This window comes from Arthrobacter sp. BB-1 (assembly GCF_006151685.1).
GTDB lineage: Bacteria > Actinomycetota > Actinomycetes > Actinomycetales > Micrococcaceae > Arthrobacter.
Window position 1 is genome coordinate 1 of the sequence record NZ_VDEV01000017.1, and the last position, 98,821, is coordinate 98,821.

The window sequence follows — 98,821 nt, forward strand, 5'->3', positions numbered from 1 at the left end:
CGAAACCACCGCGGACCTGCTCGCGGACACCACCGCCTTCGAGGACTTCAACGCCGACAAGGCCGCCGAACGCTCCTTCGCGTTCGTCCGCCTCAACCAGCTCGCCATCGAACACCTCCTCAACGCCCGCTAACCCTCCGTAATGCGCTACCCGTGGGCAGCGCCGCAGGAGGCCTCGCCGGCACTACCGCAGCAGTATCGGTGGTCTGCCTGGACAGCGACGGCCAGGCCGTCCCGGCCCACACAGCTATTCAACGACATTGGTAGCTCCCGAGGCATCCTGGAACCGATCAGGAAGGCCTGCGACGAGAACCAGCTGCGGGTGCGGGAGGCACACTCATCCCTGCACAAACCCGAACCCATCGAGGAGACAACATGAAGGTCCTTATCACTGGCGCTCATGGAAAGGTCGGTCGTGCCACCACCCAGGCGATGATCGACGCCGGACACGAAGTACTCACCACCGATCTGACTCGTCCCGGCTATGAGCGCAAGCCTGAGGGCACCCCGAGGTACACGATGGCGGACCTCACCGACGCAGGGGAGGCCTACGCCGTCGTTCGCGGTGCGGATGCCGTCGTACACGTCGCTGCCATCCCAGAACCGACTGGTCATCCGCCTCACGTGGTCTTCCAAACCAATATCATGGCGACCTTCAATGTTCTTGAGGCCGCCATCCGATTTGGCGTGAAGCGCTTCGTTTACATCTCCAGTGAGACGGTCCCGGGGTTCTTCTTTCCCGAGCGCGATTTCCTCCCTGACTACGCACCCGTGGACGAGGAGCACCCGATCCGCCCGCAGGACCCTTATGCGCTCTCCAAGCACTTCGGTGAGCAGCTCATGGACGCCGCAATCGCCCGCTCTGACATCCGCTGCATTTCCATTCGACCCAGCTGGGTCCAATTCGAGGACAACTACGAGACAAACCTGGGACCGCAGGTCCGCGACGCCTCGGTCCTAAGCCCCAACCTGTGGAGCTACATCGATGTCTACGACCTCGCCGACGCCATCGTCCTGGCTACCGGGTCAGACCTGCCCGGACACGAGGTCTTCTACATCGCTTCCCCTGACAATGTGGGTGGCCATGACTTCGCCGAGGTTCTGAACAAGTACTACGGCGACTCAATCGAACTGCGCGAATTATGGCGTACCGATGCTTCGGGGATCTCGAGCGCCAAAGCGCAACGGATGCTGGGCTGGACGCCGAAGCGATCCTGGCGCGACTACCTTGATGCGGAAGGCCATAGCCTCAAGCCGTAACACCACAGGGAAAGGGCGAGCTGCTCCCGCCCTTTCCCTCTCACATGCGCTGGTCAGCTCTGGGACAGCATTCGGAATTGCTGACCCGCCTCGGGTCGTGATTCATTGAGGCGGCGCGCCTGGACAGCCGCATATGCTCTTCGAATACCACGAACGATTGGATGTGCATGAGCCGCAGTTATGTTATCGATGCGATTCCTGGTGACGGCATTGGCGTGGATGTCACGGACGTCGCGATGCAGTGCGTCGACGCAGTCGCGGGTATCTACGACTTCGACGTCCGGTGGCGGGTCCGCGACTGGAACAGCCACCTGTACCGCAAGGCGGGCCGCATGATGCCTGTCGACGGAATAGAGCAGTTGAGCAGCGGTGATGGCATCTACCTGGGAGCCGTCGGGACACCGGATGTGCCCGACGACGTCACCCTCTGGGGGTTACTGATCCCCATCCGCCGGGAGTTTGACCAGTACATCAACCTCCGGCCCATGCGGTTGCTGCCCGGCGTTGTCGGTGCCATGCCCGGCATCGAGGACCTGGACATCGTAGTGGTACGGGAGAACGTTGAAGGCGAGTACTCCCAGATCGGAGGAAGGTTCGGTGCGGGAACCGACGGCGAGTTCGCGGTTCAGGAGAGCGTCTTCACCAGGCGCGGTATCGCCCGGGCGGCGCACTATGCCGCCAACGTTGCCCGCGAACGCGGCGGTCGGCTGGTCTCTGCAACAAAGTCCAACGGCATCATCCACACCATGCCGTTCTGGGATGAAGTGGTGGCGGAGACGGTCAAGGCGTTCCCTGGCGTCGTCGTCGAAAAGGTACTCATTGATGCGTTGGCGGCCCGGCTGGTGATGAAGCCGACCAGTATCCGGACCATCGTTGCGTCGAACCTGTTCGGGGACATTCTCTCGGACCTCGTAGCTGGTGTGGCCGGGTCCATCGGCATTGCACCCAGCGCCAACCTCAACCCGGAGCGGCGGCACCCGTCGATGTTCGAACCCGTGCACGGCTCTGCTCCGGACATTGCCGGCAAGGGCATCGCCAATCCGGTAGGCGCTCTGTGGGCCGCGGCAATGATGCTCGACCACCTCGGTGAGGCGGAGGCCGCCCGGTCCCTGACTTTGGCTTTTGAGGGCACGCTCGCAGACGGCACTGCTACGCCGGACCTGAAGGGCACCGCCACCACTGCGGAGTTCGCAGCCGCAGTGCTGTCGCGGCTGTCCTAGGCAACTACCTGGCGCAAAGGCTTCTCAAGACGGCATGCGATCAGCGAGGCCGCCGCCCCGCCTGCGGCCACCACCGCTGCGAGGGCCCATCCAACGGCCGGACTGAACTGGGAGAAGACGACCCCGGACATGTGCCGGTCACCCTCAGGGAACATGGGCTTGATCGTTCCAGAACCTTGTCCTCCCGGCGCCATCATTGCCGGCGGTCCTGCGCCATCATGCCAAACCGGTGCCTGTTCATGTGGGACGACAGGGAGTCTCTCGGGACGTTAAGAGGCGCTTTTGCCACCCGTGTGGAGATGGCCGACCTTGCTTTTTCGAGGGTGCCGTCCGCCAAGCCCTCGTCACCTGATCTGAGCCCCACCTTCACCCGCGGATCCAGCGGCAGCAAGTGCAACGCCACCCAGGGCATTCCGCACTTGAATGCTGTCCGGCTTTATACAGTAGGAAGCGGCTAGGCATCGATCACCAGGTCGGTCCGTGCGGTGGAGCAGCACGGCAGGAACTTGCCTGCATCGATTTCGCGCGCCCGAATCCCGCCCTGGTGGTTCATCTCGACCTCCCCGGAAAGCTTGACAACCTTGCAGGAGCCGCACATGCCTTCCTTGCAGTTCGCGCCGATTCTGACTCCCGCGCGCTGCGCCACCCCGAGGATGTGTTCGTCGGGGTCCACCCGCACATTGATGCCCGTGCGAAGGAAGGACAGGGTGAGGCTTCCCGTTCCCACGGTGTTGAAGCTTGAGGCATCGGGAGTCCCCGCTTCCGCCGGTGCGTCCGAGGTGCCGTCGGGGGCCGGTGCTTCCGGGTCGACGGTTTCCAGCGGCAGCCCCGTGGCCTGCAAGGTTCCCCCGGCGTCGTAGCCGGGCTCGTAGAGCCCGAACGCGCTGGGCTGGCTTTCATAGTATTCCTCGGCGGAATCGGCGATTTCCTCGGCGATTTCCTCCGCGATGTCCGATGCAAGCGCGATCTCTGCCTGGTATTCAAGGAGCATCTTGCGGTCTCCCGAGAAGAATTCCATGTAAATGGAGGTGTCATCGACACCCACCTTCTTGAGGAGTTCGGTGGCTGTGTTCAGGTAACCCTCGGGGCCGCAGGCATAGACCTGGCGGCCGTTGGCGTCGGGGGCGACCTCGTCGAGCATCGCCGTCGTCAGCCTTCCCCTGAGCCCCTCCCATCCCTCGGGCTTGCTGCGGTCGCCCAGGGAGTAGAAGACCTTGATGCGGGAGTCCACGGAGGCGATGTAGGCCAACTCCTGGTGGAAGGCAAATTCTCCTGCCTCCGCCCCGTGGTAAAGCACCACGACGTTCGCCTGTCCCGGCAGGGAGTGGATTGTCCGCACCATGGACATGATCGGAGTGATGCCTGCGCCGGCGGCCAGCAAGAGGTACCGTGCCCGCCGGTCGGCGTCGGGCAGGTGGAAGGCTCCAACGGGACCCAGCATGTCCAGGACGGTGCCGGGTTTGACGTTCTCGTGCACCCACGGTGAGACCAGTCCCGTGTGGTCACGCTTGACTGTGATGTTGAAGGTCCAGGGCTTAGTGGGCGAACTGGACAGCGAGTAGCTGCGGTCCACCGGATCCTGGTCCTCGCCGTTCACGGGAAAGGCGATATTCACGTACTGCCCTGCGCGGAACGCCAAGGGCGCACCGTCGCAGCGGCGGAACACGAAAGTCATCATGCCGCCAGCCTCGGGTACGGTCTCGACACATTCGGCCATGAACTCCTGGGGATGCCACGGACCCAATGCGCGGGCGGCGCGGGCAGGTGCCTCGGTGCTGCCCATCACCCTGTTCCACGGCATCTCCAGACCGCGAATGCGCTGTGGTTCGGGGGCTTCCTGGATGGTCATCTCAGTAAGGAGTTCGGTCATGCCAAGTGCTCCTGAACGCGCTGCACGTACCAGTTGATGAATGCTTCCACCTGGTATTCGCTCTTCATGTACGGGCCGGGCTGGTAGGCGGGGCTGCCGGCACCCTGCTGGCACAGCTCCACGAACGCCTTGTCCTGCAGGTTTGTCTGCTTCCAGGTGTAGGTGAGTTTTTCCAGATCGTAATCGACGCCTTCTTCGGCGTCATCAGCCACCAGCCAGGTGGTGCGTACGAGGCTCTGGTGTTCGTTGATGGGGAAGACCCCGAACGTGATGACGTGGTCGCCGAGGAAATGGAACCAGCTGTTGGGCTGGAGGTGCATCGAGCAGCGGCCAAGGCGGAAGTCCGGCAAATCACCGAGCAGCTTCTTGGAAAGCCGGCGCCCATCGGGTGAGAACGATTCGCCGTCACCGTCAAGAGCTTCCCGCGAGATACGGATTCCCGCTATGCGCGTGTCGAGTTCCTCGACGACCTCGTAGGGAAGGCCATAGCGGCGGCAACGCTCCTCGAGCGAGGACTGTGATTCCTTATTCCGGTCCCATACTTCCTCAAGATGGGCCGGGATCAGGCCCTCCGTCAGGCCCCAGGTGGGGAAGAGGGAACAGGCGAGCTCAGGGTGGCCGTCGCAGTGGTAGCACTCACGGTTGTTCTCCATGACGAGCTTCCAGTTGCCCTCTTCGATGATGTTCTGCTGGTAGGCAATTTTCGTCTTTGATAGATCGTGGGGGGCGAGGTAGGGCTCAAAGATCTTTGAGGTTTCGTCGAAGTCCGTCGGCGGCTCATCAGCAATGCACACGAAGATGAGGCCGGCGACCTCGCGGCCGTGGGCGCGCTTGAGGCCGAAGCAGCTCTTGTCGAACTTCGCTTCTCCCGGTGCCGAGGCGTGGATCAGATCGCCGCTGGGTGAGTAGGTCCAGGAGTGGTAGCCGCACACCAGGTTTCCCGTTGACCCCGCGGATTCAGTCAGGACGCGGGCGCCGCGGTGTCGGCACACGTTGTGCAGGACGTTCACGCCGCCGTCGTCGTTGCGCAGCACGATCAGGGAGTAGGGCCCGTAGTCGACGGTGACGTAGTCGCCCGGCTCCGGGAGTTCGGCAGTGCTGGCGGCAAAGATCCAGTGTTGGCCAAAGATGGCCTCCATGTCGATTTTGAAAATAGCCGGCTCTGTGTAGAACGGGGCATCGAGGGAATATCCCTTGCGCCGGAAAGTGAACAGTTCGGTGATTTCCGCCAGCTGCTCCGCAGGCAATGATGAAGCGAGTTTTCCGCGTGAGTTGAGGGGAACGTTTACTGAAACAGACATGGGTTTCCTCCCGGGAGGGCTGGGTAAGTGCGCGATTCGGGGAGTGCCCGGGTTGGCGGGCGCAACCGGATCCTCGAGAACTTTGTAGTCAAGAGATTAGGGATGTCCGGCCTGCAACAAAAGCGCAAGATTTGGGAGATAACAGTGCACAATAGGTGCATGATTGATCCTCGTCTTATCACCCTGAGGGTATTTGCGCAGTGCGGCACCGTTGGCGCAACCGCGCAACTCACCGGGTATTCCCCCTCCGCCGTCTCCGCGCAACTGCGGGAGCTCCAGCGCGTGCTTGGAATGCAGCTGCTGACGAAGGACGGCCGTGGTGTGCGGCTGACCGCCACGGGCCGCTTCCTTGTTGCGGGCTCGGACACTCTCATTGCGGATTGGGAGAGCCTGCGCGCCGCGGCCATGGAGGCTGGCGACCAAGTGCCGGCCCGTTTTGGCCTGGGCGGATTCTCGACGGCGGCAGCCCAGTTGCTTGCGCCGCTGGCCGCCACCCTGCGCTCAACACGACCCCTGCTGGAGGTGCAGGTACTTGAGGCCAATCCTGCCCGCTGCTTCGACTTGTTGGTTGCCGAGCGAATCGACCTCGCGGTCATCATCGCCATGCAGTCCGACACCCATGTTGAAGACGATCCGCGATTCGAGCAGACGGTCCTGCTTGACGATCCCTTGGATGTAATCATCCCCTCCGACCATGCGTTGGCATCGCGGGAAACAGTGACGCTCGAAGAGCTGGCGTCGGAACCCTGGATCACGGAGGCGGCCGGATCCACCTACCATTCCCTCTTCACGGCGGCGTTCACGGCAGTGGGGGTAACACCGCGGATTGCCCATGAGGCCGTTGAATGGGAAACCCAGATCGCCTTCGTTGGCGCGGGGCTGGGCGTGGGCCTGCTGCCGCGGCTGGCACCCCTGCGAGGTGCCGAAAACGTGGTTCGGTTGCGCATTGCCGGCAAAGGGAAGCCCGCGCGCCGCATTGTCGCCGCGGTGCGCAGGGGCAGTATCGCATCGCCCCTGATCCAGGAGTCGCTCAGCATCCTTCAGGTCAGGGCCAATCGGATCCTCGCTGCCCGCCCCGAAGACGATCTCTGAAAACGCATGGCCGCAACTGCCGGCAAGCAGGTGCAGAATGTGGCAGGCGGCCAAGGAGAACCGGTGCCGCTGCTGGCAATCTGGACCTGCCTGAGGAAACGGGCATCGACGGTGTTCTTCATTTGCCACGAAGGCCTACGCAAAGATGAAGAAGCGGGAGGGCCGCCGACACGCTACAGGAGTTCCTGCACCAGCGGCCACAGGAGCTCGAGGATTTTGCCCGCTACCCATTCACTCTGACGAGCTTTGATCAGGACCGATACGCGAAGCCGAGGTAACTATTGGATATGAGGCCGGACGTCGGCGAACCCGATGCGGGACCTTGGCAAGTCGAGTCATCTCTCGTTCTTTGACTGGGCCGCTGAACTCCGGGAAGGTGTCCTCGTACCCCTGCTCCAAGGAAAAGCAGTTCACTATCGTCCGCCGGGCTGGGTGGACCGGGGACGCGAAGGTGCCATCGCCCTGCCCGCCGGATGTTCCGTGGTGTGGGTGGAAGGGAGTGGTTCATCGCGCCGGGCGCTTGCCCCCTGATCGACGCTTCGATCTGGGTGCAGTGCGGCAACGTTGAAGCACGACGTCGACTCCTGGCACGGGATGGTAAAGCGGAAGAGGACCTGCACAGGGAGTGGGAAAAACAAGAAACTCCCTTTCTGCTCGAAGACCGGCCCTGGGAGCGGTCCAGTGTGATCGTGGCCGGAATGCCAGCATTGGAGCACGATCCGCAGACCCAAGCAGTGACCGCTCAGCCGGCATCAGCACCCCGGCCGGGGGAGTCGCACTAAGCTCTGAACATGGCGGTTCAAGATCCGGAAAGTACGACCAAAACTATCAACCAGGAGCTCAGCCAGCGGCGCGGCTGGATTCTGACCATCGCAGTCGGGTTCGCGTTGCAGCTGCTGAGTATCGTCATCGGCCTGAAAGCAGTGGGGCCGCTGTGCGGCAGCCCGCTGCTCCCGCACAGCGGTGCGGCTGAAATTTCCGACGCCCAGGGACAGACTGTGGGGCTTGCGACCGAGTGCTACCGGAACATCGATTCCGCTTCCGTGCCGGTCTGGGTTCTGATGGCAGTGGGAATCGGCCTGGTCCTGACGGGAGTCGCGGTCAGGATCGTCGGAATTCGCCGGTCCGTTGCCCGTGCCGGGGACCCTGAGGAGCCTGCGCAGGGCTAAGGACTGCCTGCCCGCGGGAAGCATCCCGCGGGGTGGGGCGGGGCGGGTCGCCGCCTCCTAGCCTGCTTGGGACCCGTTGCAGGCAACGATAGGCAGAGGCCAGACGCCCTGCCGGGCCCTCGCCTCGATCGACCGCCGCGACGATGCCCCGATTGTGCCCGGAGCGTTCCCGCTCGAGTACGGGGCCGTGCCTCTTTGCGTTTTCGGGGCCCGCTTCGGGCTGGTCGGGCTCGGCCACGCGTACAGGGCACGGCAGGCGTCGCCTAAAACGCAGTCGGCGCTGGTGGGTTGACCGACAGCTCCCACGGCCTGGACAGGAGGCGTTCGACGGCGGTGCGCGCCCGCCGTCGATCGTGCTCGCTACCGCCTGGCGGAGCCCTCCGCGCTGGTCAGGTCCGCACCCGCCGGCCCCCGCCGCCCCCGCCGGCCCGGCCGGGCCCGACGCCGAAGCGCCGGCCCGGCCCGACGCCGAAGCGCCGGCTAGAGCTGCAGGTCCTCGAAGCTATGGAGTTCCCGGGCCGGGGTGGGAGTGGCAAGTGCCTCCTGCGCCTTGGGGAGGGGCGTGAACTGGTCGTTCATGGGATCCCAGTCGAACAGGTGGGCAAAATCCAGGCCGGTAAGTTCACTGACCCTGCGGATGGGGACCTGGAAGGTGGCCGGGGTGAACGCTTCCCTGAGTATGTCCTCCACGAGTTCATGCTGGCTGATCATGTAGGCACTCGCTGAATGGCTGCCGTCCGGCCGCCGGAACACCGGTATTTTCCAGAAGGCCAGTGGGATCAGGGTTCCCTGGAAGTCCGGGTCGCGCGCGGTGAAGGCCGGGCCGGTAAATACCGTGAGCCTCAGTCCTTCGGCCTTCGCCGTGTCCAGCAGGTAATCTTCCAGGCCGGCCCACAACGACGCCCCCTGGTTGAACTTCTTGTGCTGGGGCGAGCAGTTGGTGAAGTGGAAGGTATCGTCATTGGCCGCTCGGGCAACGTTGTCCGGGCCCCACGCCGGATCGAGGCGGCGGACCAGGTGCCCCCGGTCGAAGTCGTTGTCCGCATAGAGCTCGTCGCCCGTCTGCTCGGACTTGTCCAGGCGCGGGTCGAAGTACCACTTGTCCCGATCACGCTTGGGGGACTGGCTGAGCCGGCCGTCCACGTTCACGGCGGTGTAAAGGGCCAGGCGCCTCGTGCGTTGCATGACCAGGCTGAAGTGGTGGTAGTTCAGCACTGCCGGGTCCTGCCCGTCGGCGGCGTGACGGTTCCGGGCAGCATCCGCGCGCTGCTCGGCCGTGAGCATCGGCAAAGGCACGGGCGTGCCCAGGAAGCCGGGATCGTACCCCTTCCTGCCGGAATAGTCAGGATCTATCGCCACAGCCTCTTCGGCAACGGCGTCCGGCACCATGGTGCGGCCTTGGCCGGCTGCCGCCGGTCCCTGGGCAACCTGCACCGCGCCGAGCCGTACCGTGATGTGCAATGGAATAGTCAGGGAAACGGCCCCGTGCCCGGCGGCGGCCTGTTCCGGCACGGGTTGAACGCGGACCTCGGCCTGCTGTTCCCCACCCGGGACCTGCGGCACGTCGCCGACAGGGACGTGCGGCACTGCCGGCGGGGAGGGCGGGTTGAGTACCTCGCCCAGCAGGGCACGTTCTGCCTCGTTCATGCCGTCCGCGCCCTTCTCAAGCCACGCCAGGATACTGCTGATCCGGATGCCCTCGTTGGCGATCCAGTGGATCTTCAGCTCATTCTGGGTCTTGTCCCACACCGTGCCGTCAACGGTCAGGATCTCGCCGGCTTCGTTGCGCGCGGGTACTCCGGAATGGTGAAGGCCCAGGACTTCCCACTGGTTGTTGAAGAGCGGTGAGCCAGAGGAACCCGGCGATGTGTCGGTGTGGTAGTGCAGGAACTGGTCGAACCGGTCCAGGAGTTCGTTTTGCTGCAATGCAAGCTGTTTCTCCTGGCCTTCAGGGTGCTGGATGATGTTGATGGACTCGCCCAGCAGGATCTTGCCCTGTTCCCTGGTGGTGCGGTTGAAGCCGAATCCGGCCAGCGGCACCGGCGCCGCAGTTCCCTCGGGCCGGGACTTCGCGGCCACCGCCACCACGGTGACATCCAGGCCCGGATCAGTCCGGAAAAAGGTATCCGGTTCCAGGTCGAACTGCGATGTTGCCAGGGGAAGGCCGTTGATGCCGTTCTGGAAATTGAACTCCAGCCGGGAGAAACGGGCGGATTCAGCGTCGGGCAGGACGTGGTTGTTCGTCAGGGCCAGGCGCGGCGAGATCATAAAACCGGTGCCGAAGGAACGGACCTGGAACCGGTCGCGGACGATGACCCGGCCCACACTGCGCGAGACCGCCGTCCCCAGTTCCAGGAAGGCGATGCCCAGCAGGTTGTTTCCGCCGATGATCCGTTCCAGCAGCTGATCTTCCCGAACCTGGCCACGTTCGGCAGGTGAGGTGTCCGCCGTCGCCTTCAACGCGTCCATGACCACCGGCTGGCGCAGGACCCGCCGGGAACGGAGCTCCACCCGTTCCGGGGCATCCACGTCGAGGATGCTTCCCTGCGGAGTATGCGCCGCCGCGATCTTTTCTTCCGTTCCCGCACGCGGGACCTCGCGTGCCTGGAACCGCTCCTGGGTGGCGGCGAGCACATCTTCCGGTATTACCATCGGTCCGCTCCTTCAGTGCTTGTGGGGGATGGCTTTTCTGCGGCGTGCGTCAAGGGCAAGTGGTCACCCTAATTGGCATTCGTTGGTGCCTGGACCAGGCCCGCGCCCACGTCCACCGGATCCGTGGCCGCCGCCAGGGGCCGGAACGTGCCCGAGGCGATCAGTTTCGCCTGCAGGAGCACTGGACTGAGAGGGCCCTGCGCCAGGAGCTTTTCGGCCCAGAGCGCCGCCACGCCGGCCACGTGGGGCGTCGCCATACTGGTCCCGCTGATGGTTTTGGTGCCGCCGTTGAGCCAGGCGCTGAAAACCCCGACGCCTGGACCGGCTACCGTCGCCATCGTATTGGAGAAGGGGGCTACAGTGAGCCCGCTGGCGCCATCAGCCAGGGCAGCAACGGACGTGATCCCGTAGGCCGCCGCCGGCGGAGCAACGTTGATCTCGTACGCGGGGTTGCCGTTGCGTTCGCTTTCGTTTCCGGCAGCGGCCACCACCACTGTGGTCTGCGCGACCGACGCGCGGGCGTTGAGGAGGTTGGCGAGCTGCTCGAAGAGCCTGACGTTGGCCCGGTAGCCTTCAAGGGCTATTGACGTGGCGGCGGGGATGGACAGGCCGTTCTGTTTGACCAGCTCGTCCACCCACCCCGGGAAGTCCATTCCCAGGGACATCGAGATGACGTGGGCACCGTTGTCGGCAGCCCAAAGCATCGCGGAGGCAAGTATGTCGCTGCTGCCGCCGTTCGGACCTCCGAGGACCTTGCCGATCACCGCCTTTTGGACGCCGGGCGCGACGCCGATCCGCTGGCCCGAGAGGTCGCGGCCGAAGATGGTTCCCGCGCAGTGGGTGCCGTGGCCGTTGTCGTCCTCGGCGCTGCCCGCGCCCGTGAAGTCCTTCGTGACCAGGTTGACGCCGGCGAAGGCCGGATGGTCCGCGTCGATACCGGTGTCCAGGACCGAGACGGTGACGCCGGCGCCCGTAAACGGAGAGGTATCCGCGCCCACAGCCGTGACACCCCACGTTGCGGCCGCGGCGGGAGCGGCATCCGCCGCAAGGGGTTCGATGAGTTTCATCGGCATGGCGGGGGCGAAGCCGAGGACGGTGGGATCGTTCCGCAGCGCAGTGATGGTGGCATTCGAGGGGTTCTCGTCCTGCTCCACCCTGAGGGCCACGGCGCGTTCAGCGATGTTCTGGGCGGCGCTTTCGAGCCCCGGGGCGGCTCCCGGTCCGTCGAAAGGGTCCCGGGTTGCGCCCAGGGAGGGGGCGCGCAAAATAACGATCTTTTGGTTGGGTAGTTTGGACATCCTGGGCTCCTCGGTCTTTCCACGTACGGGTCTGGGCTCTGGCGCAGCGGCTGACTGCAGCGCATGTCGTGGCAGTGCAGGCAGGAACCGCACTCCACATGGCGCTAGGTCTACGTCCAGTGGCGTTACTCCCGCGTTACCGGTCGGATTAAATCCCCAGGGGACAGTTCCCCCAGGGGCACGGCGGCAGCGCGCACTGCGGCGACATGGAGGCCACGCGCCTGGACGTTCCCATCCGTCCGAACACGGGCGCGCTATTGTTTCCCGTAATGTGCACCCGCAGGCCGGTTCCGCTGGACGCTCCGGCGCGGGCGCATGCCGGAAACGCGAAGGGGCCCACATGGCTGATGGACTGACTGAAGGCCCGTTGGAGTGCCTGTTCACGGGCTCGGTCTGGGCCGAGGGGCCTGTTTGGGTGCCCGGCTCCCGTACTGTGCGCTGGAGTGATATCCCGAACAACCGCATCCTCGAATTCAATGCGGCCACGGGAACCACCAGGGAATATGCGGTAGGCGTTGAGTTCACCAACGGACGGACCCTCGACGCCGACGGCAGCGTTGTCCAGTGCAGCCACGGCCGTCGCCGCGTCGAGCGGGACGACGAGGGCACCGTGACCGGGCTGGTGGATTCCTTCCGCGGCCACCGCCTGAACTCACCGAACGACGTCGTGATTTCGCGTGACTCCAGCATCTGGTTCACCGATCCGCCCTACGGGATTCTTCCGGGCACCACGGAGGGGCACGAGGGTGAGCAGGAGTATGGCGGCTGCTACGTATTCCGCTTCGAGCCTGCTTCCGGCACCCTCACCGCCGTGGTCACGGACCTCGTGTACCCGAACGGCCTGGCCTTCTCGCCTGACGAGTCGGTCCTTTACGTTGCTGACACAGCAGGTCCAAGCCACGGAGTTCCGTTGAGGATCGTTGCCTACGACGTGAGCCGCGGCGTTTGCAGCCGCAGGGGAACCGCCGTCGAGCTTGAAGATGGCAGTGCCGCTGACGGCCTCCGTGTTGACGTCCACGGCAGGATCTGGACCTCTGCCGGACCCGCAGTCCGGGTCTATTCCCCGTCTTTCGAACTCCTGGCCACCATTGCCGTGCCTGAGACGGTAGCGAACCTGTGCTTTGGGGGCCCGGACGGCCAGGACCTTTACATCACCGCCACCACCAGCCTCTACCGGATCCGCACCACCACCCGGGACGCGGCCGCCTTGAATGTCGATTCCACCGCCAACTGATCACGAGGATAACCATGCAATACAGAACCCTGGGCCGCAGCGGCACCGTCGTTTCCACCTACGCGCTGGGAACCATGACCTTCGGTGCGGAGGCCACCGAGGAGTCGTCCCACGCAATCCTGGACAGCTATTTCGCCGCGGGCGGCAATTTCATCGACACAGCCGACGTCTACAGCACCGGCGTTTCCGAGGAGATCATCGGCCGCTGGCTTGCCAGGCGGCCGGAGGAGCGGGACAGGGCGGTGGTGGCCACCAAAGGCCGCTTTCCGATGGGGACGTCACCGAACGACGTCGGAACGTCCCGCCGCCGTTTGACCCGCGCCCTGGACGATTCCCTCCGCCGACTGGGAGTGGAGCAGATCGACCTTTACCAGCTGCACGCGTGGGACCCGATCACACCCCTGGAGGAGACGCTGCGCTTCCTGGAAGACTCCGTCAGCCGCGGGAAGATCGCCTACTACGGCTTCTCCAACTTCCTCGGGTGGCAGCTGACCAAGGCCGTCCACGTTGCCCTGGCCCACGGCTGGAACCCGCCGATAACCCTGCAGCCCCAGTACAGCCTCTTGGTCCGCGAGATCGAATCCGAGATTGTTCCGGCTGCGCTCGACGCGGGGATTGGCCTGCTGCCGTGGTCTCCGCTGGGCGGCGGATGGCTGTCCGGCAAATACAAAAGGGACCAGGCCCCCACAGGTGCCACGCGCCTCGGCGAGAACCCCGAGCGCGGCATGGAGGCCTGGAAGGCCCGTAATGACAACCCCCGTACGTGGGCCGTCATCGACTCCGTGGAAGGCATTGCCGCGGCCCGCGGAATTAGCGCCTCCCAGGTAGCGCTGGCGTGGCTGGCTGACAGGCCGGCCGTCACGTCGGTGATCCTGGGTGCGAGGACCACCGAACAGCTCGCGGACAACCTTGCTGCCGCGGACGTGGAGCTCACCGCCGAGGAAACAAGCCGGCTGACCCAGGCCAGTGAGCCCCAGGCAGGCGTCTATCCCTACGGCCCCATGGCGCAGGAGCAGCGGAGCCGCAAAATTGAAGGGGGAAGGTAGCACCTACCGGATCATGCGGTAGCGCACATGCGTGACCAGGCGCGTTCCCCGCACTTCCGTCGGTTCCAGCTTCAGGTTCCCGACGCCGTCCAGGAGCCGCTCGCCCCCGCCCAGGGTCAGCGGCGCGATGTGCAGCCGCAACTCATCGATCAGCCCGGCCGAAAGGTATTGGCGGGCCGTCTTGGCGCCGCCGGCAACGGCGACGTCCTTGCCGCCCGCAGCCTCGCGCGCCTGTGCCAGCGCCGATTCGATGCCTTCACTGACGAAATTGAAGGTGGTGCCACCCTCCATCTCCAGGGGTGCCCGCGGATGGTGCGTGAGGACAAAGACGGGAGCGTGGTAGGGCGGTTCCTCGCCCCACCAGCCACGCCAGTCCTCATCCCACGGCCCCGCCCCGGGACCGGCGAACATGTTGCGGCCCATGATGTAGGCACCAGCAGAGAGGATGCCCTTGAGCGCGTCGGCGTTGGCCTCTGCTTCTTCGAACTGCCACCGGTGCAGGTCCTCACCACCCTCGCCCAACGGGTTCTCCGGGGTCTGGTTCGGGCCGGCGAGGAATCCGTCGAGGGATACGGTCAGATCGCACGTGACGCTGCTCATGGCTTCCTTAGGGACGGTTGGGGGTGGGTCATCGAAGGACGGCGGCAACTGCACTGATCTCGATCAACGCGCCGGGCACGCCCAGCCCGGCCACACGGGCGCCGGTCACCAGGGCGGGCTCCTCCGACGCGAGTTCCGGCGCGATTGCTCCGTAGGCTGCCGCAAGATCGACGCCGTCCACGAAGAGCACAGTCCACGCCACGACGTCGCCCACCGTTGCGCCGGCTGCGGCCAGGGCAATCTTGGCGTTCTCCAAGGCATGGAAAGCCTGCAGCGCCACGTCCCCCTCGCCAACGAGCGTCCCATCGGCATTGACCGCGTTCTGGCCGCCAACATAAATGGTGGTGGCGCCGGACGGAACAATGGCGACGTGGCTGAAGGCCGGGCTGGAGACGAGCCCTTCGGGGCGGATCCGCTGGATGCGTTCCATCCGCACATGATCTCATGCCAGCCTGCGGAGGGGGAGTACGCCCGGGTGTAGATGCCCGGACGTCCGCCCTGGCCGCACAGGCCGCATCGCCTAGGTTGGCCCGGGGCCTTGAACGCCCGATCGCTGCGGGGATAGCATGGCCGGCACCTGCCATAAAGGAGACGGCCATGGGCGAGGCAACCACGGAGGCGCCATCAGCAGAGCTGCTGGTTGACTTCATCATCTCCCTTGACGGGTATGCCTCCGCGGAAGGCTGGCCCGGCTGGTGGGGCCTGGAGGGGCCGGAATACCTGGCCTGGCTGGACCAGGAGGGAACGAAAGACCGTACGTACCTCCTCGGTGCCAACACCTACCGGCTCATGTCCGGCATGTCCGAGGCCGCAGCCGGCGGCTCGGCGTTTTCCGATGAAGAGGGGGCCAGCCTCACGGGCCTTGCCGCAGTGCCGAAGGTCGTCTTCTCCTCCACGCTCCAAGGGCCGCTGCACTGGCCGAACTCGGAGCTGGTCAACGGCGACGCCGTCGCGGAAGTGGCGGAGATGAAGCGGACCGGCACCCGGTCCCTGAGCACCCTTGGCAGCCTGCGCCTGTGCCGGTCGCTGCTGGCAGCAGGCCTGGTGGACAGGTTCCGGCTGGTGGTTTTCCCTGTGATCACCGGGAGGACCGGACGGGAGCGGATCTATGACGGCTATCCCGACGTCGCCCTGCAGCTGGTGGACAGCCGGACGTTCGACGGAAGGCTGCAGCTGCTCGAATACATTCCCACGGTGCTGAACGGGCCGCCGCAGTAGATGACGACGGCGGCGACGTACGGGCCGGGGACAGGGCACACTTGGTGGCATGACTGATTCGGCCGCTGTGACCACCCAGGGCTCCACCGTCGAGGAATGGACCCGCGCGCTGGCGGAATCAAAGGGCTCGCCCGGGGGAGGGGCCGGGACGGGGGTGATGCTGGCCATGGCGGCGTCACTGGCCTCAATGGTTGCGGGCTATACCGAACCGGAAGAGCACCAGCGGGCGGACCTCGCCGCCCTCCACGCGCGTGCAGGCGCGCTGCGGGAGGCCGCCCTTAAGCTGGCCGACGACGATGCTGCCGCCTCCGAAGCGTTCGGCGCCGCCTTCCGGCTCGAAAGGGGCCCGGAACGGGACCGGGCGATACACCAAGCCTCCGTTGATGCGGCCAAAGCCTCTGCCGTGCTGGGTGAGCGGGCTGTTGCTGCCATTGATGACCTTGGCTGGCTTGCTGCCCATGGGAACCCGGCCCTCATAGCCGATGTCGTCGTCGGATTCGGTGCCCTGAGGGCAGCGGTGGCGGGGGCACGCACGAATGTCAGTTTCGACCTCGCCACCCTCAGGTCTGCCGGTGCCACGCTGGACCAGGTCCGGAAACAGCATCCGGCACTTTGGGCGGCTGTCCAGCAGTTCACGTCGGCGCTTGAACGCATCGACCAGCTGACGGCCGCGGTGGATCACCGTGCCGCACCTACCGACAACGGCTGAACTGCCCTAAGCACCGGCCAGGGAGCCCATTCCGCTTCTGCAGGTTTGATCGGCTGGCCCTACCATTGAGGGATGACCGGATCGGTCCATTCACGGAACGCCTTCGCGCTCGCACAGCGGGCGCGGAAACTACTGCGCCGCGTACCCGTGTGGACCTGGCGGCTTCTGATGATGAGCGTGAGCTCCAGCGAGCGCGCCAGGTTCAACCGGGACCCGCTCACCCACGTCTACTACCACCAAGACATCAGCTACCTGGACGATGATGCCAGCGAGCATCAGCTTGACGTCATCACACCCCGGAACACCGAGGCCGGCCACGGTGAGGTCCTGCCCGTGTACGTCTATTTCCACGGCGGAGGATGGACATCCGGGGACAAGTCGGCCCTCACCAAGTACTGCGCAAACCAGGCGGCCGGCGGAATGGTGGTGGTGAACGTCAACTACCGCAGGTCACCCCGGTTCCATATGGGCCATGTGCTCCATGACGCCAATGCCGCGCTGGGGTGGGTGGACAGCAATATTGGGCACTTCGGGGGTGATCCCGAACGCGTGGTCCTGGGCGGCGACTCCGCCGGCGGGCAGATCGCAGCTTTGCTCACGGCTGCAACGCTGCGGCCCGAGCTCGCCGCCCATTATTCCCTCCACCCCGCGTTGCCGGGACACCGCTTGAAGGGGCTTGTGCAGCACTGCAGCGTGGTTGATTTTTCGGTGTTCTTCAAGAGCGGCTTCGTCATGAGCCTGAACTTCGTCCGGATGCTGCTGCCGCCGGTTGGCCCCGGGCGAAGCAGGATCCGAAGCCCCTTCGCAACGCGCAAAGCTGTTGAACGGCTGAGGGCAGCGGCCGGCTTCATGTCGCCGATTGAGTGGCTGGACGGCCGGTTCCCACCAGTATTTGTCACTACCTCGGAACGTGATTTCTTTTATGAGGCCAACGTCAACTTCATCGCCAGGCTTGAGGAACACGGCGTTCCGGTGGACTCCCTGATCTACCAATGGTCCAACGCCAACACTGAGCACACCTGGCAGCAGGACTACCGTTTCGCGGAATCCCAGGAGGTGTACCGCAGGCTGCATGCCTTCGTCGGGAAAGTCGCCCAGCACCCCCGCATGCACGCCCCTCTCTAAAAGGCAGCCGTCGGCGTTATCTTTGGAGCATGGGAGCCAAGGATCAGGCACCGTTGGGGGTGAGCCCCGAGGATTTCGGCTCCGCCCGCGTTGACGCAGCCGCCTTGCTGGATGCCGGGCTGGGAAACATTGACTGGGCCAGCCCGCCGCCGGGTTCGCGGGCCATGCGGATCCAGGCCCCGAGCGGGCACCTTGCGGCATGGGTCATGGGCAACCCCGCCGACCCCTGGATTATCCTGGTTCCGGGTGCCACCGGCTCCAAAGAGGATTTTTCGCTGATGATGCCGGACCTGGCTGATGCAGGATACTTTGTGCTCAGCTACGACATGGCGGGCCAGTACGAATCGGCGTGGGCAGGGCCGGAAAACCTGGTGCCTCCACGGCGGCACTACGACTATGGACTTTTCGTCGACGACTTCCTTGCGGTCCTGGAATCCGCAGGAAAACCAGCACACGTGGTGGGCTACTCGTTTGCCGCAATCGTCGTGCAAATAGCCTTCTCGGTGCGGCCGGAAGCGTTCCTTTCACTCACCCTCCTGAGTTGCCCGCCGGAGCCCGGGCAGAGTTTCCGCGGCGTGAGCCGGATTGGCCGTTTCAGCAGCTGGGCGAATGGCCGGATCGGGGCAGCAGTGCTCATCTGGGGCATCCGCCGAAGCTTCGTCCGGGTGCCCAGGAGCCGGCAGCGGTTCGTCAACTACCGTTTCCGCTTCACCCGCCGGGCCTCCGTCCGGGACATCTACGTGCTAATGAAGAACGTCCCCGACCTCCGCGGCCTCCTGGCAGACGCGGCGCTCCCGAAGTTCGTTGCCGTGGGCGAGCATGATCTATGGCCGTTGCAGCTTCACCGGCTGTTTGCGCAGGCCATCGGGGCACGGATCGCTGTCTACCGCGGCGGGCACAGTCCATCCGAGACGTCGCCGCATCAATTCGCACGCGACCTTCTTGCCTTGTACGCCAAGGACGACGGCCCGGCCTGATAACTGCCCGCCGTCGTCGGACTATGCCTGCAGGCGCTCCGCCCGCAGGCGGTCCAGCCGGCGCCGGAGCGGCGGTTCCTCCTTGAACTCAACCCGGAAAGTCGTCAGGGACATGTCCATGTGGCGGCGGAAGGACGCCCAGCTGGTAAGCGGGCGCGACGAGACGCCGACCGTGAGGGTGCGGTCATAGATGACAGTCATGGCGGGGCGAAGATGGTAGGAGATATCAAGGTCGTCGTGAACATCGGCGTTGGTCCGGACCACGTGGCCGCCGATTTCCTGCCAGACGTCCCGGCGCAGCGCGAAGTTCGAGCCGTACACGGGCGGATGGCCCAGGAGGAATCCGACGGCCCTGAAGTAGCCGGCCAGGAACACATGCTTCCCGGCCCACCGGACCCAGCGGCCCGCGCCATAGAATTCCCCGGGACCGGTGACAAGGGACAGATGGTCTGCCGCGGCCAGTTCGGCCTCAATGCGTTCAAGCCAGTCGGCCGGCGGCCTGGAGTCCGTATCCAGCCGGGCAATGATGTCTCCGGTGGCAGCGTCGAAACCGGCAGCGGCCGTGGCCGGAATGCCCGGCACATCCACGGGGATGCGCCGGACGCCGGCAGCGCTGCAGATGCCGGCGGTGTTGTCAGTACTGGCATTGTCCACCACGATGATTTCGTCCGCGGGCCTGGTTTGCCTGGACAGCAGTTCCAGGCACGCCTCCAGCATCCTTGCATCGTTGCGGGTCGGGATCACCACCGAGACAGCCACACCACCACCTGAACGTCCTGCGCCCACTGCTGACTCCTCCACACCCTTTGGCCCTATTCTGGTGGCAGTAATCCCGGAGAGGAAGAGCCTGCTGTGGGTACCCGGAAAGGCAGCCTGCCACCAGCCGGCAGCAAGACGCGCCCTGGACTGATCCCATGGCTGCTCGAGGGCGACCCGGCTGTCCGGTGGCAGGTGCTGCAGGACCTGGCGGGCGCCCCCGCAGCGGACGTTTCCGCTGAACGCCGGCGCATCGCGAACGAGGGCTGGGGCGCCAGGCTGCTGGGCGAACAGGACGACGGCGGCACCTGGGCCCAGGGACTTTACTTGCCCAAGTGGACTTCCACCACGTACACGCTCCTCCTTCTTCACCGGTTGGGCCTTCCCGGGGACAACCCCCAGGCGGTCCGCGGCTGCCAGTGCCTGTGGGACGGCGCAACCTACTTCGGCGGCGGACCAAGCCTGTGGCACGGACCGCCGGACACGTGCGTGGCAGGCATGCTCGTCCTCCTGGGCTCCTGCTTCCGTTACGGGGAGCCCCGGCTGGATGCGGCCGTGTCCTGGCTGCTCGCAGAACAGCTGCCCGACGGCGGGTGGAACTGCCAGTCCAGGCGGACAGGGTCGCTCCATGGGTCTTTCCATACCACCATCAGCGTGCTCGAGGCGCTGCTGGCCTACCGGAGCTCCGGCGGTGCAGTTGACGTGCAGGACGCTTCCAGTGGGGGAGAGGAGTTCTTCCTTGCCCATAACCTCTACCGTTCCCACAGGACCGGCGTGATCGCCAACGAAAGCTTCACCCGCTTCCCGTTTCCGCCGCAGTGGCATTTCGATATCCTCCGGGGGCTGGAGTACTTCCGGGCGGCCGGAGCAGCACCTGATCCCCGGCTCGCCGACGCCGTGGAAAGGGTCCGCGGAGCAAGAAACGCGGACGGCCGGTGGAAGCGCCCACCGCCGTACCCCGGCAGGCAGTGGTTCACGCTGGAGCCTCCCGGCGCCAGCCGTATCACCACCTTTCGCTGCCTCCGCGTGCTCCGCTGGTGGGAGGGCAGTGGGGTGCCGGGGGCAACGGCGCCTCAATCCAGCGGCCACGGGTAGCGCATCCCCGTCCGGTCCACCGGCAGGACGCCTTCCCGGCGCAGGCGCAGCCCGCCGCCCGGGCCCGCCGGGGATGGAGTGCAGCCCCGGCGGAAATGCAAGGAATCACTCGATTCACGGCATGGGAGGGGGCTACCGTGGAGGGGTGACTGATCGTCCCGATATTTTCACTGTTGGTGAGCTGCGCGCCGCCGGCCACGCCCACAAGGACCTCCGCCAGGAAATCCGAGGCAACCTCCTCGCCGCGCTCGCGGCCGGCAGGGATCCGTGGCCGGGGTTGTACGGCTTCAGCCGCACCGTCATTCCCCAGCTTGAGCGGGCCCTGATCGCCGGCCACGACGTTGTCCTGCTCGGCGAGCGCGGACAGGGCAAGACGCGCCTCCTCCGCACCCTGGCGGGGCTGCTGGATGAATGGTCGCCTGTCATCGAGGGCTCGGAACTGAACGAACACCCGTTCGAGCCCATCACCGAGCACTACCGCGCCCTCGCCCTCACCGAGGGTGACCGGCTGCGGGTGGCATGGCGCCACCGGTCTGAGCGGTACGTGGAGAAGCTGGCCACGCCGGACACTTCCGTCGCTGACCTGATTGGCGACGTGGACCCGATGCGCGTGGCCGAGGGCCGCCGCCTCGGGGATCCGGAAACCATCCACTACGGCCTGGTTCCGCGGTCCAACCGCGGCATCATCGCCATCAATGAGCTGCCGGACCTTGCCGAACGGATCCAGGTGTCCATGCTCAACGTTATGGAGGAGCGCGACATCCAGATCCGGGGCTACGTGCTCCGCCTGCCGCTGGACGTGCTGGTGGTGGCGTCCGCCAACCCGGAGGACTACACCAACCGGGGCAGGATCATCACGCCGTTGAAGGACCGCTTCGGTGCCGAGATCCGGACGCACTACCCCATAGAGCTCGACGATGAAGTGGCCGTGATCCGGCAGGAGGGCCAGCTGGTGGCCAACGTTCCGCCGGTCATCCTTGAGATCCTGGCCCGCTACACCCGTGCGCTGCGGCAGTCCCCGGCCATCAACCAGACCTCCGGGGTGTCAGCCCGGTTCGCCATCGCAGGTGCCGAGACAGTGGCCGCCGCAGCGCTCCGCCGGGCCAGTGTCCGTGGCGAGGCCGAGGCCGTGGCACGGATAGTGGACCTGGGGACAGCGGTGGAAGTCCTGACCGGCAAGATCGAGTTCGAATCGGGTGAGGAAGGCCGCGAACAAGCCGTCCTCGACCACCTCTTGCGCACAGCCACAGCCGAGGCCGTGCGCGCCCACTACCAGGGCCTTGATCTTGGCCCGCTCGTGGCTGCACTTGACGGGCACACCACAGTCACCACAGGAGAGCACGTCACCGCGCAGGAATTCCTCGAGAACCTTCCGGCCCTGAACGGGTCGGGCCTATACGACGAAATCGGCACCCGCCTCGGCGCAACGAACGAGGGCCAGCGCGCCGCCGCGATCGAACTCGCCCTGGAAGGCCTCTACCTCGCCCGCCGGATCTCCAAGGAGTCCGACGACGAAGAAACGGTCTACGGCTAGAAGAGCTATGGGCATCCACAACCACTCCGCCAGGTACGGCCGGTACACCGGCGGACCCGACCCCCTCGCCCCGCCCGTTGACCTGGCGGAGGCGCTGGACGCCGTCGCCGAGGACGTGATGGCAGGCTACTCGCCCCGCCACGCCCTGCAGGAGTTCCTCCGGCGCGGCGGCCGGAGCAGGGAAGGCCTGGATGACCTCGCACGGCGCGTCCAGCAACGCCGCAGCGAACTGCTCGGCCGCCACCGGCTGGACGGCACCCTCAGCGAGGTCAGGAAGCTCCTGGATACGGCCGTGCTGGAGGAACGCAAGCAGCTCGCCCGGGACGCGATGATGGACAACGCGGACCGTGCGTTCCGGGAGATGCAGCTGCAGAACCTGCCCGCTTCCACCGCGGCCGCGGTCAACGAACTCGCTTCCTATGACTGGCAGTCAGGCGCCGCAAGGGAAGCGTACGGGCGGATCAAGGACCTGTTGGGCCGGGAGGCCCTGGACCAGCGGTTCGCGGGCATGAAGCAGGCGCTTGAAAACGCCACGGAGGAGGACCGGGCAGCCGTCAGCGGCATGCTCCGGGACCTGAACGGGCTGCTGGACAAACACCGGCGCGGACAGGACACGGAGGCTGACTTCCAGGAGTTCATGGCGCGGCACGGCCACCACTTCCCGGAAAACCCGCAGTCCGTTGAGGAGCTGGTTGACGCGCTGGCCAAACGTGCGGCTGCGGCCCAGCGGCTCCTGCAGTCCATGTCGCCCGAGCAGCGGGACGAGCTGATGCGGCTTTCAGCGCAAGCCTTCGGATCGCCGGAACTGATGGCCCAGCTCAGCCAGCTCGACGACAGCCTGCGGGCCCTGCGTCCCGGAGAGGACTGGAGCGGCTCGGAGCGGTTTGAGGGGCAGGAAGGCCTGGGCCTTGGCGACGGCACCGGCGTCCTGCAGGACATCGCGGAACTCGATGAACTGGCCGAGCAGCTTTCCCAGTCCTACAACGGGTCAACCCTCGGCGACCTGGACCTGGATGCCCTGGCCCGCCAGCTTGGGCAGACCGCAGCGGTTACCGCCCGCACCCTGGCCGAGATCGAGCGGGCCATGCAGGACGGCGGATACCTGCGGCGGGGCGCGGACGGGGACCTCCGGCTCTCGCCGCAGGCCATGCGGCGGCTCGGCAAGTCCCTGCTGCGGGACACGGCCCGGCAGCTGTCCGGCCGGCAGGGACGCCGGGACACCCGCGTGGCGGGAGCCGCCGGCGAGCAGACCGGATCCAGCCGCCAATGGGAGTTTGGGGACGCCGAGCCATGGGACGTCACCCGCACGCTGACCAACGCGATCAGCCGTACCGCGGCCGACGGCGGGACGCCGGGTACCGGACTCCGCCTCACCCCAGCGGACATCGAAGTGAGCGAGACCGAGGCCCGCACCCAAGCCGCCGTCGTCCTTCTGGTGGACGTTTCATTCTCGATGGCCGCCGAAGGGCGGTGGGTGCCGATGAAGCGCACGGCCCTGGCGCTGCACCACCTTGTCTCCACACGCTTCCGCGGTGACCGGCTGGAGCTGATCACGTTCGGCCGCTATGCCCAGGCCACGGACATCGGCGAGCTCACGGCAATGCCGCCCCGCCGCGAGCAGGGAACAAACCTGCATCACGGATTGCTGCTGGCTGGACGTTTCTTCCGCAAGCACCCGTCCATGCAGCCCGTCCTCCTGGTGGTGACCGACGGCGAGCCCACCGCCCATCTGCTCGCGGAAGGCGAACCCTGGTTCTGCTGGCCCACGGACCCCGAAACCATCCGGGTGACGGTGGCGGAACTGGAGCGGCTGGGCCGGGCAGGCACCCAGGCCACGTTCTTCCGGCTGGGCAACGACCCCAGCCTGGAACGCTTCGTCCAGCGCATGGTGCGCCGGGTGGGCGGGCGGGTTGTGGCACCCGAGGCCGGGGACCTCGGAGCCGCGGTAGTGGGGGAGTACCTGCGCGCACACTTCCGCGGGCGCGCGTTCGGCGACTTCGACTGGGCCTCATAGCCGGAGGTTGCGCCGGGGAGGGGCGATCCATGTGAGGATCGGAGTATGCCTGACCGTTTGATGCTGCTGGACACTGCCTCGCTGTATTTCCGCGCCTTTTACGGACTGCCGGACACGATCCGCCGCGCGGACGGCACACCGGTCAACGCCGTTCGTGGCTTGCTGGACATGATTGCGCGGCTCACCACCGACTACCAGGCAACGCACCTTATCGCCTGCTGGGACGATGACTGGCGTCCGCAGTGGCGGGTTGACCTTCTCCCCAGCTATAAGGCCCACCGGGTGGCGGAGGCAGTCGCCGGTGCACCGGACGTCGAAGTGGTTCCGGATGCGCTGGAGGCACAGCTTCCGATGATCCGCCGGGCGCTTGAGCTCGCCGGCATCGCCATCGTAGGTGCGGCCGAGCATGAGGCCGACGACGTTGTGGGAACCTACGCGAGCCACACGGACCTTCCCGTTGATGTAGTGACCGGCGACCGCGACCTTTTCCAGGTGTGCGACAACGAACGGCAGGTCCGCGTGATCTACACCGCACGCGGCATGAAGAACCTCGAAGTCATCACCGAAGAAGTGGTGGTGGCCAAGTACCGGGTGCTGCCCCAGCAGTACGCCGACTACGCCACACTGCGCGGCGACGCCTCGGACGGGCTGCCCGGCGTCGCGGGAATCGGTGAGAAGACCGCGGCGTCGCTGCTGCTCAAGCACGGCACCCTGGAACGGCTGCTTGAGGCGGCCGGGGACTCCGGCAGCGGCGTGTCTGCACCGGTGCGGGCCAAGTTGGCCGCCGCTGCCGGCTACCTCTCGGTGGCCCCCGCCGTCGTCAGGCTTGTGCGCGACCTGGACCTGCCCAGCCCCGAGGAGGCGGGTGCCAAGCTAAGTCCCGTTGCGGGGGAACCGCGCGCCGAGCTTGAGCGGCTCGCCACCGAGTGGAACCTGGGCGGCTCGGTACGGCGGCTTTTCGCGGCGCTCGACCGGCGGCAGTAGGGGAGCTCCGCTACGTCCATGTTGGCTGCGACCGGCTGACTCCATGGCACAAGGAAAGGCTGCCGCAACGCCCTACGGCGAAGCGGCAGCCTTCCGCGTGGTTTCCCTGGTGGCGGATCAGTACGAAATGAATGCAACGAGTTCGCCCACCCGGTCCTCCGGATAATTCCGGGCAATGTCCGCCTGGCTGAGGACGCCCACCAGGTTATGCCCGTCAATGACCGGAAGCCGACGGACCTGGTGGTCCTGCATTGTCCGGATCGCTTCCTCAATGGAATCGTCCGCACCGATCGTCACGGGTTTGCCTTCGCCGAATTCTCCGGCCGTGGCAGTGCGGGGATCCCCACCTTCGGCCAGGCACTTAACCACGATGTCACGGTCAGTCAGCATGCCCTTCAGGCGGTTGTCCTCTCCGCAGATCGGAAGGGATCCGACGTCGAGTTCCTTCATCTTGCGCGCAGCTGCTTCCAGGGTCTCCTTCTCCCCGATGCATTCAGCGCCCCCGGTCATGATTTCCCGTGCCGTTGCCATGATCGTCTCCTTCGTCTGTGCTGTGCTGTGCTGTGCTGTGCTGTGCTGAGTTGAGCTTGTGCTCTGTCGTGTTGTGCTCTGTTTCGCTGTGCCGTGGCAAGCCCGCTGCCGGATCTGGGGAGGCCGCCGGGCGGCCCCTCCGAAGGGTGATCTGATAGAAAAATGCTAAGCCTACTGATTATTCGTGTCCAGAGCGGCGAACTCCCGATTGCCCCCACGGCACCCCCTAAAGCCACCCCCTTTCCGGCGCCTCCCGCTTGCGCCGCCCCAGTGGGGTAGTAAGCTTGCTGACCATTACTAGTAAGCTTGCTGATTAATCAGATAAGTGGGAGCAGGTCGAACACATGAGTGCAGTTATTGGTGCCATCTGGTCCCTGGTGGCCGCTGCTGGAGCCGCGCTGGCGGTCATTGCGCCTTTCGGAGCTGCAGGCCATGGTGGCCAGTACCTCGCCGGTCACGTGCTCCTGGGCGTCGGACTTGGCCAGCTGCTCGCCGCAGTACTTCGCGTGGCCGCGCGCCGGGTCCTCAGGAAAGCCCCCCAGGCAACCCAAGTATCCCTTGCAGCCCTTCCGGAACCGGCAGTCGCGGCGGCACGGCCAGTACCAGAGGCGATACCTGCAACAGCCATCGAATCCACTGCCGTGACGGTCCTGCGTCCCCGGCCGGCCGCCGTCATGCCTCTGCGGGGCAGGCATGCCGCCTGAGGTTACAGAGCCGCAGCCTGCGGAGGGGGGACTCCCGGGACTCCGGCGGCGGAGCGTTTGGGCCGGATTGGCCACAGTTCTCGCAGCCGCCGCCGTGGCAGCGGGAGCCTTCCTCGGTTCCCCGGCTTTCCGCGGTCCTGACTCGGACCCGGCCACCCTCCAAGGCTTCCAGATCCGCGTGCTCAACGTGACCCAGGCCGCCGCAGAGAACCGGCTGGACGGCGCCCTCGCCGCCTTGGATGCGCTCGAACAGGACCTGGACGCTGCCGCCGGCGGGGGCATGGTTTCAGTGTCCCGGTATCGCGGCATCGAAGCTGCATTGTCAGCGGTCCGGGCGGACATCACCCGCACCATCGAAGCCCAGGCCGCTGCCGCAGCCAGGGCAGCGGCTGCCGCAGCAGAACCCCCCACCACGGAGGCCGCAGCCACCCAGCCGCAGCCCGTACAGCCCCAACCGGAAACGACCGCCGTCATCCCGGCTCCGGAACCTGCATCCCAGGGGCCTGAACTTCCGGACGCTGCCAAGGAAGCCAAAGGCAAGGGCAAGGGTGCTGGCAAGCCCTGATTCCAGTGTCCTGCAGCATTGTCCCGGCCACGTCGGACTTCAGCATTGTCCCGGCCACTTCGGACTTCCGGGCAAAATGGAGGGATGACTTCTCCGAGCGGCCGGAAGGCGCCGCCAGCCGGCATCGCCTTCAACCTCGCGGCCATCGGTGCCGGACTTCCCTTCGCTGACTCACTCGCGGCCTTGGCTGACGCCCTGGACTGCACGGGAGGGACTGCAGTAGTGCAGGCACCGCCCGGAACAGGCAAGACCACCCTGGTTCCGCCACTCCTCGCAAACCACCTGTCGGCCGGCACCACCGGGCCGGGCCGGGTGGTGGTCACGCAGCCGCGCCGCGTCGCGGCCCGGGCCGCAGCCCGCCGGCTTGCCGCCCTGGACGGCAGCCGGTTGGGCAGCCGGGTAGGCTACACCGTCCGCGGGGAACGCCAGGCAGGACCTGAAACCCTGATCGAGTTCGTCACCCCCGGCATCCTGCTGCGCCGCCTGCTGGCCGCTCCGGACCTTCCCAGGGCACGCGCGGTGGTCCTGGACGAGGTCCACGAACGGGGGCTGGAAACCGATCTGCTCTTCGGCATGCTCGCTGAAGTCCGCCAGCTGCGCGGGGACCTGGCCGTCGTCGCAATGTCCGCAACCCTCGACGCTCCCAGGTTTGCTGCCCTCCTGGGAGACCACGACGGCGGCGGGCCGGCCCCGGTCATCGACTGCCCCTCCGTGCTCCATTCCCTGGACATCAAGTGGCGGCCGGCACCCGTGTCGCGGCTGGACGGCAGGGGAGTGACCCCCGCGTTCCTTGAATTCATGGCAGGGACGGCCGCCGAAGCACACCGGGGTGCGCTGGCAGCAAACGCCGCCACCGATGCCCTCGTCTTCCTCCCCGGAGCCAGGGAAGTTTCCCAGGCGGCGGCACGCCTCCGCAGCCTGCTGGGCCACGGGATTGACGTGCTGGAACTCCACGGCCAGGCAGGGGCAGCCGAACAGGACCGCGCGGTGTCCGGCCGCCAGCCCGGCGACAATCCCAGGATCATTGTCTCCACAGACCTTGCCGAGTCCTCGCTGACCGTCCCCGGCGTCCGGCTGGTGGTTGATTCGGGGCTTGCCCGTGAGCCGCGGCGTGACGCCGGCCGGGGGATGAACGGGCTGGTCACGGTCTCGTGTTCCCGCGCCTCGGCGGACCAGCGTGCCGGGCGGGCCGCCCGCCAGGGGCCCGGCACCGTTGTGCGCTGCTACAGCCAGCAGGCCTTTGGCGCAGCCCCGGCGCACGTGACCCCGGAAATCAATGTGGCGGACCTGACGGGTCCGGCCCTGTTGATGGCGTGCTGGGGCTCCCCGTGGGGGAAGGGCCTCCCGTTGCCTGATGCGCCGCCGGAGCAGGCCATGGATGATGCGATGGAAGTCCTGCAGGAACTCGGGGCCGTGTCCGGCAATGGCCAGGCCACCGCCGCGGGCAGGACGCTTTCCGGCATTCCCGCAGATCCGCGGCTGGGCCGTGCCCTGCTCGACGGCGCGGCGGCCGCCGGTTACAGGGCGGCGGCCGAGGTGGTGGCCGCGGTGGCAGGTGACGCCCGTGCGCCGGGCGCAGACCTGGTGCGGCTCATGTCCCAACTGCGCGCTGACAGCGGACCGGCCGGGCGGCGCTGGGCAGAGGAAAGCCGTCGCCTCCAGGCTCTGGCTGAGCACGCAGGCCCGCTGTCCGAGGCTCCCGCCCTTCCTGCCCTCACTGGCGGCACTGAAGTGGTGGGCGCCGTCGTCGCCCTCGCTTTTCCCGACAGGGTGGCACGGAGGGTTCCCGGCGACGGGCCGGAGCGCTACCTGCTGTCATCCGGGACCCGGGCAGGGCTGCCGGCCGGCAGCAGCCTGGCCGGGCACGAATGGCTGGCCGTTGCGGAGGTGTTCCGGGCCGAAGGCAGGGACTCAGCCGGCACCGGGGCCGTCATCCGCGCCGCGGCTCCGCTCTCCGCGGGCCTTGCCGAGGCCGCCGCGTTCCACCTTCTGGCCGAAGCCGTCGAGGCGACGTTCACGCAGGGCCGCGTCACCGCCCGCAAGGTGCGGCGATTGGGCGCCATCAGTCTCGCGTCCACCCCCGTCCGTCCCTCGCCCGCGGAGGGCAGGGCGGCGGTGGCAGCAGTGCTTCAAAAGGAAGGCCTTGCGGTCCTCAAATGGTCGACGCCGGCAGCCGCCTTGCGCTGCCGGCTCGCCTTCCTGCACCGCGAGCTGGGCAGGCCCTGGTCGGACGTCTCCGAGGCAGGGCTCCTTGCCCGGCTGCAGGACTGGCTCGGACCAGAGCTTGAGGCGCTGGCAGGGGGTGCGGACGCCGACAGCGTGGACCTCACCGAGCCTCTCCGGCGGCTGCTTCCCTGGCCAGAGGCGGCCCGGATGGACGAGCTCGCACCGGAATGGCTGGCCGTACCCAGCGGCTCCAGGGTGCCGATCGGGTATCCGGAACCCTCATCGGGGACGGAGCGTCCGGTGGTTGCCGTCAAACTCCAGGAATGCTTTGGGCTGGCAGAGACTCCCCGCCTGGTCCATGGCCGGGTGCCGGTCCTGTTCCACCTGTTGTCCCCGGCCCGGCGGCCCCTTGCCGTCACCGACGACCTGACATCCTTCTGGTCCGGACCATACGCCCAGGTGCGCGCCGAGATGAGGGGCCGCTATCCCAAGCATCCCTGGCCGGAAGATCCTTGGACCGCGCCGGCCACCGCACGGACCAAGCCGCGGAAGTAGCTGCCCACCGCGTTCGCCTCCCATGGCTTTGGGAGCCGCGTGAGATCTCCGATACACACCCGTTACTTACCGTCGACGCGCTGAAACATGCACCGCATAGGCTCGTTTCCACTTGGACAGCGGTGTCCTCATAGGACACGGAAGGACGTAAAGATGTTTCTCTTCAACAGCCTTAACCTCTTGCTCGACGGCCGGCGCAGTGATGACAGCCGTTCACACGGCGGCGGCAGCGGACACACCGAATTCCCCGAAGGCCAGCTCAGTTCTGCAGCCTGGGAGGGCTGGTGGCACGAGGAAGCCGCCTGAGAGCAGGGCATCGCCCAGGGCCAGCCTTTGGGAGGGCCAGGATGAGTTGCCGCTCCGGATCAGCTGGAGGTGCGGATGAAGCCAGCCACGGGCTCCGCCAGGGATGCGCCCACTTCCGCGGCCGAACGCTTGGCGCCGGCTACCGCAAACGAATGGTCGCCGCCCTCCACCCACTGCAGGACTGCTGACGGTCCGATCCGCCGCACCACGTCCTCAAGGATTCCGGGGGTGGCGAAGGTATCCCGGCTGCCCTGCAGGAAGAGCATGGGTGACGTGATGCCATACAGGTGTTCGTCCCGCACTTTGTCCGGCTTTCCCGGCGGATGGAGGGGGTACCCCAGGTAGACCAGTCCTGCGGCTTCCATCCCCTCCGCCACGGCCATCGAGGCCATCCGACCGCCGAAGGACTTGCCCGCCGCCCACGGGGTGCCGGTGTCGCCGTGTTCCGCCGCCTGGCCCGCCGCCGCCCCCATGGCTGCCCGCCAGGTTGCGATGGCCACCGGTGGGCGGTCCGGGAACTTCCTGCCGGCTTCCCGGTAGGGGAAGTTGAAGCGGAGGGTTGCCAGGCCCAGGGAGTTCAGTGCGTCCGTGAATCCGCGCAGGAAGGGATGCTCCATGCCTGCGCCGGCACCGTGGGCCACCACCACCGTGGCGGACGGGCTTTCGGGGCGGGCGTAGGCACCGGAGACCATAACTTCACCCACCGGGATGCGGAGGTCGGTTTCAGAAGCTGACATGCGTCCATCATGCCGGACGGGCCGCCCAAATCTGCCGGCCTCCTGTGGCAGGGGTGTACGTTGTCCCCATGGCGAGCGAACAGACCACCCTCACAGTCCAGGGTCCGAACGGTGAGCGCGAAATGCGCATCTCCAGCCCCAGCAGGGTCATTTGGCCAGAGCCGGGGATCACCAAACTCGACCTGGCGCGGTACATCTGCGATGTTGGGGAAGCGTTCATCGCGGCCAACGGCGGCAGGCCCGTTGCCCTGCAGCGGTTCTCGGGCACCATCGACGGCGAGATGTTCTTCTCCAAGAACCCGCCGAAGGGCGCGCCGGAGTTCGTCCGGTCCACCAAGGTAGTTTTCCCCAGCGCGCGCTCCCATCCCATGCTCATCCTGGACGAACCCGCGGCCGCCGTCTGGGCGGTGCAGATGAACACCATCGTTTTCCACCCTTGGCCTTCCCGGGCAGACAACACTGACAACCCCGACCAGCTGCGCATCGACCTCGACCCCCAGCCGGGAACTGATTTCGACGACGCCATCCCTGCCGCGATCGCGTTGAAGGAGGTCCTGGCTGAGGCTGGCCTTGACTGCTTCATCAAGACCTCGGGAAACCGCGGGCTGCATGTCTACGCGCCCGTAGAGCCCACCCGGGAATTCCTTGACGTCCGGCACGCTGTCATAGCGGCGGCGCGCGAACTGGAGCGCCGGATGCCGGATAAGGTCACCACCGCCTGGTGGAAGGAAGAACGGGGCGAGCGCGTATTCGTGGACTTCAACCAGGCCAACCGGGACCGCACCATCGCCGGCGCTTACAGCCCGCGGCCGCTGCCGCACGCCCCGGTGTCCTGCCCCATCGCCTGGGATGAACTGGCCGGCGTGGATCCCAAGGACTTCACCATCCTCACCGTCCCGGACCGGCTCAAGACGATCGGCGACCCGTGGGCGGACATGGGCAGGAACCCCGGAACCATCGACACGCTGCTCGGGTGGTGGGAGCGGGACCTCAAGGCCGGGCTGGGCGAGCTTCCCTTTCCGCCGGACTACCCAAAGATGCCGGGCGAGCCGCCCAGGGTCCAGCCAAGCCGGGCGCGGAAGCAGGAGTAGCCGAAAAACGGAAGGCAAGGGCCGCCGTCGCCAGCAGCCCTTATCCCAATAGCTCCTTGCGGCAGCTATTCGAACCGGGAAGGATCACCGGTGCCGCGCCGGACAACCTCCGCCACGCCGCTGGAAAAGTCCACCACCGTGGTGGGTTCTGATCCGCAGTCGCCCGCGTCAATCACAGCGTCCACCTGATGGTCCAGGCGCTCCTTGATCTCCCATCCCTGGGTCATCGGATCCTCCTCGTCCGGCAGCAGCAGGGTGCTTGAAAGCAATGGCTCACCGAGTTCCGCGAGCAAGGCCTGAACCACCCGGTTGTCCGGGATTCTGACGCCAACAGTCTTCTTCTTGGGATGCAGCAGGCGCTTCGGGACTTCCTTGGTGGCCGGAAGGATGAAGGTGTAGCCGCCCGGGGTGACGGCCTTGATGGTGCGAAAGACATCGTTCCCGATGTGCACAAACTGGCCCAGCTGGGCGAAATCCCGGCAGACCAGCGTGAAGTGGTGCTTGTCATCCAGCCGGCGGATGCTCCTGATCCGGTCCAGGGCATCCCTGTTGCCTATCTGCGCGCCCAGCGCATAGCAGGAATCCGTGGGATAGGCGATCAGCCCGCCGTCGAGCACTATCTTGACTGCCTGGCTGATGGCGCGGGGCTGGGGGTCCTGGGGGTGAACGTCAAAGTATCTGGCCATGACCCTGAGCCTACGGCCCGGCCGGCCCTCGCGCACTACCGGCCGGCATCCCCTACCACCCGCCGTTCGTTTGAGGCAGGATGTTGTCTGGTTCCACCATGTTCCGTCCCCACTCAAGGAGATCCACCATGCCGACCACCCTCAACCCCTACATCAGCTTCCGCGACAACGCCCGCGAGGCGATGACCTTCTACCAGTCCGTTTTCGGCGGCGATCTGGCCCTGAGCACTTTCGGGGAGTTCCAGGCCAGCGACGACCCAGCCGAGTCGGACAAGATCATGCACGGCATGCTGACCACCACCCAGGGGATGGTGCTGATGGGGGCGGACACGCCGAACAGCATGGGGTACACCCCCGGGTCATCCATCTCGATCTCCCTCAGCGGCGACGATGAAGCGGAACTGCGGGGGTACTACGAGAAACTCAGCGGCGACGGCGGAACCGTGACCGTTCCGATGGAACAGGCGCCCTGGGGAGACATCTTCGGGATGTGCACCGACCGGTTCGGTGTGGCCTGGCTGGTCAACGTCAACAGCCCCCAGGGCGTCACCGGAGCACCCTAAGCCGGTTCGTCCCCGCTGCCGCGAAGCCGGCGGTACGTCCTCCCGCCGGTTCTTGAGCGGAATGCGGGCCGGTGCGAGGATGTACGCGTGGAGTCAGTCCTTGAGTTCCTGTCCGATAAATGGTGGCTCGTCTTTCCGTTGACTGCCCTGACCGGGCACTGGGCCAATTCCTGGCGCAAAGCCGGGGAACGGCGGCATCAGCGAAGGGTGGAACTCTACAAGCTCAAGAACGAGGCACGGGAAGCTGAGCGGGCATCGGCGGCGGAGGTGGAAGCCCTAAGGGCCACCCATGACGCCGTCAACAAGCGCTGGCTCGACTACGAACTGGATGTCGGCAAGCTCATCGACTTTCCCCTCATGACCGATGTCCGGGAACCGCTCACGGTGGCCTTCCTTCGCGCGAAACGGGAAGCCGACGGCCAGCGCCCCGCCTCGGCACAGGAGATCACCTCGCCGTCGCGCCTGGAGTCCTACAGGCAGGCCGTCAACACCTTCGCGGTGGCCCTGGACGTGGCAGAGAGGGAGGCCCGGCGGATCAAGGACGGCAGGTTCAGCGGGCGGGAGCGGGAACGGCTTTCCACTGCCAGGCAATTGCTCAGGATTGCCGGGGACCACGCCGCCACACCGGCCGAACGGCAGGCCGCGTACAAGCGGGCACGCCGCGAGCTGGACGGACTGATCGTGCTGCCAGATGCCGCGCTGGCTGCCCTCGAGGAGCGGATCATGCCCGGGCTGGGCGCCGGCCGCCAACCGGACGTCCGGCAAAGCTAGGTTTCCGGTTTGGACCGGGCATGACCCGCACGCTCTATCTCGACGTTGACGGCGTCGTCTGCCCGTTCGGGCCGGACGGACACAGCGGTTGGGGATCCAGCTGGAAGTACGCCGATGCGGGACTCCTGCCCGTGGCCTACGCGCCGGAACTGGTGGACGGGCTGAACGGCATCGCCGCGATGGCGGGGGTGCGCTGTGTCTGGCTGACCAGTTGGGAGGAACTTGCCCCGCAGTACCTGTGTCCGGCCATTGGACTGAATGGGGCTCAGTGGCCCTACCTGACTTCGGCCGGGACGGGCGCCGGAGCAGGCTGGTGGAAGCTTCGTGCCATCCAGGATGACGTGGAAGCCGCCAGCCCTGAGGGCGTCGCCTGGGTCGATGACCAGCTGGCGTTCGAGGCGGAGGCCCAGTCCTGGGCCAGGTTCCTCGGCCGGCGCATCCTGGCCGTTTCTCCCGATCCCAGGCGAGGCATCTCGCCCGGGGAGCTGGAGCGGGTACGGACGTTTCTCGAACGGCCGTTGTTTTGACCTGATGTTGGGTACGCGTACGATCGATAGGGTTTCACGCCGGGCCAGGTTAACGCCGCCAGTCATTCCAAGCGAACAGCTGGTGAATTAACTGGGTAGGGCGGCCGGGGGAAAAGAAACTGCTTGACGTCGACTCTGCAGATTGGGCAACAGGTGGATATCACCTTCATGGTGGCGCTGGTCATCGCACTGGCACTATTTTTCGATTTCACTAACGGCTTCCATGACACCGCGAATGCCATGGCTACGCCCATTGCGACTGGCGCCATCAAGCCAAAAACCGCTGTGACGCTGGCGGCCATCCTGAACCTCGTGGGTGCATTCCTTTCCACTGAGGTGGCCAAGACGGTGTCCGGCGGAATCATCCGTGAGGGGTCGGACGGCATCCAGATCACCCCGGAGATTATCTTCGCCGGCCTGATGGGTGCCATCCTCTGGAACATGATCACCTGGCTCAAGGGCCTTCCGTCGAGTTCGTCGCATGCCTTGTTCGGCGGCCTTATCGGTGCCGCCATCGCCGGCATCGGCTTCAACTCCATCAACCTTGAAGGCCTCCTCCAGAAGGTCATTCTTCCGGCGATCTTCGCACCGCTGATTGCCGGCATCGTCGCCTACATCTGCACACGCCTTGCCTACGCGCTGACCTCGCGCCACGATCCCGAGACCGGGAGCAAGCTCACGCAGAAGCGCGGCGGCTTCCGGACCGGCCAGATCTTCACGTCCAGCCTGGTTGCGCTGGCCCACGGCACCAACGACGCCCAGAAGACCATGGGCATCATCACGCTGGTCCTGATTGCCGCCGGAACCCAGGAGGCCGGCTCGGGGCCCCAGCTCTGGGTTATCGCGGCCTGTGCCCTGGCCATCGCCGTGGGCACATACGCCGGCGGGTGGCGCATCATCCGCACCATGGGGGCCGGCCTAACCGAGGTGAAGCCTGCCCAGGGCTTCGCGGCCGAAACCAGCACCGCTTCCGCCATCCTTGCGTCCTCACACCTGGGCTTTGCGCTCTCCACCACCCAGGTTGCCTCGGGTTCCGTCATCGGCTCGGGCATGGGCCGCAAGGGGACCAGCGTTCGGTGGAACATGGTGGGCAAGATCGCCCTCGGCTGGCTCTTCACTCTTCCCGCCGCAGGAATTGTGGGCGCCCTGACTGCCTTGCTGGTCAAGACGGGCGTGGTGGGCGTGTTGATTGCCGCCGTTGCCGGCACCTCCGCTGTGCTGTTCATGTTCTTCTATTCACGCAAATCCGCCGTCGGCCACCACAACGCCATCGAGGTGGAGGAAGCCGGACAGGCCGTCCGGTTTGCCAAGAAGAAGGCCCTGGCACGGGCCCGCGCGCACGCCAAGTCCAAGGCAGACGCCGAGGCCAACAAGAAGACCGAAGCCGGCACGCAGGCGGAAGCCGACGCCATCAACACGAAGGATGCCCAACGATGAAGTGGCTGGAACTGCTGACCGTAGCCGGGGCCACCCTGGCGGCGGCCGTGACCGTGGTTGTCCTCTACTCCCTCGGAGTCAGGCTGACGGCCATCGCCGGTGATCCGCAGCAGATGTCCCCGGGCATCAAGCGCACCTTCGCCTACATCTGCTTCGGCCTGTGCGGCCTGGCAGTGCTCTTCGGGCTGTACCTGATCATTCCGTACTTTTCCGGCTGATCCCGCCTCTGGCAGGTGCTGGTGCCGTTGGCTAGGCTTGCTCCATGCCACGCATCCAGTACTACGTCGCCGCGTCCCTGGACGGCTTTATTGCCACGCCCACTGATGACCTGGGCTGGCTTTTGCAGTTCGACGGTTTTGAGGGCGGCAAGGAAAGCTACGAGACGTTCATGGCGGATGTTGGCTGCATCGTCATGGGCGGCGGCACCTACGCCTGGTTGCTGGAGCACGAGCCCGGCAACTGGCCGTACCAGGGCACACCCTCCTACGTGTTCACTCACCATGAGTACACGGCTCCGGCAGGTTCCAACACCACCTTCGTCCGCGGCGAAATCACCGAGTTCCTCCCGGACCTCGAACAGGCCGCAGGCGGGAAGAACATCTGGGTGGTGGGCGGCGGGAACCTTGCCGCCCAGTTCGCCTCAGCCGGGCTGCTCGACGAGTTGATCCTTTCCGTCATTCCGGTGGTGCTGGGGGACGGCAAGCGGCTTCTTCCGCTGGCAGGCCCGACGCCGCCGCTCGAGTTGGCAGCCTCCCGCACCATGGGCCGGGGAATCGTGGAGCTGCGGTACCTTCTGAACGGACACGCCGCCTCCTGAACGGACGCCGCTTCCTGAACGGAGTGCCCGCTTCCTGAACGGAGTGGCGGGTTCCTGAACGGACGCCGCTTCCTGAACGGACGCCGCCTCCTGAACGGAGTGGCCGCCTCCTGAACGACCGCCGCACCGAAACCTGCCAGCTGAGCCTGGGGCCGCTGCCGCGATCTGCGGACTCTAACCGCTGACTTCAGGGAGCGGCGGGGAAATGAACCCGCGCAGAGGTTCGCTCCGCATCGGCCAACGGACCCGGCTGGGATCATCATGCGCGCATTCATCGATCGCGGGAATGGCCCTGCGGCGGCTTGCTGTGCTGTTAGCCGTGGGCGCGCAGGATGCGCGTCAGGGCGTCTTCTCCTGGGGAGAGCCTGGTGTAGGCGTAGTCCGGCGGCCGGCCGGTGACGGGCTCCAGTTGCCGGGGCCAGTGGGGTGGTTCCCAGTCTTGGTGTTCGCTTGTGTAGTGGCGGCCGGTGGGTGAGGTCCAGCCGGGTGGTTTTGTTGTGGTGGCGGGGGTGGGTTTCCAGCCGCTGGTGTGGCGGAGCTTGTGGTGTTTTGGGCAGGGCTGGCCCAGGTTGCTGATTCCGGTGGTGCCGCCTTGGTGCCAGGCGAGGAGGTGGTCGGCTTCGTTGTCCAGGGAGCTGTTGCTGCAGCCGGGGAAGGGGCATTTTCCGTCCCTGAGCCTGAGCCAGGTCCGCATCGCCTTGGTTACCCGGTAGCTGGTGCGGCCGATTTCCAGGGGTGCTCCGTCCCGCGGGTCAACGAGTACCCGGTGGAACGAGTCCGCTCCGCCGGCGACGAGGTCCCGTGCCATGGAGGCCGGGATGGGGCCGTGCCCGTCCAGCACTGCGGGCTCGTCCGTGAGGCCGATCAGGGAGAACACGGGCACGGTGACCAGCACCTGCGGCCGAATCGAAGACGACGGGCCCGGACCTGACGCCTCCCCGCCCCCGGAACCGCCCCCGGAACCGCCCGCGTCGTGCCCGTCGCCGCACCCGGCGCCGTGCCCGTCACCGTTTGGCCCGTTCCTCCGGCTGTTCCCGCTGGTGAGAAGTGCTTCGGCGAAGGTGTCGGCCCGGAGCTGGGTCAGGGTGCGGGCCTCGTCCGGTCCCTGCCTTCTGCGGGAGATGGCGGTGAGCCGGTTCCAGGCCGCTGTGGCGTGGTGGGCGGGCAGGTAGGCGGAGAGCCAGGCCATGCCGTCCTGGTCCGGCCGGTATTCGACCCGCCGGTCAGCCACACCCTTGGCGTGCCGCTTCTCGATGGATTCGGCGTGGTGGCGTTCCCGCCATGTCCGGGCTTTGGCGCGGAACCGGTACGCCGGCATCTGGCCAATGGCGGCGGCCGTGCCCGGTTGTGGTGTGCGCGGGTCCAGGAAGTAGGCTTCCAGGGCGGCGGCGCCGGCGGGGTGAAGGGTTGCGGCCTCGTCCACCATGACTGTGGCGTGCTGCCAGGAGATTGTTCCGTTGTGCAGGGCTGCGAGGGTGCGGGGCAGGGTGGTGGTCAGGGCGTGGGACCGGGCCAGCAGGGCGCCAGCGGCCCGGTCCCCGATGGCCATGACACAGCTGATCTCGGCTGCGATTGCCATTTCCTGTGCTTGCACCGGGGCGTCCGGCGGAGCGGCCGCACGGGCGGTACCGGCGTACGTCCCCGCAGCGTTGGCCACCAGACCCGCTATCCGGGCCTGGACCCCGGCGGCTCCGGCAAGGATCTCCAGGCACCCATCAGCCAGCCCGGCCAACGGATCAGCTGCCGAAAACGGCTCCGAACCGCACCCAACCGCCTCCGCCCTGAGCACAGCAACAGCCGCGTTGATGTCCTCAAACGCCTTCGCCACCGCCGCTTTCCCCATAAACCCATCATGACTAGGGGGTCTGACATTTTGACGCGAGGGCTCCGCCCAGACCAGGTGTGTATGGCCGCTCCCACGCGAGATGGCATTTGATGGCAAACGCCGGTGCCGGGGTTGCCCTTTTAGTCCATCTCGCGGGGTGCTGAAGGAGCCGCGGCCAGTCCTGTCGAGCCGGCGCGGCTAGTCCTGCCGAGCCGGGGCGTTGTCCCGGATCATGTTCGTGATGCGGGCCGTGGACAGCCTGCGGCCCTGCTCGTCCGTGATCACAATTTCGTGGGTCGCCAAGGTCCTGCCCAAGTGGATGGCGGTGCATGTTCCAGTCACAGTGCCCGCGGCGATGGAGCGGTGGTGCGTGGCATTGACCTCGATGCCGACGGCGTGGCGGTCCGGTCCCGCATGCATGCCCGAAGCAAAGGAACCTAGAGTCTCGGCAAGCACCACGTGGGCGCCGCCATGGAGGATTCCGGCTACCTGGGTATTGCCCTCCACGGGCATGGTGGCAACGCTCCGCTCGGGGCTCATCTCCAGGAAGTGAATCCCCATTTTCACCACCAGGGCGCCGATCCCGAACCGGCCCAGCCAACCGTGCAGGTGCTCAGGGATCCCGGCGGCGGCAAGCTCCCCGGCGAAAGGGCCGGGCGTGAAATTGTCCATCATGGCAACTAGGCTGGCACCTGTGAGTGAAACAACCAAACCGGCCCCTTTCCCGTCCCAAACCCTGCAGAAGGACAAAGCACCGCAGGGCTCCACCCCCCTTGAGGACGCTGCAGATGGGGAAGGCGCAGGCCAGGACAAGCTTCCGGCGCAGGCAGGTGGCTCGGTTTCAGCAACAGTGGCCCCCGTAGTACCCATGACGGACCAGCCGCGGCTTTTGGTGCTGGACGGACATTCCATGGCCTTCCGCGCGTTTTTTGCGCTGCCCGCGGACAAGTTCTCAACCACCAACGGGCAGCACACCAACGCGATTCACGGCTTCACCTCCATGCTGATCAACCTCATCAAGGAGCAGCAGCCCACCCACATCGCGGTGGCCTTCGACGTCTCGGATGAGTCCACCCACCGCAAGACTGAGTACAGCGAATACAAGGGCGGCCGGAACGAGACGCCCCGGGAGATGAACAACCAGATCGACCTCATTGCGCAGGTCATGCAGGCCTGGGGCATCAAGACCATCACCATGCCCGGCTACGAAGCTGATGACATTCTTGCCACCCTCGCGGCAATGGGTGAAAAAGCCGGGTTCGAGGTGCTGCTCGTGTCAGGTGACAGGGACGCGTTCCAGCTCATCACCGACAACGTTTTTGTGCTGTACCCCAGGAAGGGCGTCAGCGACATCCCGCGGATGGACGCCGCCGCCATCGAGGCAAAATACTTCGTCAGCCCCAGCCGGTACTCGGATCTCGCGGCGCTGGTGGGCGAAACTGCGGACAACCTCCCGGGCGTGCCCGGCGTCGGGCCCAAGACGGCGGCCAAGTGGATCAATCTTTACGGCGGACTCGAAGGCGTCCTGGAGCACCTGGATTCCATCGGCGGAAAGGTGGGCGATGCGCTGCGCGAAAACGTCGACGCCGTCAAGCGGAACCGCCGCCTGAACCAGCTGCACACGGACCTTGAGCTTCCTGTCACGCTGGACGACCTGTATCAGCCGCGGCCGGACCAGGCCGCCCTCGAGGACCTGTTCGACAAGCTCGAGTTCAAGACCATCCGCAGCCGGCTCTTCGCGCTCTACGGAGACGAGGACAAGCCAGCTGCGGACCGGGAAAGCATCGACACGCCGGAGTACGCCGTGCCGGCAAATGCCGCGGAGTTGTCAGCGTTCCTCGACGGCGGAGCGGGGCAGCGCTCCGCCGTCGCCGTCGACCTTGTCCCGGGTCGGATCGGCGAGGACGCCGCCGCGCTGGCCATTGTCCGGGACGGTGCCGCCGCCTATATCGACCTGTCGAACCAGGACGCCGAATCGGAAAACGTCCTGGCCAGCTGGCTGCGGGACCCGGAATCGCCGAAGGTCCTGCACGGCTTCAAGGCCGCCCTGAAAGCCCTGACGTCCCGTGGACTGGAGTTGGAAGGCGTGGTGGATGACACCTCCATCTCCGGCTACCTCATCCAGCCGGACCGGCGCACCTACGAGCTCGCCGAGCTTGCCCAGCACCACCTCAACGTGGGGATCCCTGCCGCCACGGCCAAGGCAGGGCAGCTGGAGCTCTCCTTCGACGGGGAGGACGATGCCGCCGCCGACGCCCTGGTCCAGGCGGCCGCCGTCGTCCTTGCCCTCAGCGGCTACTTCGAGGGGGAGCTGAAGGAGCGCCGGGCCGAGGAACTGCTGTCCACCCTTGAACTGCCGGTCAGCCGCGTCCTGGCGGACATGGAACTCGCCGGCATCGGCATCGATATGGCCAGGTTGGACGATCAGCTCGCCGACCTTGCCCGGGTGATCGACCACGCGCAGGAACAGGCGTTTGCGGCGATCGGCCACGAGGTTAACCTGGGTTCGCCGAAACAGCTGCAGACCGTGCTGTTCGACGAACTCCAGCTGCCCAAGACCAAGAAGATCAAGTCCGGCTACACCACGGATGCCGCATCGCTGAAGAACCTCCTGGAAAAGACGGGCCACGAATTCCTGGTGCAGCTGATGGCACACCGCGAGGCCGCCAAGCTGAGCCAGATGCTGGAATCGCTCAAGAAGTCCGTGGCCGAGGACGGCCGTATCCACACCACCTATGCCCAGAATGTGGCAGCCACGGGCCGGATCTCCTCCAACAACCCCAACCTGCAGAACATCCCCATCCGCAGCGAGGAAGGCCGCCGGGTCCGCGGGATCTTCGTGGTGGGGGAGGGCTATGAATGCCTGCTGTCCGCCGACTACTCCCAGATCGAAATGCGCATCATGGCCCACCTGTCTGGAGACCAGGGCCTGATCCAGGCATACAGGGACGGCGAGGACCTGCACCGGTTCGTCGGCTCGAACATTTTCCACGTGCCCACGGAAGAGGTCACCAGCGCCATGCGCTCCAAGGTGAAGGCAATGTCCTACGGGCTGGCCTACGGGCTGACGTCGTTCGGCCTGTCCAAGCAGCTGGAGATCTCGGTGGACGAGGCACGCACCCTGATGAAGGACTACTTCGACCGCTTCGGCGCTGTTCGCGACTACCTCCGCGGCGTGGTGGACCAGGCCCGCGTGGACGGCTACACGGCGACCATCGAGGGACGGCGCCGGTACCTGCCGGACCTCACCAGCACGGACAGGCAGTTGCGGGAGAACGCCGAACGCATCGCCTTGAACAGCCCCATCCAGGGCTCGGCCGCGGACATCATCAAGCGCGCCATGCTGGGCGTGCACGCGGAGCTGAAGGCACAGGGGCTGAAATCACGGATGCTGCTCCAGGTCCACGACGAACTCGTGCTCGAAGTGGCAACCGGTGAGCGGGAGGCCGTAGAGAAGCTGGTGACCGAGCAGATGGCTGCCGCCGCGGACCTGAGCGTCCCGCTGGAGGTCCAGATCGGCGTCGGCCCCAGCTGGTACGACGCCGGGCACTAGCGTGTGTTGATGCTGGCCAGGCGCCGGGGATCTTGGCTAGGCTCAGGTGCGTGGCTGATCTGAGTGGAAACTACGAAATCCGGCGCTTCGGCGCGGTGTCAAAGGGCAAGGACGGTTACGCCGAGGCGGAAACCTGGAGCCGCGCCGTATCCTTCGGGTTCCACGAATCCACCCGGACGCCGGAACACGTCGCAAAGACGCTCGAAACGTATGAGGCCGATCAGCGCGTGCTTACCGGCGCCTACCAAACGGGCCCGGTAGCGCCGTCGTCGTTGCCCGCGGACGTGCCGGTGGCCACTTTCGGCACAATGCGCAATACCCTCAACGTGGGCTTCGGGCGCCTGGTGGAAGCCCACCTGGTCACCGCTGTTACCGTCCGTACGTCGCACCGGCGCCGCGGCCTGCTGCGGCGCATGATGAGCGAGGACCTGCAGCTGGCAAAGGACGACGGCGTGCCGGTGGCGGCGCTGACCGCCTCCGAGGGAACCATCTACGGCCGGTTCGGCTACGGCGTGGCCAGCTTTGAACGCAACGTCAAGGTGGACACCACTGCCCGGTTCAGCCTCCGGCACCAGGCCACCGGCACGGTGGAGGTGGCCGACCCCAGGGCGCTGCTGCAGCTGGCTCCGGAGGTGTTCGGCCGGGTGCACCGGCTGACCCCAGGGTCCATAGGCCGGCAGGACTGGTACCGGCAGCTTGCATCGGGTGCGCTGGGACGCGACGGCAAGGAAGACCCCGCCGTCAAGGTGGCGCTCCACTACGGGCCCGCCGGGAACATCGACGGCTATGTCTCCTACAAGTTCCTCGGCTGGGACACCGAGCCCTACACGGTGGAAGTGGTGGACCTGGTGGCCGGCAGCAATGATGCCTACCTGGAGCTCTGGCAGTTCCTGGGCGCCATTGACCTGGTGGAGCGTGTGTCCTGGACGGAAGCCCCCTTGGACGATCCGCTGGCCTGGGCCCTGGACGACCCCCGCTGCATCGACTCGTCGGACAGCCGGGACATGCTCTGGCTGCGCATCCTCGATGTCCCCAACGCGCTGGCCGGGCGGCACTACCCCACGGAAGGCCGCCTGGCACTGAAGGTCCTGGACCCGCTCGGCCTCACGGCCGGGACCTACGCCCTTTCCGCCGACGGCGGCGAGGCCGCCGTCGAGCGCTTGCCTGGGACCGCGGACGCGGACCTGACCCTGGACGTCTCGGCCCTGTCCTCCATCTACGTCGGCGGGGTCAGTCCAGTCACGCTGGCAGCAGCGGGCAAAATCCGGGAGCACACCGCAGGCTCCGCGCTGAAGGCCCGGCAAATGTTCGCCGTCGAGCGGGCAACGCACTGCCTCACCCACTTCTAGGGGCCGCGGACCTGCTCCAGGCGGGGCCGCTTTTGACCCGTGTTGCGGGCAGCGACTAGAATAAACGGGCGTGTACCACGTGCACGTATTTGCAGTTCAATATTCTCAGCAATCCACAAAATCAGGATGACCCGGAGGATCCGTCGGATTCACCGCAAATCGCGCCTGCGTTCCATAACGCGGGCGCGCCGGTTTGCCTGACCGACTAACTATCCACAACGGAGCCCCTACTACATGACCATCACCTCCACCGAGAAGCCCGGTACCCCCGTAGTCGCCATTAACGACATCGGTACCGCTGAGGACTTCCTCGCAGCAGTCGACGCGACCATCAAGTACTTCAACGACGGAGACCTCGTCGAAGGTACAGTCGTCAAGGTCGACCGCGATGAAGTCCTGCTCGACATCGGTTACAAGACCGAAGGTGTCATCCCCTCCCGCGAGCTTTCCATCAAGCACGACGTTGATCCCGGAGACGTTGTCTCCGTTGGCGATCAGGTCGAAGCCCTGGTGCTCACCAAGGAAGACAAAGAAGGCCGCCTGATCCTCTCCAAGAAGCGCGCTCAGTACGAGCGTGCCTGGGGCGACATCGAGAAGGTCAAGGAAGAAGACGGTGTTGTCACCGGTACCGTCATCGAGGTTGTCAAGGGTGGTCTTATCCTCGACATCGGCCTGCGCGGCTTCCTGCCCGCATCCCTCGTCGAGATGCGCCGTGTGCGCGACCTGGCTCCGTACATCGGCCAGCAGATCGAAGCCAAGATCATCGAGCTGGACAAGAACCGCAACAACGTGGTCCTGTCCCGCCGTGCATGGCTCGAGCAGACCCAGTCCGAGGTCCGCTCCACGTTCCTCAACAAGCTGGAAAAGGGCCAGGTCCGTCCCGGCGTCGTTTCCTCCATCGTCAACTTCGGTGCCTTCGTGGACCTGGGCGGCGTAGACGGTCTGGTTCACGTTTCCGAGCTGTCCTGGAAGCACATCGACCACCCGTCCGAGGTTGTCGAGGTTGGCCAGGAAGTCACCGTCGAGGTTCTCGAGGTGGACCTGGACCGCGAGCGCGTCTCCCTGTCGCTCAAGGCTACGCAGGAAGACCCGTGGCAGACCTTCGCCCGCACCCACGCCCTCGGCCAGGTTGTTCCGGGTAAGGTCACCAAGCTCGTTCCGTTCGGTGCGTTCGTCCGCGTCGAAGACGGCATCGAAGGCCTGGTCCACATCTCCGAGCTGGCCGTCCGCCACGTGGAGCTGGCAGAGCAGGTTGTCTCCGTTGGTGACGAACTGTTCGTCAAGGTCATCGACATCGACCTCGAGCGCCGCCGCATCTCGCTGTCCCTCAAGCAGGCCAACGAGGGCGTCGACGCCGACAGCACCGAATTCGATCCCGCTCTGTACGGCATGGCCGCAGAGTACGACGAAGAGGGCAACTACAAGTACCCCGAGGGTTTCGATCCCGAGTCCAACGAGTGGCTTGAAGGCTACGAGAACCAGCGCGCCGCCTGGGAGCAGCAGTACGCTGACGCCCAGACCCGTTGGGAAGCCCACAAGAAGCAGGTTGCCCAGCACGCTGCCGACGACGCTGCTGCTGCAACGTCCGGTGAGAGCGATTCCGGCACCACCAGCTACTCCTCGGAGCCGGCTGCTGAGTCCAACGCCGGTGCAGGCACGCTTGCTTCCGACGAGGCCCTCGCCGCCCTGCGCGAGAAGCTGACCGGCAACTAATTGCCACCGGCCCGGACTTTTCCGGGCCAGGCAACAGACCCCCTGCCTCCGGGCGGGGGGTCTGTTGCTTTAAAGTGCGACGACGGCGCGGACCGTTCCGTCGTCGTCGGGCGTGAGGAGGGCGCCGGCGCCGGCAAGGATCCGCTGGGCAGCGCGGTTTCCGGCCAAGGTGCGGGCCGTCACCTCCTTGATTCCGGCGCCGCGGGCTTCCGCCAGGACAAGGCGAAGAGCCGCGCTGCCGATGCCGCGGGACCGGAAGCTCCTGCCAAGCCAGATGCCGGTCTCTGCGGTTTCCCGGCCGTTGCCCGCGTCCACCCGCTTGAGCCGGATGGAGCCGGCCAGGGCACCGTCTGCCAGGATTCCCCAGGACTTTTCTCCCGCCGTCCCGTCGAGGCCTTCCGCAGCGGCGCGATGGTAGCTGAGGAACCAGGCAGTACGTTCCAGGTTCCAGCCCGGCCCGCCGAGCGGGGGAGCCACCTCATCGGGCGAGGCGTCCCGCTTTGCAAGGTCCAGGAGCCGGTCCAGCACCTCTTCGTCGACGTCCACCAGGAACACGTCAGGCAAGGGGGACATCCACCCACTCCGTTCCTTCCATGCTGAGGGCGGTGCTGCCGGCGGTCAGCAGCTGCAAGCGCCCGGCGGCAGCTGCAATGGCTGCGGCCTGGTCCGGTACGGCCACGCGCAGGACCGTGTGCCCGGCGGAATACGTGGTTTCGGCCATCACAAATCCCGCTGAGCGCAGGTCGTTCTCTAGCCGGCCGGCAACAGCATGCGGCACTTCGGCCGCACAGATGCGCAGCCTGCTCCGGCGCACCACGGGCACCAGGGAGAGTGCGGAAGAGACCGATTCCGAGTAGGCGCGTACCAGTCCGCCGGCCCCCAGCAGGACACCGCCGAAATACCGCACGACGACGGCACTGACGTCACTGAGGTCGGCCACCCCGGGCAGCGTCTCCCTTTTGGCCAGTGCCTCAAGCATCGGGATGCCCGCCGTCCCCGAGGGCTCGCCGTCGTCATTGGATCGCTGGATGTCCCGGTCCGGGCCGATGATGAAGGCGGAGCAATGGTGCCGTGCGTCATGGAATTCGCGGCGCAGGCCAGCCACCAGGTCACGTGCGGCTTCTTCTGTTTCGGCACGGCGCAGGACGGTGATGAACCGCGAGCGCTTGATCTCGATCTCGTGGCGGAAATCGGGCCCGGCCGCCAGGGTGGTGTAGCCCGTGGCCCTGCTGTCTTCCTCTTGCACCCGCCCCAGTCTAGGCCCAAGCTCCCGCGACCAGGCAAGGCGGGAAGTGCCGGTTCAGGAACGGAGGCCAGCCGCACCAGCACCTTCGTTCCGGCCGGCGGCAGGGTGTGGGGTAGGGGTCGGTGTTGCGGGATTAAGGATCGATTAAGGCTTCAGCGGGATTCTTGGAACAGCAGGAAATGGGCCAGCAGAGCAGTCCTAACAGCAAGGGGGAGCCTGATCATGAAGCGGGTAGAAGCCTCAAGCCGCGGCATTCATCAATGGGGTCCGGTCCAGTTCGCACCGGAGCCCGAAGACCTTCATCGGCAGCCCGGCTGCCAAGCAACTGCAAGTTCCGACTACCGCAGAAACTGGGCTGAAGAGATCTGGCCGGACTGCCGGCTTGAGCGGTCCTTGTCCGGTGCGGACGCCGCTTAAAAGACGTATGGGCGTCCATCTCTGGTGCACCTCAATCGACTCTTCGCCGAATCCGGCGCAAGCCTGAACCGAAAACGGTCGGGTAAACCCTGCCATTCACCAGGAGTGGCACCGCAAGAAAGGAGCAGTACATTGTTCACGTCCAAAGGAAACCATCGCATTTCTGCCCAGTTGGCCGGACCCGCGGCTGGGGACAAGCGGTCCCGTGGAGCCAATAAGAGGAAGCTGTTCCTTTCCATCGCAACTGTTGCCGCAGCAGGTTTCTCCGGAGCAGTGGTTGCCGCGCCCGCCCATGCCTCTACGACTACGGCCGACGTCGGCACAGACCTGCTCGCTGGCTCAATAGCCGCGCCTTATAGCGCCGAGGAAATCCGCAGTCTGCAGCAGCTGGACGACCTCCTTGGCGCCAACTCCCGCATCACGGCCAACCAATATGCACTGGGCAATATGTACCGGAGCAATTAGGAGTGGCCCCCGCGTCCTGGCCGGTTGTCCCTGATGACTGCCGGCCGGGGCTGGTCCGTAGCACTTCAGACGCTCCCTTGACCCGGGCCGGGGGATTAGGGTGGTGGGATGCTCAAGATCGGGTTGACGGGCGGCATTGCCTCCGGAAAGTCAGTGGTTGCCTCACGCCTGGAAGAACGCGGCGCGGTGCTCGTGGATGCCGATGCGTTGGCGCGTGAAGTGGTGGAGCCGGGCACGCAGGGCCTCAACCGGATTGTGGCGGAGTTCGGCAGGGATGTCCTTGGTGCCGACGGCCGGCTTGACCGTCCCAAGCTCGGCGCCCTGGTCTTTGGAGATGCTGACCGCCTGGCCGTGCTGAATGGGATCGTCCACCCGCTGGTCCGGTCGCGCGCGGCGGCCATCGCGGAAGCTGCGCCCGGCGACTCGGTGGTGGTGCAGGACATCCCCTTGCTGGTGGAAACCGGACAGGGAAGCGACTTCCACCTGGTTGTGGTGGTGGACGCTCCTGACGATGTGCGGCTGCAGCGGATGCTCGAGCACCGCGGCATGACGGAGGACGCCGCCCGCGCCCGCATGGCCGCGCAGGCCACGCGGGAGGAGCGGCTGGCCGCGGCCGACGTCGTCCTGGACAACTCCGGCAGCGTGCAGCACCTGCTGGACCAAGTGGACCGGCTCTGGGACGGCCGGCTGGTGCCCTTCGCCCACAACCTGGCCGCACGGACGCGTGCGGCCAGGGACTGCGGACCCGTCCTGGAGCCCTACCGGGAGGAATGGGCAAAGGAGGCGGCCCGGATCTCGGCAAGGCTGGCGTCAGCCGCCCCCGGGCTCATCCTGGCGGTGGACCATATCGGCTCCACGTCCGTGCCAGGGCTGGCCGCGAAGGACGTCATAGACCTGCAGGTCGCGGTTTCCGGCCTGGACGCAGCAGACCGTGCTGCGCCCCTGTTGGCCGCGGCCGGCTTCCCCCTGGTCCCCGGCGCCGGGTCCGATACGCCCATGCCGACGGCGCCGGAGCCCGGGCAGTGGCAGAAACGGTTCCATGCCAACGCGGATCCCGGGCGCCCGGTCAACGTCCACGTCCGCGTTGCGGGCTCGCATGGCTGGCGCTTTGCCTTGATGTTCCGTGACTGGCTGCGGGCGGAGCCGTCCGCACGCACGCTTTATGCGGCGCACAAGGCGGACCTCGCTGCGCGCTTTGCCGGCTCGGCAAGCACCAGGGCGTACGCCGAGGCCAAGGAACCGTGGTTCACGGACGTTGCCTGGCCCCTTATGTCCGCCTGGGCCGAGGAAACCGGGTGGGCGCCGCCGTCGTACCCGTCCTGAAACCCGACCGTGGACCCGACCGTGGACCTGCGGGCTGTTCGCCCGTAACGGACTGGCCCCTTGGCGTCGGTGCCCGGTTGTAGATTAGATCCATGAGCCTTGCGCAGGATATCAACCGTGTTGTAGCGCCCTTCGAGGTCATCAGCGAATTCAAGCCCGCCGGGGACCAGCCCGCCGCCATTGCCGAACTGACGGAGCGCATCAAGAACGGCGAGAAGGATGTGGTGCTGCTCGGTGCCACGGGTACAGGCAAGAGTGCCACCACCGCCTGGCTGATCGAGCAGGTGCAGCGTCCCACCCTGGTGATGGTCCAGAACAAGACCCTGGCGGCGCAGCTGGCCAACGAATTCCGCGAGCTGCTGCCCAACAACGCGGTGGAGTACTTCGTCTCCTACTACGACTACTACCAGCCCGAGGCCTACGTCGCCCAGACGGACACCTTCATCGAGAAGGACTCCTCCATCAACGAGGAAGTTGAAAGGCTCCGCCACTCCGCCACCAACGCCCTGCTGACCCGCCGCGACGTGATCGTCGTCGCCACGGTCTCCTGCATCTACGGCCTGGGCACGCCCGAGGAATACATCGCCGGAATGGTCACGCTCCGCAAGGGGGCGGAGATGAACCGGGACGACCTCCTCCGGAAATTCGTGTCCATGCAGTACGCGCGCAATGACATGGACTTCCACCGTGGCACGTTCCGCGTCCGCGGGGACACTGTGGAGATCATTCCGATGTACGAGGAACTGGCCATCCGGATCGAGTTCTTCGGGGACGAGATCGAGAATATCCAGACTCTCCACCCGCTCACCGGAGAGGTGATCCGCGACGAAGAGGAGATGTATGTCTTCCCCGCCTCGCACTACGTAGCAGGCCCCGAGCGGATGTCCCGGGCCATCAAGCGGATCGAGGATGAGCTTGCCGACCGGCTGAAGGTCCTGGAAAGCCAGAACAAGCTGGTGGAAGCGCAGCGGCTCCGGATGCGGACCATGTACGACCTTGAGATGATGCAGCAGATGGGCTTCTGCAACGGCATCGAGAACTATTCGGCGCACATTGACGGCCGCGCACCCGGAACCGCTCCCCACTGCCTCCTGGACTACTTCCCGGACGACTTCCTCCTGGTGGTGGACGAGTCCCACGTGACCATCCCGCAGATCGGCGCGATGTACGAAGGCGACATGTCCCGCAAGCGGAACCTGGTGGACTTCGGCTTCCGCCTGCCCTCGGCCATGGACAACAGGCCGCTGAAGTGGGACGAATTCCTGGAACGCGTTGGCCAGACCGTCTACCTGTCGGCCACTCCGGGCAAGTACGAACTCGGCAAGGCCGACGGTTTTGTGCAGCAGATCATCCGGCCTACGGGCCTCATCGATCCCGAGGTGGTGGTCAAGCCCACCAAGGGCCAGATCGACGACCTGCTGGGCGAGATCAAGACCCGCACCGAGAAGAACGAACGGATCCTGGTCACCACCCTGACCAAGCGGATGGCCGAAGACCTAACGGACTACCTCCTGGGGCACGGCATCAAGGTGGAGTACCTGCACTCCGACGTGGACACGCTGCGGCGCGTGGAACTGCTGCGCGAACTCCGAATGGGCAAGTTCGACGTCCTGGTGGGCATCAACCTGCTCCGCGAGGGCCTGGACCTGCCCGAGGTGTCCCTTGTCAGCATCCTCGACGCCGACAAGGAAGGCTTCCTGCGGTCCTCCACGTCACTGATCCAGACCATCGGCCGCGCGGCCCGAAACGTCTCGGGCCAGGTGCACATGTACGCTGACCGCATCACGGACTCCATGGCGCAGGCCATCGACGAGACCAACCGGCGCCGCGCCATCCAGGTTGCCTACAACACCGAACACGGCGTGGACCCGCAGCCGCTGCGGAAGAAGATCGCCGACATCACGGACCAACTGGCCAAGGAAGACGCCGATACCCAGGAGCTGCTGAACAACAACCGGCTGGCCAAGGGCGGAAAGCGGAAGTCCGCCGCCAAGGGTGCCGCCCAGGTCCGTTCGGACGGCCTCGCCGCGGCGCCCGCGGAGGACCTGGTGGGTCTGATCGAACAGCTGACGGAGCAGATGCACGGCGCCGCCGCCGAACTTCAGTTCGAAGTTGCAGCCAGGATCAGGGACGAGGTCAGCGAGCTGAAGAAGGAACTGCGCCAGATGCAGGCCGCCGGGCACGCCTGACACAAACATCAACGGGGGACGGCCAGGCTGCCCGCCTGGGGTAGAGTTAAGGTCACGTAGGGGAGTATCCCGAGCGCTACGATCGTCAACACGCAGGGCATGGTTGCCCCGCCGGGCGTAGCGGGCCGCCGTTTCAGCACCAAGTGCGCAGGCAGGCCGGAGAGACTTACACCGCATCTCTGTACCCTGCGAAAGGCTACCCTGTGCTCGAATTGCCCGTCTGGTTCGAAGTCGGCTCACTTGTCGTCCTCGGCCTGATCCTCCTGATCGACCTACTTTTGGTGGTCCGGCGCCCCCATGAACCTTCCATGAAGGAAGCCGGACTCTGGGTAGCGTTTTACGTCAGCCTTGCCCTGGTGTTTGCCGGGGCCATGTTCGCCTTCACGGGCCCCGAATACGGGGGCCAGTTCGTCGCCGGCTGGGTGACGGAATACAGCCTCAGCATCGACAACCTGTTTGTCTTCATCATCATCATGGCCCGTTTCTCGGTGCCCCGGAAGTACCAGCAGGAAGTGCTCATGGTGGGCATCATCATCGCCCTGATCCTGCGCGGCATCTTCATCCTCCTCGGCGCGATCGTGATCGAGCAGTTCAGCTGGGTGTTCTACATCTTCGGCGCATTCCTGCTCTGGACTGCGTGGAAGCAGGCCCAGGATGAAGGCGAGGATGAAGAAGACCGGGAGAACCCGCTGATCGCCAAGATCCGCAAGGTCATCCCCATGTCCGAGAAGTTCGACGGCGGCAAGCTGCGCACCACCGTGAACGGCAAGAAGGTCTTCACCCCCATGCTGATCGTGTTCATCACCATCGGCCTCACGGACCTGCTCTTCGCCGTCGACTCCATCCCCGCCATCTTCGGCCTCACCCAGAGCCCCTTCATCGTGTTCACAGCCAACCTGTTCGCCCTGATGGGCCTGCGCCAGCTGTACTTCCTGCTCGGCGGCCTCATGAACCGCCTGATCTACCTGAAGCACGCGCTGTCCTTCATCCTCGCGTTCATCGGCGTCAAGCTGGTCCTGCACGCCATGCACGTCAACGAACTTCCGTTCATCAACGGCGGCCAGCACATTGAATGGGCTCCCGAGATCCCCACGTTCGTGTCCCTGGCCGTCATCGTCGGCACCATCGTCATCGCCGTGATCGCCAGCCTGGTCAGCTCCAAAGCCAAGGAAGCACACCTGGACCCCCGCCTCGAGGAAGATGCCCGGAGGAGCCACAGCGACGCCGAGTAAGCGTCCCCTGTCCTCCTGAGCTGGGAAATCCCGGCCGCACCTGCGGCCGGGATTTTCGCTTTTAAATTCCCACTGCAGGGCCGGCCTGGCGAGGACTATGCTCGGAACATGGCCCCCACCCTGATAGCGGAGCAACGGGTGCGCCACGTGCAGCGGCGCACGGTGGTGCTGCTGAGCGCGGCCCAGGTTTTTGGCGGAATCGGCACCGGAGCCACGGTTTCCATCGGGTCCATCCTCGCGGTAGAGCTGTCCGGTTCCAGTGCCTGGGCGGGTGCCGTTGCCACGGTCATGACCCTCGGCGCCGCGCTGGCGGCCCTGCCGCTTGCCTCGCTGGCCGACCGCAGGGGACGACGGATCGGACAGGTAGCCGGGCTGTCCGCGGCCCTCGCAGGCACGGCCCTGATGGTGCTCGCGGTGGTGTCCGGCCTTTTCATCCTGCTGGTGCTTGGTGCTGCCGGGATCGGAGTGGGTACCGCCGCCAGCCTGCAGGCGCGCTTCGCCGCCGTCGACCTTGCGGACCCCGAACACCGCGGCAGGGCCCTGTCCGCCGTGGTGTGGGCCGTTACCGTCGGTGCCGTCACCGGACCCAACCTCATCCAGCCAGGCACCGTGGTAGGACAGGCGCTGGGCCTTCCGCCCGTGGCAGGACCTTTCGTGATTGCCGGCGCCGGCCTCCTGGTGGCGAACATCCTCCTTTTTGCCGGGTTGCGGCCGGATCCGCTGCTGCTGGCCAGGGAACTTGCCCCGCAGCAGGCCGGCAACGCCGCCCAGGATGCACAGAGGCACCAGCCGGCAGCAGGCGTCAGCGCCGTGGGGGCAAGCACCGGGGGACGGGCAAAGCACGACGGCGGCTCGCTGGTCCGCGGGCTCCGCGCCATCCGCGGCTCCCGCACCGCCCTCCTGGCAGTGGCCGCCGTCATCGGAGCCCATGCCGTGATGGTGGGTGTGATGTCCATGACGCCACTGCACCTGCAGGAACTGGTGGAGGGGCCGGGCGCCAGCCACGCCGGCCACACGGCTTCCGGCGACGTGCTGGTGATCATCGGGTTCACCATCTCGCTGCACATCGCCGGGATGTTCGCATTGTCACCGGTGATGGGCTGGCTGACGGACAAGGCCGGCAGGGCGCAGACCATCATGATTGGCTTTACCCTGCTCATCGCGGCCGTGGCTGTCGCAGGGTTCGGCCAGGCGTCCACGGGAGCAGTGGCGGCAGGCCTGGTCCTGCTGGGCCTGGGCTGGTCCGCAGCCACGGTGTCCGGTTCCACCCTGCTCGCCGAGAGCGTCGGCCAGGACTCCCGGGTGGTGGTGCAGGGCGTTTCGGACATGCTCATGGGCGCCGCCGGAGCCGTGGGCGGGGCAGTCTCCGGCCTGGTCCTCAGCTGGATCGGCTATCTGGGCCTGAACCTGTTGGGCGGCGTGGTGGGCGCAGCCGTCCTGGCCGCGGCGTTCGTGACCGTCATGGCGGGCCGGCGCCAGTCAGCGGCCGCCTGACCTCGCCATGCCCAGCAGCCGCGCGAAGATGCCTTCCCCGTCGTCGGCTATCCCGTCATGGTGGAAGTCGCCGGTCTCCCAGACCTGCAACCCCCGCACCGCGGACGCTGTCTCAAGGGAGAGCTTCCGGTCCACGTAGATGTCGTCCGAGTAGACGGCGGCAGCCACCGGCACGGTGTTGGCCGCCAGTTGCGCAACGTCGTAGAGCGGCTTCCAGTCCGGCTTTGCCGCAAGCAGTTCCGCCACGTCGCGGAGCGGCCGAAGTGCCGGGTCCTGCTCGAAGTACCACGGATAAACCATCTCGCCCGTCAGCAGCAGCGGCTCGGCGTCCGGCCGGAATTCCGGGTAGTCCTCCAGCACCCGCCACGCTGACCAGCCAGTGGCCTGCCCCTGGCCGTAGATGGATTCATGCATCAGGGCATAGAGCGGGTTTGACCGGCGCGAAACGATGCCCTGCACCTGGTCCAGGAAGGCATCCGAAAGCCGGACGCCGTGGGCGGTCTCCGTGAAGGCGTCCTCCAGCAGGTAATGCAGGGCGTCCACGCGTGTGTTCCCGCCGAGGAAGGAACCCACCATCTGGAAGCGCTCTACGGTGAGCGGGCCGCCGTCGGGAAGGAACTCGGGGGTGCTCCTCAGGTGGCGGGCAATCCTGTCGACCATGTCCCGGTCCTCCGGGTACCAGCCGAAGTACTCCGCGTTCCGGGCTGCCACGCGCTGGAACGTGGCCCGGTACACGTCGTCGGCCGGACCCGCCAGCGGCGCAAGGCCACCGGTCACCAGGACTTCCCGAAGGCCCCCCGGTGCAAAGGACAGGTACGTCAGCGCGCAGAAGCCGCCGTAGCTCTGGCCGTAGACCGTCCACGGGCCGGACCCCAGGGCGTCCCGGATCAGCTCGGCGTCGGCAACGATGGAATCCGCACGGAAGTGCTCCAGGTATGCGGCCTGGTCCGCAGCGGGCCCCCGCAACGGCAGGGTGTTCCGGTCCGCAGGCGTGGACAGCCCTGTTCCGCGCTGGTCCAGCATCAGGATCCGGAAGTCCTTGGCTGCCGCTTTGCTCCAGCCGCCCAGTGAGCCAAACCTGTTGCCGCGTCCGCCCGGACCGCCCTGGAGGAACAGGAGCCAGGGAAGGTCCGCGGCCTCCTCCTCGCTGTGCGCGGCCGACACGTACTCACGGGCAAAAACGGTGATCGTTTCGCCTGAGGGGGAAGAGTGGTCCAGCGGCACCGTGAAGAAGTGCTCCGTGGAACGCATCCCGCGGAACTGGTGCTGCGCCCTTACCTCATGCCCCGCCCGCACCGCCGGACCCGCCGGCGAGGGCATTCCCGCACTAGCCATTGGCGGCGGGGACGGCACTGCCGAACTGTTCGAGGGCCTGGCCGGTAAGCCGGAAGGTGGACCACCCGTCCATGGGCCTGGCGCCGAGGCGCCGGTAGAAGTTGATGGACGGCTCATTCCAGTCAAGGACGCTCCACTCAACCCTTGCGTAGCCGTTCTCTACGGCGGTGGCGGCCAGGTGCTGGAGCAGGGCCTTTCCGTGCCCCTCGCCGCGGGCCTCCGGACTGACGTACAGGTCCTCCAGGTAGATCCCGTGCACGCCTTCCCAGGTGGAATAGTTCAGGAACCACAGTGCGAACCCCTGGACTTCGCCCGCCGCGTTCTCCGCCATGGCGGCGAACACACGCGGGCTCTCGCCGAACAGCACCTGCCGCAGCATCTCCGGGGTGTTCCGGACGGCGTCAGGTTCCTTCTCGTAGTGCGCCAATTCGTGGATCATCCGAAGGATTGCGGGCACGTCGTGCGGGGTTGCGGGGCGGATTACACTCATTGTTCGAGCTTACCGGCCAGCCGCAGGCAAGGGCACGGTTCAGAGCCGGTTGACCTCCGTCACCCTGATCACGGCCGTACCGGTTTCGTCCGAGGCAGCCAGGTCCACCTCGGCGGAAATCCCCCAGTCGTGGTTGCCGGCAGGATCCTCAAAGATCTGCCGGACCTTCCACCGGTCCTTTTCCTCCGTGATCATGAGCAGCGCCGGTCCGCGGGCATCGGGCCCGGTCCCGATGTCGTCGTGTTCGTCGAAGTAGTCGTCCAGGGCATCTTCCCAGCGTTCGGCGCCCCAGCCGGCTCCGCCGTCGAGTTCTCCCAATGCGGCCGCGTCCTCGTCGGCGAACAGCTCCACGCGGCGGAACATCTCGTTGCGCACCATCACCCGGAACGCCCGGATGTTGGACGTGAGCGACGGCGGGGGCGGGGGAGGCGCGTCGTGCGGCGTCGGGGCGGCGCCGGAGGCGAGTTCCTCCCATTCGTCCAGGAGGCTGGAGTCCACTTGGCGGACCAGTTCGCCGAGCCAGGCGATGAGGTCCTCAAGGTCGTCGCGCAGCATGTCCTGGGGAACGGTCTGCCGCAGGGCCTTGAAGGCGTCCGCGAGGTAGCGCAGGACTATCCCCTCCGAACGGGCCAGCCCGTAGAACTGCACGAACTCGCCAAAGTTCATGGCGCGCTCATACATGTCCCGGACCACGGACTTGGGGGCCAGCTCGAAGTCGCCCACCCAAGGGGCCGCCTTCCGGTACACCTCGAAGGCTTCCCTGAGGATCTCCGCGAGGGGCTGGGGGTAGGACACTTCCTCCAGCATGGCCATCCGCTGGTCGTATTCGATGCCGTCCGCCTTCATGGCGGCCACCGCCTCGCCGCGGGCCTTCTTCTGCTGGGCGGACAGGATCTGCCGGGGCTTCTCCAGGGTCGCCTCGATCACGGACACCACGTCCAGTGCGTACGACGGCGACTCAGGATCCAGGAGTTCAAGCGCAGCCAGTGCGAAGGGGGACAGCGGCTGGTTGAGTGCGAAGTTCGGCTGGAGGTGGACAGTCAGCCGGACGGTCCGGCCGTCCGGTCCCTGCTCCCGGGCAGGAATCCGCTCCACCACCTCGGCGGCGAGCAGTTCGCGGTAGATGCCCAGTGCCTTCTTCATCAGCTGCAGCTGGGAAGACCGGGTCTCGTGGTTTTCCGTCAGCAGGCGGCGGGCGGCCGCAAACGGGTCCCCGGGCCGCTCCATCAGGTTCATCAGCATCGCGTGCGTAACCGTGAAGCTGGAGGTCAACGGGTCCGGCACCGATTCGACCAGCCGCTTGAAGGTGGGCTCGCCCCAGCTGACGAACCCCTCGGGCGGCTTCTTCTTCACCACCTGGCGCAGCTTCTTCTGGTCGTCACCGTGTTTGGCCACGGCCTTGGCCATTGCCTTGACGTTCTCGGTCACGTGTTCAGGCGCCTGGACCACCACGGTCCCGGCGGTGTCGTAACCTGCCCGGCCTGCCCGGCCCGCAATCTGGTGGAACTCACGGGAGTTAAGCAGCCGGGTGCGGACGCCGTCGTACTTGCTCAGGGCCGTGAGCAGGACGGTCCGGATGGGCACGTTGATTCCGACGCCCAAGGTGTCTGTGCCGCAGATGACCTTCAGCAGCCCCGCCTGGGCCAGCTGCTCCACCAGCCGCCGGTACTTCGGCAGCATGCCGGCATGGTGCACGCCGATGCCGTGGCGGACCAGCCGGTTCAGGGTCTTGCCGAAACCGGCCGCGAACCGGAAGTTGGCGATCAGCTCTGCAATCTTGTCCTTTTCCTCACGGGTGCAGACGTTGATGCTCATCAGGGTCTGGGCGCGGTCAATGGCCTCGATCTGGCTGAAGTGCACCACGTAGACCGGCACCTGCCTGGTGGAGAGCAGTTCCTCCAGCGTCTCGTGCACGGGGGTCTCGTGGTAGTAGTAATGCAGCGGAATGGGCCGTTCCGCAGAGCTCACCGTCGTGGTGGCACGGCCCGTCAGCGCCGTGAGGCCTTCCTCGAACCTGCTGACGTCGCCCAGCGTGGCGGACATCAGGAGGAACTGTGCCTGGGGGAGCTCCAGCAGGGGAACCTGCCAGGCCCAGCCGCGCTGCGGATCCGAGTAGAAATGGAACTCGTCCATGATCACCGTGCCGAGTTCCGCGGCTGCGCCTTCACGGAGGGCAGTGTTGGCCAGGATCTCGGCCGTGCAGCAGATGATGGGCGCGTCCTGGTTGACGCCTGAATCACCCGTGATCATGCCCACGTTCTCGGCGCCGAAAATGTCACACAGGGCAAAGAACTTCTCGGAAACCAGCGCCTTGATCGGTGCAGTGTAGTAGCTGCGCTGGCCCAGGGCCATGGCCTGGAAATGGGCGGCGATGGCCACCAGGGACTTACCGGACCCGGTGGGGGTGGCCAGGATGACGTTGGCCCCCGTGGCCAGCTCCATAATGGCCTCGTCCTGGGCGGGGTACAGGGCCAATCCCCGGCTTTCCGTCCACTCAACGAACCGCATGTAGAGATCGTCGGGATCCACGCCGGCAGTCCGGTTGGGGGCGGGGGGATGGGGCAGCTGGTCAACGAGTTTCATTGATTGCCAGCTTAGTGCCCTGCCGTGCCGGTGATTCCGCCGCGCCCGGGTTAGGCTTCGCGGTACAGCAGACGTCACCAGAATGCGGAGATGGATATGAAGTGGGATCCGGCGAAATACGTCCAGTTCGGGGACTACCGGGACCGGCCTTTTTTCGACTTGACCGGGAGGATCCACGCCGACCGGCCTGTCCAGGTGGTGGACCTGGGCTGCGGGCCGGGGAACCTGACCGCGACGCTCGCGGACCGTTGGCCGGATGCGGAGGTGGTGGGCCTTGATTCCTCGGAGGAGATGCTTGCCAGGGCTGCCGGACGGGCGGAAGGAAACCCGGCCCTGCGCTTCGAACTTGCAGACATTTCGGAGTGGAAGCCCTCCGGGGAGACCGATGTTGTGGTGAGCAACGCCGCCCTGCAGTGGGTGCCGGGCCACCAGGACTTGATGCGGACCTGGCTGGATGCCCTCCGCCCCGGCGCCTGGTTCGCGCTCCAGGTCCCCGGGAACTTCAATGCCCCGTCGCATGCGTTGCTGCGGGAACTTGCGGGCTCGCAGCGTTGGGAGCCGAAGCTCGGCGGGGTGCTCCGCGGCGGCGAGTCGGTGGGCGAGCCTGCGGAGTACCTGCGGCTCATGCTTGACGCCGGGTTCTCGGCTGATGCCTGGGAGACGACGTACCTGCAGGTGCTGCCCGGCGAGGACGCCGTTCTGGAGTGGGTACGCGGCACGGCGATGCGCCCCGTGCTTGCCGCCCTCTCCCCTGGGGAGGGGGCGGAATTCGAGGCCGAGTACGCGGCACTGCTGCGGGATGCCTATCCACAATCGGGGCATGGGACGGTCTATCCGTTCCGGAGAATCTTTGCCGTGGGCTGCAGGAACCAGTGACGAAATCCAAGCCGCCGGGCTTTCTTCACAGGCCAGTCACACGTGTGACAACCCTGGTAAGTGATCTGGCCTACAATGACGTGGTGGCTGATGGGGGAGAGGCCGCCGCGGGCTGTTTCCTCCGTCGATTGACCTAACTGGAGGTACGTTGCTGATCGGACTGATGAGGCGGCTGCTCGCGGGCCTTAAGCCCCACGTGGCTGCCATCGTTGTCCTCCAACTCGTCCAGGCGGCGGCCACCCTGATGCTGCCCACCGTCAACGCGGCAATCATCGACGACGGCATCGTTGCCGGAAACAGCGCGGTCATCCCGCGCCTTGGCTTCACCATGGCAGCCCTGGCCGTGGTCCAGGCCGTTGCCGCCATCGGCGCAGGCTACCTCTCCGCGGTGGCGGCAATGAGGATAGGGCACCAATTGCGGGCGGAGATCTTCACCAGGATCCAGTCATTGTCCTCCCAGGAGGTGGCGGCCTTTGGAACCCAGAGCCTGGCCACCCGGGCCACCAATGACACCCAGCAGATCCAGGCCTTCGCGGTCCTCGTGTTCACAATGCTTGTTGCGGGCCCTGCCATGGGCCTTGGCGGCATTGTGCTGGCACTGCAGCAGGACCTGGCGCTCTCCGCGGTGGTCATCGTGATTGTGCCCGCGCTCCTGCTCATCATGTACCTCATCGTGGGCCGCCTCATTCCGCTCTACCGTGAGGGACAGGAGCACCTGGACCGTGCAGGGGGCATCCTTCGCGAGCAGATCATCGGCGCCAACGTCATCCGGGCCTTTGTCCGCCAGGACCACGAAGTCCGGCGCTTCGCCCGAATCAACAGCAGCCTGACGGCAAACAACCTCCAGTCAGCACTGCTGGTGGCAGGAATGCTGCCTTTGGTCATGCTGGTGGTGAATATCTCCTCCGTGGCCGTTGTCTGGTTCGCCGGCCAGCGGATCCAGGCCGGGCTGATGAACGTCGGGGCCCTGGCCGCCTTCATTGCCTACATCCTGCAAATCCTCCTTGCCATCATGATGGCGATGTACGTCCTCATGACTGCACCCCGGGCGGCAGTCTGCGCCGAGCGCATCAGCGCCGTGCTGGATACCGAACCCTCGGTGCGCGACCCGCACGAGCCCAGGGCGCTGCTGCCCCCGGCGGCCGGAGGGCAACAGCATCTTCCGGCCGGCCCCGGTGTCCTCCAGTTCAAAGGGGTTGGTTTTTCCTATCCCGGCGCGGAAGCCCCGGTCCTTGCGGACATCACCTTCACAGCCACTCCGGGCACCACCACAGCAATCGTGGGGTCCACCGGCAGCGGAAAGTCCACGCTGTTGAACCTCATTCCGCGATTCCTTGACCCCACTGCCGGAACCATCACCCTGGACGGCGTGGACATCCGGGAGCTGCGGCTCGGCACACTTCGCTCCGCCATGTCCATAGTTCCCCAGCAGTCGCACCTGTTTTCGGGGACCATCGCGGACAACCTCAGGATGGCAGCGCCGGCGGCATCGGACGCCGAGCTCTGGCACGCTCTCGGGACGGCCCAGACCATGCGGTTCATGGGTGTGCTTCCATTGGGGCTTGCCACCCCCGTTGGCCAGGGCGGGACCAACCTGTCCGGGGGGCAACGGCAGCGGTTGTGCATCGCACGGGCGCTGCTGAGGAACGCGCCACTTTATCTCTTTGACGACAGCTTCTCGGCGCTGGATTACGACACGGACGCGAGGCTGAGGCAGGCGTTGGCCGCGGAACTTGCCTCAAGCACGGTGATAGTGGTGGCAGAACGGATCGCCGCGGTGGAAAGCGCGGACCGTATCTTGGTCTTGGACGGCGGGCGCCTGGTGGCGCAGGGCACGCACGCCGAACTGCTGGAAATTTCCCCCACGTACCGCGAAATCGCGGATTCCCAGCTGGCCATGGACGGCCAGTCATGACGCTGCCGGCTGTTGCCCCCGGGGTGCCGGGGAGGTTTTGGCCAACAGCAGGACGGCTGTTGGGCCTGCTGCGCCCGTTCAGGCGCTTCATGGTGGGCGCAGTGGCGGCTACCTGCACGTTCGCCGGGCTCAATGTGGCGGCCCCCAAATACCTTGGTGACGCCACTGATGTCGTGGTGGACGGCGTTACGCAGGGATTCGTGGACCAGGGCCGGCTCGGCATGCTGCTGGCGGGGGTGTCGCTGATGTACGTACTGGCCTCGCTGTTCAACTGGATCCAGGGAGCCCTGACGGCCAGGTCGGTCCAGGGGCTCATGTATGGGCTGCGGGCTTCGCTTGAGGACAAACTGCACCGCCTGCCGTCCACCTACTTCCAGGAGCGCTCCAGGGGCGATGTCCTGAGCCGTGCCACCAATGACATCGACAATATCGCCCAGGCCTTGAACCAGCTCCTCACGCAGCTGATCATGTCCTTCCTGATGCTGTGCGGGTCGCTGGCCATGATGCTGTGGATCTCGCCCCTGCTCGCCGTGATCGCGGTGGCCACGGTGCCGCTGTCCACCCTCATCACGGTTCTCGTGGCCCGGCGTTCGCAGGCGCACTTTGCGAGGCAGTGGACCGAAACGGGGGAGTTGAACGCGCACGTGGAGGAGTTCATCACAGGACACGAGGTGATCAAAGCCTTCGGCCACCAGGCCAAGGCCGCGGATATTTTCGCCGGCAGCAACGGCCGCCTGGCCCGCGCCGCTACCAAGGCACAGTATTCCGCCGGCGTGGTCCAGCCATTGATGGTGCTGATGTCCAACCTTAATTACATTGCCGTGGCAGTGATCGGCGCGCTCCAGGTCCTGGCCGGCGCCATGACCATTGGCGGGATCCAGGCGTTCATCCAGTTCAGCAGGCTCTTCACCCAGCCGGTGGGCCAGATCGGCGGGTTGCTCAACCTCATCCAGTCCTGCGCGGCATCGGCTGCACGGGTCTTCGACCTCCTGGACACGGAGGAGGATCCGCCGGAGCCGTACACCGCATCCGTTGCGGCCCCGGCAAATGGGCGGATTGTCTTTGACGACGTCACGTTCAGCTACCCCGGATCAGCGCCTGCCGTGCGCAACCTTTCTTTCTCCGTCGAGCCTGGCCAGACCGTAGCGATTGTTGGCCACACCGGTGCGGGGAAGACCACCGTGGTGAACCTCCTGATGAGGTTCTACGAGCCCGGGTCAGGACGCATCACCATGGGAGGGCAGGACATCGCGACGATTCCCCGGGACCGCCTCCGGGAGCAGTTCGGCGTGGTGCTCCAGGACGCCTGGCTCTTCGCCGGCACTATCAGGGAAAACATTGCCTACGGCCGGCCGGATGCCACGGACTCCAGCATCAGGACGGCCGCCGAGGCCACCCATGTGGACCGGTTCGTCAGGGCACTGCCCGACGGCTACGACACCATCCTGGAAAACGGTGGCGAACCCCTCAGCCAGGGCCAGCGGCAGCTGCTCACCATTGCCCGGGCACAACTGGCCGGCAGGGCCGTCCTGATCCTGGACGAGGCCACCAGCTCCGTCGATTCGCGGACAGAGCTCCTGATCCGCCAGGCCATGCACCGCCTGCGCCAGGGCAGGACGAGCTTGGTGATAGCCCACCGTTTGTCCACCGTCCGCAACGCTGATCTAATCTTGGTCATGGATCACGGCCGCATAGTCGAGCAGGGCACGCACCAAAGCCTCCTGACCGCCAACAGCTACTACGCCCGGCTGCACAACGCCCAATTCTCCGGCCGGCCGGGCCGCGCGGACGCCCTTGAGGCCGGCCTTTGATGCCCGCATCCGGCTTCCCCGGAACATGGAAACCCAACACTTCCAGCTCCGTGCCGCTCTTCGAACAGGTGCGGCTCCAGGTCATCCACCTGGTAGACAACGGCGCCCTCCCGCCCGGGACACGGCTGCCCGCCGTCAGGGCCTTGGCCGAGCGCCTGGATGTGGCACCGCATACGGTGGCGCGAGCCTATAAGGAGCTCGAAGCCGCCGGGATCGTGGCCACCCACGGCAGGAAGGGAACAACGGTCTGCGCACGCGACGAACGCCTCGGCGGGCTCGCGGCGGCTGCCGCCGCCTACGCGGCCGAGGCCAAAGCGCAGGGTGCCACGTTCGCCGAGGCCGTAAAGCTTTTGGCCGCCGCCTACGATGTTCCCTAAGGGCGGAACCGTGCAGCTTCGAAGAAGTTTTCGATTAGCATTATGGGGTGCCTAAAGCCGTAGCTGAAGAAACTTCCGCCCCGTCCACTGCTTTGACCGTACCTCCTGCGGCTGTCCCGCACCGTCCGGACCTCTCCCGCCTCGTCGTTAAAGGGGCGCGGGAACACAACCTGCGGAACGTGGACCTCGACCTGCCCCGGGACGCGATGATCGTCTTCACCGGGCTGTCCGGATCCGGGAAGTCCTCCCTGGCTTTCGACACCATCTTCGCGGAGGGCCAGCGGCGCTACGTTGAATCGCTGTCCGCCTACGCGCGCCAGTTCCTGGGCCAGGTGGACAAGCCGGACGTCGACTTCATCGAGGGATTGTCCCCTGCGGTGTCCATCGACCAGAAGTCCACCAGCAAGAACCCGCGCTCCACGGTGGGCACCATTACCGAAATCTATGACTACATGCGCCTGCTGTGGGCCCGGGTGGGCCGGCCCCACTGCCCCGTGTGCGGCGAGCCCGTGGCCAAGCAGACGCCCCAGCAGATCGTTGACCAGCTGCTGGAGCTTGACCAGGGGACACGCTTCCAGGTCCTTGCGCCGGTGGTGCGGGGACGCAAGGGTGAATTTGTTGACCTCTTCAAGGAACTCACGGCCAAGGGCTACTCCCGCGCACGCGTTGACGGGAACCTGGTCCAGCTGAGCGACCCGCCCAAGCTGGGCAAGCAGTTCAAACACACCATCGAGGTGGTGGTGGACCGGCTGGTGGTCAAGGAAGGCATCAGCCAGCGGCTTACCGACTCCATCGAGACCGCGCTGGGCCTGGCCGAGGGCCGCGTCCTTGCAGAGTTCGTGGACCTGGAGGCGGACGATCCCGGCCGGCTGCGGGCCTTCTCCGAAAACCTGGCCTGCCCCAACGAGCACCCCCTGGCCATCGACGAGATCGAGCCCAGGTCCTTCTCGTTCAACAACCCCTTCGGCGCCTGCGCCGCCTGCAGCGGCATCGGCACCAAGCTGGAGGTGGACGAGGAACTGATCGTTCCCAACCCGGAACTTTCGCTGGCCGAGGGCGCTATCGCTCCCTGGTCCCTTGGCACGGCCACCACCGAGTACTGGAACAGGCTCCTGGAAGGCCTCGCGAAGGAACTTGGCTTCTCAATGGACACCCCGTGGGAGAAACTGGGCAAGGACGTGCGCCAGACCGTCCTGCACGGCAAGGACCACAAGGTTGTGGTGCAGTACCGCAACCGCTTCGGCCGGGAGCGCAAGTACAGCACCGGGTTCGAAGGCGCCATCCAGTACGTCCACCGCAAGCACGGCGAAACGGACTCCGACTGGGCCCGCGACCGCTACGAAGAGTACATGCGGCAGATTCCCTGCCCCGCCTGCAACGGTGCGCGCCTCAACCCTGCCTCCCTGTCGGTGCTGATCAACGGCAAGTCCATTGCCGACGTCGCCGCCCTGCCCATGCGCGACTGCGCCGCGTTCCTGAACAACCTGGTCCTGACGGGACGGGAAGCGCAGATCGCCCACCAGGTCCTCAAGGAGATCCAGGCGCGGCTGACCTTCCTGCTCGATGTCGGGCTGGAATACCTCAACCTGGAACGTCCCTCCGCCACCCTCTCCGGCGGTGAGGCCCAGCGCATCCGGCTCGCCACCCAGATCGGTTCAGGCCTGGTGGGTGTCCTTTACGTGCTGGACGAGCCGTCCATCGGCCTGCACCAGCGCGACAACCGGCGGCTGATCGACACCCTCACCAGGCTCCGCGACATGGGCAACACGCTCATCGTTGTCGAGCACGACGAGGACACCATCCACGTGGCCGACTGGATCGTGGACATCGGACCCGGCGCCGGTGAGCACGGCGGCCAGGTGGTCCACTCCGGCTCCTACAAGGACCTGCTGGACAACACCGCCTCCCTCACCGGCGACTACCTGTCCGGGCGCAGGAAGATCGAAGTCCCGAAGAAGCGCCGCAAGTACGACAAAAAGCGAGAGCTGAAGGTGGTGGGGGCACGGGAAAACAACCTCCTCAACGTGGACGCCGCGTTCCCGCTGGGGCTCTTCACCGCCGTCACCGGAGTGAGCGGCTCCGGCAAGTCCACGCTGGTCAACGAGATCCTCTACAAAGTCCTGGCCAACAAGCTCAACGGCGCCAAGCAGGTGGCCGGGCGGCACAAGACCGTCCAGGGCCTGGAACACCTGGACAAGGTGGTCCACGTTGACCAGAGCCCCATCGGGCGGACCCCCCGCTCCAACCCCGCCACCTACACGGGCGTGTTTGACAACATCCGCAAGCTGTTCGCGGAAACCACCGAGGCGAAGGTACGCGGTTACCTGCCGGGCCGGTTCTCGTTCAACGTCAAGGGCGGCCGCTGCGAAGCGTGCTCTGGAGACGGAACGCTGAAGATCGAAATGAACTTCCTGCCCGACGTCTACGTCCCCTGCGAGGTGTGCCATGGTGCCCGCTACAACCGGGAAACCCTCGAGGTGCACTACAAGGGCAAGACCATCGCGGACGTCCTCAACATGCCCATCGAGGAAGGCGCCGAGTTTTTCGCTGCCTTCTCGCCCATCGCCCGGCACCTCAACACCCTCGTGGACGTCGGCCTGGGGTATGTCCGCCTGGGCCAGCCCGCCACCACGCTGTCAGGCGGCGAGGCCCAGCGCGTCAAGCTGGCCGCAGAACTCCAGAAGCGGTCCAACGGGCGCAGTGTCTACGTCCTGGACGAGCCCACCACCGGGCTGCATTTCGAGGACATCCGCAAGCTGCTGATGGTCCTGCAGGGCCTGGTGGACAAAGGCAACACCGTGATCACCATCGAGCACAACCTGGACGTGATCAAGAGCGCGGACTGGATCGTGGACCTCGGGCCGGACGGCGGTTCGGGCGGCGGCCAGATTGTGGCGTCGGGAACGCCTGAGGAGCTGGCCAAGTCCACGGCAAGCCACACAGCAGCATTCCTCGCTGAGATCCTGTAGGAGCGGGAGCAAAGTTTCCGGAAGCATTCCAAATGTATGCCGCTGCGCGTATGCGAGTTTCAGGCACGAGTGGTGTCGTGAGAAACTAACCCGGTGACTCAAACAACAGTGCCCGTGATCTTTGACCTGGACGGCACTCTTGTCGATCCGGCCGGTGGAATAACAGACGGAATCTCCTTCGCCCTGAACGCCCTGGGGCTTCCCGTTCCCGGCCAGGACCTGCTCCACGCGATGATCGGCCCGAAGCTCAGTGATTCGCTGCTGAACGTGGCCAACGTTCCGGCGGACCTGCTGGACGAGGTCATCCGCCTGTACCGCGAGTACTACGTGGCCACGGGAATCGCACAAAGCCGCATCTACCCGGGCGTCCGCGAAATCCTGGAGTCCTTCGCGGAAACCGGGCTTCCCGTGGCCGTTGCCACCCAGAAACCGCAGGGCCTGGCCCGCACGGTGCTGGCACACCACGGCATCGATGGCCTGTTCCACGTCATCCACGGTTCCGCGGATGACGAAAGCGCGGTGCGGGGGGTTCCGCTTGGCAAGACGGCCATCATCGCAGCTGCACTGAAGGACTTGAACACCCAGCATGCCGTGATGGTGGGGGACCGGGCACAGGATGTTTCCGGTGCCATCGCCAACGGCCTGGACTGCATCGGAGTGGCCTGGGGATTCGCCCCCGACGGTGAACTGGAAGAGGCCGGTGCGGTGGCCGTCGTGGAAACCGCGGAGGGCCTGGTTGAGCTACTTGGGCGGATGCAGGCCATCCACTCCGCGGCCCTGGGCGAGGTGACCAACGATGGCAATGTTTGATGCTGTCCGCTGGACCACGCGCAGCCTGATCTCGGGCACCTGCCGGCCCACCGTCGTCGGCCTTGAAAACGTTCCGGCGGACGGGCCGTTCATTGTGGCCCCTAACCATCTGTCATTTTTCGACAGCGTGATCGTCCAGGCGCTGATGCCCCGCCCCGTCGCGTTCTTCGCGAAGGCCGAATACTTCACGACAGGGGGCGTCAAGGGCAAGGTCATGAAGGCCTTTTTCGAGTCCGTGGGGTCCATTCCGGTGGAGCGGGGCGAGCAGGCCGCCAGTGTCCAGGCGCTCAAGACACTCTTGGACATCCTGGAATCCGGCAAAGGCATCGGCATCTATCCGGAAGGCACCCGATCCCGGGACGGCATCCTCTACCGGGGACGCACCGGCGTGGGATGGCTGGCGCTGACAACAGGCGCACCCGTGATCCCGGTGGGGCTTATTGGCACCGAAAACCTGCAGCGCGCCGGTGAGAAGGGCGTCAAGCCCCAGCACTTCACCATGAAGGTGGGGGAGCCGCTGTACTTCGACAAGACGGGCCCGGACCACTCCCTGCCGGCGCGCCGGCAGGTCACGGACCGCATTATGGACGCCATTGCCGAGCTCAGCGGCCAGGAACGCTCCACCAGCTACAACCAGAGCAAGGCAACTGAATAACGTCCGCTCCATCCGGGGTTGGGCAGCTGCGGTTGCGGCAGGGTGGCAATGGCACCCGGCGCGCCTCAGTAGACTGGATAGGTGGCAAATCCAGCAAGTTACAGGCCCAGGACGGGAGAGATTCCCACCAACCCCGGGGTGTACCGGTTCCGTGACGCGCACGGCCGCGTCATCTATGTAGGCAAGGCGAAGAGCCTCCGTTCCCGGCTGAACTCCTACTTTGCCAACCCGGCGGGCCTGCTGCCCAAGACCTACGCCATGGTCCACGCCGCGAGCAGCGTCGAATGGACGGTGGTGGGCAGCGAGCTCGAGTCGCTGCAGCTGGAGTACACCTGGATCAAGGAATTCAAACCGCGGTTCAACGTGGTGTTCCGTGACGACAAGACCTACCCCTACCTGGCCGTGACAGTGGGCGAGAAGTACCCGCGCGTCCAGGTGATGCGCGGCGACAAGCGGAAAGGCACCCGCTACTTCGGCCCCTATACCGCAGGCGCCATCCGGGAGACCATGGACACCCTGCTGCGCGTTTTCCCGGTCCGCAGCTGCAGTGCCGGAGTGTTCAAGCGCGCCGAGGCCAGCGGCCGCCCCTGCCTCCTGGGCTATATCGACAAATGCTCCGCCCCGTGCGTGGGAAGGATCTCCCCCGAAGACCACCGGGCACTGGCGGACGATTTCTGCGCCTTTATGGGCGGCGAGGCCAAGCGCTTCATCGCGAAGCTGGAAAAGCAGATGGCGGAAGCCGTAGCCGAGCTTGACTACGAGCGCGCCGCCCGGGTCCGGGACGACATCACCGCCCTGCGGAAAGTCTTTGAACGCAACGCCGTGGTCCTCGCCGAGGACACCGACGCCGATGTCTTCGCCCTGCACGAGGACGAGCTGGAAGCCGCCGTCCAGGTGTTCCACGTCCGGGGCGGCCGCATCCGCGGCCAGCGTGGCTGGGTAGTGGAAAAGGTGGAGGACTCCACCACTCCCGACCTCGTGGAGCACCTCCTGCAGCAGGTCTACGGCGAGGACGGCGACAGCCACGGCAGGCTGCCGCGGGAGGTCCTGGTGCCCGTCGCGCCCAGCAATGCCGAAGAACTGGCGCAGTGGCTGGGCGGGCTGCGCGGGGCAAAGGTTGACATCCGGGTCCCGCAGCGCGGCGACAAGGCCGCGCTGATGTCCACGGTGCGCGAGAACGCCGAACACGCCCTGAAGCTGCACAAGACCCGGCGCGCGGGGGACCTGACCGTCCGGTCGCAGGCACTGCAGGAACTCCAGGAGGCGCTGGACCTGCCAGTGCCCCTGCTGCGGATCGAGTGCTTCGACGTCTCGCACGTCCAGGGAACCAACGTGGTGGCGTCCATGGTGGTGGTTGAGGACGGGCTGCCCAAAAAATCGGATTACCGGAAGTTCTCCGTGACCGGACCCGCAGCGGCGGACGACACCGCCGCCATGCATGACGTCCTGACCCGCCGGTTCCGCCACTACCTGCAGGACAAGTCCGCGCAGGTGGGCGAGGCTGCCCTGGCGGGCGTAGCTGAGGTGTCCGGACAGGCGTCCGGAGCAGGGCGCGGGCTGGAACAAGAAGTGCTGGACAGTTCACAGCTGGATACCACCACCCCGGCACCGCGGGCCAAGTTCGCCTACCCGCCCAACCTTGTGGTGGTGGACGGCGGCAAGCCCCAGGTCAACGCCGCCGCCCGTGCCCTCGCGGACCTGGGCATCGACGACGTTTACGTGGTGGGCCTGGCCAAGCGGCTTGAGGAAGTGTGGCTGCCGGACAGCGACTTCCCGGTCATCCTTCCCAGGACGTCCCAGGGGCTGTACCTGCTGCAGCGGATCCGTGACGAAGCCCACCGGTTCGCCATTTCCTTCCACCGGCAAAAGCGCGGCAAGGCCATGACCGTCTCCGCCCTGGACGGTGTGCCGGGGCTGGGTGCCTCCAAGCGGAAAGCCCTGCTGGCCCACTTTGGCTCCGTGAAGGGCGTCAAGGCCGCCTCGGCGGCGGAGCTGTCCCAGGCGAAGGGCATTGGTCCTGCCCTTGCCGGTGCCATCGTGAACCACTTCGCCCCGGACGGACCGGAAGCTGCAGCGGTCCCCGCCATCAACATGACCACGGGCGAAATCATTGAAACTTAGCGGAGTCCCCTGAAACTTGGCTAGGGTAATGAACGGGGTTTCCGCCAACGCGGCAGCCTGCTGGACAACAACAGGAACGGGGCGGACTTAATGGCAGAGACGACGGCGGAATCCGGGGCCGGGCAGGACGGGCTGCAGCCCGTCAAGCCCCTCGAAGCGGAGCTGCTGGTGGTCACCGGAATGTCCGGAGCCGGGCGGAGCACAGCCGCCGACGCGCTTGAGGACCACGGCTGGTATGTCGTGGAAAACCTTCCGCCGCAGATGCTCGGGACCTTGGCCGACCTTGTGTCCCATGCCCCGCAGTCCATTCCCCGGCTGGCGGTGGTCATCGACGTCCGCAGCAAGGGCCTGTTCGCGGACATCCGCGCCGCCCTGGGAGCGTTGGCTTCCAGCGGAGTGGCTTTCCGGGTGCTTTTTCTCGACGCCAGCGACAACGTCCTGGTCCGGCGGTTCGAACAGGGGCGCCGGCCGCACCCCCTGCAGGGCGGCGGGCGCATCCTCGACGGCATCGCTGCCGAACGGGAACTGCTCCAGGAACTGCGCGACAGCTCCGACGTCGTCCTGGACACGTCCGGCTACAACGTCCACGGCCTCGCCACCGCCATCACCGAACTGTTCAGTGAAACGGGGCCGGTGGCCCTGCGCTTGAACGTCATGAGTTTCGGCTTCAAGTACGGCCTGCCCGTGGACGCCAACTACGTGGCGGACGTCCGGTTCATCCCCAACCCGCACTGGGTCCCCCAGCTGCGCCCGCACACCGGGCTGGACAAGGACGTCAGCGACTACGTCCTCGAGGCGGAAGGGGTCAAGAACTTCGTGGACCGCTACGTCATGGCCCTGGAGCCCGTCCTGGACGGTTACCGCCGCGAGAACAAGCACTACGCCACCATCGCCGTGGGCTGCACGGGGGGGAAGCACCGCTCAGTGGCCGTGGCCGTTGAGCTTTCCAAGAAACTGGCACAGTTCCCCAGAGTCACGGTGACCACCACCCACCGGGATCTGGGCCGGGAGTAATGTCGCTTTTCACCGGGGCCCTGCCGTTGGTTCCGCCCGCCGGAGCAGCGGGCGGGCAGCAGGCCAAAGGCCCCAAGGTAGTTGCCCTGGGCGGCGGACACGGCCTCTCGGCGTCGCTGTCCGCCCTGCGCCTGCTCACTTCCGACCTGACGGCGGTGGTGACAGTGGCGGACGACGGCGGCTCGTCGGGGCGCCTGCGCGAGGAGTACGGCGTCCTTCCGCCGGGCGATCTACGCATGGCGCTGGCCGCTCTGTGTGACGACACCGACTGGGGACGCACCTGGCGCGACGTCATGCAGCACAGGTTCCGCCCCGGCAAGGGCCCGGGCGGCTCCCTGGACGAACATGCCATGGGCAACCTGCTGATCGTGACCCTGTGGGAGCTGCTGGGCGACGCCGTGGCCGGGCTCAAGTGGGCCGGCGCGCTCCTGGGGGCGCGGGGCCAGGTCCTCCCCATGTCCACCATGCCGCTCACCATCGAAGGGGACGTCCGTGTCACCGCCCCCGACGGCGGTTCCGCCCTGCAGACCATCCGCGGCCAGGCGCGTTGCGCGGTGGCAGGTTCCCTGGAACAGGTGCGGCTCCTCCCCGAGGCCGCCCCCGCCTGCGTTGAAGCACTTACCGCCATCGAGCTCGCGGACTGGGTGATCCTTGGGCCAGGCTCCTGGTACACCTCCGTGCTGCCCCACCTCCTCCTCCCCGAGATGCGGGAGGCACTGTGCCAGACGCCCGCCAAGCGCTGCCTTACCATGAACCTGGCTACCGACACCAAGGAAACCTCCGGTATGACCGCCGCGGACCACCTTCACGTGCTGCGGCGTTATGCCCCAGGGTTCAGCGTGGACGTTGTCCTGGCTGATCCCGCATCCGTCCCTGACCGGCAGGAGTTCGAGAAAGCCGCCGGGATGATCGGTGCCGAGGTGGTCTTGGGTAAAGTAGGGGCGTCGGGCCGCCGTCCCGTCCATGACCCCCTGCGTCTGGCGACGGCGTACCACGACGTGTTTGGGAACAGTTAGGAAGGTGCCATGGCACTGACAGCATCGGTCAAAGAAGAACTGTCCCGTCTGGACATCAAAAAGTCATCAGTACGCAAGGCCGAAGTCTCCGCCATGCTCCGCTTCGCAGGCGGGCTGCACATCATCTCCGGCCGGATCGTCATCGAGGCGGAGGTGGACCTTGCGTCCACCGCGCGGCGCCTCCGGGCAGCAATCGCGGAAGTGTACGGCCACCAAAGCGAGATCATCGTCGTTTCCGCCGGGGGGCTGCGGCGCGCCAGCCGCTACGTGGTCCGGGTAGTGCGCGACGGCGAGGCGCTTGCCCGCCAGACAGGCCTCCTTGATGGCCGGGGCCGTCCCGTGCGCGGGCTGCCGTCCGCCGTCGTCAACGGCTCAGCCGCCGACGCCGAAGCGGTGTGGCGCGGCGCCTTCCTGGCGCACGGTTCGCTGACCGAGCCCGGACGCTCGTCGTCGCTGGAGGTTACGTGCCCAGGCCCGGAATCGGCACTGGCCCTCGTGGGCGCGGCGCGCAGGCTGGACATCCAGGCCAAGGCCCGCGAAGTCCGCGGGGTGGACCGCGTGGTCATCCGCGACGGCGACACCATTGCGGCGCTGCTGACCCGGATGGGTGCCCATGACGCCCTGATGGTCTGGGAGGAACGGCGGATGCGCAAGGAGGTCCGCGCCACCGCCAACCGGCTGGCAAACTTCGACGACGCCAACCTCCGGCGCTCTGCCCAGGCCGCAGTGGCGGCAGGGGCACGCGTTGACAGGGCCCTTGAAATCCTTGGCGACGACGTGCCGGACCACCTGAAGTACGCTGGCGAACTCCGGGTGGCACACAAGCAGGCCAGCCTGGATGAGCTGGGGCGCCTGGCGGACCCGGTCATGACGAAGGACGCGATCGCCGGAAGGATCCGCCGGCTGCTGGCCATGGCGGACAAACGTGCGCTGGACCTGGGCATCCCGGGGACGGACGCCAATGTGACGCCTGAAATGCTGGACGAGTGACAGCCCCATAGAATCAAAATGATTCCGGGCGCCAGCCGCCCGGATGCACAATCCGAGAGTTACCAACCGGACCGGATGTCCACGATATTGGAGGATTTTGTGACCGAGTACGTATTGCCCGAACTCAGCTACGACTATGCCGCCCTGGAGCCGCACATTTCCGCGCGGATCATGGAGCTGCACCACAGCAAGCACCACGCAGCCTACGTTGCCGGCGCCAACAACGCCCTGGCCCAGCTGGCCGAAGCACGGGAGAAGGGCGACTTCGCCAACATCAACCGGCTCTCCAAGGACCTCGCGTTCCACACCGGCGGCCACATTAACCACTCCGTCTTCTGGAACAACCTCTCCCCGGACGGCGGCGACAAGCCCGAGGGCGAACTCGCTGCGGCCATCGATGACGCCTTCGGCTCCTTCGATGCCTTCCGCGCACAGTTCTCCGCAGCAGCACTCGGCCTGCAGGGTTCCGGTTGGGGCTTCCTGGCCTACGAGCCCATCGGCGGCAACCTGGTTATCGAGCAGCTGTACGACCAGCAGGGCAACACGGCGCTGGGCACCACCCCGCTGCTCATGCTGGACATGTGGGAGCACGCCTTCTACCTGGACTACGTCAACGTGAAGGCCGACTACGTCAAGGCGTTCTGGAACATCGTGAACTGGGCCGACGTCGCCAAGCGCTTCGAGGCTGCCCGCACCAACGCCACGGGACTCATCACGCTCCCGTAGTGCGAACGGCTGCACCGCGGTGTAACAAACTTCACATTTTGGACTTATAACGGCCGGGATGTGGACGGTCCGCCCCCGCACTTGCGGGGGCGGACCCAGTTAAACGTAAGATAGGTCACGGAAGGCGGTTAGCCTTCAGCAATGAGGCTGGTCGCCCTCCGTATGTAAATCATCTCTGCCCAATGGCGTGCGGGATCTGTTAGTTGGCTTGATAGCCCGCTCAACTAGTTGTGCTTCTGAAAGCACCAAGGAGACTGAAAAAGTGACGACCCGTATTGGTATTAACGGCTTTGGCCGTATTGGCCGCAACTACTTCCGCGCAGCACTTGCGCAGGGCGCAGACCTGGAGATCGTTGCAGTCAACGACCTCACCAGCCCCGAGGCACTCGCGCACCTCTTCAAGTACGACTCCGTCGGCGGCCGCCTGAAGGAAACCATCGAGGTCAAGGACGGCAACATCGTCGTCAACGGCAACGTCATCAAGGTCCTGGCAGAGCGCGATCCCGCCAACCTGCCCTGGGGCGAGCTGGGCGTTGACATCGTCATCGAATCCACGGGCTTCTTCACCAAGGCCGCCGATGCGCAGAAGCACATCGATGCAGGCGCCAAGAAGGTCCTGATCTCCGCTCCGGCCTCGGACGAGGACATCACCATCGTGATGGGCGTGAACCACAACCTGTATGACAACGCCTCGCACCACATCATTTCCAACGCGTCCTGCACCACCAACTGCCTGGGCCCGCTGGCCAAGGTGGTCAACGATGAGTTCGGCATTGAGCGCGGCCTCATGACCACCGTCCACGCCTACACCGCGGACCAGAACCTGCAGGACGGCCCGCACAAGGACCTGCGCCGCGCCCGTGCCGCAGCGATCAACATGGTCCCGACGTCCACCGGTGCCGCCAAGGCCATCGGCCTGGTCCTGCCCGAGCTCAAGGGCAAGCTGGACGGCTACGCCATCCGCGTTCCCGTGCCCACCGGCTCCGCCACTGACCTCACGGTCACGGTCTCCCGCGAAACCACGGTGGAGGAAGTCAACGCTGCCCTCAAGCGCGCTTCCGAGTCCGAGGAACTGCAGGGCTTCCTGACCTACACCGAGGAGCCCATCGTCTCCTCCGACATCGTCGGTGACCCTGCCTCGTCCATCTTCGACGCCGGCCTCACCAAGGTGATCGGCAACCAGGTCAAGGTTGTTTCCTGGTATGACAACGAATGGGGCTACTCAAACCGCCTCGTTGACCTTACGGAGCTTGTCGCAGCCAAGCTGGGCTAGGGTTAGACACATGACACTTCACACCCTCAACGAACTTCTCGCTGAAGGTGTCCGCGGGCGGTACATTCTGGTTCGTAGTGACCTGAATGTGCCGCTCGACGGCTCTACAGTCACTGACGACGGCCGCATCAAGGCCTCACTTCCAGTGCTGTCAAAGCTCACGGACGCCGGTGCCCGCGTGCTGGTAACAGCCCACCTCGGACGCCCCAAGGGCGCCCCGGAGGAAAAGTACTCCCTGAAGCCCGCAGTGGCCCGTCTGGCCGAACTCGCGGACTTCAATGTCTCCCTGGCCGCGGACACGGTAGGCGGCTCCGCGAAGGAGGCTGCAGCCGCCCTCCAGGACGGCGAGGTGCTGGTCCTGGAAAACGTCCGCTTCGATGCCCGCGAGACCAGCAAGGACGACGCCGAGCGCGGCGCCTTCGCTGACGAGCTGGTCGCCCTGACGGGCGGTAACGGCGCCTACGTGGACGACGCCTTCGGAGCAGTGCACCGCAAGCACGCGAGCGTGTACGACGTCGCCACCCGGCTTCCGTCCTACCTCGGCGACCTCGTGCACACCGAGGTGGAGGTCCTCCGCAAGCTGACGGCCGACACCCAGCGCCCGTATGTTGTGGTGCTTGGCGGTTCCAAGGTCTCCGACAAACTGGCAGTCATCGACAACCTGCTGGGCAAGGCGGACACCATCCTGGTGGGCGGCGGCATGCTGTTCACCTTCCTCGCCGCGGCCGGGCACAAGGTTGCCTCCAGCCTGTTGGAGGAAGACCAGATCCCGGTGGTCCAGGACTACCTCAAGCGAGCGGCCGGTGCCGGAACCGAGTTCGTGGTCCCCACCGACGTCGTGGTGGCGGAGAAGTTCGCTGCGGACGCCGCACACGAGACTGTCCCTGCGGACAACATCGAGGGCAGCAGCTTCGGGACACAGGGCATCGGCCTGGATATCGGGCCCGAGTCGGCAGCTGCTTTCGCTGACCGGATCAAGGGTGCGAAGACCGTGTTCTGGAACGGGCCGATGGGGGTCTTCGAGTTTGAAGCGTTCTCCGCCGGAACCCGTGCCATCGCCCAGGCCCTGACCGAAACCGGCGCATTCACGGTGGTGGGCGGCGGGGATTCGGCTGCTGCGGTACGCACGCTCGGGTTCGCCGACGACCAGTTCGGCCATATCTCCACCGGCGGCGGCGCCAGCCTGGAATACCTCGAAGGCAAGGAGCTCCCGGGGCTCAGCGTCCTCGACCGCTAAAGCCGTCCGGCAGCAGCATCTGACCCATTTGTCCCTCCGGCCGGCAGGTTGCCCCGCGGCAGCCTGCCGGCCGAACACATATCAAGAACTTTTTTTGGAGAATACGTGACAACGTCAACGAACGGCGCATTCGACCGCAAGCCCTTCATCGCAGGCAACTGGAAAATGAACATGGACCACGTGCAGGGCATCACCCTCCTGCAGAAGCTCGCCTGGACCCTCTCGGACGCGAAGCACGACTACAGCCGGGTCGAAGTTGCGGTCTTCCCCCCGTTCACCGATCTCCGCGGTGTCCAGACCCTGGTCCAGGGCGACGACCTGGACATTGCCTACGGCGGGCAGGACCTCTCCCAGTTCGATTCCGGCGCCTACACCGGTGACATCTCGGGCCAGTTCCTGAACAAGCTGGGCTGCAAGTACGTCCTGGTGGGCCACAGCGAACGCCGGACCATCCATAATGAATCGGACGAGGTCCTCAACGCAAAGGTCAAGGCGGCCTTCAAGCACGGCATCACCCCGGTGCTTTGCGTCGGAGAGGGCCTGGAGATCCGCCAGGCCGGTACCCACGTCAGCCACACGCTGGAGCAGCTTCGTGCCGGTGTGGAGGGGCTTTCCGGCGAGCAGGCCGCAGAGCTGGTTGTCGCCTACGAGCCCGTCTGGGCAATCGGCACCGGTGAAGTAGCCGGACCTGAGGACGCACAGGAGATGTGCGCCGCCATCCGTGCCGAGTTGGAGTCGCTGTTCGGCGCCGACGTTGCTGCCAGGACGCGGCTGCTTTACGGCGGCTCAGTCAAGGCCAACAATGCCGCCGCAATCCTCAAGGAACGCGACGTGGACGGCCTGCTGGTGGGCGGGGCCAGCTTGGATCCGGCCGAGTTTGCTAATATTGTCAGGTTCGAGAGTCACTTGGTGACGGACTAGTCCGTCCGCTCAACTCGCGCAATCCCAACTTCCTGAAAGGCCGTCGTGGACGTTCTTCATGTCATTCTGCAGATTCTCCTGGGCATTACCAGCCTCTTGCTGACGCTGCTCATCCTCCTTCACAAGGGCCGGGGCGGCGGGATGTCGGACATGTTCGGCGGCGGCATGAGCTCAGGCCTCAGCTCGTCGGGCGTGGCGGAACGCAACCTGAACAGGTTCACAGTGGTCCTCGGCGTGACCTGGGGCATCGTCATCATCGCGCTGGGACTGATCATGCGGTTCAGCGGCGGCGGAGACTCCTGACTTCCTGATTCGCAAAAAGTGTCGTGGCGGAAACTGCCGCGGCACAGGTCTGCCAACTAAACTGTGGCTGTCGGTTCCCGACAGCCACAGTTCTGTTTAAACAGGCAGGAGTCCCGATGATTCATCCGTCGTCAGGCTTCCGGGGCACCCGCGCGGGCGTCACGGAAGGAGCGGGTTTCAGCTTCGAGTCAGAGGACCATGGGAAGCCGCTGCCGCGCATCCGGGTCTCATACTGGTGCGCAAAGGGCCACGAAACCACACCCGTGTTCCTCAAGCTGCCCGAGGACCAGATCCCGCTGGTCTGGGATTGCCGGAAGTGTGGCGGCCCGGCATCACGGGACGGGCAGGCAGCAGCAGCCGACGCCGTGGACGACGGCTACAAAAGCCACCTTGAGTACGTTAAAGAGCGGCGCTCCGACCAGGACGCCGAAGATGTCCTGGCCGGAGCGCTGGAAAAACTACGCGCCCGCGGCATCCTTCCGGACCAGCTGCTGGGGGACCCGTGAGGCCGCGTTCTCGTCGATAAGCCACAATGTCCGCGACGTTCCCCGCGGTCCTGCGGCCGGGACCTGGACGGGGTTGGCGCCGGCAAGCGCCAGCCCCACAGCGCCGGCCTTGTCCTCACCTGCCACCACCATCCACACCTCGGAGGCAGTGTTGATGGCCGGCAGCGTCAGGGAAATCCGAAGCGGAGGCGGCTTCGGCGAATTCCTGACACCCACCACGGTGCGTTCCTTCTCGCGGATACCTGCCTGCTCCGGGAACAGCGACGCGACGTGCGCATCCGGCCCGACTCCCAGCAGGACGACGTCCAGGCGCGGCAGCGCTGACGGCTCCTCGGGCCGGTCATCGGACATGTCCGCGGCGTGCTCCGCCGCTGCAGCTTCCCGGAACCGCCGTGCGTAATCCTCGGCGGCTTCTTCCGGACTGCCGAACTCATCCGACGATCCCGGCTCGTGGATCCGCTCCGGGTCCACGGGGATGCGCGCCAGCAGGGCGTCGGACGCCTGCTTCGTATTCCGTTCCGGGTCCCCGGACGCAAGGAAGCGCTCGTCGCCCCACCAGAAGTTCACCTTCGACCAATCGACGGCCGGGGCCGCCGGGGAGTCAGCAACAGCCTTCAGCGTGCCGATGCCCACGGTTCCCCCGGTCAGCACCACGGTGGCCTCGCCGTACCTATCCTGCACATCAACAAGCTTGGTGATCAGGCGGGCCGCGATGGCAGCCATCAGGACGGACGAATCAGGATGAATGCTTACTCTTGGGTCAACGCTCACTGGGTCGGACGCTCCTTAGATTGGTACGTGGCAGTCCAATAGTAATCACTTCCCCGAACACTTCGTCCGGGTCCAGGCGGCGCAGCTCCTCCGCCAGGCAGTCGCGGAGGCTGCGGCGCGGCAGCGAGATACGCTGCGCAGGCTGACCCGGCTGGGTCAGCTCGGCTACGGACAGCCCCGGCCGGAAGAGCTGGACGTCGCCGCCGGGCCGGGAGAGCCGGACACGCCGGATGCCGGTCCCGGCAGGGTCCGCCACGATGGTGACCGGAGCCTCCAGCGTGAGGGTGAGCCAGGCGGCCAGGAGGATGGTGGAGGGTGAGTCCGAGGCTCCTTCGACGGCGACGGCGGTGACCGGTGAGGGGTCCACTTCATCCAAGGCGGCGGCGAGTTGGATCCGCCAGTTGGTGAGGCGGGTCCAGGCGAGGTCGGTGTCGCCGGCGCGGTAGGTCTTATGGATTTTCTCCAGCGCGGCCTGGGGGTCCGGTTCGTTGGCCGAATCAGTGATCCGGCGGTGTGCGATTCTCCCGATGGAGGTTTCGCAGGCGTTTTCCGGTGCGCCGTGCGGCCACCAGGCCACGATCGGTGCGTCCGGCAGCAGCAGTGCGGCCACCAGGGATTCGCTTTCGTGGGCGAGCTGGCCATAGCCGCGCAGCACGATCACCTCGGATGCTCCGGCATCACCGCCCACCCGGATCTGTGCGTCCAGGCGGTCCGGCGCCGTGGCGCCGGCGTCGGCCAGGACGATGATCCGGCAGGGGTGCTCACGGCTGGCGTCGTTTGCCGCCTCGATTGCTTCTTCCTCGAGCCCGGACTTGGTGACCACCACCAGGGTGAGCACCCGGCCCAGTGCGATCACGCCGCCCTGTTCGCGCAGGGCCATCAGCTTCTTGGACACGTTCGAGGTGGTGGTGTCCGGCAGGTCTACAATCATGGCCTTCTCCAGGTTCGTCCGTCGCGGGCCAGCAGCTCATCGGCGGAGGCCGGGCCCCAGGATCCAGGGGCGTAGGGCTCCGGCTGTTCGTTCGTGGTGGCCCAGTACTCCTCGAACGGGTCGAGGATCTTCCAGGACAGCTCCACTTCCTCATGCCTCGGGAACAGTGGCGGTTCGCCCAGGAGCACGTCCAGGATCAGCCGCTCATACGCCTCCGGGGAGGACTCGGTGAACGAGTGCCCATATCCGAAGTCCATGGTCACGTCGCGGACTTCCATCTGCGTGCCAGGAACCTTCGAACCGAACCGGATGGTCACACCCTCGTCCGGCTGGACCCGGATCACCACGGCGTTCTGGCCAAAGTCGTCCTCGGCATGGTCGCGGAACAGCAGGTTGGGTGCGCGCTTGAACACCACCGCGATCTCGGTGACGCGGCGGCCCAACCGCTTGCCGGCGCGCAGGTAGAACGGCACCCCGGACCAGCGGCGGGTGTGGATGTCCACGCGGATCGCGGCGAAGGTTTCAGTGGTGGAATCGGCAGGGATGCCTTCTTCCTCCAGGTAGCCCTGGACCTGCTCCCCGCCCTGCCAGCCACCAGTGAACTGGCCCCGCGCGGAGTGCGTGGACAGGTCATCGGGGAGCTTGACGGCGGCGAGGACCTTTTCCTTTTCCGCGCGCAGGTGGTCGGCGTTGAAGGAGATGGGCTCTTCCATTGCCGTCAACGCCAGCAGCTGGAGCAGGTGGTTCTGGATCACGTCGCGGGCCGCGCCCACGCCGTCGTAATACCCTGCCCGGCCGCCGGTCCCGATGTCCTCAGCCATGGTGATCTGGACATGGTCCACGTAGTTTGCGTTCCACAGCGGCTCAAACAGCTGGTTCGCGAACCGCAACGCAAGGATGTTCTGGACTGTTTCCTTGCCCAGGTAGTGGTCGATCCGGAATACCGCGTCCTGCGGGAATACCGACTCCACGATGTCGTTCAGCTTCCGGGCGGACTCGAGGTCGTGCCCAAACGGCTTCTCGATCACCACGCGCCGCCACTTCTCACCCTCGGCCTGCGCCAGGCCGTGTTTGGACAGCTGCCGGCAGACCTGCTCGAACGCCTTGGGCGGGATCGACAAATAAAAGGCATGGTTCCCGCGGGTGCCGCGGACATCGTCCAGTTCCTTGATCGTTTCGCCGAGCCGCTCAAACGCCCCGTCGTCGTCGAACTCGCCCTGGACAAAACGGACGCCCTCGGACAACTGGTTCCACACAGCCTCATCAAAAGGCGTCCGTGCATAAGCCTGCACCGAGGACTTCACCTCGGCGGCAAAATCCTCATCACTCCAGGGCCGCCGCCCAAATCCCACCAGCGCGAAGCTCGGCGGCAACAGACCACGGTTGGCCAAGTCGTACACAGCCGGCATCAGCTTCTTGCGGGCAAGGTCGCCGGTGACTCCGAAGAGCACCAGCGAGGACGGGCCTGCGATCCGGTTCAGGCGGCGGTCACGCGGATCCCGCAGCGGATTCCGGCGCTGGCCGGGACGGGTTCCGGCCGGCTTGCCGTATTCAGTTTCTGGCATAGTGCTTCTGTGCCTTAGCTTTCGGTAACGGAGGCTGACCTGGCGGACAGCGCAGCAATGATGTCCTGCAACTGTGCCACACCGGCCGCGCGGTTGGTCAGGTGCAGGCGGAGCACGGGCCGGCCGTGCCCTTCCAGGACCTGGGCGTCGCCCGCCGCCTGGGCAGCGATGAGGGCGCCGAACGTGAAGGGACGCTCCGGGATGGCGACGTCTTCCGCCGAAGCAGCGGTGACCTGGAGGAACACGCCGATGGCCGGTCCGCCCTTGTGGAACTGCCCGGTGGAGTGCAGGAAGCGCGGTCCCCAGCCGAAGGTTACGGGCCGGCCGGTGACGGCTGCGAGTTCGTCGCGGACGCCTTCGAGCTGCGCGAACGCCAGGCGGTCGAAGTAGGCCTGGACGCTAAGGTAGCTGTCCGGCTGGAGGGTATCCAGCAGTGCGCGGACTGCCTCTTCAGCTGTCGCGGCGCTGCCAAGCCATTCACCGCCGCGGACCTCGATGGATCCGTCAACGAAGGCTGCGGGCGTGGGCTCAGGCTGTGCGTCCAGCAGGCCGCGCGCTGCTACCTTGGCCGCCTCGACATCAGGCTGGTCGAACGGGTTGATGCCCAGCAGGCGGCCCGCCACGGCAGTGGCGAACTCCCACACCATCATCTGGGTGGCAAGTCCACCGGCGATGGCCACTTCATTTTCCCGAAGTTCGACGTCGGCATCGGCGGCTACCAGCCGGACCACCAGGACGTCGTCGGCGCCGGAGGTCACCTCGGGTGAGTTGGGGCCGGCGACCACCGGCAGGACGCCGGTGCCGAGCTTGCCGGTGGATTCGGCGATGAGCTGCTCGGCCCAGTCCGCGAAGCCCACAATCCCGGAGCCGTCCTCGGCGATGACAATCTTGTTGCGCAGCGGGCTGGTCCCGCCGAGCGCGGTGCCCAGCGCCAGCCCGATGTTCTCCGGTGCGTCCTCGTTCAGGATTTCCGCGGCTTCCTCGGCCTCGTCCAGGAATGCCTGGATGTCAACGCCGGCCAGGCCGGAAGGCACCAGCCCGAAGGCGGTCAGCGCGGAGAAGCGGCCGCCGACGTTGGGGTCGGCGTTGAAGACGGCCCGGTACCCGGCGTCGCGCGATGCCTTGTCCAGCGGCGACCCCGGGTCCGTGACGATGATGATCCGGCTGGCGGCGTCGACGCCGGCGTCGTTGAACGCCTTTTCGAAGACCCTGCGCTGGGAGTCGGTCTCAACGGTGGAGCCGGACTTCGAGGAAACCACAATGGCGGTTTCCGCCAGCCGGTCCGCCAGGGCAGCACGGACCTGGTCGGGGTCCGTGCTGTCCAGCACAGTCAGCTCGACGCCGGCGGTACCGGCGATGACCTCGGGAGCCAGCGAGGATCCGCCCATGCCGCACAGCACGATGCGGGTAACACCCTCGGCCCGGAGGGCGTCGCGGAGTTCCAGGATGTCCTTGACCAGCGGCTGCGAGACGGTGGCCGCCTCAACCCAACCGAGGCGGATTGCCGACTCTGCTTCGGCGTCGGGGCCCCACAGGGTGTGGTCCTTCGCGAAGATCCGCGTGGCGATCCGGTCCTCGACCAGGACGGGAAGGTGCTGTTCGAGTGCCTGCTGTGCGGCACCGGTGGCTTCGTAGCTGAGTGTGCTCATGGTGGGTTAGGAGGCCTTCCGTGCAGAGGCGAGGGCGCCCTCGACGTCGCCGAGCAGTTCCTTCCAGCTGGCCACGAACTTGTCCAGGCCTTCGGACTCGAGGATGGCGACAACGTCGTTGTAGGAGATGCCGAGCTTTTCGAGGGCATCGAGCGTGGCGTTGGCTTCGGCGTAGGTGCCGGTGACGGTGTCGCCGGTGACCACACCGTGGTCGAAGGTGGCGTCCAGGGTCTTCTCGGGCATGGTGTTGACGACGCCCGGGGCTACGAGTTCAGTGACGTAGAGGGTGTCCGGGTATGCCGGATCCTTGACGCCGGTGGAAGCCCACAGGGGGCGCTGGGGGAGTGCGCCTGCCTCGGCCAGCAGGGCCCAGCGCTCGGTGGCGAAGAGTTCCTCGTAGACCTGGTAGGCCAGGCGGGCGTTGGCCAGGCCGGCCTTGCCCTTGAGCGCCTTGGCTTCGTCCGTGCCCAGGGCGTCGAGGCGCTTGTCGATCTCAGAGTCCACGCGGGAGACGAAGAAGGAAGCCACCGAGTGGATCTTGGAGAGGTCGTGGCCGTTTTCCTTGGCCTGCTCCAGTCCGGACTGGAAGGCGTTGATGACTGCGCGGTAGCGCTCCAGGGAGAAGATCAGGGTCACGTTGACGCTGATGCCTTCGGCCAGGGTGGCGGTGATCGCTTCAAGGCCCTCGAGCGTGGCCGGGATCTTGATGAGGACGTTGTCCTTGTTAACGCGCTTGTACAGGTGCTTTGCTTCTGCGATGGTGCCTGCGGTGTCCCAGGCCAGGCGCGGGTCAACTTCGATGGACACCCGGCCGTCCACGCCCTTGGTGGCCGCGGCGACCGGTGCGAACAGGTCGCAGGCGTCCGCGACGTCGGTGGTGGTGATTTCGAAGATGGTGTCTTCGACGCTGGCACCGGCCGCCGCCTGCTTTGCGATGGTGGCGTCGTAGTCCGTGCCGGAGGTGATCGCGGCGTGGAAGATCGACGGGTTGGTGGTTACGCCAACCACGTTCTTCTCTTCGATGAGCTTGGCCAGGGTGCCGGTTTCCAGGCGTCCACGGGAAAGGTCATCGAGCCAGATGGAGACTCCGGCGTCGGAGAGCTGCTGGGTGGGAGTAGTCATGGTGTGTATCTCCTCGAAAATTGGGGTTATGCCTGGAGGCTGGCGAGGGAGTCCTTGGCGGCCGCGGCAACTGCTGCTGCGGTGATGCCGAACTCCTGGAAGAGGCGCTTGTAGTCTGCGGAAGCGCCGTAGTGCTCAAGGCTGATGGAACGGCCGGCGTCGCCGACGAATTCCTTCCAGCCAAGGGCCAGTCCTGCCTCAACGGACACGCGTGCCTTGACGGCGGCGGGCAGGACGGATTCGCGGTAGGCGGCGTCCTGCTTGTTGAACCATTCAACACAGGGCATGGACACGACGCGCGCGGCGATGCCTTCGGCCTGCAGGGCTTCGCGGGCCTGCACGGCCAGCTGGACCTCCGAACCGGTGGCGATGAGGATGACGTCGGCCGGGACGGTGGCGCCGTCCTTGGCGGCCTCGGCAAGGACGTACCCGCCCTTGGCGACGCCCGCGACGGAACCGAAGGTATCGCCGTCGGCCTCGCCTTCGCCGCGCTCCCAGGTGGGGATGTTCTGGCGGGTCAGCACGATGCCGGCCGGGTTGCTGTGGTTCTCCAGCATGGTCTTCCAGGCCACGGCAACTTCATTGGCGTCGCCGGGGCGGACCACGTCCAGGCCCACGATGGCGCGCAGCGAGGCGAGCTGTTCCACCGGCTGGTGCGTGGGGCCGTCTTCGCCCAGTCCGATGGAGTCGTGCGTCCAGACGTACAGGGAGGGGACGCCCATCAGCGCGCCGAGGCGGATGGCCGGGCGCTGGTAGTCGCTGAAGATCAGGAACGTGCCGGAGAATGCCCGGGTGCGGCCGTGCAGGCTGATGCCGTTCACGATCGACGCTGCGGCGTGCTCGCGGATGCCGAAGTGCAGGACGCGGCCGTACGGGTTGCCGGACCAGGCGTCAGTCTGCTTGGAGGCGGGAACGAACGACGGCGAGCCCTCGATGGTGGTGTTGTTCGACTCCGCGAGGTCGGCCGAACCGCCCCACAGTTCCGGCAGGACCGGGCCCAGGGCGTTCAGGACCTTGCCGGAGGCGGCGCGGGTGGAGACGTCCTTGCCGGCGGGGAACACCGGGAGGGCCGAGTCCAGGTCCTCGGGAAGTTCCTTGGCCTCGATGCGCTGCAGGAGTGCCGCGCCCTCGGGGTTGGCGGCCTGCCAGGCGTTGAAGGACTCTTCCCACTCCTTGCGGGCAGCGGCACCGCGGTCGACGACGGCGCGGGCGTGGGCGAGGACGTCCTGGTCCACGTCGAAGGACTTGGCGGGATCGAAGCCCAGGACCTCCTTCAGCGCCGCGACTTCCTCCGCACCGAGTGCGGAACCGTGGATCTTGCCGGTGTTCTGCTTCTTGGGGGCGGGGTAGCCGATGATGGTGCGGAGGGAGACGATGGAGGGCTTGGATGTCTCGGCCTTGGCGGCGAGGAGTGCGGAGTAGAGCTCCTGCACGTCCTCCTTGTACTCGCCGGTCTTGGTCCAGTCCACGCGCTGGACATGCCAGCCGTAGGCCTCGTAGCGCTTCAGGACATCCTCGGTGAAGGCGATATCGGTGTCGTCCTCGATCGAGATGTGGTTCTCGTCGTAGACAACAACAAGGTTGCCGAGCTCCTGGTGGCCGGCCAGCGAGGAAGCCTCTGCCGTGACGCCTTCCTGGAGGTCGCCGTCGGACGCGATAACCCAGATGGTGTGGTCGAACGGGCTGGTGCCCGGTGCGGCGTCGGCGTCGAACAGGCCGCGCTGGCGGCGCTGGGAGTAGGCGAACCCAACGGAGGACGCCAGGCCCTGGCCCAGCGGGCCGGTGGTGATCTCGACGCCGGCGGTGTGCTTGTACTCGGGGTGGCCGGGGGTGAGTGAGCCCCAGGTGCGCAGTGCCTCGAGGTCCTTCAGTTCCAGGCCGTAGCCGGAAAGGAACAGCTGGATGTAGAGAGTGAGCGAAGTGTGGCCGGGGGACAGGACGAAGCGGTCGCGCCCCAGCCAGTCAGGGTTGCGGGGATCGTGGCGCATCAGCTTCTGGAAAAGAAGGTACGCGGCCGGCGCCAGGCTCATGGCCGTTCCGGGGTGGCCGTTGCCCACCTTCTCCACCGCATCCGCGGCCAGCACGCGGATGGTGTCCACCGCACGCTGGTCCAGGCTGGTCCAGGACAGTTCTTGCTCTTCCAAATGTGGCACGAAAACCGGGCCCCTCTCTGTGCTGATGGCAGGCGGCACACGGGATCCGTACAAAGGCACGCTGTGTGGCGCCCGCTCGGTGTGTACCAGCCGTTCACCATCGAAACGTTGATCTTTTCACTCAGCCACTGGCCAGTCCGGGAATGCGTTTTCCACTGCTTCCTTGCTGCGTGCTGATCTTGTGACAGCTTAGCTCCATTCCACCCTTTGGGCGGCGTAAATCTCACGTTGTGGACGCAATTTCCGCTTATGTGAATGCCCCTGAAGTGAGGTTGAGTTAATCTGCTCGAATCTGTGCGCGAGCAATCACCAGCACCAAATGGCGGGCCGTTGGGAGGGGGCCGGCGCGGTATGATATTCGGAGGCCAGCGCCGGGTCGGGGAATCAATCCAGCCGCCCGCACTCCCGGCTGTTGCGTGGATCACTCTTCCGCGGGCGCCCGGTTGGGGCGGGGCCGCATGACTAGCTGGACAGCCAGACAGAACTGCCAACAGAACGGGTGACTGCCACCGTGAGCACAACAGATACGCCGCTGAACGCATCCCGGGCCGCACGCCCCGGGATCGCCCGTAAGGCAAAGGCGTATCTCGCCCTCACCAAGCCCCGCGTCATCGAACTGCTCCTGGTGAGCACACTGCCCACCATGATCTATGCCGAACGCGGCTTCCCGTCCATTGGGCTCATCCTTGCCACGCTGGTTGGCGGGGCCTTCGCTGCCGGCAGTGCCGGTTCGTTCAACTGCTACATCGACCGCGACATCGACAAGCTGATGCACCGGACGGAGAACCGCCCCCTGGTCACCGGCGAAGTCAGCCCCCGTGAGGCGTTGGTCTTCTCCTGGCTCCTGGGTGCTGCTGCCATTGCCATCCTCTGGTTCGGCGCCAACCCGCTGTCCGCGTGGCTTGGGCTGGGGGCGATTTTCTTCTACGTGGTGATCTACACGATCATCCTGAAGCGGCGCACCGCCCAGAATATTGTGTGGGGCGGCGCCGCGGGGTGCTTCCCGGTGCTCATTGCCTGGGCGGCCGTCACCAACTCGGTGGAGTGGCCCGCCGTCATCCTCTTTATGGTGATCTTCCTGTGGACGCCGCCGCATTACTGGCCGCTGTCCATGCGCTACGGCGAGGACTACCGCAACGCGAAGGTTCCCATGCTCGGCGCCATCGCCGGTGCAAAGGTGGTCTCCGTGCAGGTTGTCCTCTATGCCTGGGCGATGGTGGCCTGCTCGCTCCTGATGGTTCCCGCGGGCGGTGCCGGCTGGGTCTACACTGCCACCGCCGTCCTGGCTGGAGCCTGGTTCCTTTATGAGTCCCACGCCCTGCACAGCCGGGCGCAGCGCGAGGACATCTCCGACAAACGGGCCATGAAGGTCTTCCACGGCTCCATCAGCTACCTCACGCTGCTCTTCATTGCCCTGGCCGTCGACCCGTTCATCGGGCCCGCCGTCATGGCGGGCTGAGCGGGAATACAGCCCGCGGCTATCCTCGCCTCCCCCCGGCTTTGCCGGGTGGTCCGCCGCCTCCCTCAGGTTCGATTCGTTCCAGCTCCATAGGCAGTTTTGGCGAACCCAGGCGTATGACATTTTTGTCATGTCAGTCACTTTTTGTGTCATTTGAAATGACGGCGCGGTTACTGTGGGACCGATCCTGCCCGCGAGCAAAGGAATATCCATGGCACAGGCGCCCGATCCATCGTCCATCCCGACGGCAGTCCACAGTCCGCCCGCGCCAGGAAGGGGCGGGAGGAAACGCCGCCGCCTGCAGTTCCTGGGCCACCTGGGCGCCGATGTCCCTGCATCACTCGTCGTGTTCCTCGTGGCGCTCCCGCTTTCGCTCGGGATCGCCGCGGCCTCCGGTGCTCCTATCATGGCGGGACTTATTGCCGCCGCCGTTGGCGGCATCGTCGCGGGCAGCCTGGGCGGGTCTCCGCTCCAGGTCAGCGGACCGGCGGCCGGCCTCACCGTCGTGGTGGCCGGGCTGGTCCAGGAGTTCGGCTGGCAGGTGACGTGCGCGATCACCGCGGCGGCCGGCGTCGTGCAGCTGTTGCTGGGAATCAGCCGCGTGGGGCGCGCCGCGCTGGCAGTCTCACCCGTGGTGGTCAAGGCGATGCTGGCAGGCATCGGCGTCACGATCATCCTTCAGCAGATCCACGTAATGCTTGGTGGGCAGCCGGCGGGCTCGGCCCTCGAGAACATCGTGGCCCTGCCGGCAGCCATCACCAGTGTGGAACTGCACGCAGCCCTGCTGGGGCTGGCCGTCGTCGTGATCCTGCTCGGCTGGAAGCACCTCCCGGCGGCGGTGCGCCGTATTCCCGGGCCGCTGGCCGCCGTCGCTGCCGGCACTGCCCTTTCCATCGCCTTCGCCCCCGGCGTGGAGCGCATTTCCTTCGAGGGGTCCCTTGTCGACGCCGTGGCGCTGCCGCAGCTGCCTGAAGGAAACTGGCGCGCCGTTGCCTTCGCCGTCATTTCCATGGCGCTGATCGCCAGCATTGAGTCGCTGCTCTCCGCAGTCGCCGTGGACAAGATGCACAGCGGCCCGCGCACCAACCTGAACCGGGAGCTCGTGGGGCAGGGAGCGGCCAACATTGTTGCGGGGTCGCTGGGCGGGCTGCCCGTGACCGGCGTCATCGTCCGCAGCGCCACCAACGTGGAGGCGGGCGCCGCGACCCGCGCCTCCGCAGTCATGCACGGCATCTGGGTCCTCGCCTTCTCCGCCATCTTCGCCGGACTGATCCAGCTCATCCCGCTGGCCGTCCTTGCGGGGCTCCTTGTGGTGATCGGTGCCCGCCTCATCAAGATTGCGGACATCAGGACCAGCCTCCGAACGGGCGACCTTTTGATCTACTCCGTGACCCTCCTCTGTGTCGTCTTCCTGAACCTGCTCGAGGGCGTCATGATCGGCCTCGCGCTGGCTGCTGCCAGCGTGCTGTGGCGCGTGCTCCGGGCCGCAGTCCACGCACACACACCCGTCTCGCCGGCGGACCCCTGGCGCGTCACCGTGGCAGGGTCCTGCAGCTTCTTCGCCCTGCCGCGGCTCAACCGCGTGCTGCATTCCGTGCCGGGCGGGAAGCACGTTGTGGTGGAGCTGAACGCGGACTACGTTGACCACGCCTTCCGCGAAGCCCTGATCGCCTGGCAGAAGCAGTACCGGGCGGCCGGCGGAACGGTGCGCATTGAAGAACACGGCAACACGCTCTTCCAGGATGCAGCTGACCGCACGCCCAAGCGCCAGGATGCGCGCGAACTTCCGCTCCCGCCCAGGACGTCGTGGCAGTCTGCAGTGCCCGGCCAGGAAGGGGCCGGGGAGCCGGCCCGCGTGCACCCGGGACCGCTGGAACCGCTCCTCCAGGGGATCAGCAAGTACCACCGCCGCTTCGCGGACCAGGTCCAGCCCCTGGTCCAGGATCTGGCGGAGGGCCAGAACCCGGACACCCTGTTCATTGCTTGCGTTGATTCCAGGGTCAACCCCAACCTGATCACCAGCAGCGGCCCGGGCGACCTGCTGACCCTGCGGAACATCGGGAATGTGGTGTGCCACGAGGGCCAGGACGCATCAATCGACTCCGCCCTGTCCTTCGCCGTGAAGGGCCTGAACGTGGACTCGATCGTGATCTGCGGGCACTCCAACTGTGGCGCCATGAAAGCACTGGTCGAGGACGCCAGCGGTCACGGAAACCCTGGACTGGGCGCAGGCTTCGACGCCTGGCTGGACCATGCCCGGCCCAGCTATCGGCACCTGGCGGACCATCCGGTGGCGCTGGAAGCTGCGGCCGCGGGCTACAGCGAGGTGGACCAGTTGGCCATGGTCAACGTTGCCGTCCAGCTGCGGAAGCTGGAATGCCATCCGGCGGTTGGCCCCGGACTCGCTGCCGGCAGCGTTCAGGCCACGGGGCTGTTCTACGACATTGCCACGGCCAGGGTGCTGTTGGTGGAGCCCACCGGCATCCGGTTCCTGGACCCTGCGCAGGCTGCCGCCCGCCAGGCCGCCGCGCGCAAGTTGGCCCAGCCCGCCCGCCACTCCGACCCGGCGTGCGCCGGGTGATAGGGCGGCATCGGACCCGGCGCACAAGCGCCCCCCGTGCGGTATCACATTGGACTGTTTCCGTCAGGCATCGCCTGCGGAGTCCCGGCGAGGGTTCCTTTTCGCGGTGGGCGGGCGGCCCTGACCAACAGCACGACGGCGGCGATCGCCCAGAATGCCGCGCCCCAGGCCAGGGACGGGACCAGGAGCGCGAGGCCTGATCCAGTGCCGGAGGCCGCCATGAAGGAGAGGACGAAGGCAGCCGCCGAGAGGGGTGCATGCATCATCATCGCCAGGGGAAGGCTCCGGGTATGGTCGTAGACCCACACCATCAGCACCCTGTACGGAGGAAGCCACGCGAAAAGGTACACGGCCACTACCAGGGCGGCGGGTACGGCTCCCGATGGGTCTGCGCTCCCGGCGAACATGGGGTAATGCCAGGCGCCCCACAGCATGCCCATGATGAGCCCCGTGGCGAGGACGCCGTACCGCCGCCGAAGCTGCGGCAGTGCAAAGCCCGTCCAGCCGAGCTCTTCCAGGCTGCCGACCGCGATTCCCACCACCACCCCGGCCAGCACGATAAAGGCCAGCTCCCCGGGCGTGGCGAAGCCCGGGTAGAAACCCGGGAACGCCCATGTGACAGCAGCCGCGGTCGCCGCCATGACAACGGGCCCGGCCAGGAGCGCGACCGCATACCAGCGTGCACCGGCCGGCCAGGTACGGAGACGGATTCCGAGCTGCCGCAGGCCTGCTTTTCCGTGCAGGAGCCAGGTGAGGAGGACGCATGCGGCCGCCGGGCCAAGCGGGCCCGCCGTCACCGCGACCCCCGTCGGTACCGGCCCAACACCCTGGATGGCAGCTATCCCACCCCAGGAGATTGCGAAGGTCAGCAGATAGTAGGCGGGCACGGGATGCCGCCTGATGGCCGCGGTGAACCCCTTCCCGCTCCCTGCGGGTACGCCCGGCACCGGGACTCCAGGCTGTGGCTGGCCAACCATCGCGCATCCTCCCGCCCCTCGGCCCTTGGAGCCGCCGTCGGCCCCACGGAGCAAGCCAAAGTGTTTCCAAACCCAGCCTGCCTGGGCGGGGGCCGGGAAGGTAGAGGCGTTGGTCACAGGCTGCAGCGGCCGGGTCGCTGCAGCGGGCTATTCCACCGGACTTGCTTTTGCGAGGTCCCAGGCGTTCGTTGCGGCAACCATCAGCAGCGCGGCCCCGAGCATGTGGGCGGCCACCAGCAGCGCCGGGATGCCGTTGTAGTACTGGGTGAAGCCGATGACGGCCTGGAGGACCGTCACGGCGAGGAGTCCCAGGACGGCGGCGCGGAAGGGGCCCCGGATGCGTCGGAGGACCACCAGCGCCAGGGCAACAAGGGTTCCTGCAGTTACCAGGTACGCGGGCACGGCATGGATGTGGGAGAACAGATCCCAGTCCAGGCCGTTGCGGGGAGCGTCGGCGTCGCCTGCATGCGGGCCGGCTCCGGTCACCACGACGCCCAGCATGACGGCGAGGGCAGAGAAAAGCGCGACGGCGGCCGTCACAGGGCGCATGACTCCCGGAAGGGCCGGGTGGCGTACGGCCAGGAACCGTCCCGCACGCCCGTGGGCACGGTTCACCAGCAGCGTGGCGAACACCACCAGTGCCATGGATACCAGGAAGTGCAGGCCGACGACCCACGGGTTGAGGTTGGTGAGGACGGTGATGCCGCCGATCACGGCCTGGGCGGGGATGCTCGCAAGGAGGCCCAGCGCCAGCAGGAAGAGGTCGCGCCGCTCCTTGCGGAGGTTCCACAGGTACACCAGCATCAGGGCGGCGACGGCGGCCAGGGCGAACGTGAGGAGGCGGTTGCCGAATTCGATGAAGCCGTGGATGCCCATCTCCGGAGTATTCACCAGTGAGCTGTCCGTGCAGCGGGGCCAGGTGGGGCAGCCCAGCCCGGACGAGGTCAGCCGTACGGCTCCACCGGTGACCACCAGCAGGGTCTGCCCGATCAGGGAGGCTACAGCCAGGCGGCGGACGCTGGCGTCCACCGTTCGGGGCAGCCGGGAGGCCAGGCGGCCGGCGAACTCAGGGAGGCGGGAGGCGGTGCTCACGAATATCTCAATTCCACTTGAACCAACGGATTGCTGCTGCCCCGGCAGTAACTGTCCAGAGCACCAGTATGAGGGTGGCGGCGCCGTTCAGCGCGCCGTGCAGGAAGGCGTCCCGCAGGGCTTCGCCCAGTGCGCCCGAGGGCAAGTATCCGACGATCTGCTGGGCCCCGGCGGGCAGCTTTTCCGCCGGAATCACGATTCCGCCCAAGGCCCCCAGGAGGATCCAGAGCAGGTTGGTGATGGCCAGGGTGGCCTCCGGCCGGACGGTTCCGGCCACCAGGAGGCCCAGGGCAGTAAAAGCTGCCGCCCCCAGCGCAAGGAGCAGGAGCCCGGGAACCCAGCCAGCCGCCGTCGGCCGCCATCCCAGGGCCATTCCAACAATGGCCACCACGGCAACCTGCAGGCACAGCACCGCCAGGACGGAAAGCACCTTTCCTGCGATCAGCCCACCGCGGCCCAGCGGCGTGGTGGAGAGGAAGCGGAGCACGCCATAGCGCCGGTCGAAACCGGTGGCGATGCCCTGGCCGGTAAAGGCCGTGGACATGGCGCAGAGGGCGAGGATTCCGGGCACTGCCACGTCGATGCGGCTGGGCCCCAGCCCGTCCAGGAAAGGTGTCACCGTCAGGCCAACAAGCGCCAGCAGCGGCAGCACCACGGCAAGGATCAGCTGCTCGCCATTGCGCAGCATTGCCAGCGCCTCGTACTTGCCCTGCAGCAGGATGCGCCGCGCCAGGGGAGCGGGACCGTGGCCGCCGGGAGCTCCGGCGCCGGGGCCGGGAGCGGTACCTGCGGCACCCGTGGAGGTCCCGTTCATCGGAGGTCCTTTCCCGAAATGTCCAGAAAAACGTCTTCAAGGCTACGCGCCTGCAGGGTCATGAAGGCGGGCATGATGTCGTGGACGGCCCACCACTCAGCCAAGTCCGCAAGGTGGCGCGGGGTCAGCGTACCGGTGGCCGTGTAGCTGCCCGCCCGTTCCTCGGAGATGACGACGTCGGGGGGCAGCACGCCGGACAGGTCCAGGCCCGGCTTCGCCTCGAAGGTAAGGGTCCGCACGTGGTCGGCGCCCGCCTCCACGGCGGGTCCGCGCTGGAGGAGTTCCTGGACTGTCCCCTCGGCGACGTTCCGGCCGCCGTCGATGATGTAGACATAGTCCGCCAGCCGCTGGGCGTCGTCCATCAGGTGCGTGGTGAGGATGATTCCCATGCCTGAATCCCGGAGCTCGCCGATCAGCTCGAACACCAGTTGGCGGGACTGCGGATCCAGCCCGGCGCTGGGCTCGTCGAGGAACAGGACTTCCGGCCGGCCGATCAGTGCAGCCGCTAGGGCAAGGCGCTGTTTCTGGCCGCCTGAAAGCCGCCGGACGGTGGTGCGGCCGAAAGCGCCGATCCCCAGCCGCTCAACCAGGTCCTCGACGGGCCAGGGGTGCACGTAGAGTCCTGCGACATGCCGCAGCAGCGGGAGGGGCCTGGCCGACGGCGGGAGGCCGCCGTCCTGGAGCATCACACCTACGCGGGAACGCAGGTCCGCCCCTGCCGAGGCCGGATCCTGGCCCAGCAGGGAAATGCTGCCGCCGCTGCGCTTCTGCAGGCCCTGGGCGCATTCGAGGGTTGTGGTTTTGCCGGCGCCGTTGGCGCCCAGCAGTGCCGTGACCTGCCCGCGCTCGGCAACGAGCGAGATGCCGCCCACCACCCGGAGCATTTTGCCGTCCAGGCTGGAAAGCGGGCCTACATCCTTTATGAGCCCATTGATGGACAGGACAGGGGATTGGGGCGATCGCACCCCAGTATTCTACGGGAAGTAGTACTGCCGGCAGTCCCCGCCCGCTGCTCAGGTCAGCCTGTCCTTACTGGAACGTGGGACTAAATTACGACACTATTGTGTTGTGTATTCCATGACCAACGCTACTGCTGTGCCTGTTGCCCGGCACGGGGCTTCCGCTGTCACCGCGGAACGTGGCGTCATGCCCGCAGGTCCGGTGGCTGACGCCGATGAGCGCACCCGCGACCGCGTCCTCGCCGCCGTCCTGGAACACGGGCCGGTCAGCGCCGCTGAACTGGGCGACCTGCTCGGCTTCACGCCTGCGGCAGTCCGCCGGCACCTGGACCATCTGTCCCGCGCGGGCGTTATCGAAGTCAAGCGGGTGGCCAAGTCGGGGGCAGGCGCAGGCCGTCCGGCACGGCGTTACGTCCTCAGCTCCCAAGGCCAGTCGAGCCTTGGCGATGACTACCTTGATATCGCCGCGTTGGCACTCCAGCAGCTCCAGAAAATGGCGGGCCCGGACGCAGTGCGCGCCTTCGCCGTCGAGCGTTTTGCCGACATGGAGCGCCGGTACGCGCCCGAGATCGAGAAGGCCGGCCCGGACATCACTGACCGGGCCAAAGCGTTGGCGGATGCCCTGAGTCGTGACAACTTCGTGGCGTCGGCAGCCTCCATCGAGGCCAAGGCTCCGCTCCCGGCCGCCCTTTCCAGCGTCCAGCTGTGCCAGGGCCACTGCCCCATCCAGCAGCTCGCCGCCCGGTTCCCCGTGTTCTGCGACGTGGAGACCGAAGTCTTCTCCCGGCTGGTGGGCGTGGACGTGCGGCGGCTTTCCACCCTTGCCCGCGGCGGGCACGTCTGCACCACCCACATTCCCACAGGCCGGCTGTCTGCCGGAGGGCCTAAACCGCTCCCGGCAGCCCCCGCCAGCCTGAATGAAGTAAACAACCATCAGCAAGAAAGGCCGTGATGACGGACCAACTATCAGAGAAAGCAGTAGCCGAAAACACTGTGATCTCGGAGATTCTGGAAAAGAATCCCGAGCTCCACGGCATCGGCAACTACGAGTACGGATGGGCTGACAAGAACGACGTCGGCGCCAACGCACGCCGTGGGCTCAACGAAGAAGTGGTCCGGGACATTTCGGCCAAGAAGAGCGAGCCGGAATGGATGCTCGACCTGCGCCTCAAGGGCCTGAAGTACTTCGACCGCAAGCCCATGCCCACGTGGGGTGCGGACCTCTCCGGCATCGACTTCGACAACATCAAGTACTTTGTCCGTTCCACGGAGAAGCAGGCCACCTCGTGGGACGACCTTCCTGAGGACATCAAGAACACCTACGACAAGCTGGGTATCCCGGAGGCCGAAAAGCAGCGCCTGGTTTCCGGCGTCGCCGCCCAGTACGAGTCCGAGGTTGTCTACCACCAGCTCCGCGAGGACCTCGAGCGGCAGGGTGTCATCTTCCTGGACACCGACACCGCGCTGAAGGAACACCCGGAGATCTTCCAGGAGTATTTCGGCACGGTCATCCCCGTGGGCGACAACAAGTTCGCGTCGCTGAACACCTCCGTATGGTCCGGCGGTTCCTTCGTCTACGTCCCCAAGGGCGTCCACGTGGACATCCCGCTGCAGGCATACTTCCGCATTAACACGGAAAACATGGGCCAGTTCGAGCGGACCCTGATCATTGCCGACGAGGACTCCTACGTCCACTACATCGAGGGCTGCACCGCGCCCATCTACACCTCGGACTCGCTGCACTCCGCCGTGGTGGAGATCATCGTGAAGAAGGGCGCCCGCGTCCGGTACACCACCATCCAGAACTGGTCCAACAACGTGTACAACCTGGTGACCAAGCGTGCCATCTGCGAAGAGGGCGCCACCATGGAATGGGTCGACGGCAACATCGGCTCCAAGGTCACCATGAAGTACCCGGCCGTCTACCTCGTCGGCGAGCACGCCAAGGGCGAGACCCTGTCCATCGCGTTCGCCGGCGAAGGCCAGCACCAGGACACCGGCTCCAAGATGGTGCACATCGCGCCGAACACCAAGAGCTCCATCATCTCCAAGTCGGTGGCCCGCGGCGGCGGACGCGCTGCGTACCGCGGCCTGGTCCAGGTCCGCGAAGGCGCCAAGCACTCGGCCAACACCGTCCGCTGCGACGCGCTGCTCGTTGACACGATCAGCCGTTCGGACACCTACCCGTACATCGACATCCGCGAGGACGATGTCGTGATGGGCCACGAGGCAACTGTTTCCCGGGTCAGCGAAGAGCAGCTCTTCTACCTGATGTCCCGCGGCATGCGCGAAGACGAAGCCATGGCGATGATCGTCCGCGGCTTCATCGAGCCGATTGCCCGCGAGCTCCCCATGGAGTATGCACTTGAGCTGAACCGCCTGATTGAACTGCAGATGGAAGGGTCCGTCGGATAACGATGACTGAAATCACTACTGAAAAGGCACGCATCGGCGCGCCCTCAGCCCAGCCGTTCATCGACGGCTTCACCGAGGAAGGCGAGAGCCTTTCGCCCATCAACGCGGCAGGCTCCAAGGCTCCGCTCGCCGGCGAAGCGGTCAAGAGCCACTCGCACGGTGGCGGTGTTGGTGTTCCGGACAGCTCACGCGCAGGCCGCCTGACGTCCTACAAGCTTGCCGACTTCAAGCCGCTCACCGGCATGGAGGAGGACTGGCGCTTCACGCCGCTGAAGCGGCTCCGCGGACTTCACTCCGAGGTCCTCGCCGGCGCCGCGCCCACCGTGGTTGTCACCGGCCCGGAAGAGGTCACCGTTGAGAGCGTCGGCCGTGACGACCACCGCATCGGCACCGCCGGCATCCCCGAGGACCGGGTGTCCGCCAACGCCTGGGAGAACTTCGCCGGCGCCACGGTGGTGACCATCCCGTCCGAGTTCGAGGCGACGTCGGAGGTCACTGTTGACATCGAGGGCACGTCCCTCGAGGCCGCCGCGCAGCACCTGTTGATTGTCGCGGAAAAGTTCTCCAAGGCCGTTGTTGTCCTGAACCACAGGGGTTCGGCCGTTGTTTCGGAGAACGTCGAGATCATCGTGGAAGACGGCGCCAGCCTGACCGTTATCACGCTCCAGGAATGGAACGACGACGCCGTCCACGCCTCCTCCCAGCAGGCGAAAATCGGCCGTGACGCCAAGCTCAAGCACGTCATGGTGAGCCTCGGCGGCGACCTTGTCCGCGTCACGCCGTCGGCCCGCTTCACCGCCCCCGGCGGCGAGGCGGAGCTGTTTGGACTGTACTTCGCCGACGCCGGCCAGCACCTGGAGCAGCGACTGTTCGTTGACCACGCCGTGGCCAACTGCAAGTCCAACGTGCTGTACAAGGGCGCACTGCAGGGCCGGAACGCCCACGCCGTCTGGGTTGGCGACGTCCTGATCCGCAAGGAAGCCGAAGGCACCGACACCTACGAGGCCAACCGCAACCTGCTGCTGACCGACGGCGCCCGCGCCGACTCCGTGCCCAACCTCGAAATCGAGACCGGCCTGATCGAGGGTGCCGGCCACGCCAGCGCCACCGGCCGCATGGATGATGAGCACCTGTTCTACCTGATGGCACGCGGCATCCCCGAGGACGTTGCCCGCCGCCTGGTGGTCCGCGGCTTCCTGAACGAGATCATCCAGCAGATCAAGGTCCCCTCCATTGAGGAGCGGCTGACCGAGGCTGTTGAGCGCGAGCTCGCCCTGACGGACAACTAGGAAGCACGGAGCACGGGTTAACAGATGACTGACCAGCCAAAGGGCGAGCTTGTCTGCAAGGTGGATGAAATCCAGCTGAAGCAGGCGCTGCGGATCCTGATCGACGACTACCCTGTGGCCATCGTCAAGGACTCCATGGGGGAGATCCACGCCATCGGCGACACCTGCTCGCATGCGGACATTTCGCTGTCCGAGGGCGAGGTGGAGGGCTGCGCCATCGAGTGCTGGGGCCATGGGTCCCAGTTCGACCTGCGCAGCGGCCAGCCGCTGCAGCTGCCGGCCTACGATCCCGTCCCGGTGTTCGCCGTCGACATCCGCGGGGACGAGGTCTACGTGGACGTCACCAACGTCCTCAACGGCGCCGAAGCTCCAAACTTCAGCTAGCACCACAGAATTACGAACCAACTTCCAGACAGAGAGCGCACCGCGGCCGGCAGGCACGGTGCAGAGGAGAACAAGACACATGTCTACTCTTGAGATCAAGGACCTGCACGTCAGCATTGAGACGGAGCAGGGAACCAAGGAAATCCTGAAGGGCGTCAGCCTGACCATCCGGACCGGCGAGACCCACGCCATCATGGGCCCCAACGGCTCCGGCAAGTCCACGCTGGCCTCCACCATCGCTGGCCACCCCCGCTACAACGTCACCAGCGGCTCCATCACCCTGGACGGCGAAGACGTCCTGGAGATGAGCGTTGACGAGCGCGCCCGTGCCGGCGTCTTCCTGGCCATGCAGTACCCGGTGGAGGTCCCCGGCGTCAGCATGACCAACTTCCTCCGCACCGCCAAGACCGCCATCGACGGCGAAGCACCCAAGCTCCGCACCTGGACCAAGGACGTCAAGGCTGCCATGGAGCAGCTGCGGATCGACGCCGACTTTGCCCAGCGCAACGTGAACGAAGGCTTCTCCGGCGGCGAGAAGAAGCGCGTGGAAATCCTGCAGCTGGAACTCTTCAAGCCCAAGTTCGCCGTCCTGGACGAGACCGACTCCGGCCTGGACGTTGACGCGCTGAAGGTTGTCTCCGAGGGCGTCAACCGCGCCCACGCCGAGGGCAAGATGGGCACGCTGCTCATCACGCACTACACGCGCATCCTGCGCTACATCAAGCCTGACTTCGTCCACGTGTTCGTGGACGGCCAGGTTGTGGAAGAAGGCGGCCCGGAGCTGGCCGACCGCCTGGAAGAAGAAGGCTACGACCGCTACGCCAAGGGCGCCGGCGCAGCCACCATCGCGGCCCCCGCCCCAGCACAGGCCTAGTAAAGGACACCTGCCATGACCGAAATCAACGCGGCACGCACGAGCCTTGAGGACGTCGAAGAGGCGCTCAAGGACGTCATCGATCCTGAGCTCGGCGTCAACGTGGTGGACCTCGGGCTGTTGTACGGCCTGAAGTACTCCGACGACGACGGCGCGCTGCTGATCGACATGACCCTGACCACGGCCGCCTGCCCGCTCACCGATGTCCTGGAGGAGCAGGTGGGCAAGGCCCTCGATGGCGTTGTGGACGAATGGCGCCTCAACTGGGTATGGATGCCGCCATGGGGTCCCGAGCGGATCACCGACGACGGCAAGGACCAGATGCGGGCCCTCGGCTTCAACATCTAAGAGTCAAAAAAGTACGACGACGGCCGCTCACCTTCTTGAGTTTTAGCGGTCGTTGCAACACCCATAGATTTTGGGAGTTGCAACGACCGTGCCT

86 protein-coding genes and 1 pseudogene are annotated in these 98,821 nt (G+C 66.2%); 59 read left to right on the plus strand and 28 right to left on the minus strand.

Features of this window, described 5'->3' with window-relative positions:
- The 3 genes and pseudogenes from FHJ30_RS09485 to FHJ30_RS09495 all read left to right on the plus strand — a co-directional run.
- Nucleotides 1-133: pseudogene (locus FHJ30_RS09485) on the plus strand (xylose isomerase); the annotation flags it as partial.
- A gap of 242 nt (nucleotides 134-375) precedes the next feature.
- Nucleotides 376-1,260: an NAD(P)-dependent oxidoreductase gene (locus tag FHJ30_RS09490; RefSeq protein WP_139029054.1), complete on the plus strand. Its 885-nt coding sequence runs from the start codon at nucleotides 376-378 to the stop codon at nucleotides 1,258-1,260.
- A 167-nt stretch (nucleotides 1,261-1,427) separates the two neighbouring features.
- Nucleotides 1,428-2,480, plus strand: a complete 1,053-nt coding sequence (locus tag FHJ30_RS09495) for an isocitrate/isopropylmalate family dehydrogenase (RefSeq protein ID WP_139029055.1) — start codon at nucleotides 1,428-1,430, stop codon at nucleotides 2,478-2,480.
- Here the strand turns inward: FHJ30_RS09495 and FHJ30_RS21340 are convergent.
- The 3 genes from FHJ30_RS21340 to FHJ30_RS09505 all read right to left on the minus strand — a co-directional run bounded on the left by FHJ30_RS21340 (nucleotide 2,477) and on the right by FHJ30_RS09505 (nucleotide 5,651).
- Nucleotides 2,477-2,635, minus strand: coding sequence for a hypothetical protein (locus FHJ30_RS21340; RefSeq protein WP_171058977.1), 159 nt, complete (start codon nucleotides 2,633-2,635; stop codon nucleotides 2,477-2,479). The genes FHJ30_RS09495 and FHJ30_RS21340 overlap by 4 nt on opposite strands.
- 299 nt (nucleotides 2,636-2,934) lie before the next feature.
- Nucleotides 2,935-4,350 carry a ferredoxin reductase gene (locus tag FHJ30_RS09500; RefSeq protein ID WP_139029056.1) on the minus strand — a complete coding sequence of 472 codons (1,416 nt, stop codon included), beginning with the start codon at nucleotides 4,348-4,350 and terminating at the stop codon, nucleotides 2,935-2,937.
- Nucleotides 4,347-5,651 carry an SRPBCC family protein gene (locus tag FHJ30_RS09505; RefSeq protein ID WP_139029057.1) on the minus strand — a complete coding sequence of 435 codons (1,305 nt, stop codon included), beginning with the start codon at nucleotides 5,649-5,651 and terminating at the stop codon, nucleotides 4,347-4,349. The genes FHJ30_RS09500 and FHJ30_RS09505 overlap by 4 nt, the downstream gene beginning before the upstream one ends.
- Before the next feature lie 159 nt (nucleotides 5,652-5,810).
- On the opposite strand from FHJ30_RS09505, the gene FHJ30_RS09510 reads away from it, so the two are divergent.
- Together FHJ30_RS09510 and FHJ30_RS09515 are read left to right on the plus strand one after the other, a co-directional pair.
- Entirely contained in the window at nucleotides 5,811-6,743 is a 933-nt protein-coding gene (locus tag FHJ30_RS09510; RefSeq protein ID WP_139029058.1) for a LysR family transcriptional regulator, read from the plus strand.
- Between the two features lie 791 nt (nucleotides 6,744-7,534).
- Nucleotides 7,535-7,912 (plus strand): hypothetical protein, encoded by a 378-nt coding sequence (locus FHJ30_RS09515; RefSeq protein WP_139029059.1) that lies wholly within the window; start codon nucleotides 7,535-7,537, stop codon nucleotides 7,910-7,912.
- 480 nt (nucleotides 7,913-8,392) lie between these two features.
- On the opposite strand, the gene FHJ30_RS09520 is transcribed toward FHJ30_RS09515, so the two are convergent.
- On the minus strand, nucleotides 8,393-10,564 hold the full coding sequence (locus FHJ30_RS09520) for a DNA/RNA non-specific endonuclease (RefSeq protein WP_139029060.1): 2,172 nt from the start codon (nucleotides 10,562-10,564) through the stop codon (nucleotides 8,393-8,395).
- 68 nt (nucleotides 10,565-10,632) lie between these two features.
- Nucleotides 10,633-11,862 (minus strand): S8 family serine peptidase, encoded by a 1,230-nt coding sequence (locus FHJ30_RS09525; RefSeq protein WP_139029061.1) that lies wholly within the window; start codon nucleotides 11,860-11,862, stop codon nucleotides 10,633-10,635.
- 340 nt (nucleotides 11,863-12,202) lie between these two features.
- Here FHJ30_RS09525 and FHJ30_RS09530 point away from each other — a divergent pair, with 340 nt between their 5' ends.
- Nucleotides 12,203-13,096, plus strand: coding sequence for an SMP-30/gluconolactonase/LRE family protein (locus FHJ30_RS09530; protein ID WP_139029062.1), 894 nt, complete (start codon nucleotides 12,203-12,205; stop codon nucleotides 13,094-13,096).
- Nucleotides 13,097-13,110: 14 nt separating this feature from the next.
- On the plus strand, nucleotides 13,111-14,142 hold the full coding sequence (locus tag FHJ30_RS09535; RefSeq protein ID WP_139029063.1) for an aldo/keto reductase: 1,032 nt from the start codon (nucleotides 13,111-13,113) through the stop codon (nucleotides 14,140-14,142).
- 3 nt (nucleotides 14,143-14,145) lie between these two features.
- On the opposite strand, the gene FHJ30_RS09540 is transcribed toward FHJ30_RS09535, so the two are convergent.
- A complete protein-coding gene (locus tag FHJ30_RS09540; RefSeq protein ID WP_139029064.1) occupies nucleotides 14,146-14,742 on the minus strand; it encodes a dihydrofolate reductase family protein in 597 nt (198 codons plus the stop codon).
- Nucleotides 14,743-14,770: 28 nt separating this feature from the next.
- Nucleotides 14,771-15,172, minus strand: coding sequence for a RidA family protein (locus FHJ30_RS09545; RefSeq protein WP_139029065.1), 402 nt, complete (start codon nucleotides 15,170-15,172; stop codon nucleotides 14,771-14,773).
- 167 nt (nucleotides 15,173-15,339) lie between these two features.
- On the opposite strand from FHJ30_RS09545, the gene FHJ30_RS09550 reads away from it, so the two are divergent.
- The 4 genes from FHJ30_RS09550 (at nucleotide 15,340) to FHJ30_RS09565 (ending at nucleotide 18,771) form a co-directional block, all read left to right on the plus strand.
- On the plus strand, nucleotides 15,340-15,960 hold the full coding sequence (locus FHJ30_RS09550; protein WP_139029066.1) for a dihydrofolate reductase family protein: 621 nt from the start codon (nucleotides 15,340-15,342) through the stop codon (nucleotides 15,958-15,960).
- 49 nt (nucleotides 15,961-16,009) lie between these two features.
- Nucleotides 16,010-16,669: a cyclodeaminase/cyclohydrolase family protein gene (locus tag FHJ30_RS09555; protein ID WP_139029067.1), complete on the plus strand. Its 660-nt coding sequence runs from the start codon at nucleotides 16,010-16,012 to the stop codon at nucleotides 16,667-16,669.
- Between the two features lie 72 nt (nucleotides 16,670-16,741).
- Nucleotides 16,742-17,794, plus strand: a complete 1,053-nt coding sequence (locus FHJ30_RS09560) for an alpha/beta hydrolase (protein WP_306669378.1) — start codon at nucleotides 16,742-16,744, stop codon at nucleotides 17,792-17,794.
- A gap of 29 nt (nucleotides 17,795-17,823) precedes the next feature.
- Nucleotides 17,824-18,771 carry an alpha/beta fold hydrolase gene (locus tag FHJ30_RS09565; protein ID WP_139029068.1) on the plus strand — a complete coding sequence of 316 codons (948 nt, stop codon included), beginning with the start codon at nucleotides 17,824-17,826 and terminating at the stop codon, nucleotides 18,769-18,771.
- A 21-nt stretch (nucleotides 18,772-18,792) separates the two neighbouring features.
- Here FHJ30_RS09565 and FHJ30_RS09570 read toward each other — a convergent pair whose 3' ends face one another.
- Nucleotides 18,793-19,557: a glycosyltransferase family A protein gene (locus FHJ30_RS09570; protein WP_240793657.1), complete on the minus strand. Its 765-nt coding sequence runs from the start codon at nucleotides 19,555-19,557 to the stop codon at nucleotides 18,793-18,795.
- A gap of 66 nt (nucleotides 19,558-19,623) precedes the next feature.
- Here FHJ30_RS09570 and FHJ30_RS09575 point away from each other — a divergent pair, with 66 nt between their 5' ends.
- The 4 genes from FHJ30_RS09575 to FHJ30_RS09590 all read left to right on the plus strand — a co-directional run bounded on the left by FHJ30_RS09575 (nucleotide 19,624) and on the right by FHJ30_RS09590 (nucleotide 25,154).
- Nucleotides 19,624-20,622 carry a hypothetical protein gene (locus tag FHJ30_RS09575; protein ID WP_240793658.1) on the plus strand — a complete coding sequence of 333 codons (999 nt, stop codon included), beginning with the start codon at nucleotides 19,624-19,626 and terminating at the stop codon, nucleotides 20,620-20,622.
- A 145-nt stretch (nucleotides 20,623-20,767) separates the two neighbouring features.
- Complete coding sequence (locus FHJ30_RS09580; protein WP_139029069.1) at nucleotides 20,768-22,156, plus strand: sigma 54-interacting transcriptional regulator; 1,389 nt, start codon at nucleotides 20,768-20,770, stop codon at nucleotides 22,154-22,156.
- Between the two features lie 7 nt (nucleotides 22,157-22,163).
- Nucleotides 22,164-24,170: a VWA domain-containing protein gene (locus FHJ30_RS09585; protein ID WP_139029070.1), complete on the plus strand. Its 2,007-nt coding sequence runs from the start codon at nucleotides 22,164-22,166 to the stop codon at nucleotides 24,168-24,170.
- A 45-nt stretch (nucleotides 24,171-24,215) separates the two neighbouring features.
- Complete coding sequence (locus FHJ30_RS09590; RefSeq protein WP_139029071.1) at nucleotides 24,216-25,154, plus strand: 5'-3' exonuclease; 939 nt, start codon at nucleotides 24,216-24,218, stop codon at nucleotides 25,152-25,154.
- Nucleotides 25,155-25,271: 117 nt separating this feature from the next.
- Here the strand turns inward: FHJ30_RS09590 and FHJ30_RS09595 are convergent, their stop codons facing one another.
- Entirely contained in the window at nucleotides 25,272-25,685 is a 414-nt protein-coding gene (locus FHJ30_RS09595; protein WP_139029072.1) for a CBS domain-containing protein, read from the minus strand.
- Nucleotides 25,686-26,029: 344 nt separating this feature from the next.
- On the opposite strand from FHJ30_RS09595, the gene FHJ30_RS09605 reads away from it, so the two are divergent.
- From FHJ30_RS09605 to FHJ30_RS21345, 4 genes are all read left to right on the plus strand, one after another.
- Nucleotides 26,030-26,389, plus strand: a complete 360-nt coding sequence (locus FHJ30_RS09605) for a hypothetical protein (protein ID WP_139029074.1) — start codon at nucleotides 26,030-26,032, stop codon at nucleotides 26,387-26,389.
- 67 nt (nucleotides 26,390-26,456) lie between these two features.
- Nucleotides 26,457-26,954 carry a hypothetical protein gene (locus FHJ30_RS09610; RefSeq protein WP_139029075.1) on the plus strand — a complete coding sequence of 166 codons (498 nt, stop codon included), beginning with the start codon at nucleotides 26,457-26,459 and terminating at the stop codon, nucleotides 26,952-26,954.
- Between the two features lie 84 nt (nucleotides 26,955-27,038).
- Nucleotides 27,039-29,675 (plus strand): ATP-dependent helicase HrpB, encoded by a 2,637-nt coding sequence (gene hrpB, locus FHJ30_RS09615; protein ID WP_139029076.1) that lies wholly within the window; start codon nucleotides 27,039-27,041, stop codon nucleotides 29,673-29,675.
- A gap of 153 nt (nucleotides 29,676-29,828) precedes the next feature.
- Nucleotides 29,829-29,981: a hypothetical protein gene (locus FHJ30_RS21345; RefSeq protein WP_171058978.1), complete on the plus strand. Its 153-nt coding sequence runs from the start codon at nucleotides 29,829-29,831 to the stop codon at nucleotides 29,979-29,981.
- A 59-nt stretch (nucleotides 29,982-30,040) separates the two neighbouring features.
- Here the strand turns inward: FHJ30_RS21345 and FHJ30_RS09620 are convergent, their stop codons facing one another.
- Nucleotides 30,041-30,718 (minus strand): alpha/beta family hydrolase, encoded by a 678-nt coding sequence (locus FHJ30_RS09620; RefSeq protein WP_139029077.1) that lies wholly within the window; start codon nucleotides 30,716-30,718, stop codon nucleotides 30,041-30,043.
- A gap of 68 nt (nucleotides 30,719-30,786) precedes the next feature.
- Between FHJ30_RS09620 and ligD the strand changes: the two genes are divergently transcribed.
- On the plus strand, nucleotides 30,787-31,809 hold the full coding sequence (ligD, locus tag FHJ30_RS09625; RefSeq protein WP_139029078.1) for a non-homologous end-joining DNA ligase: 1,023 nt from the start codon (nucleotides 30,787-30,789) through the stop codon (nucleotides 31,807-31,809).
- Between the two features lie 65 nt (nucleotides 31,810-31,874).
- On the opposite strand, the gene FHJ30_RS09630 is transcribed toward ligD, so the two are convergent.
- Nucleotides 31,875-32,495 (minus strand): L-threonylcarbamoyladenylate synthase, encoded by a 621-nt coding sequence (locus FHJ30_RS09630; protein WP_139029079.1) that lies wholly within the window; start codon nucleotides 32,493-32,495, stop codon nucleotides 31,875-31,877.
- A 128-nt stretch (nucleotides 32,496-32,623) separates the two neighbouring features.
- Between FHJ30_RS09630 and FHJ30_RS09635 the strand changes: the two genes are divergently transcribed.
- From FHJ30_RS09635 to FHJ30_RS09660, 6 genes are all read left to right on the plus strand, one after another.
- Nucleotides 32,624-33,058, plus strand: coding sequence for a VOC family protein (locus tag FHJ30_RS09635; RefSeq protein WP_139029080.1), 435 nt, complete (start codon nucleotides 32,624-32,626; stop codon nucleotides 33,056-33,058).
- A gap of 87 nt (nucleotides 33,059-33,145) precedes the next feature.
- Nucleotides 33,146-33,829, plus strand: coding sequence for a hypothetical protein (locus FHJ30_RS09640; RefSeq protein ID WP_139029081.1), 684 nt, complete (start codon nucleotides 33,146-33,148; stop codon nucleotides 33,827-33,829).
- Between the two features lie 20 nt (nucleotides 33,830-33,849).
- A complete protein-coding gene (locus FHJ30_RS09645; RefSeq protein ID WP_139029082.1) occupies nucleotides 33,850-34,356 on the plus strand; it encodes an HAD domain-containing protein in 507 nt (168 codons plus the stop codon).
- A 153-nt stretch (nucleotides 34,357-34,509) separates the two neighbouring features.
- Nucleotides 34,510-35,793 (plus strand): inorganic phosphate transporter, encoded by a 1,284-nt coding sequence (locus tag FHJ30_RS09650; RefSeq protein ID WP_139029129.1) that lies wholly within the window; start codon nucleotides 34,510-34,512, stop codon nucleotides 35,791-35,793.
- Nucleotides 35,790-36,011, plus strand: coding sequence for a hypothetical protein (locus tag FHJ30_RS09655; protein ID WP_139029083.1), 222 nt, complete (start codon nucleotides 35,790-35,792; stop codon nucleotides 36,009-36,011). Before FHJ30_RS09650 ends, FHJ30_RS09655 begins: the two co-directional genes overlap by 4 nt.
- A 44-nt stretch (nucleotides 36,012-36,055) precedes the next feature.
- Nucleotides 36,056-36,610: a dihydrofolate reductase family protein gene (locus FHJ30_RS09660; RefSeq protein ID WP_139029084.1), complete on the plus strand. Its 555-nt coding sequence runs from the start codon at nucleotides 36,056-36,058 to the stop codon at nucleotides 36,608-36,610.
- A 313-nt stretch (nucleotides 36,611-36,923) separates the two neighbouring features.
- Here the strand turns inward: FHJ30_RS09660 and FHJ30_RS09665 are convergent, their stop codons facing one another.
- On the minus strand, nucleotides 36,924-38,453 hold the full coding sequence (locus FHJ30_RS09665) for an HNH endonuclease signature motif containing protein (RefSeq protein WP_139029085.1): 1,530 nt from the start codon (nucleotides 38,451-38,453) through the stop codon (nucleotides 36,924-36,926).
- 180 nt (nucleotides 38,454-38,633) lie between these two features.
- Nucleotides 38,634-39,110, minus strand: coding sequence for a hotdog fold thioesterase (locus FHJ30_RS09670; protein ID WP_139029086.1), 477 nt, complete (start codon nucleotides 39,108-39,110; stop codon nucleotides 38,634-38,636).
- Nucleotides 39,111-39,303: 193 nt separating this feature from the next.
- On the opposite strand from FHJ30_RS09670, the gene polA reads away from it, so the two are divergent.
- The 3 genes from polA (at nucleotide 39,304) to rpsA (ending at nucleotide 45,050) form a co-directional block, all read left to right on the plus strand.
- On the plus strand, nucleotides 39,304-41,988 hold the full coding sequence (polA, locus tag FHJ30_RS09675) for a DNA polymerase I (RefSeq protein ID WP_139029130.1): 2,685 nt from the start codon (nucleotides 39,304-39,306) through the stop codon (nucleotides 41,986-41,988).
- Nucleotides 41,989-42,038: 50 nt separating this feature from the next.
- Nucleotides 42,039-43,337, plus strand: coding sequence for a GNAT family N-acetyltransferase (locus FHJ30_RS09680; protein WP_139029087.1), 1,299 nt, complete (start codon nucleotides 42,039-42,041; stop codon nucleotides 43,335-43,337).
- 234 nt (nucleotides 43,338-43,571) lie between these two features.
- Nucleotides 43,572-45,050: a 30S ribosomal protein S1 gene (gene rpsA, locus FHJ30_RS09685; RefSeq protein WP_139029088.1), complete on the plus strand. Its 1,479-nt coding sequence runs from the start codon at nucleotides 43,572-43,574 to the stop codon at nucleotides 45,048-45,050.
- A 69-nt stretch (nucleotides 45,051-45,119) separates the two neighbouring features.
- On the opposite strand, the gene FHJ30_RS09690 is transcribed toward rpsA, so the two are convergent.
- On the minus strand, nucleotides 45,120-45,623 hold the full coding sequence (locus FHJ30_RS09690; RefSeq protein WP_139029089.1) for a GNAT family N-acetyltransferase: 504 nt from the start codon (nucleotides 45,621-45,623) through the stop codon (nucleotides 45,120-45,122).
- The gene (locus FHJ30_RS09695; protein ID WP_139029090.1) at nucleotides 45,607-46,296 is read right to left on the minus strand and encodes a YigZ family protein; all 690 of its coding nucleotides are present in this window, start codon (nucleotides 46,294-46,296) and stop codon (nucleotides 45,607-45,609) included. Before FHJ30_RS09695 ends, FHJ30_RS09690 begins: the two co-directional genes overlap by 17 nt.
- Before the next feature lie 549 nt (nucleotides 46,297-46,845).
- Here FHJ30_RS09695 and FHJ30_RS09700 point away from each other — a divergent pair.
- From FHJ30_RS09700 to FHJ30_RS09720, 5 genes are all read left to right on the plus strand, one after another.
- Nucleotides 46,846-47,178, plus strand: a complete 333-nt coding sequence (locus FHJ30_RS09700; protein ID WP_139029091.1) for a hypothetical protein — start codon at nucleotides 46,846-46,848, stop codon at nucleotides 47,176-47,178.
- Between the two features lie 108 nt (nucleotides 47,179-47,286).
- Nucleotides 47,287-48,501: a dephospho-CoA kinase gene (coaE, locus tag FHJ30_RS09705; protein WP_139029092.1), complete on the plus strand. Its 1,215-nt coding sequence runs from the start codon at nucleotides 47,287-47,289 to the stop codon at nucleotides 48,499-48,501.
- Nucleotides 48,502-48,593: 92 nt separating this feature from the next.
- Nucleotides 48,594-50,690: an excinuclease ABC subunit UvrB gene (gene uvrB / locus FHJ30_RS09710; RefSeq protein WP_139029093.1), complete on the plus strand. Its 2,097-nt coding sequence runs from the start codon at nucleotides 48,594-48,596 to the stop codon at nucleotides 50,688-50,690.
- A gap of 203 nt (nucleotides 50,691-50,893) precedes the next feature.
- Nucleotides 50,894-51,922 (plus strand): TerC family protein, encoded by a 1,029-nt coding sequence (locus FHJ30_RS09715; RefSeq protein ID WP_139029094.1) that lies wholly within the window; start codon nucleotides 50,894-50,896, stop codon nucleotides 51,920-51,922.
- Nucleotides 51,923-52,030: 108 nt separating this feature from the next.
- On the plus strand, nucleotides 52,031-53,416 hold the full coding sequence (locus tag FHJ30_RS09720; RefSeq protein WP_139029095.1) for an MFS transporter: 1,386 nt from the start codon (nucleotides 52,031-52,033) through the stop codon (nucleotides 53,414-53,416).
- On the opposite strand, the gene FHJ30_RS09725 is transcribed toward FHJ30_RS09720, so the two are convergent.
- The 3 genes from FHJ30_RS09725 to FHJ30_RS09735 all read right to left on the minus strand — a co-directional run bounded on the left by FHJ30_RS09725 (nucleotide 53,402) and on the right by FHJ30_RS09735 (nucleotide 57,824).
- The gene (locus FHJ30_RS09725) at nucleotides 53,402-54,667 is read right to left on the minus strand and encodes an alpha/beta fold hydrolase (RefSeq protein ID WP_373683137.1); all 1,266 of its coding nucleotides are present in this window, start codon (nucleotides 54,665-54,667) and stop codon (nucleotides 53,402-53,404) included. The two genes, FHJ30_RS09720 and FHJ30_RS09725, sit on opposite strands and share 15 nt — an antisense overlap.
- A 76-nt stretch (nucleotides 54,668-54,743) precedes the next feature.
- Nucleotides 54,744-55,241 carry a GNAT family N-acetyltransferase gene (locus tag FHJ30_RS09730; RefSeq protein WP_139029097.1) on the minus strand — a complete coding sequence of 166 codons (498 nt, stop codon included), beginning with the start codon at nucleotides 55,239-55,241 and terminating at the stop codon, nucleotides 54,744-54,746.
- Nucleotides 55,242-55,280: 39 nt separating this feature from the next.
- Entirely contained in the window at nucleotides 55,281-57,824 is a 2,544-nt protein-coding gene (locus tag FHJ30_RS09735; RefSeq protein WP_139029098.1) for an RNA helicase, read from the minus strand.
- Between the two features lie 96 nt (nucleotides 57,825-57,920).
- Between FHJ30_RS09735 and FHJ30_RS09740 the strand changes: the two genes are divergently transcribed.
- The 17 genes from FHJ30_RS09740 to FHJ30_RS09820 all read left to right on the plus strand — a co-directional run bounded on the left by FHJ30_RS09740 (nucleotide 57,921) and on the right by FHJ30_RS09820 (nucleotide 77,344).
- Complete coding sequence (locus FHJ30_RS09740; protein ID WP_139029131.1) at nucleotides 57,921-58,700, plus strand: trans-aconitate 2-methyltransferase; 780 nt, start codon at nucleotides 57,921-57,923, stop codon at nucleotides 58,698-58,700.
- Between the two features lie 163 nt (nucleotides 58,701-58,863).
- A complete protein-coding gene (locus FHJ30_RS09745) occupies nucleotides 58,864-60,615 on the plus strand; it encodes an ABC transporter ATP-binding protein (protein ID WP_171058980.1) in 1,752 nt (583 codons plus the stop codon).
- Nucleotides 60,612-62,426 (plus strand): ABC transporter ATP-binding protein, encoded by a 1,815-nt coding sequence (locus FHJ30_RS09750; RefSeq protein ID WP_139029100.1) that lies wholly within the window; start codon nucleotides 60,612-60,614, stop codon nucleotides 62,424-62,426. The genes FHJ30_RS09745 and FHJ30_RS09750 overlap by 4 nt, the downstream gene beginning before the upstream one ends.
- A complete protein-coding gene (locus tag FHJ30_RS09755; RefSeq protein ID WP_139029101.1) occupies nucleotides 62,426-62,803 on the plus strand; it encodes a GntR family transcriptional regulator in 378 nt (125 codons plus the stop codon). Before FHJ30_RS09750 ends, FHJ30_RS09755 begins: the two co-directional genes overlap by 1 nt.
- A gap of 47 nt (nucleotides 62,804-62,850) precedes the next feature.
- On the plus strand, nucleotides 62,851-65,772 hold the full coding sequence (gene uvrA / locus FHJ30_RS09760; protein ID WP_139029102.1) for an excinuclease ABC subunit UvrA: 2,922 nt from the start codon (nucleotides 62,851-62,853) through the stop codon (nucleotides 65,770-65,772).
- 93 nt (nucleotides 65,773-65,865) lie between these two features.
- On the plus strand, nucleotides 65,866-66,582 hold the full coding sequence (locus FHJ30_RS09765) for an HAD hydrolase-like protein (RefSeq protein ID WP_139029103.1): 717 nt from the start codon (nucleotides 65,866-65,868) through the stop codon (nucleotides 66,580-66,582).
- Entirely contained in the window at nucleotides 66,569-67,237 is a 669-nt protein-coding gene (locus tag FHJ30_RS09770) for a 1-acyl-sn-glycerol-3-phosphate acyltransferase (RefSeq protein WP_139029104.1), read from the plus strand. The genes FHJ30_RS09765 and FHJ30_RS09770 overlap by 14 nt, the downstream gene beginning before the upstream one ends.
- Before the next feature lie 81 nt (nucleotides 67,238-67,318).
- Nucleotides 67,319-69,358: an excinuclease ABC subunit UvrC gene (gene uvrC / locus FHJ30_RS09775; RefSeq protein ID WP_139029105.1), complete on the plus strand. Its 2,040-nt coding sequence runs from the start codon at nucleotides 67,319-67,321 to the stop codon at nucleotides 69,356-69,358.
- Nucleotides 69,359-69,448: 90 nt separating this feature from the next.
- Entirely contained in the window at nucleotides 69,449-70,372 is a 924-nt protein-coding gene (gene rapZ, locus FHJ30_RS09780; protein WP_139029106.1) for an RNase adapter RapZ, read from the plus strand.
- Nucleotides 70,372-71,388 (plus strand): uridine diphosphate-N-acetylglucosamine-binding protein YvcK, encoded by a 1,017-nt coding sequence (yvcK, locus tag FHJ30_RS09785; protein ID WP_139029107.1) that lies wholly within the window; start codon nucleotides 70,372-70,374, stop codon nucleotides 71,386-71,388. Before rapZ ends, yvcK begins: the two co-directional genes overlap by 1 nt.
- A 9-nt stretch (nucleotides 71,389-71,397) precedes the next feature.
- The gene (whiA, locus tag FHJ30_RS09790; RefSeq protein WP_015937022.1) at nucleotides 71,398-72,378 is read left to right on the plus strand and encodes a DNA-binding protein WhiA; all 981 of its coding nucleotides are present in this window, start codon (nucleotides 71,398-71,400) and stop codon (nucleotides 72,376-72,378) included.
- 99 nt (nucleotides 72,379-72,477) lie between these two features.
- Entirely contained in the window at nucleotides 72,478-73,104 is a 627-nt protein-coding gene (locus FHJ30_RS09795) for a superoxide dismutase (protein WP_009357655.1), read from the plus strand.
- Between the two features lie 262 nt (nucleotides 73,105-73,366).
- Nucleotides 73,367-74,377: a type I glyceraldehyde-3-phosphate dehydrogenase gene (gene gap / locus FHJ30_RS09800; protein ID WP_139029108.1), complete on the plus strand. Its 1,011-nt coding sequence runs from the start codon at nucleotides 73,367-73,369 to the stop codon at nucleotides 74,375-74,377.
- Nucleotides 74,378-74,387: 10 nt separating this feature from the next.
- The gene (locus FHJ30_RS09805) at nucleotides 74,388-75,614 is read left to right on the plus strand and encodes a phosphoglycerate kinase (RefSeq protein ID WP_139029109.1); all 1,227 of its coding nucleotides are present in this window, start codon (nucleotides 74,388-74,390) and stop codon (nucleotides 75,612-75,614) included.
- Between the two features lie 105 nt (nucleotides 75,615-75,719).
- Nucleotides 75,720-76,535 carry a triose-phosphate isomerase gene (gene tpiA, locus FHJ30_RS09810; protein WP_139029110.1) on the plus strand — a complete coding sequence of 272 codons (816 nt, stop codon included), beginning with the start codon at nucleotides 75,720-75,722 and terminating at the stop codon, nucleotides 76,533-76,535.
- A 45-nt stretch (nucleotides 76,536-76,580) separates the two neighbouring features.
- Nucleotides 76,581-76,838: a preprotein translocase subunit SecG gene (secG, locus tag FHJ30_RS09815; protein WP_104997906.1), complete on the plus strand. Its 258-nt coding sequence runs from the start codon at nucleotides 76,581-76,583 to the stop codon at nucleotides 76,836-76,838.
- 116 nt (nucleotides 76,839-76,954) lie between these two features.
- A complete protein-coding gene (locus FHJ30_RS09820) occupies nucleotides 76,955-77,344 on the plus strand; it encodes an RNA polymerase-binding protein RbpA (protein ID WP_139029111.1) in 390 nt (129 codons plus the stop codon).
- Here FHJ30_RS09820 and pgl read toward each other — a convergent pair.
- Genes pgl through tkt form a run of 6 tightly spaced genes read right to left on the minus strand, consistent with a single transcriptional unit; the run spans nucleotide 77,297 to nucleotide 85,526 of the window.
- On the minus strand, nucleotides 77,297-78,115 hold the full coding sequence (gene pgl / locus FHJ30_RS09825) for a 6-phosphogluconolactonase (protein WP_139029112.1): 819 nt from the start codon (nucleotides 78,113-78,115) through the stop codon (nucleotides 77,297-77,299). The genes FHJ30_RS09820 and pgl overlap by 48 nt on opposite strands.
- A complete protein-coding gene (locus FHJ30_RS09830; protein WP_139029113.1) occupies nucleotides 78,105-79,046 on the minus strand; it encodes a glucose-6-phosphate dehydrogenase assembly protein OpcA in 942 nt (313 codons plus the stop codon). Before FHJ30_RS09830 ends, pgl begins: the two co-directional genes overlap by 11 nt.
- Nucleotides 79,043-80,611 carry a glucose-6-phosphate dehydrogenase gene (gene zwf, locus FHJ30_RS09835; protein ID WP_139029114.1) on the minus strand — a complete coding sequence of 523 codons (1,569 nt, stop codon included), beginning with the start codon at nucleotides 80,609-80,611 and terminating at the stop codon, nucleotides 79,043-79,045. The genes FHJ30_RS09830 and zwf overlap by 4 nt, the downstream gene beginning before the upstream one ends.
- Nucleotides 80,612-80,625: 14 nt before the next feature.
- Nucleotides 80,626-82,260 carry a glucose-6-phosphate isomerase gene (locus tag FHJ30_RS09840; RefSeq protein WP_139029115.1) on the minus strand — a complete coding sequence of 545 codons (1,635 nt, stop codon included), beginning with the start codon at nucleotides 82,258-82,260 and terminating at the stop codon, nucleotides 80,626-80,628.
- Nucleotides 82,261-82,266: 6 nt separating this feature from the next.
- A complete protein-coding gene (gene tal / locus FHJ30_RS09845; RefSeq protein ID WP_139029116.1) occupies nucleotides 82,267-83,382 on the minus strand; it encodes a transaldolase in 1,116 nt (371 codons plus the stop codon).
- A gap of 26 nt (nucleotides 83,383-83,408) precedes the next feature.
- A complete protein-coding gene (gene tkt / locus FHJ30_RS09850; protein WP_139029132.1) occupies nucleotides 83,409-85,526 on the minus strand; it encodes a transketolase in 2,118 nt (705 codons plus the stop codon).
- A gap of 508 nt (nucleotides 85,527-86,034) precedes the next feature.
- On the opposite strand from tkt, the gene FHJ30_RS09855 reads away from it, so the two are divergent.
- Entirely contained in the window at nucleotides 86,035-86,994 is a 960-nt protein-coding gene (locus tag FHJ30_RS09855) for a heme o synthase (protein WP_139029117.1), read from the plus strand.
- Between the two features lie 211 nt (nucleotides 86,995-87,205).
- A complete protein-coding gene (locus FHJ30_RS09860; RefSeq protein ID WP_139029118.1) occupies nucleotides 87,206-89,575 on the plus strand; it encodes a bifunctional SulP family inorganic anion transporter/carbonic anhydrase in 2,370 nt (789 codons plus the stop codon).
- A 44-nt stretch (nucleotides 89,576-89,619) separates the two neighbouring features.
- On the opposite strand, the gene FHJ30_RS09865 is transcribed toward FHJ30_RS09860, so the two are convergent.
- The 4 genes from FHJ30_RS09865 to FHJ30_RS09880 all read right to left on the minus strand — a co-directional run bounded on the left by FHJ30_RS09865 (nucleotide 89,620) and on the right by FHJ30_RS09880 (nucleotide 93,423).
- Nucleotides 89,620-90,462 (minus strand): CPBP family intramembrane glutamic endopeptidase, encoded by an 843-nt coding sequence (locus FHJ30_RS09865; RefSeq protein WP_171058979.1) that lies wholly within the window; start codon nucleotides 90,460-90,462, stop codon nucleotides 89,620-89,622.
- Nucleotides 90,463-90,699: 237 nt separating this feature from the next.
- Nucleotides 90,700-91,644 carry a heme A synthase gene (locus tag FHJ30_RS09870; RefSeq protein ID WP_139029120.1) on the minus strand — a complete coding sequence of 315 codons (945 nt, stop codon included), beginning with the start codon at nucleotides 91,642-91,644 and terminating at the stop codon, nucleotides 90,700-90,702.
- A gap of 7 nt (nucleotides 91,645-91,651) precedes the next feature.
- Entirely contained in the window at nucleotides 91,652-92,458 is an 807-nt protein-coding gene (locus FHJ30_RS09875) for an ABC transporter permease (protein WP_240793659.1), read from the minus strand.
- Nucleotides 92,455-93,423: an ABC transporter ATP-binding protein gene (locus FHJ30_RS09880; protein WP_139029121.1), complete on the minus strand. Its 969-nt coding sequence runs from the start codon at nucleotides 93,421-93,423 to the stop codon at nucleotides 92,455-92,457. The genes FHJ30_RS09875 and FHJ30_RS09880 overlap by 4 nt, the downstream gene beginning before the upstream one ends.
- Nucleotides 93,424-93,526: 103 nt before the next feature.
- Here FHJ30_RS09880 and FHJ30_RS09885 point away from each other — a divergent pair, with 103 nt between their 5' ends.
- From FHJ30_RS09885 to FHJ30_RS09910, 6 genes are all read left to right on the plus strand, one after another.
- A complete protein-coding gene (locus tag FHJ30_RS09885; RefSeq protein WP_370633182.1) occupies nucleotides 93,527-94,369 on the plus strand; it encodes a helix-turn-helix transcriptional regulator in 843 nt (280 codons plus the stop codon).
- Entirely contained in the window at nucleotides 94,369-95,832 is a 1,464-nt protein-coding gene (gene sufB / locus FHJ30_RS09890; protein ID WP_013600910.1) for a Fe-S cluster assembly protein SufB, read from the plus strand. The genes FHJ30_RS09885 and sufB overlap by 1 nt, the downstream gene beginning before the upstream one ends.
- 2 nt (nucleotides 95,833-95,834) lie before the next feature.
- Complete coding sequence (sufD, locus tag FHJ30_RS09895) at nucleotides 95,835-97,121, plus strand: Fe-S cluster assembly protein SufD (protein ID WP_139029123.1); 1,287 nt, start codon at nucleotides 95,835-95,837, stop codon at nucleotides 97,119-97,121.
- Between the two features lie 24 nt (nucleotides 97,122-97,145).
- Nucleotides 97,146-97,505, plus strand: coding sequence for a non-heme iron oxygenase ferredoxin subunit (locus FHJ30_RS09900; protein WP_013600912.1), 360 nt, complete (start codon nucleotides 97,146-97,148; stop codon nucleotides 97,503-97,505).
- Between the two features lie 79 nt (nucleotides 97,506-97,584).
- Nucleotides 97,585-98,379, plus strand: a complete 795-nt coding sequence (gene sufC / locus FHJ30_RS09905) for a Fe-S cluster assembly ATPase SufC (protein WP_139029124.1) — start codon at nucleotides 97,585-97,587, stop codon at nucleotides 98,377-98,379.
- A gap of 15 nt (nucleotides 98,380-98,394) precedes the next feature.
- Nucleotides 98,395-98,727 carry a metal-sulfur cluster assembly factor gene (locus FHJ30_RS09910; RefSeq protein ID WP_139029125.1) on the plus strand — a complete coding sequence of 111 codons (333 nt, stop codon included), beginning with the start codon at nucleotides 98,395-98,397 and terminating at the stop codon, nucleotides 98,725-98,727.
- Nucleotides 98,728-98,821: the final 94 nt, after the last annotated feature.

What these genes read in the sequence shown, in the direction of transcription:
- FHJ30_RS09490 (WP_139029054.1), top strand. Translation starts at nt 376, where the DNA reads ATGAAGGTCCTTATCACTGGCGCTCATGGAAAGGTCGGTCGTGCCACC.
- FHJ30_RS09495 (WP_139029055.1), top strand. Translation starts at nt 1,428, where the DNA reads ATGAGCCGCAGTTATGTTATCGATGCGATTCCTGGTGACGGCATTGGC.
- FHJ30_RS21340 (WP_171058977.1), bottom strand. Translation starts at nt 2,635, where the DNA reads ATGTTCCCTGAGGGTGACCGGCACATGTCCGGGGTCGTCTTCTCCCAG.
- FHJ30_RS09500 (WP_139029056.1), bottom strand. Translation starts at nt 4,350, where the DNA reads ATGACCGAACTCCTTACTGAGATGACCATCCAGGAAGCCCCCGAACCA.
- FHJ30_RS09505 (WP_139029057.1), bottom strand. Translation starts at nt 5,651, where the DNA reads ATGTCTGTTTCAGTAAACGTTCCCCTCAACTCACGCGGAAAACTCGCT.
- FHJ30_RS09510 (WP_139029058.1), top strand. Translation starts at nt 5,811, where the DNA reads ATGATTGATCCTCGTCTTATCACCCTGAGGGTATTTGCGCAGTGCGGC.
- FHJ30_RS09515 (WP_139029059.1), top strand. Translation starts at nt 7,535, where the DNA reads ATGGCGGTTCAAGATCCGGAAAGTACGACCAAAACTATCAACCAGGAG.
- FHJ30_RS09520 (WP_139029060.1), bottom strand. Translation starts at nt 10,564, where the DNA reads ATGGTAATACCGGAAGATGTGCTCGCCGCCACCCAGGAGCGGTTCCAG.
- FHJ30_RS09525 (WP_139029061.1), bottom strand. Translation starts at nt 11,862, where the DNA reads ATGTCCAAACTACCCAACCAAAAGATCGTTATTTTGCGCGCCCCCTCC.
- FHJ30_RS09530 (WP_139029062.1), top strand. Translation starts at nt 12,203, where the DNA reads ATGGCTGATGGACTGACTGAAGGCCCGTTGGAGTGCCTGTTCACGGGC.
- FHJ30_RS09535 (WP_139029063.1), top strand. Translation starts at nt 13,111, where the DNA reads ATGCAATACAGAACCCTGGGCCGCAGCGGCACCGTCGTTTCCACCTAC.
- FHJ30_RS09540 (WP_139029064.1), bottom strand. Translation starts at nt 14,742, where the DNA reads ATGAGCAGCGTCACGTGCGATCTGACCGTATCCCTCGACGGATTCCTC.
- FHJ30_RS09545 (WP_139029065.1), bottom strand. Translation starts at nt 15,172, where the DNA reads ATGGAACGCATCCAGCGGATCCGCCCCGAAGGGCTCGTCTCCAGCCCG.
- FHJ30_RS09550 (WP_139029066.1), top strand. Translation starts at nt 15,340, where the DNA reads ATGGGCGAGGCAACCACGGAGGCGCCATCAGCAGAGCTGCTGGTTGAC.
- FHJ30_RS09555 (WP_139029067.1), top strand. Translation starts at nt 16,010, where the DNA reads ATGACTGATTCGGCCGCTGTGACCACCCAGGGCTCCACCGTCGAGGAA.
- FHJ30_RS09560 (WP_306669378.1), top strand. Translation starts at nt 16,742, where the DNA reads ATGACCGGATCGGTCCATTCACGGAACGCCTTCGCGCTCGCACAGCGG.
- FHJ30_RS09565 (WP_139029068.1), top strand. Translation starts at nt 17,824, where the DNA reads ATGGGAGCCAAGGATCAGGCACCGTTGGGGGTGAGCCCCGAGGATTTC.
- FHJ30_RS09585 (WP_139029070.1), top strand. Translation starts at nt 22,164, where the DNA reads ATGGGCATCCACAACCACTCCGCCAGGTACGGCCGGTACACCGGCGGA.
- FHJ30_RS09590 (WP_139029071.1), top strand. Translation starts at nt 24,216, where the DNA reads ATGCCTGACCGTTTGATGCTGCTGGACACTGCCTCGCTGTATTTCCGC.
- FHJ30_RS09595 (WP_139029072.1), bottom strand. Translation starts at nt 25,685, where the DNA reads ATGGCAACGGCACGGGAAATCATGACCGGGGGCGCTGAATGCATCGGG.
- FHJ30_RS09605 (WP_139029074.1), top strand. Translation starts at nt 26,030, where the DNA reads ATGAGTGCAGTTATTGGTGCCATCTGGTCCCTGGTGGCCGCTGCTGGA.
- hrpB (WP_139029076.1), top strand. Translation starts at nt 27,039, where the DNA reads ATGACTTCTCCGAGCGGCCGGAAGGCGCCGCCAGCCGGCATCGCCTTC.
- FHJ30_RS21345 (WP_171058978.1), top strand. Translation starts at nt 29,829, where the DNA reads ATGTTTCTCTTCAACAGCCTTAACCTCTTGCTCGACGGCCGGCGCAGT.
- FHJ30_RS09620 (WP_139029077.1), bottom strand. Translation starts at nt 30,718, where the DNA reads ATGTCAGCTTCTGAAACCGACCTCCGCATCCCGGTGGGTGAAGTTATG.
- ligD (WP_139029078.1), top strand. Translation starts at nt 30,787, where the DNA reads ATGGCGAGCGAACAGACCACCCTCACAGTCCAGGGTCCGAACGGTGAG.
- FHJ30_RS09630 (WP_139029079.1), bottom strand. Translation starts at nt 32,495, where the DNA reads ATGGCCAGATACTTTGACGTTCACCCCCAGGACCCCCAGCCCCGCGCC.
- FHJ30_RS09635 (WP_139029080.1), top strand. Translation starts at nt 32,624, where the DNA reads ATGCCGACCACCCTCAACCCCTACATCAGCTTCCGCGACAACGCCCGC.
- FHJ30_RS09645 (WP_139029082.1), top strand. Translation starts at nt 33,850, where the DNA reads ATGACCCGCACGCTCTATCTCGACGTTGACGGCGTCGTCTGCCCGTTC.
- FHJ30_RS09655 (WP_139029083.1), top strand. Translation starts at nt 35,790, where the DNA reads ATGAAGTGGCTGGAACTGCTGACCGTAGCCGGGGCCACCCTGGCGGCG.
- FHJ30_RS09660 (WP_139029084.1), top strand. Translation starts at nt 36,056, where the DNA reads ATGCCACGCATCCAGTACTACGTCGCCGCGTCCCTGGACGGCTTTATT.
- FHJ30_RS09665 (WP_139029085.1), bottom strand. Translation starts at nt 38,453, where the DNA reads ATGGGGAAAGCGGCGGTGGCGAAGGCGTTTGAGGACATCAACGCGGCT.
- FHJ30_RS09670 (WP_139029086.1), bottom strand. Translation starts at nt 39,110, where the DNA reads ATGATGGACAATTTCACGCCCGGCCCTTTCGCCGGGGAGCTTGCCGCC.
- polA (WP_139029130.1), top strand. Translation starts at nt 39,304, where the DNA reads ATGACGGACCAGCCGCGGCTTTTGGTGCTGGACGGACATTCCATGGCC.
- rpsA (WP_139029088.1), top strand. Translation starts at nt 43,572, where the DNA reads ATGACCATCACCTCCACCGAGAAGCCCGGTACCCCCGTAGTCGCCATT.
- FHJ30_RS09690 (WP_139029089.1), bottom strand. Translation starts at nt 45,623, where the DNA reads ATGTCCCCCTTGCCTGACGTGTTCCTGGTGGACGTCGACGAAGAGGTG.
- coaE (WP_139029092.1), top strand. Translation starts at nt 47,287, where the DNA reads ATGCTCAAGATCGGGTTGACGGGCGGCATTGCCTCCGGAAAGTCAGTG.
- uvrB (WP_139029093.1), top strand. Translation starts at nt 48,594, where the DNA reads ATGAGCCTTGCGCAGGATATCAACCGTGTTGTAGCGCCCTTCGAGGTC.
- FHJ30_RS09720 (WP_139029095.1), top strand. Translation starts at nt 52,031, where the DNA reads ATGGCCCCCACCCTGATAGCGGAGCAACGGGTGCGCCACGTGCAGCGG.
- FHJ30_RS09725 (WP_373683137.1), bottom strand. Translation starts at nt 54,667, where the DNA reads ATGCGTTCCACGGAGCACTTCTTCACGGTGCCGCTGGACCACTCTTCC.
- FHJ30_RS09730 (WP_139029097.1), bottom strand. Translation starts at nt 55,241, where the DNA reads ATGAGTGTAATCCGCCCCGCAACCCCGCACGACGTGCCCGCAATCCTT.
- FHJ30_RS09735 (WP_139029098.1), bottom strand. Translation starts at nt 57,824, where the DNA reads ATGAAACTCGTTGACCAGCTGCCCCATCCCCCCGCCCCCAACCGGACT.
- FHJ30_RS09740 (WP_139029131.1), top strand. Translation starts at nt 57,921, where the DNA reads ATGAAGTGGGATCCGGCGAAATACGTCCAGTTCGGGGACTACCGGGAC.
- FHJ30_RS09745 (WP_171058980.1), top strand. Translation starts at nt 58,864, where the DNA reads ATGAGGCGGCTGCTCGCGGGCCTTAAGCCCCACGTGGCTGCCATCGTT.
- FHJ30_RS09750 (WP_139029100.1), top strand. Translation starts at nt 60,612, where the DNA reads ATGACGCTGCCGGCTGTTGCCCCCGGGGTGCCGGGGAGGTTTTGGCCA.
- FHJ30_RS09755 (WP_139029101.1), top strand. Translation starts at nt 62,426, where the DNA reads ATGCCCGCATCCGGCTTCCCCGGAACATGGAAACCCAACACTTCCAGC.
- FHJ30_RS09770 (WP_139029104.1), top strand. Translation starts at nt 66,569, where the DNA reads ATGGCAATGTTTGATGCTGTCCGCTGGACCACGCGCAGCCTGATCTCG.
- rapZ (WP_139029106.1), top strand. Translation starts at nt 69,449, where the DNA reads ATGGCAGAGACGACGGCGGAATCCGGGGCCGGGCAGGACGGGCTGCAG.
- yvcK (WP_139029107.1), top strand. Translation starts at nt 70,372, where the DNA reads ATGTCGCTTTTCACCGGGGCCCTGCCGTTGGTTCCGCCCGCCGGAGCA.
- whiA (WP_015937022.1), top strand. Translation starts at nt 71,398, where the DNA reads ATGGCACTGACAGCATCGGTCAAAGAAGAACTGTCCCGTCTGGACATC.
- FHJ30_RS09805 (WP_139029109.1), top strand. Translation starts at nt 74,388, where the DNA reads ATGACACTTCACACCCTCAACGAACTTCTCGCTGAAGGTGTCCGCGGG.
- FHJ30_RS09820 (WP_139029111.1), top strand. Translation starts at nt 76,955, where the DNA reads ATGATTCATCCGTCGTCAGGCTTCCGGGGCACCCGCGCGGGCGTCACG.
- FHJ30_RS09830 (WP_139029113.1), bottom strand. Translation starts at nt 79,046, where the DNA reads ATGATTGTAGACCTGCCGGACACCACCACCTCGAACGTGTCCAAGAAG.
- zwf (WP_139029114.1), bottom strand. Translation starts at nt 80,611, where the DNA reads ATGCCAGAAACTGAATACGGCAAGCCGGCCGGAACCCGTCCCGGCCAG.
- FHJ30_RS09840 (WP_139029115.1), bottom strand. Translation starts at nt 82,260, where the DNA reads ATGAGCACACTCAGCTACGAAGCCACCGGTGCCGCACAGCAGGCACTC.
- tal (WP_139029116.1), bottom strand. Translation starts at nt 83,382, where the DNA reads ATGACTACTCCCACCCAGCAGCTCTCCGACGCCGGAGTCTCCATCTGG.
- FHJ30_RS09860 (WP_139029118.1), top strand. Translation starts at nt 87,206, where the DNA reads ATGGCACAGGCGCCCGATCCATCGTCCATCCCGACGGCAGTCCACAGT.
- FHJ30_RS09875 (WP_240793659.1), bottom strand. Translation starts at nt 92,458, where the DNA reads ATGAACGGGACCTCCACGGGTGCCGCAGGTACCGCTCCCGGCCCCGGC.
- sufB (WP_013600910.1), top strand. Translation starts at nt 94,369, where the DNA reads ATGACGGACCAACTATCAGAGAAAGCAGTAGCCGAAAACACTGTGATC.
- sufD (WP_139029123.1), top strand. Translation starts at nt 95,835, where the DNA reads ATGACTGAAATCACTACTGAAAAGGCACGCATCGGCGCGCCCTCAGCC.
- FHJ30_RS09900 (WP_013600912.1), top strand. Translation starts at nt 97,146, where the DNA reads ATGACTGACCAGCCAAAGGGCGAGCTTGTCTGCAAGGTGGATGAAATC.
- sufC (WP_139029124.1), top strand. Translation starts at nt 97,585, where the DNA reads ATGTCTACTCTTGAGATCAAGGACCTGCACGTCAGCATTGAGACGGAG.
- FHJ30_RS09910 (WP_139029125.1), top strand. Translation starts at nt 98,395, where the DNA reads ATGACCGAAATCAACGCGGCACGCACGAGCCTTGAGGACGTCGAAGAG.